Annotated in this window: 117 protein-coding genes (2 of these 117 only partly in view); 71 read left to right on the top strand and 46 right to left on the bottom strand. The window is 57.1% G+C overall.

All coding sequences use genetic code 11. The features are described from left to right. Positions 1-939, top strand: partial view of an L-piperidine-6-carboxylate dehydrogenase gene (amaB, locus tag AC2FLJ_RS11780; RefSeq protein WP_496705932.1) — the 3' portion only. Its footprint begins 558 nt before the window's first position; the window shows 939 of its 1,497 coding nt (coding positions 559-1,497); its start codon lies off the left edge, out of view; its stop codon occupies positions 937-939. 45 nt (positions 940-984) lie between these two features. Here amaB and AC2FLJ_RS11775 read toward each other — a convergent pair whose 3' ends face one another. Then, positions 985-2,562, bottom strand: coding sequence for a DUF5928 domain-containing protein (locus AC2FLJ_RS11775; RefSeq protein ID WP_058276565.1), 1,578 nt, complete (start codon positions 2,560-2,562; stop codon positions 985-987). Between the two features lie 144 nt (positions 2,563-2,706). Here AC2FLJ_RS11775 and AC2FLJ_RS11770 point away from each other — a divergent pair, with 144 nt between their 5' ends. Then, a complete protein-coding gene (locus tag AC2FLJ_RS11770) occupies positions 2,707-3,525 on the top strand; it encodes a sulfotransferase family protein (protein WP_496705930.1) in 819 nt (272 codons plus the stop codon). 9 nt (positions 3,526-3,534) lie between these two features. Here AC2FLJ_RS11770 and AC2FLJ_RS11765 read toward each other — a convergent pair whose 3' ends face one another. Both AC2FLJ_RS11765 and ilvD read right to left on the bottom strand, forming a co-directional pair. Further along, positions 3,535-3,984 (bottom strand): NUDIX hydrolase, encoded by a 450-nt coding sequence (locus AC2FLJ_RS11765; RefSeq protein WP_496705928.1) that lies wholly within the window; start codon positions 3,982-3,984, stop codon positions 3,535-3,537. A gap of 114 nt (positions 3,985-4,098) precedes the next feature. Continuing rightward, entirely contained in the window at positions 4,099-5,931 is a 1,833-nt protein-coding gene (gene ilvD, locus AC2FLJ_RS11760; RefSeq protein WP_108861683.1) for a dihydroxy-acid dehydratase, read from the bottom strand. 104 nt (positions 5,932-6,035) lie between these two features. Here ilvD and AC2FLJ_RS11755 point away from each other — a divergent pair, with 104 nt between their 5' ends. The 4 genes from AC2FLJ_RS11755 to AC2FLJ_RS11740 all read left to right on the top strand — a co-directional run bounded on the left by AC2FLJ_RS11755 (position 6,036) and on the right by AC2FLJ_RS11740 (position 9,009). Next, positions 6,036-6,611, top strand: a complete 576-nt coding sequence (locus AC2FLJ_RS11755) for a helix-turn-helix domain-containing protein (RefSeq protein ID WP_472722419.1) — start codon at positions 6,036-6,038, stop codon at positions 6,609-6,611. Further along, a complete protein-coding gene (locus AC2FLJ_RS11750; protein ID WP_282120956.1) occupies positions 6,608-6,877 on the top strand; it encodes a CBU_0592 family membrane protein in 270 nt (89 codons plus the stop codon). The genes AC2FLJ_RS11755 and AC2FLJ_RS11750 overlap by 4 nt, the downstream gene beginning before the upstream one ends. A gap of 93 nt (positions 6,878-6,970) precedes the next feature. Continuing rightward, positions 6,971-7,825 carry a 3-mercaptopyruvate sulfurtransferase gene (gene sseA / locus AC2FLJ_RS11745; protein WP_496699657.1) on the top strand — a complete coding sequence of 285 codons (855 nt, stop codon included), beginning with the start codon at positions 6,971-6,973 and terminating at the stop codon, positions 7,823-7,825. After that, the gene (locus AC2FLJ_RS11740; protein ID WP_496705925.1) at positions 7,825-9,009 is read left to right on the top strand and encodes an amino acid aminotransferase; all 1,185 of its coding nucleotides are present in this window, start codon (positions 7,825-7,827) and stop codon (positions 9,007-9,009) included. The genes sseA and AC2FLJ_RS11740 overlap by 1 nt, the downstream gene beginning before the upstream one ends. Positions 9,010-9,077: 68 nt before the next feature. Here AC2FLJ_RS11740 and AC2FLJ_RS11735 read toward each other — a convergent pair whose 3' ends face one another. Both AC2FLJ_RS11735 and AC2FLJ_RS11730 read right to left on the bottom strand, forming a co-directional pair. Then, positions 9,078-10,388 (bottom strand): ammonium transporter, encoded by a 1,311-nt coding sequence (locus AC2FLJ_RS11735; RefSeq protein WP_058276558.1) that lies wholly within the window; start codon positions 10,386-10,388, stop codon positions 9,078-9,080. A gap of 33 nt (positions 10,389-10,421) precedes the next feature. Beyond that, entirely contained in the window at positions 10,422-10,760 is a 339-nt protein-coding gene (locus tag AC2FLJ_RS11730) for a P-II family nitrogen regulator (protein WP_058273036.1), read from the bottom strand. A gap of 258 nt (positions 10,761-11,018) precedes the next feature. Between AC2FLJ_RS11730 and AC2FLJ_RS11725 the strand changes: the two genes are divergently transcribed. Then, entirely contained in the window at positions 11,019-13,205 is a 2,187-nt protein-coding gene (locus AC2FLJ_RS11725) for a transglycosylase domain-containing protein (RefSeq protein ID WP_496699656.1), read from the top strand. A gap of 48 nt (positions 13,206-13,253) precedes the next feature. Here the strand turns inward: AC2FLJ_RS11725 and leuB are convergent, their stop codons facing one another. From leuB to AC2FLJ_RS11690, 7 genes are all read right to left on the bottom strand, one after another. Beyond that, on the bottom strand, positions 13,254-14,357 hold the full coding sequence (leuB, locus tag AC2FLJ_RS11720) for a 3-isopropylmalate dehydrogenase (RefSeq protein WP_108861675.1): 1,104 nt from the start codon (positions 14,355-14,357) through the stop codon (positions 13,254-13,256). 166 nt (positions 14,358-14,523) lie between these two features. Beyond that, the gene (locus tag AC2FLJ_RS11715; protein ID WP_496705922.1) at positions 14,524-15,555 is read right to left on the bottom strand and encodes an endonuclease/exonuclease/phosphatase family protein; all 1,032 of its coding nucleotides are present in this window, start codon (positions 15,553-15,555) and stop codon (positions 14,524-14,526) included. Then, positions 15,552-16,382 carry a hypothetical protein gene (locus AC2FLJ_RS11710; protein WP_282170875.1) on the bottom strand — a complete coding sequence of 277 codons (831 nt, stop codon included), beginning with the start codon at positions 16,380-16,382 and terminating at the stop codon, positions 15,552-15,554. The genes AC2FLJ_RS11715 and AC2FLJ_RS11710 overlap by 4 nt, the downstream gene beginning before the upstream one ends. 329 nt (positions 16,383-16,711) lie before the next feature. Next, the gene (leuD, locus tag AC2FLJ_RS11705) at positions 16,712-17,317 is read right to left on the bottom strand and encodes a 3-isopropylmalate dehydratase small subunit (protein WP_496705920.1); all 606 of its coding nucleotides are present in this window, start codon (positions 17,315-17,317) and stop codon (positions 16,712-16,714) included. Between the two features lie 42 nt (positions 17,318-17,359). Beyond that, the gene (locus AC2FLJ_RS11700; protein ID WP_109311305.1) at positions 17,360-17,914 is read right to left on the bottom strand and encodes an HdeD family acid-resistance protein; all 555 of its coding nucleotides are present in this window, start codon (positions 17,912-17,914) and stop codon (positions 17,360-17,362) included. A 37-nt stretch (positions 17,915-17,951) separates the two neighbouring features. Further along, positions 17,952-19,355, bottom strand: coding sequence for a 3-isopropylmalate dehydratase large subunit (gene leuC / locus AC2FLJ_RS11695; protein ID WP_496705918.1), 1,404 nt, complete (start codon positions 19,353-19,355; stop codon positions 17,952-17,954). A 52-nt stretch (positions 19,356-19,407) separates the two neighbouring features. Continuing rightward, the gene (locus AC2FLJ_RS11690; protein ID WP_108861670.1) at positions 19,408-19,506 is read right to left on the bottom strand and encodes an isopropylmalate isomerase; all 99 of its coding nucleotides are present in this window, start codon (positions 19,504-19,506) and stop codon (positions 19,408-19,410) included. 102 nt (positions 19,507-19,608) lie between these two features. On the opposite strand from AC2FLJ_RS11690, the gene AC2FLJ_RS11685 reads away from it, so the two are divergent. The 4 genes from AC2FLJ_RS11685 (at position 19,609) to AC2FLJ_RS11670 (ending at position 22,487) form a co-directional block, all read left to right on the top strand. Further along, a complete protein-coding gene (locus AC2FLJ_RS11685) occupies positions 19,609-20,961 on the top strand; it encodes a mechanosensitive ion channel family protein (RefSeq protein WP_496705915.1) in 1,353 nt (450 codons plus the stop codon). Positions 20,962-21,125: 164 nt separating this feature from the next. Beyond that, positions 21,126-21,485: a ribosome silencing factor gene (rsfS, locus tag AC2FLJ_RS11680; RefSeq protein WP_058276550.1), complete on the top strand. Its 360-nt coding sequence runs from the start codon at positions 21,126-21,128 to the stop codon at positions 21,483-21,485. A gap of 44 nt (positions 21,486-21,529) precedes the next feature. Then, the gene (gene rlmH, locus AC2FLJ_RS11675) at positions 21,530-22,000 is read left to right on the top strand and encodes a 23S rRNA (pseudouridine(1915)-N(3))-methyltransferase RlmH (RefSeq protein ID WP_058273025.1); all 471 of its coding nucleotides are present in this window, start codon (positions 21,530-21,532) and stop codon (positions 21,998-22,000) included. Position 22,001: 1 nt separating this feature from the next. Further along, positions 22,002-22,487 carry a flavodoxin family protein gene (locus tag AC2FLJ_RS11670; RefSeq protein ID WP_496705913.1) on the top strand — a complete coding sequence of 162 codons (486 nt, stop codon included), beginning with the start codon at positions 22,002-22,004 and terminating at the stop codon, positions 22,485-22,487. A 3-nt stretch (positions 22,488-22,490) separates the two neighbouring features. Here the strand turns inward: AC2FLJ_RS11670 and AC2FLJ_RS11665 are convergent, their stop codons facing one another. Next, positions 22,491-22,838 carry a hypothetical protein gene (locus tag AC2FLJ_RS11665; protein WP_496705911.1) on the bottom strand — a complete coding sequence of 116 codons (348 nt, stop codon included), beginning with the start codon at positions 22,836-22,838 and terminating at the stop codon, positions 22,491-22,493. A gap of 35 nt (positions 22,839-22,873) precedes the next feature. Further along, positions 22,874-23,584 (bottom strand): DUF599 domain-containing protein, encoded by a 711-nt coding sequence (locus AC2FLJ_RS11660; RefSeq protein WP_058276546.1) that lies wholly within the window; start codon positions 23,582-23,584, stop codon positions 22,874-22,876. Positions 23,585-23,664: 80 nt separating this feature from the next. Here AC2FLJ_RS11660 and AC2FLJ_RS11655 point away from each other — a divergent pair, with 80 nt between their 5' ends. From AC2FLJ_RS11655 to AC2FLJ_RS11630, 6 genes are all read left to right on the top strand, one after another. Then, positions 23,665-25,113, top strand: coding sequence for an FAD-linked oxidase C-terminal domain-containing protein (locus AC2FLJ_RS11655; protein WP_496705909.1), 1,449 nt, complete (start codon positions 23,665-23,667; stop codon positions 25,111-25,113). 25 nt (positions 25,114-25,138) lie between these two features. Continuing rightward, positions 25,139-26,239 (top strand): FAD-binding protein, encoded by a 1,101-nt coding sequence (locus tag AC2FLJ_RS11650; protein ID WP_496705907.1) that lies wholly within the window; start codon positions 25,139-25,141, stop codon positions 26,237-26,239. A gap of 4 nt (positions 26,240-26,243) precedes the next feature. Then, complete coding sequence (glcF, locus tag AC2FLJ_RS11645) at positions 26,244-27,560, top strand: glycolate oxidase subunit GlcF (protein WP_496705905.1); 1,317 nt, start codon at positions 26,244-26,246, stop codon at positions 27,558-27,560. 118 nt (positions 27,561-27,678) lie between these two features. Continuing rightward, positions 27,679-28,473 carry a trypsin-like serine peptidase gene (locus AC2FLJ_RS11640; RefSeq protein WP_496705904.1) on the top strand — a complete coding sequence of 265 codons (795 nt, stop codon included), beginning with the start codon at positions 27,679-27,681 and terminating at the stop codon, positions 28,471-28,473. After that, positions 28,470-29,285: a trypsin-like serine peptidase gene (locus AC2FLJ_RS11635; protein ID WP_496705902.1), complete on the top strand. Its 816-nt coding sequence runs from the start codon at positions 28,470-28,472 to the stop codon at positions 29,283-29,285. Before AC2FLJ_RS11640 ends, AC2FLJ_RS11635 begins: the two co-directional genes overlap by 4 nt. Positions 29,286-29,407: 122 nt before the next feature. Further along, positions 29,408-29,875, top strand: coding sequence for an Hsp20 family protein (locus AC2FLJ_RS11630; protein ID WP_058276541.1), 468 nt, complete (start codon positions 29,408-29,410; stop codon positions 29,873-29,875). A gap of 254 nt (positions 29,876-30,129) precedes the next feature. Here the strand turns inward: AC2FLJ_RS11630 and AC2FLJ_RS11625 are convergent, their stop codons facing one another. The 3 genes from AC2FLJ_RS11625 to AC2FLJ_RS11615 all read right to left on the bottom strand — a co-directional run bounded on the left by AC2FLJ_RS11625 (position 30,130) and on the right by AC2FLJ_RS11615 (position 34,907). Next, positions 30,130-30,819 carry a hypothetical protein gene (locus AC2FLJ_RS11625; RefSeq protein WP_496705900.1) on the bottom strand — a complete coding sequence of 230 codons (690 nt, stop codon included), beginning with the start codon at positions 30,817-30,819 and terminating at the stop codon, positions 30,130-30,132. 300 nt (positions 30,820-31,119) lie between these two features. Then, positions 31,120-33,303, bottom strand: a complete 2,184-nt coding sequence (locus AC2FLJ_RS11620; protein ID WP_496705898.1) for an esterase-like activity of phytase family protein — start codon at positions 33,301-33,303, stop codon at positions 31,120-31,122. Between the two features lie 128 nt (positions 33,304-33,431). Further along, positions 33,432-34,907 carry an NAD-dependent succinate-semialdehyde dehydrogenase gene (locus AC2FLJ_RS11615; protein WP_058276539.1) on the bottom strand — a complete coding sequence of 492 codons (1,476 nt, stop codon included), beginning with the start codon at positions 34,905-34,907 and terminating at the stop codon, positions 33,432-33,434. 283 nt (positions 34,908-35,190) lie between these two features. Here AC2FLJ_RS11615 and AC2FLJ_RS11610 point away from each other — a divergent pair, with 283 nt between their 5' ends. The 10 genes from AC2FLJ_RS11610 to AC2FLJ_RS11565 are packed head-to-tail and all read left to right on the top strand — an operon-like array spanning position 35,191 to position 42,903. After that, entirely contained in the window at positions 35,191-36,270 is a 1,080-nt protein-coding gene (locus AC2FLJ_RS11610; protein WP_496705896.1) for a hypothetical protein, read from the top strand. After that, complete coding sequence (locus AC2FLJ_RS11605) at positions 36,260-36,577, top strand: hypothetical protein (protein ID WP_145974870.1); 318 nt, start codon at positions 36,260-36,262, stop codon at positions 36,575-36,577. Before AC2FLJ_RS11610 ends, AC2FLJ_RS11605 begins: the two co-directional genes overlap by 11 nt. Then, the gene (locus AC2FLJ_RS11600; RefSeq protein WP_496699645.1) at positions 36,574-37,692 is read left to right on the top strand and encodes a hypothetical protein; all 1,119 of its coding nucleotides are present in this window, start codon (positions 36,574-36,576) and stop codon (positions 37,690-37,692) included. Before AC2FLJ_RS11605 ends, AC2FLJ_RS11600 begins: the two co-directional genes overlap by 4 nt. 22 nt (positions 37,693-37,714) lie before the next feature. Next, positions 37,715-39,646 (top strand): AAA family ATPase, encoded by a 1,932-nt coding sequence (locus AC2FLJ_RS11595; protein ID WP_496705894.1) that lies wholly within the window; start codon positions 37,715-37,717, stop codon positions 39,644-39,646. Beyond that, positions 39,643-39,978 (top strand): hypothetical protein, encoded by a 336-nt coding sequence (locus AC2FLJ_RS11590; protein WP_109311289.1) that lies wholly within the window; start codon positions 39,643-39,645, stop codon positions 39,976-39,978. The genes AC2FLJ_RS11595 and AC2FLJ_RS11590 overlap by 4 nt, the downstream gene beginning before the upstream one ends. Beyond that, positions 39,975-40,271 carry a hypothetical protein gene (locus tag AC2FLJ_RS11585; protein WP_496705892.1) on the top strand — a complete coding sequence of 99 codons (297 nt, stop codon included), beginning with the start codon at positions 39,975-39,977 and terminating at the stop codon, positions 40,269-40,271. The genes AC2FLJ_RS11590 and AC2FLJ_RS11585 overlap by 4 nt, the downstream gene beginning before the upstream one ends. A 39-nt stretch (positions 40,272-40,310) precedes the next feature. Next, on the top strand, positions 40,311-40,646 hold the full coding sequence (locus tag AC2FLJ_RS11580; RefSeq protein WP_496699642.1) for a hypothetical protein: 336 nt from the start codon (positions 40,311-40,313) through the stop codon (positions 40,644-40,646). Continuing rightward, positions 40,643-41,980 (top strand): DUF6638 family protein, encoded by a 1,338-nt coding sequence (locus AC2FLJ_RS11575; RefSeq protein WP_496699641.1) that lies wholly within the window; start codon positions 40,643-40,645, stop codon positions 41,978-41,980. The genes AC2FLJ_RS11580 and AC2FLJ_RS11575 overlap by 4 nt, the downstream gene beginning before the upstream one ends. Next, complete coding sequence (locus tag AC2FLJ_RS11570; RefSeq protein ID WP_109311285.1) at positions 41,981-42,247, top strand: hypothetical protein; 267 nt, start codon at positions 41,981-41,983, stop codon at positions 42,245-42,247. Positions 42,248-42,258: 11 nt separating this feature from the next. Beyond that, positions 42,259-42,903, top strand: a complete 645-nt coding sequence (locus AC2FLJ_RS11565) for a DUF1523 family protein (protein ID WP_496699640.1) — start codon at positions 42,259-42,261, stop codon at positions 42,901-42,903. 62 nt (positions 42,904-42,965) lie between these two features. Here AC2FLJ_RS11565 and AC2FLJ_RS11560 read toward each other — a convergent pair whose 3' ends face one another. The 6 genes from AC2FLJ_RS11560 to AC2FLJ_RS11535 form a co-directional block, all read right to left on the bottom strand. Beyond that, positions 42,966-44,060, bottom strand: coding sequence for a flagellar basal body P-ring protein FlgI (locus AC2FLJ_RS11560; RefSeq protein WP_496699639.1), 1,095 nt, complete (start codon positions 44,058-44,060; stop codon positions 42,966-42,968). After that, a complete protein-coding gene (locus AC2FLJ_RS11555) occupies positions 44,057-45,064 on the bottom strand; it encodes a flagellin (protein ID WP_282120927.1) in 1,008 nt (335 codons plus the stop codon). Before AC2FLJ_RS11555 ends, AC2FLJ_RS11560 begins: the two co-directional genes overlap by 4 nt. Before the next feature lie 2 nt (positions 45,065-45,066). Continuing rightward, positions 45,067-46,518 carry a flagellar hook-associated protein FlgK gene (gene flgK, locus AC2FLJ_RS11550; protein ID WP_496705889.1) on the bottom strand — a complete coding sequence of 484 codons (1,452 nt, stop codon included), beginning with the start codon at positions 46,516-46,518 and terminating at the stop codon, positions 45,067-45,069. Positions 46,519-46,552: 34 nt separating this feature from the next. Continuing rightward, the gene (locus AC2FLJ_RS11545) at positions 46,553-47,848 is read right to left on the bottom strand and encodes a flagellar hook protein FlgE (protein WP_282120925.1); all 1,296 of its coding nucleotides are present in this window, start codon (positions 47,846-47,848) and stop codon (positions 46,553-46,555) included. Between the two features lie 99 nt (positions 47,849-47,947). Beyond that, a complete protein-coding gene (locus AC2FLJ_RS11540) occupies positions 47,948-48,784 on the bottom strand; it encodes a flagellar motor protein MotB (protein ID WP_496699637.1) in 837 nt (278 codons plus the stop codon). 87 nt (positions 48,785-48,871) lie between these two features. Beyond that, positions 48,872-50,206: a FliI/YscN family ATPase gene (locus AC2FLJ_RS11535; RefSeq protein ID WP_496699636.1), complete on the bottom strand. Its 1,335-nt coding sequence runs from the start codon at positions 50,204-50,206 to the stop codon at positions 48,872-48,874. A gap of 86 nt (positions 50,207-50,292) precedes the next feature. Between AC2FLJ_RS11535 and AC2FLJ_RS11530 the strand changes: the two genes are divergently transcribed. From AC2FLJ_RS11530 to AC2FLJ_RS11490, 9 genes are read left to right on the top strand one after another with little or no spacing between them, the layout of a single operon-like run. Further along, positions 50,293-50,679, top strand: coding sequence for a FlgB family protein (locus AC2FLJ_RS11530; RefSeq protein WP_496699635.1), 387 nt, complete (start codon positions 50,293-50,295; stop codon positions 50,677-50,679). A 12-nt stretch (positions 50,680-50,691) separates the two neighbouring features. Further along, a complete protein-coding gene (gene flgC / locus AC2FLJ_RS11525) occupies positions 50,692-51,078 on the top strand; it encodes a flagellar basal body rod protein FlgC (RefSeq protein ID WP_282120921.1) in 387 nt (128 codons plus the stop codon). Between the two features lie 11 nt (positions 51,079-51,089). Then, complete coding sequence (gene fliE, locus AC2FLJ_RS11520) at positions 51,090-51,380, top strand: flagellar hook-basal body complex protein FliE (protein ID WP_496705886.1); 291 nt, start codon at positions 51,090-51,092, stop codon at positions 51,378-51,380. Positions 51,381-51,384: 4 nt separating this feature from the next. Then, positions 51,385-51,657: a flagellar biosynthetic protein FliQ gene (locus AC2FLJ_RS11515; RefSeq protein WP_282170851.1), complete on the top strand. Its 273-nt coding sequence runs from the start codon at positions 51,385-51,387 to the stop codon at positions 51,655-51,657. Next, entirely contained in the window at positions 51,657-52,367 is a 711-nt protein-coding gene (locus AC2FLJ_RS11510) for a flagellar hook-basal body complex protein (RefSeq protein WP_496705884.1), read from the top strand. The genes AC2FLJ_RS11515 and AC2FLJ_RS11510 overlap by 1 nt, the downstream gene beginning before the upstream one ends. Before the next feature lie 21 nt (positions 52,368-52,388). Continuing rightward, positions 52,389-53,174, top strand: coding sequence for a flagellar basal-body rod protein FlgG (gene flgG, locus AC2FLJ_RS11505; RefSeq protein WP_496705882.1), 786 nt, complete (start codon positions 52,389-52,391; stop codon positions 53,172-53,174). Beyond that, positions 53,174-53,590: a flagellar basal body P-ring formation chaperone FlgA gene (gene flgA, locus AC2FLJ_RS11500; protein ID WP_496705880.1), complete on the top strand. Its 417-nt coding sequence runs from the start codon at positions 53,174-53,176 to the stop codon at positions 53,588-53,590. The genes flgG and flgA overlap by 1 nt, the downstream gene beginning before the upstream one ends. Next, entirely contained in the window at positions 53,590-54,321 is a 732-nt protein-coding gene (flgH, locus tag AC2FLJ_RS11495; RefSeq protein ID WP_496705878.1) for a flagellar basal body L-ring protein FlgH, read from the top strand. The genes flgA and flgH overlap by 1 nt, the downstream gene beginning before the upstream one ends. Before the next feature lie 12 nt (positions 54,322-54,333). Further along, positions 54,334-54,861, top strand: a complete 528-nt coding sequence (locus AC2FLJ_RS11490; protein ID WP_496699632.1) for a flagellar basal body-associated protein FliL — start codon at positions 54,334-54,336, stop codon at positions 54,859-54,861. A 37-nt stretch (positions 54,862-54,898) separates the two neighbouring features. On the opposite strand, the gene AC2FLJ_RS11485 is transcribed toward AC2FLJ_RS11490, so the two are convergent. The 8 genes from AC2FLJ_RS11485 to AC2FLJ_RS11450 form a co-directional block, all read right to left on the bottom strand. Continuing rightward, the gene (locus AC2FLJ_RS11485) at positions 54,899-55,243 is read right to left on the bottom strand and encodes a hypothetical protein (protein ID WP_282152839.1); all 345 of its coding nucleotides are present in this window, start codon (positions 55,241-55,243) and stop codon (positions 54,899-54,901) included. Next, entirely contained in the window at positions 55,243-56,328 is a 1,086-nt protein-coding gene (gene flhB / locus AC2FLJ_RS11480; RefSeq protein ID WP_282152838.1) for a flagellar type III secretion system protein FlhB, read from the bottom strand. The genes AC2FLJ_RS11485 and flhB overlap by 1 nt, the downstream gene beginning before the upstream one ends. Continuing rightward, positions 56,325-57,098, bottom strand: a complete 774-nt coding sequence (locus tag AC2FLJ_RS11475) for a flagellar biosynthetic protein FliR (RefSeq protein WP_496699631.1) — start codon at positions 57,096-57,098, stop codon at positions 56,325-56,327. Before AC2FLJ_RS11475 ends, flhB begins: the two co-directional genes overlap by 4 nt. Then, positions 57,095-59,182, bottom strand: coding sequence for a flagellar biosynthesis protein FlhA (gene flhA / locus AC2FLJ_RS11470; RefSeq protein ID WP_496705876.1), 2,088 nt, complete (start codon positions 59,180-59,182; stop codon positions 57,095-57,097). The genes AC2FLJ_RS11475 and flhA overlap by 4 nt, the downstream gene beginning before the upstream one ends. 9 nt (positions 59,183-59,191) lie before the next feature. Further along, entirely contained in the window at positions 59,192-59,881 is a 690-nt protein-coding gene (locus AC2FLJ_RS11465) for a lytic transglycosylase domain-containing protein (protein WP_432653536.1), read from the bottom strand. A gap of 73 nt (positions 59,882-59,954) precedes the next feature. Beyond that, a complete protein-coding gene (locus AC2FLJ_RS11460; RefSeq protein ID WP_058273002.1) occupies positions 59,955-60,383 on the bottom strand; it encodes an Lrp/AsnC family transcriptional regulator in 429 nt (142 codons plus the stop codon). 34 nt (positions 60,384-60,417) lie between these two features. Next, positions 60,418-61,650, bottom strand: a complete 1,233-nt coding sequence (locus AC2FLJ_RS11455; protein WP_496705873.1) for an MFS transporter — start codon at positions 61,648-61,650, stop codon at positions 60,418-60,420. A 3-nt stretch (positions 61,651-61,653) separates the two neighbouring features. After that, positions 61,654-61,917 (bottom strand): metal-sensing transcriptional repressor, encoded by a 264-nt coding sequence (locus tag AC2FLJ_RS11450; protein ID WP_496705871.1) that lies wholly within the window; start codon positions 61,915-61,917, stop codon positions 61,654-61,656. Between the two features lie 135 nt (positions 61,918-62,052). Between AC2FLJ_RS11450 and AC2FLJ_RS11445 the strand changes: the two genes are divergently transcribed. The 7 genes from AC2FLJ_RS11445 (at position 62,053) to AC2FLJ_RS11415 (ending at position 66,836) form a co-directional block, all read left to right on the top strand. Beyond that, positions 62,053-62,667 (top strand): ribonuclease D, encoded by a 615-nt coding sequence (locus AC2FLJ_RS11445; protein ID WP_496699626.1) that lies wholly within the window; start codon positions 62,053-62,055, stop codon positions 62,665-62,667. Next, a complete protein-coding gene (locus AC2FLJ_RS11440) occupies positions 62,664-63,626 on the top strand; it encodes a KpsF/GutQ family sugar-phosphate isomerase (protein WP_496699625.1) in 963 nt (320 codons plus the stop codon). The genes AC2FLJ_RS11445 and AC2FLJ_RS11440 overlap by 4 nt, the downstream gene beginning before the upstream one ends. A 15-nt stretch (positions 63,627-63,641) precedes the next feature. Next, the gene (lptC, locus tag AC2FLJ_RS11435) at positions 63,642-64,241 is read left to right on the top strand and encodes an LPS export ABC transporter periplasmic protein LptC (RefSeq protein ID WP_496705868.1); all 600 of its coding nucleotides are present in this window, start codon (positions 63,642-63,644) and stop codon (positions 64,239-64,241) included. A gap of 3 nt (positions 64,242-64,244) precedes the next feature. Next, entirely contained in the window at positions 64,245-64,736 is a 492-nt protein-coding gene (locus tag AC2FLJ_RS11430; protein WP_058272997.1) for an LptA/OstA family protein, read from the top strand. Further along, positions 64,736-65,494, top strand: a complete 759-nt coding sequence (gene lptB / locus AC2FLJ_RS11425) for an LPS export ABC transporter ATP-binding protein (RefSeq protein ID WP_058276524.1) — start codon at positions 64,736-64,738, stop codon at positions 65,492-65,494. The genes AC2FLJ_RS11430 and lptB overlap by 1 nt, the downstream gene beginning before the upstream one ends. A gap of 253 nt (positions 65,495-65,747) precedes the next feature. Next, positions 65,748-66,311 (top strand): ribosome hibernation-promoting factor, HPF/YfiA family, encoded by a 564-nt coding sequence (gene hpf, locus AC2FLJ_RS11420; protein WP_058273067.1) that lies wholly within the window; start codon positions 65,748-65,750, stop codon positions 66,309-66,311. Between the two features lie 60 nt (positions 66,312-66,371). Then, positions 66,372-66,836, top strand: coding sequence for a PTS sugar transporter subunit IIA (locus AC2FLJ_RS11415; protein WP_058273066.1), 465 nt, complete (start codon positions 66,372-66,374; stop codon positions 66,834-66,836). A gap of 62 nt (positions 66,837-66,898) precedes the next feature. Here AC2FLJ_RS11415 and dalA read toward each other — a convergent pair whose 3' ends face one another. Then, the gene (gene dalA / locus AC2FLJ_RS11410; protein ID WP_282120905.1) at positions 66,899-67,414 is read right to left on the bottom strand and encodes a divisome-associated lipoprotein DalA; all 516 of its coding nucleotides are present in this window, start codon (positions 67,412-67,414) and stop codon (positions 66,899-66,901) included. A gap of 169 nt (positions 67,415-67,583) precedes the next feature. On the opposite strand from dalA, the gene AC2FLJ_RS11405 reads away from it, so the two are divergent. Then, the gene (locus AC2FLJ_RS11405; protein WP_109311276.1) at positions 67,584-68,183 is read left to right on the top strand and encodes a L,D-transpeptidase; all 600 of its coding nucleotides are present in this window, start codon (positions 67,584-67,586) and stop codon (positions 68,181-68,183) included. A 140-nt stretch (positions 68,184-68,323) separates the two neighbouring features. After that, positions 68,324-68,506, top strand: coding sequence for a hypothetical protein (locus AC2FLJ_RS11400; RefSeq protein WP_010442520.1), 183 nt, complete (start codon positions 68,324-68,326; stop codon positions 68,504-68,506). Between the two features lie 76 nt (positions 68,507-68,582). Here the strand turns inward: AC2FLJ_RS11400 and hemH are convergent, their stop codons facing one another. Further along, positions 68,583-69,632, bottom strand: a complete 1,050-nt coding sequence (hemH, locus tag AC2FLJ_RS11395; protein WP_496705865.1) for a ferrochelatase — start codon at positions 69,630-69,632, stop codon at positions 68,583-68,585. A gap of 57 nt (positions 69,633-69,689) precedes the next feature. Continuing rightward, entirely contained in the window at positions 69,690-70,520 is an 831-nt protein-coding gene (locus AC2FLJ_RS11390) for a methyltransferase domain-containing protein (protein WP_282170835.1), read from the bottom strand. 16 nt (positions 70,521-70,536) lie between these two features. Here AC2FLJ_RS11390 and AC2FLJ_RS11385 point away from each other — a divergent pair, with 16 nt between their 5' ends. The 4 genes from AC2FLJ_RS11385 to AC2FLJ_RS11370 are packed head-to-tail and all read left to right on the top strand — an operon-like array spanning position 70,537 to position 72,845. Continuing rightward, positions 70,537-71,265 carry a double zinc ribbon domain-containing protein gene (locus AC2FLJ_RS11385; RefSeq protein ID WP_496699619.1) on the top strand — a complete coding sequence of 243 codons (729 nt, stop codon included), beginning with the start codon at positions 70,537-70,539 and terminating at the stop codon, positions 71,263-71,265. Between the two features lie 37 nt (positions 71,266-71,302). Then, positions 71,303-71,560 (top strand): glutaredoxin 3, encoded by a 258-nt coding sequence (gene grxC, locus AC2FLJ_RS11380; RefSeq protein ID WP_108861637.1) that lies wholly within the window; start codon positions 71,303-71,305, stop codon positions 71,558-71,560. Further along, positions 71,560-72,390 (top strand): carbon-nitrogen hydrolase family protein, encoded by an 831-nt coding sequence (locus AC2FLJ_RS11375; protein WP_496699616.1) that lies wholly within the window; start codon positions 71,560-71,562, stop codon positions 72,388-72,390. Before grxC ends, AC2FLJ_RS11375 begins: the two co-directional genes overlap by 1 nt. A gap of 14 nt (positions 72,391-72,404) precedes the next feature. Next, the gene (locus tag AC2FLJ_RS11370; RefSeq protein ID WP_282120901.1) at positions 72,405-72,845 is read left to right on the top strand and encodes a MarR family winged helix-turn-helix transcriptional regulator; all 441 of its coding nucleotides are present in this window, start codon (positions 72,405-72,407) and stop codon (positions 72,843-72,845) included. 42 nt (positions 72,846-72,887) lie between these two features. Here the strand turns inward: AC2FLJ_RS11370 and AC2FLJ_RS11365 are convergent, their stop codons facing one another. Both AC2FLJ_RS11365 and ubiG read right to left on the bottom strand, forming a co-directional pair. Continuing rightward, positions 72,888-73,364 (bottom strand): hypothetical protein, encoded by a 477-nt coding sequence (locus tag AC2FLJ_RS11365; protein WP_496705862.1) that lies wholly within the window; start codon positions 73,362-73,364, stop codon positions 72,888-72,890. A 156-nt stretch (positions 73,365-73,520) separates the two neighbouring features. Beyond that, positions 73,521-74,267 carry a bifunctional 2-polyprenyl-6-hydroxyphenol methylase/3-demethylubiquinol 3-O-methyltransferase UbiG gene (ubiG, locus tag AC2FLJ_RS11360; RefSeq protein WP_496705860.1) on the bottom strand — a complete coding sequence of 249 codons (747 nt, stop codon included), beginning with the start codon at positions 74,265-74,267 and terminating at the stop codon, positions 73,521-73,523. A gap of 48 nt (positions 74,268-74,315) precedes the next feature. Between ubiG and pip the strand changes: the two genes are divergently transcribed. The 9 genes from pip to AC2FLJ_RS11315 all read left to right on the top strand — a co-directional run bounded on the left by pip (position 74,316) and on the right by AC2FLJ_RS11315 (position 84,410). Beyond that, positions 74,316-75,293, top strand: coding sequence for a prolyl aminopeptidase (gene pip / locus AC2FLJ_RS11355; RefSeq protein ID WP_496705859.1), 978 nt, complete (start codon positions 74,316-74,318; stop codon positions 75,291-75,293). Further along, positions 75,290-76,111 (top strand): ABC transporter substrate-binding protein, encoded by an 822-nt coding sequence (locus tag AC2FLJ_RS11350; RefSeq protein ID WP_472722370.1) that lies wholly within the window; start codon positions 75,290-75,292, stop codon positions 76,109-76,111. Before pip ends, AC2FLJ_RS11350 begins: the two co-directional genes overlap by 4 nt. A gap of 93 nt (positions 76,112-76,204) precedes the next feature. Continuing rightward, entirely contained in the window at positions 76,205-77,122 is a 918-nt protein-coding gene (locus AC2FLJ_RS11345) for a hypothetical protein (protein WP_472722369.1), read from the top strand. Positions 77,123-77,131: 9 nt separating this feature from the next. Next, entirely contained in the window at positions 77,132-77,302 is a 171-nt protein-coding gene (locus AC2FLJ_RS11340; protein WP_282120895.1) for a hypothetical protein, read from the top strand. Positions 77,303-77,466: 164 nt separating this feature from the next. After that, positions 77,467-78,057, top strand: a complete 591-nt coding sequence (gene rimP, locus AC2FLJ_RS11335) for a ribosome maturation factor RimP (RefSeq protein WP_058272983.1) — start codon at positions 77,467-77,469, stop codon at positions 78,055-78,057. Beyond that, positions 78,057-79,664, top strand: coding sequence for a transcription termination factor NusA (gene nusA / locus AC2FLJ_RS11330; protein WP_058272982.1), 1,608 nt, complete (start codon positions 78,057-78,059; stop codon positions 79,662-79,664). The genes rimP and nusA overlap by 1 nt, the downstream gene beginning before the upstream one ends. Before the next feature lie 22 nt (positions 79,665-79,686). Beyond that, entirely contained in the window at positions 79,687-80,310 is a 624-nt protein-coding gene (locus tag AC2FLJ_RS11325; RefSeq protein WP_058272981.1) for an RNA-binding protein, read from the top strand. Positions 80,311-80,318: 8 nt separating this feature from the next. Continuing rightward, positions 80,319-82,802, top strand: coding sequence for a translation initiation factor IF-2 (gene infB / locus AC2FLJ_RS11320; RefSeq protein ID WP_058272980.1), 2,484 nt, complete (start codon positions 80,319-80,321; stop codon positions 82,800-82,802). A 270-nt stretch (positions 82,803-83,072) separates the two neighbouring features. Further along, the gene (locus tag AC2FLJ_RS11315) at positions 83,073-84,410 is read left to right on the top strand and encodes a metal-dependent hydrolase family protein (protein ID WP_282120893.1); all 1,338 of its coding nucleotides are present in this window, start codon (positions 83,073-83,075) and stop codon (positions 84,408-84,410) included. A gap of 154 nt (positions 84,411-84,564) precedes the next feature. On the opposite strand, the gene AC2FLJ_RS11310 is transcribed toward AC2FLJ_RS11315, so the two are convergent. The 5 genes from AC2FLJ_RS11310 to AC2FLJ_RS11290 form a co-directional block, all read right to left on the bottom strand. Further along, positions 84,565-85,392, bottom strand: coding sequence for an alpha/beta hydrolase (locus AC2FLJ_RS11310; protein WP_282120892.1), 828 nt, complete (start codon positions 85,390-85,392; stop codon positions 84,565-84,567). 3 nt (positions 85,393-85,395) lie between these two features. Then, complete coding sequence (locus AC2FLJ_RS11305) at positions 85,396-86,277, bottom strand: tryptophan 2,3-dioxygenase (RefSeq protein ID WP_282120891.1); 882 nt, start codon at positions 86,275-86,277, stop codon at positions 85,396-85,398. 63 nt (positions 86,278-86,340) lie between these two features. Further along, positions 86,341-87,369: an L-threonine 3-dehydrogenase gene (gene tdh, locus AC2FLJ_RS11300; protein WP_282170894.1), complete on the bottom strand. Its 1,029-nt coding sequence runs from the start codon at positions 87,367-87,369 to the stop codon at positions 86,341-86,343. Between the two features lie 14 nt (positions 87,370-87,383). Beyond that, on the bottom strand, positions 87,384-88,568 hold the full coding sequence (locus AC2FLJ_RS11295) for a glycine C-acetyltransferase (protein ID WP_496705854.1): 1,185 nt from the start codon (positions 88,566-88,568) through the stop codon (positions 87,384-87,386). A 110-nt stretch (positions 88,569-88,678) separates the two neighbouring features. Continuing rightward, positions 88,679-89,242 (bottom strand): helix-turn-helix domain-containing protein, encoded by a 564-nt coding sequence (locus AC2FLJ_RS11290; protein WP_496699600.1) that lies wholly within the window; start codon positions 89,240-89,242, stop codon positions 88,679-88,681. Between the two features lie 118 nt (positions 89,243-89,360). Between AC2FLJ_RS11290 and AC2FLJ_RS11285 the strand changes: the two genes are divergently transcribed. After that, on the top strand, positions 89,361-90,536 hold the full coding sequence (locus AC2FLJ_RS11285; protein ID WP_496705852.1) for an acetyl-CoA C-acyltransferase family protein: 1,176 nt from the start codon (positions 89,361-89,363) through the stop codon (positions 90,534-90,536). Positions 90,537-90,637: 101 nt separating this feature from the next. On the opposite strand, the gene ubiB is transcribed toward AC2FLJ_RS11285, so the two are convergent. Both ubiB and ubiE read right to left on the bottom strand, forming a co-directional pair. Further along, a complete protein-coding gene (gene ubiB, locus AC2FLJ_RS11280) occupies positions 90,638-92,167 on the bottom strand; it encodes a 2-polyprenylphenol 6-hydroxylase (RefSeq protein WP_496705850.1) in 1,530 nt (509 codons plus the stop codon). Next, positions 92,167-92,919, bottom strand: a complete 753-nt coding sequence (gene ubiE / locus AC2FLJ_RS11275; RefSeq protein ID WP_496705848.1) for a bifunctional demethylmenaquinone methyltransferase/2-methoxy-6-polyprenyl-1,4-benzoquinol methylase UbiE — start codon at positions 92,917-92,919, stop codon at positions 92,167-92,169. The genes ubiB and ubiE overlap by 1 nt, the downstream gene beginning before the upstream one ends. A gap of 86 nt (positions 92,920-93,005) precedes the next feature. On the opposite strand from ubiE, the gene mutM reads away from it, so the two are divergent. From mutM to recF, 6 genes are all read left to right on the top strand, one after another. Further along, on the top strand, positions 93,006-93,857 hold the full coding sequence (gene mutM, locus AC2FLJ_RS11270; RefSeq protein WP_109311257.1) for a bifunctional DNA-formamidopyrimidine glycosylase/DNA-(apurinic or apyrimidinic site) lyase: 852 nt from the start codon (positions 93,006-93,008) through the stop codon (positions 93,855-93,857). A 66-nt stretch (positions 93,858-93,923) separates the two neighbouring features. Next, positions 93,924-94,700, top strand: a complete 777-nt coding sequence (gene acuK / locus AC2FLJ_RS11265; protein ID WP_496705845.1) for an acryloyl-CoA hydratase — start codon at positions 93,924-93,926, stop codon at positions 94,698-94,700. Positions 94,701-94,932: 232 nt separating this feature from the next. Beyond that, positions 94,933-95,196 carry a 30S ribosomal protein S20 gene (gene rpsT / locus AC2FLJ_RS11260; RefSeq protein WP_058272970.1) on the top strand — a complete coding sequence of 88 codons (264 nt, stop codon included), beginning with the start codon at positions 94,933-94,935 and terminating at the stop codon, positions 95,194-95,196. A gap of 540 nt (positions 95,197-95,736) precedes the next feature. After that, positions 95,737-97,122: a chromosomal replication initiator protein DnaA gene (gene dnaA, locus AC2FLJ_RS11255; protein ID WP_058276502.1), complete on the top strand. Its 1,386-nt coding sequence runs from the start codon at positions 95,737-95,739 to the stop codon at positions 97,120-97,122. 228 nt (positions 97,123-97,350) lie between these two features. Next, positions 97,351-98,472, top strand: coding sequence for a DNA polymerase III subunit beta (gene dnaN / locus AC2FLJ_RS11250; RefSeq protein WP_496699591.1), 1,122 nt, complete (start codon positions 97,351-97,353; stop codon positions 98,470-98,472). 59 nt (positions 98,473-98,531) lie between these two features. Then, positions 98,532-99,629, top strand: coding sequence for a DNA replication/repair protein RecF (recF, locus tag AC2FLJ_RS11245; protein ID WP_282170893.1), 1,098 nt, complete (start codon positions 98,532-98,534; stop codon positions 99,627-99,629). Here the strand turns inward: recF and AC2FLJ_RS11240 are convergent. Beyond that, positions 99,626-100,192, bottom strand: coding sequence for a carboxymuconolactone decarboxylase family protein (locus AC2FLJ_RS11240; protein ID WP_496705842.1), 567 nt, complete (start codon positions 100,190-100,192; stop codon positions 99,626-99,628). The genes recF and AC2FLJ_RS11240 overlap by 4 nt on opposite strands. Before the next feature lie 99 nt (positions 100,193-100,291). Between AC2FLJ_RS11240 and AC2FLJ_RS11235 the strand changes: the two genes are divergently transcribed. Both AC2FLJ_RS11235 and gyrB read left to right on the top strand, forming a co-directional pair. Next, positions 100,292-100,864: a TetR/AcrR family transcriptional regulator gene (locus AC2FLJ_RS11235; protein WP_496699587.1), complete on the top strand. Its 573-nt coding sequence runs from the start codon at positions 100,292-100,294 to the stop codon at positions 100,862-100,864. A 125-nt stretch (positions 100,865-100,989) separates the two neighbouring features. Further along, positions 100,990-103,407, top strand: a complete 2,418-nt coding sequence (gene gyrB, locus AC2FLJ_RS11230) for a DNA topoisomerase (ATP-hydrolyzing) subunit B (RefSeq protein ID WP_058272964.1) — start codon at positions 100,990-100,992, stop codon at positions 103,405-103,407. A gap of 506 nt (positions 103,408-103,913) precedes the next feature. Here the strand turns inward: gyrB and AC2FLJ_RS11225 are convergent. After that, positions 103,914-105,596 carry a sulfatase-like hydrolase/transferase gene (locus tag AC2FLJ_RS11225; protein WP_496705840.1) on the bottom strand — a complete coding sequence of 561 codons (1,683 nt, stop codon included), beginning with the start codon at positions 105,594-105,596 and terminating at the stop codon, positions 103,914-103,916. A 203-nt stretch (positions 105,597-105,799) separates the two neighbouring features. Continuing rightward, a complete protein-coding gene (locus tag AC2FLJ_RS11220) occupies positions 105,800-106,624 on the bottom strand; it encodes a hypothetical protein (RefSeq protein ID WP_170408651.1) in 825 nt (274 codons plus the stop codon). Between the two features lie 121 nt (positions 106,625-106,745). Here AC2FLJ_RS11220 and AC2FLJ_RS11215 point away from each other — a divergent pair, with 121 nt between their 5' ends. The 4 genes in view from AC2FLJ_RS11215 to AC2FLJ_RS11200 are tightly spaced (each overlapping or abutting the next) and all read left to right on the top strand, a layout consistent with a single transcriptional unit that may run on beyond the window. After that, positions 106,746-107,399, top strand: a complete 654-nt coding sequence (locus tag AC2FLJ_RS11215) for a hypothetical protein (RefSeq protein ID WP_496705838.1) — start codon at positions 106,746-106,748, stop codon at positions 107,397-107,399. Beyond that, positions 107,396-109,348, top strand: coding sequence for a transposase family protein (locus AC2FLJ_RS11210; RefSeq protein WP_496705836.1), 1,953 nt, complete (start codon positions 107,396-107,398; stop codon positions 109,346-109,348). Before AC2FLJ_RS11215 ends, AC2FLJ_RS11210 begins: the two co-directional genes overlap by 4 nt. Further along, on the top strand, positions 109,329-110,309 hold the full coding sequence (locus AC2FLJ_RS11205) for a TniB family NTP-binding protein (protein WP_170790470.1): 981 nt from the start codon (positions 109,329-109,331) through the stop codon (positions 110,307-110,309). Before AC2FLJ_RS11210 ends, AC2FLJ_RS11205 begins: the two co-directional genes overlap by 20 nt. Further along, positions 110,281-111,993 carry the 5' portion of a TniQ family protein gene (locus AC2FLJ_RS11200; protein ID WP_496705834.1) on the top strand. 117 nt of this gene lie beyond the right edge of the window, so 1,713 of the gene's 1,830 nt are visible here — the first part of the coding sequence; it begins with the start codon at positions 110,281-110,283; the stop codon falls past the right edge of the window. Before AC2FLJ_RS11205 ends, AC2FLJ_RS11200 begins: the two co-directional genes overlap by 29 nt.

Raw genomic sequence — 111,993 nt, 5'->3', positions numbered from 1 at the left:
CAGAAAATCTTTGAACGCGCGCTGGCCCGGTTTGGCGATGCGCCGGACAACCTGCTGCAAACCCTGATCGGTGGTGCGGCGCTGGGCGAGGCCTTGGTCGCAAGCGAAGACGTTCCGGTTATTTCGGCCACCGGGTCCACCCGTATGGGGCGCGCCGTGGCACCTATCGTAGCACAGCGTTTTGGCAAGTGCATTCTGGAGCTGGGCGGCAACAATGCAATGATCGTTGGTCCTTCGGCCGATCTGGAAATGGCTGTCCGTGCGGTTGTGTTCTCGGCCGTAGGTACGGCCGGTCAGCGCTGTACCACACTGCGCCGCCTGATCGTACATAACTCGATCCGCGAAGAACTGGTGGGCCGTCTGAAAAAAGCCTATGCGGGATTGCCCATCGGCAACCCACTGGTCGAAGGCACGTTGATTGGCCCGTTGGTAGACGAAGCCTCGGGCGCGGCCATGACCGCAGCGCTTGAGGCTGCCAAGGCCGAAGGTGGAACCGTGCACGGTGGTCGTCGCGTGACCGAGGGTGTGCCTGCGGGTGTCTATATGGAACCGGCCATTGTCGAAATGCCAGGCCAGACGGCGGTTGTGAAAACCGAAACCTTTGCGCCGATCCTGTACGTCATGGGCTATGACGGTTTTGATGACGCGATTGAGCTGCAGAATGACGTCCCGCAAGGCCTGTCCTCTTGCGTGTTCACCCTGAATATGCGCGAGGCCGAGCAGTTCCTGACAGCAGCCGGGTCGGATTGCGGTATCGCCAACATCAATATCGGCCCGTCGGGTGCCGAGATCGGTGGAGCCTTCGGTGGTGAGAAGGAAACTGGCGGCGGGCGCGAAAGCGGCTCGGACGCGTGGAAAGCCTACATGCGTCGTCAGACGAATACGGTGAACTACTCGGCTGAGCTGCCTTTGGCGCAGGGCGTCAAATTCGATATCTGAACCAATTATCCAGCGGCGCTTCGGCGCGCCGCTGGACGATCCGCGTTAATCCGCAAAAAGATAGTCAAGGCTCATGATGGCTTGCGCCTTGTCCAGCGACACGCCCAGAAACTCGGCAATCGCGGTCTCATTCTCAATATTTGAGTTGGTCTCGCGGATACGCAGGTATCCGTCGAACTCTGCCTCGCGGATCAATTCGGATTCGTGCACCAGTGAACTGCGCAGTGCTGGGATTAGACGGGCCACGGATTCCCGAGGACTGCTTTCTCCGGCCAACCCCACGCGGCGGGCGTGGCCGATCAGATAATCGTCGGAGTACTCGCACTCGATTTCCAGAACATGGCTGCGGGCCTGAACCGAGCAGAAATCCTGAATGATATCCAGATCTGCGGGATCCACGCACAAGACCAGCTTGTTGGAATCAAAGCTTTCAAACAGCATGCGCGCCACCGCGCGCCGGTGCCGCGTGCGCTTGGCCAGAGACGATTCAATGCCGCCCAGATCAGGCAAAGAAGTGTCTTCTTCGTTGAACAGGTATTCCACGCAGGGAATGTCGGTTTCCGAGACGATCTGATCCACCAACCTCTTGGCAACATGCCATTTCTTACTCACGATCAGAAACACTTCGCGCTCGGGGCCCAGTGAATTGCCCGCCTCCCAGAACCGTAGCGCATAGCGCCGCCCCACCCGGCCACGCCCGGTCAGAAAGCTGTACAGGTTGCGGCCTTCGTCCGAGATGTGAAAGGTCATCCCTTCGGTTGCGTACATCTGTCCCAGCCTGTCCTTCAGCTCATGGGCTTCGGGGCTGATCTTGCGGGCGAACAGGTAATCTTGCGATAGAAGCAAGTCATAGTGATCGTTGTAGAACGTCACCGGCATGCCATAATCCGAGAACATCAGAAATGTGGGCGTGCGGTTGTCGATCTCAGTCTTGGGGATCAGATGGCGCACCAACGTCTGAAAAAAGGTCTCGTCCGGAATCCAGGTGGTCGAGAAAAACCGTTTCACATCCGGGCGCTTTTGCAGAAAATCCAGGATCATTTCGATGGTCCTGCGGCGCAGGCACCACCATTGGCTGCCGATCATTATCTGAACATCTGACGGAATCTCGCGCGTCAAACCAAACCGTTTTTGCAGATTGTACGACCCGTAAAACAGCTTGGCCTGTGTGCGTTCGTTGAAATAGTGCCGATAGATCAGCCGGTCCTCGACCATGCCGGTCTTGATCCAGTTGCTTTCCAGGAAATCATGGCTTTCGACGAAATCAACGTCGTGCTGGTTCAGAAAGTCGTGGATGTATTCAGCCGATTTGATCGGCATGCAGTCACCTGACACCATATAGAAATGAGTGGCGCGGGGAAACGCATCCACAGCGGCCTGCAGGGCGTTCAGCGTGGCCTGAACCAGTGACCAAGCCCCCCAGCCGCATTTGATGCGCTTGCTGGCAAACGTGACATTGGGGTTGTCTTTCAAAGCCTCGCGAATGCGTTCGAAAGCGGCGGCACTGGCCCGCGCGTCAAAGTGGATCGCCATGCAATCCCCGGCTGCGGTCAGTTGCTCGGCCTGCGCGATGATTGCGTCAGGGTCTTTGTGACAAAGCAATATGTAGGCAATTCTTGCCATATTGGCCTATTGTTTTCCGTTTCTGCCCGTTTCCAACCGTGATACTGAGGATGAGCGATTGAATAAATAGAATATTTTTGGTTTTTTGGTTTCAAATGCTGGCGCGTCAATTTTGAGACCAGATCAGCAAAGGAGGCACAGCAGATGGGTTTTCCCGGTACATGGATGACCGAAAGCGAAAGCATGGTTTACCGTGTGGTGCCGAAATGCGCCTGTTCGACCATTGGTCAGATCATGTTTTATTCGGATCACGGGCAGTTTTTTGACGGTGATATCCATGACGCGAAGGACGGAATGCACAAATGGGCCTTCGGTCCAAGTCAGGATCAGATCTCGGGAAATGTCCGCAATCACAAGTCCTTGGCCTTTACTTGCGTACGCAATCCCTACACCCGAATTCTAAGCTCGTTCTTCGACAAGATCTGCGGCATTCAGCGCAACGGCAAGCGGTATCGGGGCAATCTGGTGCCCACGCTTATCTATAACTACGGGATCGAAGTTGGCGGAGACGATGGCAAGGGTGAGTTCGATCAGATCGCCAGCTTCCGCCGGTTCCTGCTGTTTGCACGTGATACGATCCGCTGGCGGCGGCCGATGGACCCTGACATTCACTGGTCGGCCATGTCCGGCCATGTCTCGACCTTCATCGTGAATGGTGGGCAGTACGATCAGATTTTCTGGACTGAGCAGTTCAATGAAGGAATGCAAAGTGTCCTTGATCGGTTAGAGACACCGCACGCTGTGAATTTGTCCGAAATCCCGCGATTTAATGAATCCGAAGGCCACGGGCCGAAACGTGCGCATCCGGTCGAGGATTATTTCGACGATCTGTCGATGCATCTGGTCTACGAAATCTACAAACACGATTTCGATTTGTTCAAATACGATTTTGAAAACCCGGGCAACAAGATGCCAATCGGTGAGATTGATCTGGACGAAGTTCACGCCAAACTGGGCGACTAGGCGAACGAGTCAGCGATTGATCAGGCACTCTTTCAGGCCAGACGGGAACAGCTCTGGGCCGCCGGTATCCAGAGCATCCAGACTGAACCATCCTGCTGTCCAGCTCAGGCCATTGTCTTCGGTGAATGAAATCGGCGCGTCAGGCCAGTTCAAAAGCTCGGGGCACTGAATCTCGGCCACAAAGATGATCTCATGCCCCTGATGCCCTTCATGCTGGTACAGGTTCTCGATCACCAGCGGTTGCCCTCTGACTTCAACCGTCACATCGAGTTCTTCCCGGAACTCACGTTTCAGCGCGTCATGCCATGTTTCGCCGAATTCGACCGATCCGCCCAACGGGCGAACACCCTTGATGTGGCCGTCGTCATTTGGGACTTCAGCAGCAAGAAGGCGGTCCCCCCGCCAATGCAAGCCGATGGCTTTGACACGGATACCGTTATGCGGGCGCCAGAATGTCATGTTTCTCACCGATTGTGCTATGGATGTCGTTGAATACAAAGGAAAAAAGTCTCGCCAACGAACTAGCGAGACCTTTGAAGTTATTGCAGTTTGGGTGGTTTGGAAACCGCTTCGTCAGACTTGGCGCACGGCACCTTTCGCGGCACTTGTCGCCAGCTTGGCATAGGCCTTGAGCGCGGTGGATACCTTGCGCTTGCGCGGTGCGGCGGGCACCCATCCCTTTTCGTCCTGCTCTTCACGGCGGGCAGCCAGTTCTTCGTCGGACACGGCCAGATGAATGGTCCGGTTGGGGATGTCGATCTCGATCTTGTCGCCTTGCTTGACCAGCCCGATTTCGCCACCCTCGGCGGCCTCAGGTGAAACGTGGCCAATCGACAGGCCCGAGGTGCCACCCGAGAAACGCCCATCGGTCAGCAGGGCGCAGGCTTTGCCCAGACCTTTGGATTTCAAGTAAGACGTCGGATAGAGCATTTCCTGCATCCCCGGGCCGCCGCGCGGGCCTTCGTAGCGGATCACCACCACGTCGCCCTCTTTGACCTTGCCGGTAAGGATGTCGTTCACGGCCTGATCCTGGCTTTCGCAGACATAGGCAGAGCCGGTGAACGTCAGGCTGTTGGGATCAACGCCTGCCGTTTTCACGATACAGCCTTCGCGCGCGATGTTGCCGAACAGGACCGCCAGACCGCCATCCTGACTGAACGCGTGTTCCTTGGATCGGATTACACCGCCTTCGCGGTCGGTATCCAGTTCCTTGTACCGGTTCGACTGGCTGAATGCCTGCGTCGTGCGCACACCGCCGGGCGCGGCCTTGAACAGGTCCTGCGCTGCGGGGTTGTTGGCGACCTTGATGTCCCAATTGGCAATCGCTTCGCCCATGGTCGCCGAATGCACGGTGCTGCAATCTTCGTGCAGCAGTCCCGCGCGGCTGAGTTCACCGAGGATCGAGAAGATGCCACCGGCGCGGTGCACGTCCTCCATATGAACATTCTCAGTATTGGGCGCGACCTTGCACAGACACGGCACCTGACGGCTCAGGCGGTCCATATCGGTCATGGTGAAATGCACTTCACCCTCATGTGCGATGGCCAGCAGGTGCAACACCGTGTTGGTCGAACCGCCCATGGCGATATCCAGGCTCATCGCGTTTTCAAAGGCGTCGAACGTGGCGATTTCGCGCGGAAGGAAGCCTTTTTCGTCCAGATCGTAGTGGCGTTTGGTGATTTCCACGATCCGGCGACCTGCCTCAAGGAACAGCTCTTTGCGGTCCGCATGGGTGGCCAGGGTCGAGCCATTGCCCGGCAGCGCCAGCCCCAGAGCCTCGGCCAGACAGTTCATCGAGTTTGCGGTGAACATACCGGAACATGAGCCACAGGTTGGGCAGGCGTTCTCTTCGATGTGCTGGACCTGTTCGTCGGTGAACCTGTCGTCTGCGGCGGCGACCATTGCATCCACAAGGTCGATCTTTTTGGCGTCCAGATCGGCGATGTCGATCTTGCCGGCCTCCATCGGCCCGCCCGAGACAAAGATCGCCGGGATGTTCAGGCGCATCGCGGCCATCAGCATGCCGGGGGTGATCTTGTCGCAGTTCGAAATGCAGACCATCGCATCAGCACAGTGGGCGTTGACCATGTATTCGACCGAATCCGCGATCACTTCGCGCGAGGGCAGAGAATACAGCATTCCGTCGTGGCCCATGGCGATACCATCATCGACCGCGATGGTGTTGAACTCTTTCGCAACGCCGCCAGCGGCCTCAACCTCGCGCGCGACCATCTGGCCCAGATCTTTCAGGTGTACGTGGCCCGGCACGAACTGGGTAAACGAATTAACGATAGCGATGATAGGTTTGCCGAAATCGTCGTCACCCATTCCGGTGGCGCGCCACAGGCCGCGGGCACCGGCCATATTGCGGCCATGGGTAGAGGTTCTGGATCGGTACATTGGCATGATGCTGTTTCCCTATTACCCAAGCTGCGATATTGGGTGTGTACGTTATAGCGCACGTATCATATGTACGTTATAACGCACAAGACAAATCGCAAGGCCTGGGTATGGAATCGGACGAACTAACACTCAAACTCAGGGATGTTCGCGCAGCGTCAGGGCTGAGCCTGTCCAAAGTGGCCGAACTTACCGGGGTTAGCAAAGCCATGCTGGGTCAGATTGAACGCGGCGAATCAAGCCCGACGATCGCGACCTTGTGGAAGATCGCAAAAGGTTTCCAACTTCCGTTAAGTGCTTTGATCGGCACCGCTGCGATGCGCGACACAAAGGATACCGGCGTATTTAGCACAGTAACTTTCCCGGGCAGCATCGAGGTAAAGATTGTCTTCCCCTTTGATCCCGCGTTGGGCGCCGAAACATTTCACGTAGATCTGTCGCCGAATCAAAGTCATGAATCACCCGCCCATGCAGCCGGCGTGACCGAAGAGGTTTTTGTACTGAACGGAACACTGGACGTCCTGCGCAATGGAAACTGGGTTCCACTACAAGCCGGTCAGGGGTTGCGGTTCGCAGCTGACGTGCCGCACGGGTACCGCGCCGGTGATCGTGGGGCGGCATTCCTCAACATGCATCACTATTCGCAACCAATTGAGTTTCCAGAGCAGGACCGAACACTTCAATGACCGCATTTTTTGACAGCCTGACCTTCGTGGATGCCATCGGTTCATTCGGGGCATTGATTGTAGTTGCGGCTTATTTTGCCACCCAGATGCGAATGATGAACTCGGATGACCTTGCTTTTCCGATGGTGAACTTGATCGGCTCGATTCTGATCGTGTTTTCGTTGATGCAGAACTTCAATCTGGCGTCGATGCTGATCGAAGGGTTCTGGATTATAATCAGCGTCATCGGGATTATTCAGTATTTTCGCCTGCGTCGGGTGCGGTAAATCCAGAACGACTTGGGCGCTAGCGTTATCCAGCCTTGAACCAGCATCCCACCAAGTATAGGGAAAAACCAAACGCGTTTAGGGGAGGCTTTTATGCAGGACGATCCGAAAACCCTCGTTTCTACCGAATGGCTTGCCGCCCATCTCAAGGACCCGGATCTGCGGGTGCTGGACGGGTCGTGGTATCTGCCTCAGCAAGGGCGGGACGCAAAGGCCGAATATGACGCGGCCCACATCCCCGGTGCGAGGTTCTTTGATATTGATGATATCTCGGACCACCGCTCGGACTTGCCGCATATGGCGCCCCCGGTCGAAAAGTTCATGTCCCGCCTGAGGGCGATGGGCGTGGGCGACGGCCACCAGGTTGTTGTCTATGATGGGGCCGGTTTGATGTCTGCCGCCCGTGTATGGTGGTTGTTCCGGTTGATGGGGCAGGAAAACATCGCCGTTCTGGATGGTGGTCTGCCGAAATGGCAGGCCGAGAGACATGGGATCGAAGATCTGCCGCCGGTGATCCGCGACCGCCACATGACCGTCCGGGTCCAGAACCATCTGGTCCGTGACGTCACGCAGGTATCTGCCGCCGCCAAGCTGGGAGATCATGAGATCATCGACGCGCGCTCTGCGGACCGCTTTGCCGGAACCGGGACAGAACCGCGCGAAGGTCTGCGCCCAGGCCGTATTCCAGGGTCGCGCAATGTGCCCTTCGGCACGTTGCTGAACAAGAACGGCACGATGAAATCACCCGAGGAATGCCGCGCCATCTTCGAGTCCGCAGGTGTGGATCTGTCGAAACCAGCCATCACATCCTGCGGGTCGGGTGTGACCGCCGCAATCCTCAGCCTTGCGCTTGAGCGCATGGGCAAGAAAGACCACTCGCTTTATGACGGCTCCTGGGCCGAATGGGGTGCCTTCCCGACCCTGCCCGTCGCAACCGGAGAGAACTGATGTTCGAAAACCTCAAACCGCAGCCTGCCGACAAGATTCTGGCGCTGATGCAGGCGTATCGCGAAGATCCGCGCGATCAGAAGATCGACCTGGGAGTTGGTGTTTACAAAAATGCCGAGGGCGTGACCCCGGTGATGCGTGCGGTGAAAGCGGCCGAAAAGCGCATCCTGGAAGAGCAAGAGAGCAAGGCCTACACCGGATTGGCGGGCGACCCGGCTTATGCCGATGCGATGATTGGCCTGATCCTGGGCACCTCGGTTCCACGCGGCAACATCGCTGCCGTGGCGACGCCTGGCGGAACCGGTGCCTGCCGTCAGGCATTTGAGATGATCCGCATGGCCAACCCCTCGGCCCGCGTGTTCGTGTCGAACCCGACATGGCCCAACCACCTGTCGATCCTGAACTATCTGGGGATGGAGACGGTCCAATACCGGTATTTCGACGGTGAAACGCGTGGCGTCGATTTCGACGGCATGATAGAGGACCTGAAAACCGCGAATGCGGGCGACGTGGTCCTGCTGCACGGCTGCTGCCACAACCCGACCGGCGCCAACCTGAACATGGTGCAGTGGCAGGAAGTTGTGAACCTGATCAACGAGCGCGGCCTCGTGGCGATGATCGATATTGCCTATCAGGGCTTTGGTGACGGTCTTGAGGAAGACGCGCAGGCAACCCGACTGGTGGCCTCTTCGGTCAAACGCTGTCTGATTGCAGCGTCCTGCTCGAAGAATTTCGGCGTGTACCGTGAGCGTACTGGCCTGTTGATGGCCATCAGTGATGACCCGGCGCAGACAGCCCTTAACCAGTCCACGCTGGCCTTCCTGAACCGTCAGAACTACTCGTTCCCGCCAGATCACGGTGCGCGCGTGGTGACGACGATCCTGAACGACGAAGCCCTGCGCGCTGACTGGGCGGCTGAGCTGGAAGAGGTGCGCCTGTCCATGCTGGGCTTGCGCCAACAACTGGCAGACGAGCTGCAGGCCCAAAGTGGGTCCGATCGCTTTGGGTTTGTCGCCCAGCACCGCGGCATGTTCTCGCGTCTGGGGGCGGCACCGGAACTGGTCGAAAAGCTGCGCGCGGATCACGGCATCTACATGGTTGGTGACAGCCGGTTGAACATTGCTGGCTTGAACGCGACGACGGTTCCGATTCTGGCCAAGGCGATCGTTGACGTCGGTGTCTGATTCAATCCAATAAATCAGAAAACCCGGGCGCGAACGTCCGGGTTTTTTTGTTTTCCGGTGGCTGGCTCTTAGCCTTTCGAAAACTCTGGATAAGCTTCCATACCCAGTTCTGCCATGTCGAGGCCGTTGATCTCGTCTTCTTCGCTGACGCGGATGCCGACCGTCGCCTTCAGAATTGTCCACAGGATCAACGCGCCAACAAATGTGAACACACCATAAGCTACGATACCGGTCAGCTGTGTGATCAGGTTTGCTTCGCCGTAGAAGATCACGGCGATGGTGCCCCAGATGCCTGCGAACAGGTGAACCGGGATGGCACCGACAACGTCGTCGATCTTGAACTTGTCCAGCATCGGAACCGCGAAGACCACGATGATGCCACCAACTGCGCCGATCCACAGCGCTCCGAACAGGGTCGGGGCAAGCGGTTCTGCAGTGATCGAGACCAGACCGGCCAGCGCGCCGTTCAGCACCATGGTCAGGTCAGGTTTCTTGTACAGCACCTGCGTCATGATCAGGGCTGCGATAGCACCAGATGCGGCGGCCATGTTGGTGTTGGCGAAGATGCGCGACACGTCGGATACGTCACCTACGGTGCCCATCGCCAGTTGCGATCCGCCGTTGAAACCGAACCAGCCCAGCCACAGGATGAACGTTCCCAGAGTTGCCAGCGCAAGATTGGAACCGGGCATAGGGTGGACTTTGCCGTCCTTATACTTGCCAATACGCGGGCCAAGGATCAGGCAGCCCGCCAGAGCGGCCCAGCCGCCGACCGAATGCACAACTGTCGAACCGGCGAAGTCGGAAAAGCCCATGGCATCCAGCCAGCCGCCGCCCCATTTCCACGACCCCGAGATCGGGTAGAGGATACCAGTCAGCACGATGACGAAGACCAGGAAGGGCCACAGCTTTATGCGCTCGGCCACGGCACCGGACACGATGGACGCGGTTGCCGCCACAAAGACCAGCTGGAAGAAGAAGTCCGAACCGATAGACGCGTAATCTAACGCCGCGTCTGCGGGCGCAACACCCACGGCATCAAGTACGGTCGGACCGCCAAGGGCAAAGAAACCATTAAAGTCGCCCGGATACATCGTGTTGAAGCCGACCAGCCAGTACATGATCGCGGCAATCGAAAACAGCGCGATGTTCTTGATCATCTGCATGGCGACGTTCTTGGAACGCACCAGACCGCCCTCGAGCATGGCAAATCCTGCAGCCATGAAGAAGACAAGGAAGCCTGCCATAAGAAACAGCAGGGTCGTAAAAATATACTGGGTGTGCAGCGCAGCTTCGCCCTCGGCGGCCTCTTGCGCCAGACCCATCTGCGGCAGCACGACAAGCGCGGCGGCTGGGATGAGAGATTTCATCAGGTTCATTGTCAGTCCTCGAATGCTTTGGAGTGGCGGCGCTTACAGCGCCTCTTCGTTCGTTTCCCCGGTCCGCACGCGCAGCGCCTGCTCGACATCAAGGACGAAAATCTTGCCGTCACCGATCTTGCCGGTCTTGGCGGTTTTGGTGATGGTCTCGACGATTTGGTCGGCCATCGTGGCGGGCACCACGATTTCAAGCTTGATCTTGGGCACGAAATTCACCGCGTATTCGGCCCCACGATAGATTTCGGTGTGGCCCGATTGCGAGCCGAAGCCCTTGATCTCGGTCACCATCATGCCGCGCACGCCGGCTTCGGTCAGTGCCTCGCGCACCTCCTCCAGCTTGAACGGCTTGATTGTCGCAATGATCAGTTTCACGTCTGTCCCCTCTTCCTGTCCGGCGGAACCGGTTTGTTTGCACCTGCAGAAAGAGAGCGTGACTGACCGCTGTTAGAAACGGTCAGGGCGGGTGAACGCAGGGGAAAAGGGGGTGAGGTGCACAATTTTTGCACAAAAAAACGTTTCTGCCCAAAAATCGGGCGAACTATAGAGGCCGGTTAGCGGAATTTCATACCTCTACTTCGCGCCAGTGGCAGGGTATGGTGCCTCAAAATGATAACCGGGCAGAGTTTGAGCATGACTGAGTCCAGGCGTCGCAAGACATCGCTTGTTGCGGACAAAAGATACCCTTCAAAGGGGCGTAAACCCGCTGCAACAAAGCGGACGACAAAGCCCGCCGGCAAGAAGGCGACGGCGCGCAAGACGTCGACTCGCAAAACCGCCCGGAAGAAAACCCGCAAGACGTCCGGTGGCGGCGGCGGCTTCTTTCGCCGCATGTTCCGTTGGATTTGGCGGTTGATCTGGGGTGTGACCTGGCGTGTGGGCGCGGTGGCTGCCATGCTCTTGGCTTTGGCGGTTGGGGTTGTCTACTCCTCTCTGCCTGACGTCGATGCTTTGCTAGACGGTCGGGCGCGCGGGTCGGTGACCCTGTTGGATCGGGACGGCAAGGTCTTTGCCTGGCGTGGGGACCAATTTGGTGGGGTGATCACGGCCGATACCGTCTCGCCGCATCTGAAGAACGCGGTCGTCGCGACCGAGGACAAGCGGTTCTATCGCCATTTCGGCGTCAGCCCGCGCGGTGTCGCAAGCGCTGTGCGCATCAACCTGAGCGAAGGGCGCGGACCGCTGTCGGGGCATGGTGGGTCGACCGTCACGCAGCAGACGGCCAAGCTGTTGTGTCTGGGTGTGCCTTATGAGCCCAGTGAATGGGAATCCGAAGCTGCCTATGAGTCCGATTGCCGTCAAGGCTCGCTTTGGCGCAAGGCCAAAGAGGCGGTCTATGCGATGGCGATGGAGGTCAAGTATTCCAAGGACGAGATCCTGACCATCTATCTGAACCGGGCCTTCCTGGGCGCGGGTGCGCGCGGGTTCGAGGCGGCAAGCCAACGCTATTTCGGGATTTCGGCGGCTGAGGTCAGCCCGTCGCAGGCTGCTATGCTGGCTGGTCTGCTGGTGGCACCGACGCGCTATGCACCGACGAACAACCTTCAACGTTCGCAGGATCGAGCGCGGCTGGTGGTTGGCCTGATGGAGGCACAGGGGTATCTGACCTCGGCACAAGCAAGCAGTGCGCGCAGCAATCCCGCGCAACTGTCCGAAGCTGCTGCTGCGCGGGCCGGCGGTTACTTCGCCGATTGGGTGATGGCCAGCGGGCCCGAGTTCTTCACACGCAACACGACCGAAGATGTGGTGATCCGCACCACACTGGATCAACGTATCCAGAAATCGGCCGAAGAGGCGCTGCAGTTCATCTTTCAGGAGAAGGTCCGCGAAGGATCAAAGGCGCAGGCCGCGATCGTGGTGATGTCGGCGGACGGGGCTGTGCGCGGCATGGTTGGCGGGCGCAAGACCCGCGTGTCCGGCGCATTCAACCGAGCCACGCAGGCGCTGCGGCAAACGGGGTCTTCCTTCAAACCCTTCGTTTATGCCACTGCGCTGGAACTGGGGTATTCACCGCTGGATACGGTGGTGGACGAACCCTACTGCGTGAATATTCCGGGGTCTGGCCAATGGTGTCCCAAGAACTACACCAACAAGTTCTATGGTCGCGTTACACTGGCAGATGCATTGAAAAACTCGCTAAACATCCCGGCGGTGAAAGTGGCTGAGATCGCAGGGCTGGACAATGTCCGCACGGTGGCCAGCGAATTCGGTATCGATAGTGATCTGGCGCAAGGCCCCGCTCTGGCGCTGGGCGCGTCGGAAAGCACGCTGATTGAGATGACGGGGGCTTACGCCGGCATCCTGAACGGTGGCTCGGCGGTGGAACCCTATGGGCTGACCGAATTGAAGCTGTTGGGCGATCAAACCCCGGTCATGGTGACGACAACCGGCATTGGTGAGCGGGTCATCAACGACAAAGCCGCCAAACAACTGACGTGGATGATGGAGCGTGTCGTGTCCGAAGGCACCGGTGCGCGCGCTCAGTTGCCCGGTTGGCAGGTCGCGGGTAAAACCGGCACGACGCAGGCTGCGCGGGACGCGTGGTTCATCGGGTTCACGGCCGATTACGTAACGGGCATCTGGATGGGCTATGACGACAACACCCCATTATCCGGTGTGACCGGAGGCGGGTTGCCGGCTGAAATCTGGAAAGAAACCATGCTGCGCGTGACCGAAGGCATGACACCGACGCCGTTGCCGATGCTGGCCCCGGACCCACCGGTCAGAACAGCGCAACCGCAGCAACAGCGCCGTAAGAACCAAACCGGGTTGGATCGGGCTATCAACAATCTGCTGAACAACATTTTCGGTGGAAATTGAAAAAGGCGGTGCGCTGGGCACCGCCTTTTGAATTGAATGTGGGTCCGATCAGAGGCTGTCGTCGAGCGCGCCCAAAATGGCGTCGCCCATTTCCGTGGTCGAAACCGGCGTGACGCCTTCATCTGCCAGCAGGTCGCCTGTGCGGACACCGTCGGCCAGTACCTTCTCGATTGCGGCTTCCAGACGGTCCGCTTCTTCAAGCTGATCAAAGCTGTAGCGCAGGGCCATGGCGAAGCTGAGGATACAGGCGATCGGGTTGGCTTTGCCCTGACCGGTGATATCCGGGGCCGAACCATGGACCGGTTCGTACATCGCCTTGGGGCGGCCATTCGCCATAGGAGCACCCAACGAGGCCGACGGTAGCATTCCCAACGAGCCGGTTAGCATCGCCGCGCAATCCGACAGGATGTCGCCGAACAGGTTGTCTGTCAGGATGACGTCGAACTGTTTGGGCGCACGCACCAACTGCATCGCGCCATTGTCGGCATACATATGGCTCAGTTCGACCTCGGGGTAATCCTTGGCCACACGGTTCACAACTTCGCGCCACAGGATGCCCGATTCCATGACGTTGGCCTTCTCCATCGAGCAGACCTTTTTGTTCCGGCGCATTGCCAGCTCAAATGCCGAGCGCGCGGCGCGTTCGATCTCAGATTCGGTGTAGCGCTGGGTGTTGATGCCAACACGTTCATTGCCTTCCTCGAAGATGCCGCGCGGCTCGCCGAAATAGACGCCCGAGGTCAGCTCGCGCACGATCATGATATCGAGGCCGGCAACGATGTCTTTCTTCAGCGACGAGAAATCGGCCAACGCGTCAAAGCACTGTGCCGGGCGCAGGTTGGAATACAGGTCCATCTCTTTGCGCAGGCGCAGCAAGCCGCGCTCGGGCTTGAGGCTGAAATCCAGATCGTCGTATTTCGGGCCGCCCACAGCACCCAGCAGAACCGCGTCAACCTCTTGCGCTTTGGCCATCGTCTCGTCCGACAGGGGCTTGCCATGCGCATCATACGCGGCACCACCGACCAGATCCTCGCTCACGTCGAATTCCAGGCCGCGTTTCGCACCGAACCAGTCGATGACTCTGCGCACTTCGGCCATGACTTCGGGGCCAATTCCGTCTCCGGGCAGGATGAGGAGCGAGGGGTTGGACATGAAGGATCTCCTTGCGTTTTACAGCACAGGCCCTAGCGCCTGTGCGGCATCGGGTCAATGAGACGATCCCGCCTGACGGCAAGGAAAATACAGGTTTGTTTCCGTTAGCGTCTGAAAATTGCGTCAGGTCTGCTTTGCAGGCCAGATCATGGCGCAAAGTGCCGTATCAGCGAGGCAGTGTCAGGTCGACCCAGATCAGCCGATGACGGCTGGCGCTTTCGGCGGTTTTGCGTTCTTCAGAGCCCGCGACGGGCCAGTGCACCCCGGAATCCACCACCTGCCATTGGGCCGATGGCAGGACGTAATCGACCCGCATTGGACCAACCAATTTCCAGACCACCGTTGTCAAATCGCCTGAGGGGTCTGCGGGTGAAGGGTCCTGAAGGCGGGGGTCGTTCAAAAACTCTCGGATCGCCTCCTTGCGTCCATCACCTCGCACTGGGTCCAGATTGGCGTCACCCGCGATGACAAACAGACGATCGGGTTTGCGCCCGACTGCCCCATCCATCACTGCGGACCAAAGGCGGATCTCGTCCTTGTTCCTCAGTCCATTGCGATCCTCTGGCCCGTCAAACACGGGGGGTGAGGCATGAAAAGTCATCAAATCCAGCTGCCCTACCGAAGTTTCGATGGGCACAATCCAATGCGCCACGGATGAGAGCCGCTGAACGTTCTGCGCCGGTTCTGATGGGTAGGGGCCTGCGTCATGTTGAGGCAGTTCAGCGCCGGGCAGTTCCAGCCATAGCAGGTCGGACAGGTCCTGAATCTGATCCGAAGCGATGGGATAGCGGGACATCACGGCCAGCCCGCCCTGACCGGTGAACCGACCCCAGCCTTGCGCGTCGCCGGGGCCGTTGGTGCGACCATCTCCGTCCAGATCAAGATCCGTTTCCAGGCCGGAATTTGGTTGGGCTGCGAAAGTGTAGGGGTAATCCAATCCGGCCTCGCGCAACCGATTTGCCAGCGCCGCCAGCGCCAGCCCCTCGAAATCCCAGTCGATCCCCTGCAACGCAATGATATCGGGGCGGGTGTCCGCCAAAACGGCAACAACCGCCATCACCTGATCATCACCGCGGTGAATATCCCGCAACAGCAATCCCGGACCATCGCGGCTGAGTTCTGTGTTGTAGGTGGCAATACGGATCGTCTCTGCCTGTGCCACAACGGGCAACAGCAGCAGGATCAGAATGCGGATCATGCGGTCTGGGTAGACTCGGCTGTGGAATAGGCGCGCCGTTTTTCGACGATCAGATTGGCAATGCGCAGGGTCGCCATGCCACGCATGATCATGCTGGCCGGTAGGAAGGCCCAGGCGCTGAGCGTCCAGATCAGGGTCTGAGGATTGCTCAGTGAGATCGGATCGGCATAGTCAGTCAGCAGTTTGATCAGCGCCGGGATCAGGAACGGCAGCAGTATACCGATGCAAATGTTCAGCCGACCGTCGCGCTGCAGGCGCGTAACTACGTCACCGCCTTTGGTGGGGTCGAACAAGGGAAGATTGGTCCAGACATTGAAGGCGCCATTTCCGGTCGGCCAGCCGCGCACTTTCACCGCATAGGCAAAGCTGGCGATCGTCACCAAAGCAGCAACATACGCGACGCTGGCAGAAATACGGACAAGTTCGATCAGGGGGGCGCTTGCGTCAGTCGGCAGCATCAGGATGATCAGCCGTACTGGCGAATAGGGAAAGTCGACCACATTCGCGACGCCCACGCCGAAGGAATAGAAAACTGTCGTCAGGCCGGTCGGCGTATATGCGTTTTTGCAGATCAACGTCAGGAACGTGACCATCGACATCAGGCCGACAAAGCGCAAACGGTTCACAGGTGGCGCATCGCGGAATTCGATAAAGCTGGGAAAGGAGGAGTTGTATTCAGCGAATGTCAGGAAAAACGCGAGAATGGCGAGAAAGACGACAATCTCGGTCCCATTCGTTGACGTTACAGGCAGGTACAACGCGGGCGTCAGCACCAAAAGTGCGACCAATAATCCCCGAATCGCCGCCCCTGTTGTGCGCGCAATCACTATCCAAACCCTTTCAAACCGGATTGACCGCTTCTTTGACGGTTTCGTCCCAACTTGTGCCCGATAATTATTATTCGACGGGTGCCTCTATTATCGCCAACACTGACGATAAGCGGCAATCCGCTCAAGCCAAGCTGCAGAAAACACGGAATTTCAGGCAAAAAGATGGCGAAACTGGTGCGCCTTTGCATCATTTCCGTCGCAAATTCGGCGTGTATCAGAGGGGGAACACCACATGTTGTGGTTGCCGGATCAACAACCCCAAGAACGCGAAAGGGGTCGCCCAGGCGACCCCGATAGGTTGAGTATCCACAGATTCGTTCTTGGAATCACACCCAGGGGCGGGCCTGGCTTGCGTGATCCTCGAATTTGTCGATGTGGTGATCTTTTTCCATCGTCAGGCCGATATCGTCCAAACCATTCAGCAGGCAATGCTTGCGATGTGGGTCGACACTGAATTCGATCACAACGCCATCCGAGGTGGTGATCTGCTGATCCTCCAGATGCACGGTCATGCGGGCGTTTTCGCCTTTATGCGCGTCTTCCAACAGGATCGCGTGGTGTTCTTCTTCGACCACGATGGGCAGGATGCCGTTCTTGAAGCAGTTGTTAAAGAAGATGTCGGCAAAGCTGGTCGAGATCACAACCTTGATGCCGAAGTCCTTGATCGCCCAGGGCGCGTGTTCGCGCGACGAACCGCAGCCGAAATTGTCACCGGCAACCAGAATCTCTGTCTGACGATAGGCGGGTTTGTTCAGCACGAAGTCTTCGTTTTCGCCACCATGTTGATGGTAGCGCATCTCATCAAACAGCACGACACCAAGGCCGGACCGTTTGATGGTTTTCAGATGCACTTTCGGAATGATCATATCGGTGTCGATATTGATCAGCGGCATTGGGGCGGCCACCCCGTGGACTTTGTCAAACTTTTCCATGTCTACACTCCTGCGAGAGAGGGCCGCGCCCGTATCCCGCGTTTAAGCTTGTTTCGCTTCTGTTGTTGCGTCGTTGGGTGCGTTCCGGATAAAGAACGCCATAAAGACCAGGCCGAACCCGTTGAACAGCATCTCAATGCCCAGGAAGATGCCCAAAATGCTCAGCAGCACCTGAGGATCGCTTCCCACATATGTCCAGATGATGCCCGCGAGGACGATCGACAAGATGCCCGAGATCATCGTGGGCCAGAAAAACTGTGTTCCTTTCATCTGGAACGACAGAATGACCCGCGCGATGCCGCCTGCCATGAACAGGATCAGCATCACGGTTGCCAGTGTCAGGGTTCCCTGCAGCGGGTGATCCAGAAAGGACCAGCCCAGAAACAGCATCACCGCACCCATGATGAGTGACAGAATTTTGTTGCCGGTACCTTCAACCGTAAAGCCGCCAACAACTTGCAGCGCGCCCGAGATCAGCAGCAACACACCGGTTACCACCGTCACGGCGACAGACGCCACAACTGGCGCGCCCAGTACAAAGATACCGAACGCTATGGACAGAAGCCCCAGCAGGAGCCATTTGACCCAGTCACTCATGTTTTCAATCCCTCAAATATCTAGATGTGATGGGACCTTACATCAATTCACGTACGTCTGTCAGCCGTCCTGTGATTGCCGCTGCGGCAGCCATTGCAGGGCTCAGCAAATGGGTGCGTCCGCCCCGGCCCTGACGGCCTTCGAAGTTGCGGTTTGAGGTCGCTGCACAGCGTTCGCCCGGCTGCAGTTGGTCAGGGTTCATCGCCAGACACATCGAACATCCGGCCAGACGCCATTCGAAACCGGCATCCTTGAAAATCTCGGCCAGACCTTCTTCTTCGGCCTGCGCCCGAACCAGACCCGAACCTGGCACGACCATGGCACGCATGCCGTCCTTGACCTTTTTGCCCTTCAGGATCTCGGCCGCGGCGCGCAGGTCTTCGATGCGGCCATTGGTGCAGGATCCGATGAAAACGGTGTCGATCTCGACATCGCTCAGCTTTTGACCAGCTTCCAGACCCATGTACTCGATCGAGCGGCGGGCTGCGTCAACCTTGCCACCTTCAAAATCTTCGGGGTTCGGTACAGTTGCGGTGATCGGCAGTACGTCCTCGGGGCTGGTGCCCCAGGTCACGACAGGCGCGATGTCTTCGCCGCGCAGGGTGATGACCTTGTCGAAATGCGCGTCATCGTCGGTAAACAGCGTTTTCCACCATGTCAGTGCTGCTTCCCACTGGGCACCTTTGGGCGCGTGGGGACGGCCTTTGACATATTCATAAGTGGTCTCGTCTGGCGCGATCAGGCCGGCGCGGGCGCCGCCTTCGATCGCCATGTTGCAGACGGTCATGCGGCCTTCCATCGACAGATCGCGGATCACTTCGCCGCAATATTCGATAACATAGCCGGTCCCGCCGGCAGTGCCAGTCTCACCGATCACAGCCAGAGTGATGTCCTTGGCGGTCACACCGGGCTGCAATTTGCCGGTGATTTCCACCTTCATGTTCTTGGACTTCTTCTGGATCAGGGTTTGCGTGGCCAGAACATGTTCAACCTCGGACGTGCCAATGCCGTGGGCCAAAGCACCAAACGCGCCGTGGGTGGCGGTGTGGCTGTCGCCACAAACAACGGTCATGCCAGGCAGCGTCCAGCCTTGTTCGGGGCCGACGATGTGAACGATGCCCTGACGAACGTCATTCACCGGGTAATAGTGAATGCCGAAATCTTTTGCGTTCTTGTCCAGTGCTTCGACCTGAATGCGCGATTCGGGATTTTCGATCCCGTTTACGCGATCCGCAGTGGTCGGAACGTTGTGATCCGGCACAGCGATGGTCTTTTCCGGTGCGCGCACCGGACGGCCCGCCATGCGCAGGCCTTCGAAAGCCTGTGGGCTGGTGACTTCGTGCACCAGATGGCGGTCGATATAAAGCAGGCAGGTTCCATCATCGGCTTCATGCGCGACATGGGCATCCCAGATCTTGTCATAGAGTGTTTTGGGGGACATCGGTCCTCTCCCGTATGTAATGAGAAATAGCTGGCGAGTGGCTGGGCGCCGCTTATAGGCGGGCCAGAACCGTGCGGGCGGCCCCAAAGAACCGTTCACGCAGGCGCGTGCGGTCTTGCAGTGTCGGAGCAGGGGCCAAATAGACTCTCATGCGCCTCAGATATATCGCGTGTGCCCGTCAATCAAGGTTCAATCCGGCCTCGGGCTTGCATCACCCCGAGTTGCTGTCCAAGCTGCGGGTCAGGAGACCTGTATGAACCAAGACCTGATCCCCAGCTCGCTGTCGGAACTCTATGAAAACATGGTCGCGGGGTTTTCCGTGCAGTTCGGCAAACTTGTTGATCTGATCGTCACGCCGGGTTGGCGGCGGCACCAGTTGATCATCATTCTCGCTCTGTGGGCTTTGGCATATGTGCTCAAGCTGGTCACGCAAAACCGGTGGGAAACCTGGGCGCGTGCCCGCACCGGCTGGCCCAAATGGCGGCTGCGCACTCTGGTTCAGCTGATGCAGCGCCTAACACTGGTCTATTTCGTTTTGTTGTCCTGGACGCTGTACCTGTTCATGCAGAATGTGACCTGGCCGTCGCACAGTTACATTATCGGCGTGATCGCGACATTGGCCGCCGCTTGGCTGGCGATCGCGCTGGTGGCGCGACTTGTCCGCAACCGTACGCTGCGGCGGATCTTTAAATGGGCGATGTGGGTCTATGCAACGCTGGTTGCGCTGAATTTGACCGATGACGTAGCCGAGTTTCTGGACGGCGTAGCGATCTCCATCGGTGATTTGCACATCTCGGCACTGGGAATTCTCAAGGCCGCATTGCTGATCGGCGTGCTGCTGACGTTGGCCCGCATCGGAACCCGCACGGCCGAGCGGGGATTGCAGAGGAACGACGACATCACGCCTTCGATGCAGGTTCTGTTGGCCAAAGGCATTCAAGTTCTGCTGTACGGAGCTGTCTTTATGGTGGCCATCCGCACGCTTGGGTTTGATCTGACTGGCATCGCGCTGTTGTCAGGCGCGATCGGCGTGGGCATCGGTTTTGGTCTTCAAAAGGTTGTGTCGAACCTGATTTCCGGGATCATCATCCTGATGGACCGCTCGATCAAACCGGGCGACGTGATCTCGTTGGGTGACACATTCGGATGGATCAACGCGCTGGGCGCGCGGTATGTATCGGTGGTCACGCGGGATGGGCGTGAATACCTGATCCCGAACGAAGACTTGATCACCAATCAGGTGGTGAACTGGTCGCATTCGGACCGTTATGTGCGTCTGGATCTGGATTTCGGCACCAGCTACGACGACGACCCGCATCAGGTGCGCGCAACCGCGATCCGGGCAGTTAAATCGGTGAAACGTGTTCTCAGCGGCGGTTCACATGAGCCGGTCTGCCATATAACCGGGTTCGGCGACAGCAGCGTGGACTATGTGCTGCGGTTCTGGATCAGCGATCCGACCAAGGGGCTTACCAATATCAGGGGCAATGTTTACCTCGCCCTTTGGGATGCTTTCAAGGCCGAGGGGATATCGATTCCTTTCCCCCAGCGCGAGGTTCGGCTGCTGCCCGACGGCGCAGACTCGCAACAGATCGCCAAAGAGTGAGCACCCGTGCGGCCGCAAAAGCGCCCGTTCATTGAAATGTTGCATTCCCCTTGTTACCTTATTAGTACCCCTGCGCCGGGGTTTGGCGGCGCGCAACAAAGGAGGACTATGTCCTGTCTCTACATACACAGGCGGGTTTGCCCGCCGATGATGGGGCCAATGTAATGGCCCACTCTCAGTCAATCAGCGACAAGCTGCTTGAACGTATCCTTTCCTCACTTTCCGATGACAAGGCCGAAGACGTCGTGCAGATCAACCTGCAAGGTAAGTCTTCTGTTGCGGATCACATGGTGATTGCCTCGGGTCGGTCGACCCGTCAGGTCTCGGCCATGGCGGAAAAGCTGACGGATCGCATCAAGCAGGAATTCGGTTTCACCTCGAAGGTCGAAGGCAAGGATGCCGGCGACTGGGTGCTGATCGATACGGGCGATGTTATTGTCCATATCTTCCGCCCCGAAGTGCGTGAATTCTATCAGCTGGAAAAGATGTGGCTGCCTCAGGGCGGCAGCGCCTCGGCCAACTGAGGCGCCATCCCGGCCTGCATTAACAGGCCGGAGGCGAGAGAAATATGCGTATAAGCATTTATGCGGTCGGGCGATTGCGTGCCGGACCGGAGAAGTCCCTGCTTGACGATTACCTGACCAGATTTGACCGGACCGGCCGCGCGCTGGGCCTTGGTCCTGCGCGCGTGATCGAGGTCGAAGACAAGAAAAACGCAGGCATGGGGGCTGAGGCCGCGTTGCTGCGCAAGGCCCTGCCCAAAGGTGCGGTGATCTGCACACTGGATGAACGTGGGCGGGTGATGTCCTCGCCTGATTTTGCAAAAAAACTGGGTGGCTGGCGCGATGCCGGGCGGCAGGATCTGGCATTGATCATTGGCGGTGCGGACGGAATAGACCCTGATCTGCGGGCCGAGGCTGATTTTTCCATCTCATTCGGGTCGATGGTCTGGCCGCATATGCTGGTCCGTGTGATGCTGGCCGAGCAACTTTACCGGGCCGCGACCATCCTGTCGGGCGGTCCCTATCACCGGGTCTGACATGGCGCAGCTTTTGATCGTCTACCATTCGCGCACCGGCGGCGCCCGTCAAATGGCCCAATCCGCTGCGGCAGGAGCGCGGGACGAAGCGGAAACGATTCTGAAGACTGCAGATCAGGCGACCCCTGAGGATTTGCTGGCCGCGGATGGGTATATTTTCTGCGCGCCCGAGAACCTGGCGGCGATTTCCGGTCTGATGAAAGAGTTCTTTGATCGCTGTTACTACCCTGTTCTGGGCAAGATCGAAGGACGGCCCTATGCCCAGATGATCTGTGCCGGGTCTGATGGCGAGAATGCGGCCCGCCAAACCGCGCGGATTGCCACTGGTTGGCGCTTGAAAGAGGTTCAGTCGCCGCTGATCATCTGTACACATGCGCAAACGCCCGAGGCTATTCTGGCCGAAAAGACCATCCCGCAAAACCAACTGGATGAGTGCCGTGATATTGGGGCTGCGTTGGGTGCGGGTCTGGCGCTGGGTGTGTTCTGAAGATCAGTTCAGCGGGACCAGCGTGGTCTCATCACCCCAGCCATCGACACTGCACCGCGCCTGAATCTGAACCTGAGACACGCCATCTGGAATCGCCACCCCGGACAGGGAGCGTGTAAAGGGCTGCTCATTCTCATGTGGATGATGCAATACGCGCATGCCCAGTTCATTGCCGTCCATGTCCAGAACGCGCCAGCCATCAGCATAGTGATCCCACCCGGTATCGGGATGGCGGATCGTCACATCGAATCGCCACGTGTCACCGCTTTGGCTGACCGCCACTTTTTCAATCAAAGAAGCGTCGGCAAGCGCCGGGCTGGCGAGAAGAAGGCTGAGAATCATATACCGCATGTGGCGATCCTAGGCTGTGTCCGTCGGCTTCGCGATCACGAATCCGTGTCGCCCGGTTGGGACAGCAGGACCAGCCGGGAATGCGACGCAAACTCGCGCCGGTATAGAACGCCAAACGTGATCGCCGTGCCCAGCAACAGCGCCACAGGCCCAAGTATCCAGGCAACGGATGCCAGGGCAAAATAAGTCACGCGCAAACCGCGGTTAAAGCTGCGCGCCGCGGTGACGCAGATCTCGGCCGCTTGTGCTGCGCGCGGATAGGCTTGTGGGTCCGACGGTTCATTGGGCACCGAGGCCATCAGAACCGCGCAATAGCCAAACAACCGATGTGCCCAGACGTATTTCAGGAATGCATTGGCCAGAAAAAGGATGATGATCAGAATCTTTATCTCCCACACCATGGCCGGTGCGCTGCCGATGGCCAGGTCATTGGCGACACCGGCAAGGCGTTCGGTATTGCCCAGCAAAGCCAACCCGCCCCCGACAGCGATCATCGTAGTCGAGGCGAAGAACGTGCTGCCCTGCCGCATCGCCGCGACCACCTGCGCATCGAACATTCGGGGCTGCCGAGTGACCATTTCCCGCATCCACTCTCGACGATAGTCATCCATCATCATCGTGACAGAACTCTTGGTAGGGGAGGGATTTTCGATCCGCCACCCGATCCAGAGCCAAGCAACCAGCAGCACGGCAATTGCCGCATAGTCCAGCGGTGAAAAAAGTTGTGCCCGATCAATCCACGTCATGCGGCGACCTTAGGGCCAGACATGAGAACTTGCCAGATGGAGAAATTGGTAATATTATTTTACCAAATGGAGGATCAGCCATGGAAATGCCAACGCCAAATCCTGACGTTCTGCGCCGCAAGGCCGTGGTTCTTCAACGTTTTTTGCAGGTCTTGCCCGAAGAGGCGGTTATTCATGAACCGTCCGAGACACGCGCTTATGAATGCGACGCATTGACGGCGTATAGGTGCCCTCCGATGCTGGCAGTGCTGCCGTCGACCACGCAAGAGGTCTCGGACGTTCTACGCATCTGCAACGAGGAAGGCGTTCCAGTGGTTCCGCGCGGGTCGGGTACTTCCTTGGCAGGCGGCGCGTTGCCAACAGCGGATTGCGTCATCCTTGGAGTCGCCCGGATGAACGAGGTGCTGGAGGTCGACTATGACAACCGCTTCATTCGCGTTCAATCAGGCCGCACGAACCTGAGCGTGACCGGTGCGGTCGAGGAAGACGACTTCTTCTATGCGCCAGATCCGTCCTCACAGCTTGCCTGTGCCATTGCTGGGAACGTCGCCATGAACTCAGGCGGGGCGCATTGTCTAAAATACGGTGTGACCACCAACAACCTGTTGGGCGTAAAGATGGTGCTGATGGATGGCAGCGTGGTCGAGATTGGCGGCGCGCATCTGGACTCTGGCGGCTTGGACCTGCTGGGTGTCATCTGCGGGTCTGAAGGGCAGTTGGGCGTGGTGACTGAAGCCACGCTGCGCATTCTGCGCAAACCTGAAGGTGCCCGGCCTGTATTAATGGGTTTTGATGATAACGAAGTTGCCGGGCAATGCGTCTCGGACATTATCAAGTCCGGCATTTTGCCGGTTGCGATCGAATTCATGGACACGCTGTGCATCCAGGCCTGTGAAAATTTCGCCCATGCCGGTTACCCCAACTGCACCGCTTTGCTGATTGTCGAGGTCGAAGGGTCCGAGGCCGAGATGGACTATCAGTTGTCAAAGATCATCGAAATCGCCAAGCGCCACAATCCGGTCGAACTGCGCGAAAGCCAGTCGGCCGAAGAAAGCGCGAAAATCTGGCTGGGGCGCAAGTCGGCCTTTGGTGCGATGGGGCAGTTGAACGACTACATGTGTCTCGACGGGACGATCCCGGTTTCTTCCCTACCGGAAGTGTTGCGTCGGATTGGTGAAATGAGCGAAGAATACGGCTTGCCGGTCGGCAACGTGTTTCATGCGGGCGATGGCAACATGCACCCATTGATCCTGTTCGATGCCAACAAACCCGGTGATCTTGAGAAATGCGAGGCGTTCGGAGCTGATATCCTGAAGCTTTGCGTAGACGTGGGTGGCTGCCTGACAGGTGAGCACGGGGTTGGGATCGAAAAGCGCGATCTGATGTCCCACCAATACGCGCCTGCGGACCTTGAGGCTCAGATGGTCATCAAGGATGTGTTCGACCCGAATTGGCTGCTGAACCCGGCCAAAGTGTTCCCATTGCAGGCGTCGAAGTCCCGACGCAACGCGCGGATTGCCGCAGAATAATCGGCTCTAACAAAGAAGAATTGTCATGAAACCAAAGACAGAAGCCGAACTGGCCGAGATGGTGGCCGGGTTGAATGAACCGGTCCATATCAAGGGAGGCGGTACGCGCGGTATTGCGGGGCCAGACGCGGTGATCGACACCAGCGAGCTCAAGGGCGTCACACTTTATGAACCCGGCGCGCTGACTTTGGTGGCGAAGGCCGGAACACCCGTGGCAGAGATCGAGGCAGCGTTAGATGCAGAAGGTCAGCAATTAGCGTTCGAGCCTATGGATCACCGGGGATTGCTTGGAACCCGTGGAACACCGACCATAGGCGGCGTTGTTTCGGCCAACATATCAGGGCCCCGGCGGGTACAGGCAGGGGCATGCCGCGATTTTCTGTTGGGCGTGCGCTATGTCGATGGCATGGGGCAGGTCGTCAAGAATGGCGGCCGGGTCATGAAGAACGTCACCGGCTATGATCTGGTCAAACTGATGGCGGGATCCTGGGGCACTCTGGGTGTTTTGACCGAAGTGTCGTTGAAGGTACTGCCCAAGCCCGAAGTCGCCGCAACGCTGTCTGTTCAGGTATCTGGTGTGACCACCGCAGTTGCAGCGCTGTCCGCCGCATTGAAATCCCCTTTTGAAGTTAGCGGAGCAGCGTACGACCCGGATATGGGAAGCGCCTTACTGCGCCTCGAAGGATTTGCGAGTTCGGTGACATACCGGTCGGATCAACTGAAATCCCTACTGTCTGGTTTCGGCGAGGTTGCCGAACTTGAGCAGCCCGGAACATTGTGGGCCGACCTGCGTGACGCAGCCGGTTTCCACGAACAAAGCGGTGATGTCTGGCGCATTTCGGTCAAACCCTCGGATGCGCCGGACATCGTTGCACGCATCCCGGCAGATCGGACGTTGTTTGATTGGGGTGGCGGGTTGATCTGGGCCTTGGTGCCGGTTGGTACTGATCTGCGGGCGCAATTGGGCGCGTTTGACGGTCACGCAAACATCGTGCGAGCAGGGTTCGAAACACTGGCCGAACTGGGACGTTTTCAACCGGAGGCGTCCGGGATTAAGGCTCTAACCAAAGGAATTCGTCAAAGATTCGACCCCCGTGGTTTGTTTAATCCGGGGTTGATGGGGTAAGCCGATGCAGACGACGTTCACCGAAGAGCAGTTGCAAGATCCCGCGATCCAAAGATCAAATGAAATCCTGCGAAACTGCGTCCATTGTGGGTTTTGTACAGCCACATGCCCGACCTATCAGGTGCTGGGGGACGAGTTGGATAGTCCACGGGGGCGCATTTACCTGATCAAGGACATGCTGGAAAACGAGCGTGTGCCGGATGAGAAAACGGTCAAGCATATCGACCGCTGCCTGTCATGCCTGGCCTGTATGACCACGTGTCCATCGGGTGTGCACTACATGCATCTGGTCGATCACGCGCGCGAATACATCGAAGAGAACTATAAACGCCCCTTCTCGGATCGTGCGTTGCGTTGGGTACTGGCACAGATCCTGCCTTATCCGATGCGGTTCCGCTGGGCTTTGATCGGGGCGAAGCTGGGGCGGCCATTCCGCTTTCTGATGCCCGACGCCCGGTTGCGTGCCATGCTGGATATGGCGCCCAAACATATCCCGCCCGTCAGTCGCAATGACGACCCGCAGAGATTTCCGGCCAAAGGACCGCAGCGCAAGCGCGTTGCGCTGATGACGGGTTGTGCGCAAAAAGCTTTGAATACTGACATTAACGACGCAACTATTCGACTTTTCACTAGGATGGGATGCGAGGTCGTCGTGGCTGAAGGGGCAGGGTGCTGCGGCGCGCTGACCCATCACATGGGCAAGACCCGTGAAAGCCATGAGGCCGCAAAGGCCAATATCAGGGCCTGGACCACAGAAATGCACGGCGACGGGCTGGACGCCATTGTCATCAACACCTCGGGCTGCGGCACGACGGTCAAGGATTATGGCCATATGTTTCGCAACGATCCCATAATCGAAGACGCGGCGCGGGTGTCATCGATTGCAATGGATATCAGCGAACTGCTGATCCAGCTGGAACTGCCCGAAGGTGAAGAAAGGGGCCTGACCGTTGCATATCATGCAGCTTGTTCTTTGCAGCACGGTCAAAAGATCAAAGCTCATCCCAAAACTCTGCTGAAACAGGCCGGTTTTGCTGTGTTAGAGCCTATAGACAGTCATCTGTGCTGCGGCAGCGCGGGAACTTACAACCTGATGCAGCCCGATATTTCGGGCAAGCTGAAGGACCGCAAGGTCAAAACGCTGGAAGCCAAAAAGCCGGACGTGATCGCGGCGGGCAATATCGGATGCATGATGCAGATCGGCTCTGGCACGGACATTCCCGTGCTGCACACGGTCGAGCTTTTGGATTGGGCAACGGGTGGGCCTGTGCCGCGTGCATTGCGTGAACCAGCCAAACCTAAGGTTCCGGTCCTTAGATAGGCCATGCTGATGCAACTGCGCACCACTCGCCCCGTTAAACAGACGCGGGCGTCATCGCCCTATTTTTGCCGCACCGGAGACGTAGGAAAATACGTCAACAGCAAAGCCGGAGTGCCGTTTGCGAAACTGGATCACAGCATTGGCGCTGGCTTTGACGCCGTTGTCCGCCGCAGCCCAGGATACCGGGTTGAAAAGCCTGGACACCACCGATGCGGGGCGCGCGTGGATGGCGGTCGGGCGCCTGGATATCAAGGACGGCGCCGGGTTTTGCACCGGGACACTGATTTCTCCGACCCAGGTTTTGACGGCTGCCCATTGTCTGTTCGACAAGGTAACTGGTCAACGGATTGACCTGGCAGAGGTCGAGTTTCTGGCCGCCTGGCGTCTTGGGCGTGCATCGGCCTATCGGGCCGCACGTCGCGCTGTTGTTCACCCAGACTACGAATACAGCACCGAGGCAACGGCCTCGCGGCTGTACAATGACATCGCGCTGATCGAGCTGTGGCAACCGATCCGCAATACGAGCGTAATTCCGTTCGAGACCGGAAACCGTCCGGCCCGAGGTGCCGAAGTGGGGGTCGTGTCCTACGCGCAGGATCGGGCCGAGGCTCCCTCGTTGCAAGAAGTGTGCTCGGTCATGACGCGCACATCCAACGTTTTGGTGTTGTCCTGTGACGTCGAGTTCGGGTCGTCGGGCGCACCGGTCTTTTCCTTTGAAGGGGACCGGCCGCGCATCGTTTCGGTCGTCGCAGCCAAGGCCGAATTCAACGGGCAGCGCGTGGCCGTCGGCACCGCGGTCGAAGATTCATTGGAACTGCTGCAGGCAGAATTGTCGGCTGGCCGCGGATTTGGCGTATCTTCCTCCCAAGGAGGGGCACGCCGCAATATTGGAGCAAGGTTCATAAAACCATGAGTCGCTTTTTTCTGAATTTTCTTTTGTTTCTTTCAATTTCCGCCTCTGCAACTTACGCCCAGACCGCCAAGCGCAAACTGACGGACCGCGATGACCTTTACGGGTGGGAGGCGGTCGGACGTCTGGATATCGGCGATGACGGGTTTTGCACAGGCACCCTGATTGCGCAGGATCTGGTTTTGACCGCTGCGCACTGTGCGTTGGACAAGGCCACCGGCGAACCGTACCCGCCGGGAATGGTGACTTTTCGGGCGGGGTTAAGCGGCGAGGACGCATTAGCCGACCGCAAGGTAATTCAAATCGCGGCGCACCCGGATTTCGTGGCAAACGGCCCGGTGTCGGCACCGCGGGTGAAGGTTGATGTGGCTCTGATGCGTCTGGACGAGCCAATCCCATATTCCATCGCCGATCCTTTTGCCCTGCATCAGGGTAGGGTCTCGGGAAATGAGGTCAGCCTGGCCTCATACGGGCGCGGTCGGTCCGAGGCGATTACACGTGAAAGGTCCTGTCGGATATTAGATCGAAACCAGGGATTGATAACTTTCAACTGCGATATCACCTTTGGGTCCTCAGGTTCTGCCTTACTTGCCAAAAACGGCCCGCGTTGGCAGATTCTGTCCGTGGTTTCCGCAGTCGCGTCCAACGGGTATCAGAAAGTAGGATTTGGCATGGAACTATCTGGAATCGTTGCCGAACTAAAGGCGGACCTGCGACGCGATGCGCCGCGTCCACAGGCAACGATCCGCCGGTTGCAGGTCGGGTCCGGCAAGTCGAATTCCGGCGCGAAATTCATCAGCTCGGGCGGGGGTTGAACTCGATCAAATTGCTACCCATGTGAACTGTATCGGGTCGCCACGAACGGGGCCCGTATCAACCAGATGCCCGTCCGAACGGAGGGCAGAACACAGATCGCTCTGATATGAGGATATGACACATGCGTAGTTTTGATTTTGCACCCCTGCACCGTGCCACCGTTGGTTTTGACCAGATCGCCGACATGATGGATCGCGTGCTGACCAATGATGTGGCTCAGCCGAGCTACCCGCCTTACAACATCGAAAAGACCGATGCCGACACTTATCGCATCTCGGTTGCAGTCGCCGGTTTTTCGGAGAATGACCTTTCGGTCGAAATGAAAGAAAACGCCCTTATCGTTGCTGGCAAAAAAGCCGCCGAGGATAAAGAGCGCAGCTACCTGCACCGTGGCATCGCCACCCGCGCGTTCGAACGCCGCTTTGCTCTGGCTGATCACGTACGGGTCATCGGCGCGAGCCATGAAAACGGCATGCTGAACATCGACCTGAAGCGCGAAGTGCCCGAGGCATTGAAACCGCGCCGGATCGAGATTTCTTCGGCCAATGCCATTGAAAAGGACGTGGTCGACGCCAAAGCCGTGAACTAAGGCGACCGCTATACGCCGCGATAATCGTTCCTCTCTGGATTATCGCACCACACGCCCCGCGTTCCTCCAGGCGCGGGGCGAAGTGTTATAGCGAGGCTCTCAAATAGAGCCACTAGGGTATTGAGGTATCGTCGCGCTTGGCAAAAATAATCCACGCTTCAGGTGTTTGCCGTTCGTTGGGGGGTCGAAGATTTCAACGGATTGCGATAGAGGACGCTCTGGTTTTACCCCCAACGAAGATGCGGGCTAGTTCTTCATTTTTTGTGCACGACCAGAACTTGGTCTCTGCGGTGTTTCTGATACCGTGCAGGTTCAATAATGCAGGCCGAAATCTGAGGAATTAGTGCGTTAAATTCTTCGGCTATGGATGGGTCTGAATGTGTAAATTCTCGGTCATTCTGAAAGCTACGAAAAAGTGCGGCAGTCTTTGTTATGCCGGCTAATTCATAGGTTTTTGGCTGCCACCTCAAATCTTCGATAATATAGAGCCCTCCTGAAGCGAGCTTCGGAAAAACCTCTAAAAAAGCACTCTGTTGATGATGACTTGCATGACTTGCATCATCGATCACGATATCTGGCGCTGGGTCAATCTTGCCTGCTGTATTCGCAATTTCCTCTCGGTTATTCATGTCACACCGGTGAAATGTGAAGTGTTCGTGTTCAAACCACGAGAAATCGGAGACATCCAAGCCATGAATTTGTGCCTTCGAAAAGTACTCAAGCCACATTCGAATCGAGGGGCAATCTTTGGTAGCTCGATCTTTGTCGACCCCGTGCTCAGGTCCACCGATCAGAAGGCCCATCTCTAGAAAAACAATTTCGCTATGACGGTAAGGGTGAAACAGCAAATGGTAGAGTTCGGTGTATCGATGTTTTGATGAACCTTTGTCTGATCCATAGCGATCTGCCAATTCGGTCAGATTCTCAGCCTCACTTATGCTCATTCGGCTTACCCTTGGCTTTGCGGTCTATTCGCTTTGATTAAACTCAACACTGCGTTGGTGTAAACTCCCGGAAATCCGGACAAGCCATTTGCTACCAAGCTCCTGGTATTGCCGGCGCCCAAAATGTCACGAATTTCTTGATGGGTCTGCGAGAAGAACGGGGCAGTGTCATTTTCGATACGCGCGATAAAATCACTGATAAAAACCAATTCCTAACTGAGGTATCGCCTTGGTTTCTAGAGCATTGACCACCAAGCCCCGCGCGCAATACGCGGGGCTCAACATAATTCGAGATAGCGCTCAGTTCGCGGCTGTCACCAAACCAATCGACCAGAACATCGTCTCGCCCGAAGCATCGTCGACGCCGTCATTGTCGGTCATCACAAACGCTTCGCCCGAGGGCAGGATGGCCAGACCTTCGATCTTGTCCAGAACGTAACCACCGGTCGAGGTCAGATCAGGCAGCAGGTCGCGGACCTCTTGCTTGTTGACCACGGGCAGGGGACCGCCTAACGGGGCCGGGGTCATCTCTAACAGCGGGATACGGTAGACCTTTTTGGTCACGGCGCGGTGGTCATGCTGATTGTCGCGCTCGATGACATAGACGTGGTCGCCAAAGGCCACGATTTCCGACAGGCCAACCCAGCCCTCTTCCGGGTCCGCTTTGGGATAGTGCACCGCGCCCCATTCTTTGGTCTCAAGGTTGTAGGCCACCAGTTTCACGTGGTTTTCAGGGTCGTCCTTCCATTCGCGCTGAACCGCCATCCACAGGGTGTTGCCAACGCGGGTGATGCCCTCAAAACCAAAACGCTTTTCGACGGCCATAAGCTCAGGTGGCAGGCCGATCTCGCCTTTGCGATCCTTGATCAGGCCATCAGCGGAAACGTGGTAAATCGCATGCGGGATAACACGGTCGGTACGCCCTTCTGAGGCGACGTAGAACCCGCCTTTATCGTCCAGCGTGATGCCCTCCAGATCCAGCTTCTGTGCCGGGTTGCCGTCCTGACGGTGGATGCGGATCACATCCACAATGCGGGCCGGTTTATGGCTGGGGTCGATCTTGAAAATCGAAGGCTGGAAGCCATAAAAGCTGTCGTTGACCGCGTAGATCATGCCGTCCTCATCAGACACCAGACCGGACAGCGCGCCCCAGCCGATCAGCTCATCCGTGTCTGCGGACGTCAGATGCGGATAGGTGGCCGGGGCGTCCTGATATTCGTAGATCATCACGTGTGCACGCGGGCCACCGTCTTCGATCAGGTCCTTTTCATTAGCCGAGATCAGCAGGTTACGTTTCGGGATCGCAACATAACCTTCGGGACCAACGCCTGAAGGCAGCAGCTGTTTCAGAACCGGGTTGGCCGGATCGGTGGCGTCATAGACACCCACAACCGAGGCGCGCTCGGCTCCTACAAAGATCATTGGTGTGTCACCGAAGGTCGCTGCGGTCACACTTTCAGGCTCAACACCTTTGGCGTCCGAGCGTTTGTCGGGATAGTGACCGATCTGGATGATGGCTTTCTCGAAATCGGTGCCGTTCTCGTAAACAACCGCGCCGTCCTTGTGGAAGATCGTCCAGCCGCGCGAGCCGCCCTTATAATCGCCCTCGTTGGCGGTGGCGAAGTGGTTGTCGTCGATCCATTTCACCGCATCAGGCTCACGTAGGCGGCCCTTTTGGCTTTCAGTGAAGATCAGCGCGCCGCGTTCGTCGGTGGCATCGATGCCTTCCAGATCAACCGCGCCGGCCGAGAAATGGCTGACCACGTTGCCGTCCTTGTCGACGACGGCGATGTGGTTGTTCTCCTGCAGGGTTACCACTGTTTCACCCAGATCATTGATGTCCACGAATTCCGGTTCTGGGTCAGTAGGCGCAACCTCCGACAGCCCGGTCAGCGAGGCCATCTTCATGCCCGCGCAATCCAGAGCACCTTCAATCAACGGCACCAGCACCAACGAACCAGCTGGCAGCTGCGGGATGACGCCATCGTTGAGGTCTTCGTCGCGCTCGTTCTCGATCGCCACGGCGACAAAGCTGCCATCGGGAGCAATGGCGACGCTGTCGGGCTGACCGCCCAGGTCACAGGCACCGGTTTCGGCTTTGCCCGCAATGTCGACCGAGACCAGCTTGCCCGATGGGGCGGTATAGCTTTCCGAAGTGTTCACGCCCACAAAAGCCGTCGTGCCAACAATCCCAACCGACGTCGGCTCGCCGCCTACATCCATTGCACCCAGAGGGGCCGGGTTCGCAGGGTCGGTGATGTCGACCATGCCAACTACACCCAACGGGCTGTCGGTATAGACCAGCGTCATACCGTCCGCGGTAGCCGCGATGATCTCGGGCGAGGTTTCGCGGGTGGTATCCGTCCCCTCGGCCATGTTATTGACGACGGGGAAAGACGCAATTCGGTTGAAATTCATTTCTGCCACAGCCTGACCGGCGGTCAGGGCAAGGGCAGATGTCAGGCAGACATAGCGCAATGACATCGGGTGGTATCCTCTCTCACTTGGATGAGAGGGGGATGAACGCGGGTCATTGCAGGGATGTGACGGTTTGTTTGCAGTTTTGTGACAAACCGAATGGCCCCGGCGCTGTGCTCCGGGGTCTTTTCAGATCAGACCGACAGGCAGACGTACTTCATTTCAAGATAATCTTCCATGCCGTGATGGCTGCCTTCGCGGCCCAAGCCGGATTGTTTGACACCGCCAAACGGGCCAAGCTCGGTCGAGATGATGCCGGTGTTCACACCAACGATGCCGTATTCCAGCGCCTCGGCCACTTTGTAGACGCGGCTGAGGTCCTTGGCGTAAAAGTACGAAGCCAGACCAAAGATCGTGTCGTTGGCCATTGCGATCACGTCATCCTCGTCTTCGAACTTGAACAGGGGCGCCAGCGGGCCAAAGGTCTCGTCCTGCGCCACCATCATGTCCTGCGTCACGCCGGTCACGATGGTGGGCTGGAAGAAGGTGCCGCCCAGATCATGCGGCAGACCTCCGGTCAGAACCGCGCCGCCCTTGTCGGTAACGTCTTTGATGTGTTCCTCGACCTTGGCGACCGCTTCTTCGTTGATCAGCGGACCGGTGGTGGTGCCATCGGCCAGACCGTCACCGATTTTCAGTGCTTCGACGGCGGCTTTCAGTTTGGCCGCGAATTCATCGTACACGCCCGCCTGCACATAGATGCGGTTGGCGCAGACGCAGGTTTGGCCGTTGTTGCGGAACTTGCACATCATCGCGCCTTCGACAGCCGCATCCAGATCAGCGTCGTCAAACACGATGAACGGAGCGTTGCCGCCCAGCTCCATCGAGCATTTCATGACCTGATCGGCCGCCTGTTTCAGCAAGATGCGACCTACTTCGGTCGAGCCGGTGAAGGTCAGTTTGCGCACGCCGGGGTTTTCGCAGAATTCCTTCCCAATCTCGCTGGCGCTGGAGGACGGCAATACGTTGAACACACCAGCCGGAATGCCAGCCTGTTCGGCCAGAACGCCCATGACCAATGCGGACAGCGGTGTTTCCTTGGCCGGGCGCGCAACAAAGGCGCAGCCAGCCGCCAGCGCTGGAGCTGCCTTGCGGGTGATCATCGCATTGGGGAAGTTCCACGGCGTGATCGAGGCCGCAACACCGATCGGCTGTTTCAGCACCATGATCCGCTTGTCGCGCTGGTGACCGGGGATCGTCTCGCCATAAACGCGCTTGGCCTCTTCGCCGAAGAACTCGATGAACGACGCGCCATAGCCGATCTCGCCAACGGCCTCGGCCAGCGGTTTGCCTTGCTCGGCGGTCAGGATCTTGCCCAGATCTTCGGCGTTTTCCATCATCAGGTCGTACCAGCGACGCAGAATCACGGCGCGTTCCTTGCCGGTCAGCTTGGCCCATTCCTTTTGCGCGGCCTCAGCTTGTGCGATCGCGCCGGCGACCTGCGCGCGGCTCAGGTCTGCGACTTCGGCTACAACGTCGCCGCGCGCCGGGTTGGTCACTGCAAAGGTGCCATTATCCCCGTCGACCCACTGACCGCCGATATAGGCTTTGGTTACAAGCAGATCGGGGTTTTTCAGGATTGATTTCAGGTCGGTTGTCGCGTCCAGCATGGGTCAGCCTCCGGCAATAAAAATTTGTTAGCACTCAAACATGTGCCTCCCGGATTGTCTATGGCCACCCGTGGGGTCAGATCAATCCAGTTTTCGTATGGTAAACGTGACGTTTTTTGCCTACCGGGGCGCATTCATGCGATCTGAGGCCAAAGTGTCAACCCGCCTATCTTTTTTTGGCGGAGTTTGCCAAAGTTCCACAGGATTGGTTGCCCAAGGGGATGTAAATGATCGTAACATCTCCTATCTTGTTGGGTGCATAATTAAAAAAGGAATAGGACAGATGTCGAACCAGCAGTTTGATGCGTTGATTGAGGAAACGCAGCAAAAAGTGCGCGAAAGCCAGTCTCAGATCGAAGGGCTGACATCCCGGATTGAAGCCGCGCGTTCTAAGATCGGCTCTGCCGAGGCCGACATCGACATCGAAAACGCCACACTTGAGGATGTGCACGCCCATACCGAGGTGATGAACGCCAATATCGCTGAGTTGATCATGGGTCTGGACGACGTCACCAGCGCCTTTTCCAAGGATTTCGATGAGATGCGCTCGAAGTCCAGGTGGGAGACGTTTGTCGGCATCTTCTCGAAAGGAAAATCCGAGTCGATGCGGCAGGAACGCATGCGCACCGCCAATATCGACGACAAGCTGCAGGACCTGATCGCCAAATCCGACGTAATCGTTAAATTGCTGCAAGGGCAGCTATCCGTGTTGGAAGAACAGCGGGTGAAGGTCGAGGAAAACCTGACTGGTACGCTGGATGACCGCGAGGCCACTGTTGCTGAACTAGAGGCGCTGCGGGCCGAGATTCAGGATATGGATCCGACGATTATCACTCTGGAAAACAAGATCAGTGTCGAACAGGACGCCGCCGCGCGGACCCAATTGGAAACCGAACTGGCCGAGCTGAACAAGCAATACAATGCCAAGGTTCAGGAAGAGCAGGTCAAGCTGGCCAAGTCACAAACGCTCGAACGCTACATCGAAAAGGGCAAGACCTGGGTCGACTCCCTACAGAACCAGGCGGCGACGCAGATGGTGCTGATCAACAAGCTGCAGACAGACACGCAACAGCGTGTGGTGCTGTATGACGCCCTGACCAAATCGCTGAAAACCGCGCAGCAGCAGGACGTGGCCCACCGCATCAACGAGATCGGCGTACAGACGGATCAAGAGGCGCAAACCGCCATGGCCGCCATCGGCACTGCGACCAACCAGAAGATGGCCGACATGCTTGAGGCGCATGAGGACCACATGGTCTTTGCCCGTGATGTGCTGGAGAAAAAGGCCAAGGCAGACGAACGCTTTGCCCGCCGGTTCGCCTCGATTGTCGAGAAGCATGATAAGAATTTGTATGGTGGGTAAAAAAGAGTGGTTGCGACGAATGCCATTTTTCTTAGAGCAAGACAAAGACAAGACTTGGGTAGAACGGAACGGTGAGCTTGTTTGGGGTGCAATTGGCCTCGTTTTCCTCATCTGTTTTCTGACGATGATGGCGAATGGGTTTTACCTTTTGAGTGGCGTTGGTGTTCTCGGTGCTTTGTGGTCGGGCTATCGACTGGAAATGTTTCGCAGATCGCAAGGAATTAACAGTGTGCCAACTAATGTCCAAAGCGACGGCAGTCAGTCACCTGGCCCGGACCTAGGTGGTTTTGGTGGCGGTGATGCATGACTGACCCCACTAAAGACCATGTGGGACTAACCGACACCTTCTCCTCGCGCCGCTATTTTCGAAAATTCGAGGTGATCACCGTTCACTTGTTGCGCGTGGCCGCGACGATGGAGGCTGAGGGCGCGATCTCGAAACAAGAGGTGCGGATCGTGTCGCGTTACCTTTCGGGGCTGCTCTACACCTTCCGGGCGCTCTCCATGAAATACCTGCTGGTCGGGCGCGATACGGGCCGGTTCTTTGGCAGCCTCGCCATGGACAAGCGTGACAGCGGATTTCCGGTGGCGGCCGAGCTGCTGACCATGGCCAATGACGCGCAACAGGCGCAGGTGCATCTGGCGAATATGCCGTCTGAAGATGATCTGAAAACAGACATGGTGCGGACGATCATTGGCGATCAGGAAATCCCCACCAAGCTGCAATTCGCCCTGTCTCAAAGGCTCTATTACGAGGAATTGCTAAAGGGTCAGCTGTTCTGGGCCCGCAATGATTCCGAATGCCACTGGATCGGAAATGAGGGCGAGCGGCGCAAGTTCATGATCCACTGGGCGGTTTATGACAGCCAGATCAACCTGCCGGTCATCTACCTGATGCAGTTGGAGGACAGCGGCAAAACCGCCCTGCCTAAAGACCAGCGCCGCTGGCCCGAAGTGCAGGCGCATCTGATGGCGCAAAGCTTAGGCGGTCTGAAACTGGTGACCATTGCCAAAGGCTTCGATCAGGATTTCGACGACCTGCACCCCAAACATCTGCGCCGCATCCACGTGGGACCGATGTATTCCTCGGCCTATACCGAGCAAACCGGCCCGTTGCGGCAGGTACTTGAGGATGCACAGGCACCGCAAGGTCAGGACTGGGCACTGGCCTGGACCACCGAAGAGCTGGAAAGCGAAGAGGTGATCGAAGAGCGCGCCGGATGGTTTTCCACAGTCGAGCGCGAAGTCTTCGCGCTGGACCCATTCGGCGGGCAAGGGGCCGAAACCGGGGCCACGCGCACCCAACGGTCGATCATCTTGCCCCAACGCCCGTTTCAGGTGCTGGCCGAGCGCAATCCGCCGGGATTTGGTGATGTGCGCAAATTCGTGGTCAGCAAGAGCGGGCAGGTGCTGAGATATTGAAGACAACAAAGGCTATTTTTAAATGAGTTTGACGTCAGATCAAATGGAATTACGCGAAGATGACATTCGCAAACACTATCCAGCGGCGACCGCCTTGCTGAACGGTTTTGAACACGCGCCGCGGATAGCCAAAGCGGTTGAGGTGGCGACCGAACGGTCTCCGGGCGTTTCAACTGGACGGCGGTTTCGGTCGACGACGCCAGGGCTGGTGACACGCCGAACCGTGCGCGCAGCCGGAGTGCATCTGGTCGAACGGATCGAGGCCTCAGATGATGGCGATACGCTGGTATCACCGCCTCAGGCGACCACGCAGCAGGCCATCCGCCGCGCCATTGCCATCGCTCTGGCTGTGGGTGAGGCCTATGCGGAACAGACCTCGCTGGCTGATCTGAAACGCGCGAATCTTGCTGGAGACTTGCCCGCCGCGCGCAAGACCGAATTCTCGGAACTGCTGACGGCGGAGGCTCTGATCACGTCCCACACCTTCGGCAATGCGCTGGCCTATCTGATGTCCTCGCATCTGGGCGAGACCACCGTTGATATTGGCGAGATCGAAGAGGTCCTGACCGACAACGGCCAGCTCGCCCTGCACGGCGCGCTGTGGGAACTGGACCAGACCCTCGCCAAACATGCCCCCGACGATGCCCATCTGATTGCCGCCACCAGCGCCTATGCCGAGCAACTGATGGAAAAGGCCGCGCTGCGCGCGCAGTCAGCAGGCCATCTGGCCCCGTTCCAGAATGCCGCATGGCATATAGAGGCTGATGATCTGACGATCCGGGGGTTCGAACCGGCCTCCAAGGCCAAATCCACCACCCTCACCATGACGTTCAAGAAACCGAACGAGGTGGTCGGCAACCATATCGCTAAATATCAGGCGATGAAGCTGGCCAAGATGGTGATGGCCTATGACTTCGACCGCCGCCTGAACCCGTTTGCGGAACTCGGCGGGTTCATCTTCACCTTCATGGGCGACGGCAAACCGGGCACTGGCAAGACCACCCTGATCCAGATGATGGCCGGGCTGATCAACGATTATTGCCAGAACGCGGGTTATCCGTTCCGCTATCAGAACCTGAGTACCGATAATATCGACAGCTATCAGGGCAAATCCGGTCAAAACGCCAAGGCCTTTATCAACACGATCATCGACCCCTCGGTCATCGGCTTCGGCACCATCGACGATATCGACCAATTGGCGGGCAAGCGTGGCGACCGGCAGTCGTCAGCCGGGCAACTGGAAATCACCGCCGTGCTGATGGAGAGCTTTGCGGGCGCCAACACCGTCGTGCGCGGCAACTGCACCTTTGGCATGTTCTCGAACTACCCCGAGAATGTGGACGACGCCTTGCGCCAACGGGCGGGCGCGCGATTCCTGGTGGATGGGCCGCAGACGCGCGAGGATTACATCGATATCCTGCACCTGCTGATGGGCCGCAATCACGACATCCCGCTGGGCGAACACGAGGCCTATGCCGCGCAGGAAATCAAAAAGGCTGTCGCTGCCAGTTTCGAAAGTCATTCCCGCCCGCACGAAGAGGCTCTGCTGCAGGTCTATGACCGGGTCTCCGGCGATATCGGCCAGATGGATACGATTGCCAAGATGGGCACCTATCTCAAGGCAATCCAGCAGGCGGATGAGCGCTTTACCGGCCGCGCGATCAAGAACATTACCGACGCCGTCAAGGTCCGCGCGATGGATTTCGAATTGCCCGACGAATGGATGGAAAACCCCGACCTGTTCCTGTTCCGCGACTACGACACCAAGAAGGCGATGATCGAGGACCTGCGCCAGCCGATCACGGTTGAAATGGTGATCCAGGAAATCAACCGCTACGCCGACAGCGAGTTCCGCTATGCCGACAAGAGCGACGAGGTCGCCATTGAGAACGCGGTGCGTGAGATGGGCCGGATGGAAGAGGCCAAGCGGCGGTATCTGGAGGACAAAATATGACCGGCAGCCTGATCCTGATCTTCGGGTCGATGATCGGTTCGTGCCTGTTTTTCGGCATTTCGGTCGCGCGCCGTCGACCGCCCTCCCTGCGCGCTTTTGGCATGCTGGTGCTGATCGTCTTTGCAGTCGCCTATATCTGGAGTGCCTTGTTCGAAATCTGGATGAACGGCGCGTCTGTCTTACACCCGACCTCATTGCTCCACACCTTTGGTCCCGGTGAAATGCCATCACATTTCCTTGGGATGGCATTTTTCTGGTTCGTGCCCGCATTGATCTTGGCCGGAGGCGCGTATGCGTATACGCGCCGTCGGTCAAAGGAGGCACAGACGTGACATTGACACTCGCAATCACCGGTTTTGCCCTTGTTTTGGGTCTGATCCAGCCCCTGCGCTGGGGTTTGCTCGGCTTTCTGGGCGCGGTGGTGGTTCTGTTCCTGACCCAGTTCGGTGTGAACGCCGGCAGCGGGTTCGAGGGCACCACATGGGAAGAATCACTGATCCTATTTGAGGGCAGCTTGGTGTCTTACATAGGTTTCAACCTGCAGATCACGGCACGAGCGTTTGCATTGCCTTTGTTCGCGTTGGCCGCAGTATTTGTAGGTAGGCTCAGCCGGAGAGTAAACTGAGTGCAACACATGCTCGATCCGTTTGTAAGGAGTGCCTGAGTGCTTGATGTCGTCTTTCTGATAACATGTGCTCTTCTAGCCTATGCTGGAATCAAGTTCGTCCGCTGGGCTTTTCGTTTTAGCTTGCCAGTTCCTTTGGGTAGATTCATGTGGCTGCGATTTTTCTTCTGGTGGACGCTCACTCTTTTTATGGCAGTGGCCGCGTATATCGGTGTGATCGGCTCAGTGGCTTATTACCTTTTCGAGATCTTGAATTTGGACGAAAGGTTGGAGTCATCAGTACTGTTGCTAGGAGGGTTGGTTTTGACTGCGCCTTATTGGGCAGGTTTGATAAATGGCATCAATTTGCAGGCATCGCATAGGTGGGCCGAATGATCCGCCTCATCAAAAAAGGCCTGATGTTCGGCAATCTCGTCCACATCTCCAGCCCGGCTCTGGTTGAGCGCTATAACCGTGCGCTGCAGCATTTGGCGGGCAAGACCACGGCGCTCACGGATTTCCACATCGATATCTCGGGCTATTCACCCGAGGTGGGGATTGAGCTGGAGGATGAGCTCTACCTCAACCCCAACGGGGTCAACCGGCAGTTCATTCTTTTGACGACCGAGCAGAAACGCGCGCCTCTGCTGAACGTCAAATTCTCGACCTCGCGCGAAATCCTGCGCGAGTTCATCGAGATGAACGAGGCGCAGCTGTTTGCCCTGACCGCCACCGATGCGGTGGCCGGAGAGCTGGTGAACTCGGTCATAAAACTCACCACGCCGCGCGATCTGCTGAACCTGCGCAAAATCGAGATTGAGGCCGACACCGCAGGCGGCACCCTGCGCAAGGCACAGCAACTGGCGGGCATGGTCGAACGGTTCAAAACCGAAGAGGATGCCTGGTTCGACGATGTGCTGATCGCCAAGATGATCGAAACGGCCAAGGAAACCGGCGACGTCACCCGCAACCCCGTCCGCCTGCGCCATACCGCCTTTGAACAGCGCAATTTCTGGACGGCGCACTTCGGTGGGCTCTACCTGTTCCCCGATCTGGATCATCCGGCGGTGATCTGTATGGGCGACAGACCCGACGATATGCCGATCAAATACGTTTTTGACCCATCTCAGCGGAACCAGATTGCCAAGTTCCTCGGGCTAAACGGCTTGGTCGAAACGATCATTGAGGCGCGCGGCGTGAATTCCGCCGCAATCCTGCAGCAGAAAATGGACTTCCTGACCGTGGATGCCGCAGCCGATGCAGGCGTTGACCTGACAGGGTTGGACCGTGGCGATATGCGACGGCTGGCGCGAAACCATTCGGATCGTCTGCCCGACGCCTATCACGGTTTGGCGCAGCTGTTGCGCTGGGCAAAGGATGGCGGGCCGTGGCCGCGTATCACCTCGGATCACCCGGCCTATTTCTATACGCTGCGGGCGACCAACACACCGAACCGCGATCTGGTGAACATGCTGCTGGCGGAACTGGCCCCGTTGGACCCGCGTCAGGTGTTCATTTGCCATAAGGAACTGTTCTACCGCACCTATGCGACTTGGCCCGAGGCCAAAAAAGCCTATGTTGCCGACTTCCTTGCGCGCGAGTATCAGGTGGATAAGGCTGGCGCTCGGGCCGCACTATTCGGCCACGAACCGGATATGAGCGGTAATGACCGGATCAGCGAAGACATCATCGCACGCGTCGGCCCCTGGGGCGCAGTAGGGAGAAGTTAAATGTTCGTCGCACTGCGTTTCTTGATCCCGTTGCTGGTCGTTCTGACGGTCATTTATGTGGGCGTATCAATCTATTCCCGCTGGATACGGCGCAATAAGTTGATCGCCCATTGGGAGAAAAAGGGTCTGACCGGCGACCGCGATGCATTTGTCCAGCGAGGGCTAAAAAAGTACGACGGATCGTTTCGACGCAAACTGATCCTTGGGATTTACGTGGTGCCGCTGGGCCTGATCGCAATCCTGATTTATGTTACGAATTTCATGTGAGGGTTTCGCTGATGCGTTACATCAAATGGGCTATCATCATCCTGTTCTGGGGCACAATTGCCGCGGTGTTGAATTACACCCTTCCGCAGCACGATGTGGTTCGGATTTCGGATACCTATGAGAAACGGATCGACCCCGGTGAGAACAGCATCTTCTGGTCGGTTCATGACGTCGGCAGTGATGCGACAACGCCAAACCGCGATGTGTTTTTCATTCAGACCCGCAAGACCAACGGCAAGGTCATGGTGTATCGGAACGAAGACACGGGCTGGGGCTGGCCACCTTATTTTAAACTAAACTCGTCGAACCTGCAGGCCGAAGCCGCAGACTTGAAATCAACAAACGAAGCGCCTCGCTGGGTGGTTGTTCGCCACTACGGTTGGCGAAGTGAGTTCCTGTCGATTTTCCCGAATGCAGTGAAGATTTGGTCAGTAGACAGCCAAGACGTTCGGATTATTCCCTGGTTCAATATCATTTTCCTGACCTTATTCTTCGCGATAGTTTGGGCCCTTTGGGTCCGCTGGCGCCGGTTTCGCGAGGCGCGGGTTGATCCCGTGATCGAGAATATGGAAGATGGCCTTTATGCCGCTGGCGACGCCATAGAAGAGCAGGGCAGCAGGTTCCGAAAGTGGCTGAACAGTTGGAAATCCAAATAGTTTTTGGTGGGGCCGTTTGGCACCTCCCTCAGCCTTGGCGGTGACCTGTTGGCCTGAGTTCCTCAGCGTACGATAAATTCGGCGTGCAGCGCTCCGGCGGCTTTGATCGTCTTCAAAATGTCGATCATGTCGCGGGGCGACACCCCAAGCGCATTCAGACCTGCCACAACTTCGGACAAGGTTGCTGCTTCGGGTATTTCAGCCAGTCCGGTGCCTTCCTCTTCTTCTATTCCCGCGATTGTTCTGGGCACCACAACGGTTTCGCCGCGCGCGAAGGGGTTGGGTTGAACCGCAATCGGCGCCTCTTCGACTGTTAGCGTAAGGTTGCCCTGCGAGACCGCCACGCGGGATATCCGCACTTCCTGCCCCATCACAATCGTGCCCGAACGCTGATCGACCACGACGCGGGCCTTGGTTTCGGGTTCGACCAGAATGTTCTCGATCCGCCCAAGCGCGTGGGCGGTCGAAATTGCCTGCGTTGCCGCGATGTTCAGCTCAACCGTCCCGGAATCGCGCATGATGGCCACCGCGCGGTTGAACTCGGTATTGATGGCAAGCTCGATCCTGCCTGCCGTAGTAAAATCCGGCTCTCGCAAAGCAAGGCGCATCTGGGTAAGAGCCGAAAGTTCGAAATCGATTTCACGTTCTACCCTTGCTCCGGAGGGGATCACACCGGAAGTAGGAACGCCCTGCACAACCGAGGCGGCCTCTCCCTCAGCCGACACGCCGCCTGCCAAAACGGTGCCTTGCGCAACAGCGTAAATCTGCCCGTCAGCAGCGTTCAATGGCGTCATGATCAGCGTACCGCCCAGTAGACTTTTGGAATCTCCGATGGCAGAGACCGTCACGTCGATCTGCCCCCCAACGCGCGAAAAAGGCGGCAGGCTTGCAGTCACTAGAACAGCGGCCACGTTTTTGGGGCGGAAGTCCTCGCCGTTGACGTTGACGCCCAACCTTTCGAGAATGTTGGACATGATCTCTTCGGTAAAGGGCGAATTCCTGAGCCCGTCACCGGTTCCATTCAGCCCCACAACCAGACCGTAACCGACCAGATCGTTTCCGCGGACTCCGTCGAAGTCCACCAGATCTTTCAGTCGGATCGCGCCGGCGGAGGCCAGGCCAGGAAGCAACATCAGAAGAAAAACAAGAACTCTCATCTCAGGAAATTCACCAGCGACAGGTTCGCGTTGCGAACGGTGACCGAATACAGGCTTTCCAGTTGGAACTGCACGGTTTGCAACTGAGTGGCGGTTTCATAGGGATCCGCCGCGATCAATTTGCTTCGGCTGCTTTGCAGGCTGGTCCGCGCCGCATTATTTCGCGTTTGCGCCTGTTCGATTCGAGCCTCGGTCGCGCCGACATCGGCGCGCAGCCCCACCAACTGATCCTTGGCGTTGACCAGATCGACGCCCAATTGTTTGAACAGGGCCGTTCTTTGTTGCGTCGGGACATTCAGACCGCTGTCCGCGACCACGGCTGCGACTGCAATGTCGCGAATTGCGGCTTTGATGGCTGGGTCGGTCGCTGTCACAGGAATTGAAACGCTTTCATTCTCGGATATCTGCATGGGGGCCAGTTTTGTGCCGGATCCCTGATAAATTACCGCATCGAAACCGGTAGGATCGTTGAACCAATCCTCTGCCCTCTGCCGGATGTCCGCGACAGTAGCTGCGCCCGTCAACTCGGCCTCTAGCGCGGTGATCAGCGTGTCAGCGGACGGAAGCGGAGAGACATCCGTTGCGGTGCCCGAGTAAAGGCTGCGCCCTCCGGCGCGGGTGTTCAACGCAGATACGATCGCGTCCAGTTCGTTTCTGGCCTGAGCCGATGCGTTTTCGTGGGTCACCGCCTGATTTGAGGTGCCAAAGGACAGAAGTGAGGCGGTAATCCCCTCAACAGCGCCGGCAACTGTGTTCAGGCTCAGCTGCATCGCATCCGTGAACAACCCGGCTTCGGCGGTCGATACTTTGAACGCATCCAGTCTGGACAGGCTGCGATCCAGATCCAGCAGATGAGAGTAATCACCGTCCAAATGGCCAGACAAGTCCTGAACCCGTCCGGATGACAATTCGTAGGACAGTGTTTCGATCTGATTTTTGATCTCGGTCGACCGGGTTCTCAGCGTCAATCCGCGCGCCAGATCACCTATGGATGTCAAATTCATCGTCATAACCTCAGCAGAGTGTCCATCATCTCATCCACGGTCGAGATGAGCCGCGCATTCGCGGCATATGCCTTTTCGATCTGCATCAGATTTTGCAGTTCGGTGTCAGTATCCACGCCGCGTTCGGCTTCGATCTTGGCCATTTCTAGTTGTGATTGCTTGGCGAATGTCATGCGCCCCTCGGCGGCATGGGCGTTTGCCCCGGCCTTAGACAGCAGTGCCTCGGCAATTTCCGCAGCTCGCATGTTGCCGGTGCCAAATACCGCCCCGGCAACGGGACGGGCATCGTTCAGGACCGCGCTAAAGGCCCTCAGCTGCGCTGCATCGCCCGGATCCCCTGGAGTGGCGGCGCCGAGGCCCGTCCGCAATTTCCAGCTGTCACCACCAGCATCGGGGTCCACCGTCACGTTCAAGCGTATGCGCGAAGCCAATCCGATTGCCGCAGTTGCGTCGTAGCGATTGCCATCATCGGTGAACACGCCGGGATCAGTTGCCGCGACGGTCGGATCAAGACCGGCGGTCTCGAACCGTTCGATCAGGTCTTGGGCGGCGGTGTCCAAGTGTACTTGAGCCTCAACCGCCAGTTCATCGCGAATCTCGAACTGAGCCGCCAGCGCGCCGCCCCTAAGCTGCGCACTATTGCCGCCGGTGCGCACAGGCTGCCCGTTCACTTCAAGACCGGACAAAAGGCTGTTGGCAATTGTCATGTGCGGCTTGGTTTCGCCGGTAGTCGTAAAACTGAATTCTGCTGCCTGCCCCTCTAAAAGGATCAGGCCGCCGTCTGAATATAGCGACACACGGTCGTTATCCCGCGCTACGACATTAACCGGCATCAGTTCGTTCACTTGATCAATCAATACCTGGCGCTGATCCAGCAAGGCATTGATATCGCCTCCAGAATTCTTGATGCTGGGGATCTTGTTGTTCAGGTTTTCGATGTCCTGCAAGGACTGGCTCAGGCGGTTGACCTGCTTGCCGATGGTCCTGTCTGCGTCCGAACGCGCCTGACGCAAACCTTCGGATGCCGCGTTAAGGCTGTCCGCCAAATTCCGGGCAGCGCGGGCCGCCTGATCCAGCCGCACTTTGGAATCGGGCAAGCTGGCGGCCGTTGTCATGTCGTTCTCAAATTCGGTCAACCGAGAGGCAATGGAATTGGGGTCATCAACCGAACCCACGGCCTTTTCAAAACGGGTGTAGAACTCTGAGATTGCGCTTGTACCAGCAAGATTTGTGTCGGAATCGCGCCGGTTGGCGATCAGGGCCGGGTCCTGATGGCGCGTCACGCCGACGGTGCGCACGCCGTTGCCCGAGATCGGACTTGTCGCCAATTCCAGCGAGCGACGCGCATAGCCCGGTGTCAGGGCGTTGGCGATATTACCCGAGACAACTGCGACCCCGCGGCTTGCGGCGGTCAGACCGCCCAACGCGTTGTTCAATGCTGTCGTCATGTTCATCGGACAGGTCCTTTCCCTAGCTCAAAGCCCCGGATCAACGTTTGATGTTTGTGGTTTCCTGCAGCATCTCGTCGACTGTCTGGATCACTTTGGCGCTGGAGGAAAACGCCCGTTGCGTCTGGATCATCGAGGTCAGTTCAGTTGCGACATCGGTCGTGGATTCCTCGCGTGCAAAGGATACCAGATCGCCGGTCGGCCCATCGCCCGCGTTCCAAAGGAAGAACGTTCCGCTGTCGCGGGATGGGGCATAGGTCTGATTGTCCAGCGCCGTTAGCCCATTCGGGTTGGGAACATCGACAAGCGGAATCTGGTACACGCGCCGGCTGACACCGCTGTCGTATTGCGCGTAGACATATCCGTTTTCATCCACCTTTACGCCGGTCATCGTCGCAACCGGGGCACCGTCGCGCGTGATTGATACTGGGGCAAATGTATCCGACAGCTGGGTAATCCCATCTTTGTCGCCAATCTGACCGATATTAATCTCCATCGGCCCACCATCTACGTTTACCACAAAACTGCCATTTGCCGGATCGTAAGCACCACCTGAAATGGTAGTCACGCTGGCCAGCGTGCCGCCTGCGGTTCGGCTGTCGGTGAAGGTCAGGCGGTACTCTCCGATCACCGCACCGCCAGATGCGGTATCGCGCAGCGTCATGGTCCATTCATTGCTGGATCCTGTTCCGGGCACAGTCGGGACCAGTTCAATGTTTACGGATTCTGATTTTCCGAGGTTGTCAAAATATTCAACCGACAAAGGCTGTGCGTCACCCGGTGCGCCGGCATCCGTCGCCGTGGCCGGAAGGTTCATGCGCAGGTTCATGCTTGTGGTCGGCGAGCCGGTCAATTGATTGACGCTGAGTTTGACGGGTTCCAGCGCAGCTGGTGTATCCCTTGGCACATTAGGGATCGATCCGTCCGGGCCAGCGGGCCAACCCAACAAAACAAGCCCCGATTGCGTTACCAGATGACCCTGCTCATTGGTGCGAAACGAGCCGGTTGTGGTCAGAAGCATTTCATTCGAGTTTGACGCCACCTGAGAGCTGGGCCGCACGGGTAGCAGGCCACGGCCGCGCACTGCCAGGTCGGTTGAATTGTTCGTTGTGACCAGCGATCCGCGCTGGTCGATCATGCGTTGACTTGTGGTTCTGACACCACCTGCCGAATAGCTTCCGCCCTGACCGGAGGTGACCATCGAGTGAAAGTCGGTCTCGACTCGTTTGTAGCCAAAGGTGGACGAGTTGGCGATATTGTCAGAGATGGTCGCCAGCCGGTTCGCGTTGGCCTTCAAAGCGGCCACACCGGCATTCAGCGAAGAGGAAATTGTCATTGGCACGCCCTTCTGTTGCGTCAAAACGTGATGCAACAGCTAACGTACTGGCCCTTAACAGCACGCTAACAGGTAAAATGCGTTCTATCCTTTTGAATTCTACGGCGTGCGCAGAAAAATGATCTCGATCCTGTTGTTGCGAACCGCCATCGGGTTTTTGGCCGTCAACTCGCGGTCTGCGTGCCCCGTGACCCGATCCAGCCTTTCGGCAGCCAGACCCTTACCTTGCAACATCTGGCGCACGGCCTGAGCGCGGGTCGTCGACAAATCCCAGGCCGGGTTTTGCGCCAGAACGACCGGCGAGGCACGCACATGTCCCTCGACAGCAATGGAGTTCTGCACCAGGTCCGAAGATCGCGCCACCAGCAAGGCGAGCGCGCGCATCATGGCGGTGGGCTTGTCGGTTCCCGATTCGAACAGCGGTTGATCCTCGGTATCGAACAGCTCGACAACCAAGCCTTCGTCAGTGACGCGTGTGACGATATGTTTCCGGACCTTGTCCGAAACCAGACTTTCGCCCGTGCGCCCCAGAAGCTCGGCTTCGAGTGTCGAAAAATCCTCGACGGTCTCTTTACCACCTTCCGCGTTCACGCCGACCGAACCGCGCGCCTGCCGGGCAACCGTCGGGCTTTTCTGGCTGGCGCCCGAACCATCCATCACCATGGTCTTTTCAGAGAACATATTGTTGCCGCCAAAGGCGCCGTCACCGCCGCCTGACACCGGATTCACCGGGATTGTAGGCGAAAAGTAATCCGCCAGTCCTTTGCGTTGTTTTTCCGTCGTTGCATTCAGCAGCCACATCAACATGAAGAACGCCATCATGGCCGTGACAAAGTCGGCATATGCGACTTTCCACGCGCCACCGTGGTGACCTTCGCCACCGGACACACGTTTCTTCTTGATGATGATTGGCGCCGCATTGGATTGCGCACCCATCTCCACCACCTTTTTATCACCCGCTACCGGGGTAGCAGTGCAGGTCTTAAGGCGGGCTTAACGTTTTAAACTGTTGCGATATCGCTGCTACACCAAGGCGGCTCCGGCGCGGCGCAGGATCAGTTGCAGGCGATCAAAGCTGTTTTTGATTCCATCTGTTTCGGGCTTGGCGAAAAAGGCGTCCAGCTCATCATGCACGCGCACGGCCTGATCCAACAGCGGATCGGCGCCCTCAGAATAGAGCCCGGCTTTGATCATCACCTCAGACTGTTCATAGCTGCCAACCAGTCGGCGGGCTTGCGAGATCAACTGGTTTTCTTCCTCGGTGGCCGCATCGGGCAGGCTGCGCGAGACAGAGCGGCCGAGGTCGATCGCCGGAAACCGGCCCCGCTCGGCAATCTCGCGGCTCAGGACGATATGGCCGTCGAGAACACCGCGCAGGATATCGGCTATGGGTTCATCCATGTCCGATCCTGCGACCAAAACACTGAACACGGCCGTGATGTCGCCCTGTTCGCCGGTGCCCGGACCTGCGCGTTCGCAAAGGCTCGCAATCAATGGGGTCACCGACGGTGGAAACCCGCGCAGCGACGGTTGTTCGCCTGTCGTAACGGCAATCTCGCGATGCGCTTCGGCAAAACGGGTGACGGAATCGACCAGAAACAGGACATTCAACCCCTGATCGCGCAGGTATTCCGCCACCGACATCGCGGACCAGGCACAACGGCGGCGCGCAAGGGCGGATTGATCAGACGTAGCGGCCACCACTATCGACCGCTTCATCCCCTCAGCACCCAACGCGTGTTCGACAAATTCGTTCACTTCGCGCCCACGCTCACCGACCAGCGCAACGACAACCACATCCGCATGCATCGACCGCGCCAGCGTCGCAAGCAGCGTGGACTTTCCCACGCCAGAGCCGGCGAACAGTCCTACGCGCTGACCCTGAACGATGGGCAGCATAGTGTTCAGCATGGCAAGACCAGTCTCCATTTGTTGGCCCAAAGGTTTGCGATCGACCGCAGGTGGAGGGGTTTGCATTATGTCCTGCTCCTGAACTCCTGACAGCAGCGGTTTTCCGTCCAATGGATTGCCAAACGGGTCGACCACCCGTCCCAACCAGTGCATTCCCGGCGCAAAGGCTGGTGTTTGGTTCAGAATCACTCTGTCACCAAGGCAGACCCCGTCCGGTGCCGTGGCGGGCAGCATGTGAATCAGATCCGATTCGACATGCAATATCTCGCCTGCCAGATCCGGCCCAGTGCGTCGGCGTAAGGTCACATGATCCCCGATCCGCGCATGCGCTGCGAGGCCATCAACCTCTATAACCCCGCGCGCGACGCTGGCCACATGCCCCATATGGCGTGTAGCAGTCAGGCGGTCGATTTCACATTTCAATAGCATCGGGTCGAGATCGGACATCGTGGGTTCTCCAACGGTTTCTGAAAACGGTTTTTAAAGGAATCGGGGTTAAGCCTTGATTGAAATTGATCGAGGGAGAAGCCCCGATGTTCTATGACCTGAACGTCTTTAAGACCGCGTACGCAATGGCAACCCATGCCGGGCAACGGCAATCCGTCATTGCACGAAACATGGCCAACGCGGATACGCCAGGCTACCAGCCCCGCGATATCGAGGCCTTTCAAAGAGTATTCGAAAGCTCGGGTCGTGAGGTCGCCATGACTGCCACGCGGGCGGGACATTTGAATGGTGTTGGTGGCCCAATGCCCTGGGCTGAGATTGAAGCCACTCCTTCGGGTGACCCAAATGGCAATGGCGTTTCCGTCGAGGAAGAGATGCTAAAGGGCGTTGAGGTCAAGCGTCAGCATGATCGCGCCCTGGCGATCTACAAATCTTCAATGAACATTCTGCGCAGCAGCGTCGGCCGGGCATAAGGGGGCCATAGGATGAGTGACTTTTCTCATTCCCTGACCGCCTCGGCCAGCGCTCTGCGCGCTCAGGCCGCACGTTTGCGCCATGTGTCCGAAAACATCTCGAACGCGGATACACCGGGTTATCGCCGCAAGACGGTACCGTTTGAAGCCGTGAACAAAGACGGCAAAGAAATGGTGCAGGCAGGGCGGGTCAAGCTGGACCGCCGCGCTTTGTCGCGCGTCTATGACCCAAGCCATCCGATGGCCGATGACACAGGCCATTTTCGCGGCTCGAACGTCGATCTGATGATCGAGATCGCCGACGCCCGCGAGGCGCAGCGCAGTTACGAAGCCAACCTTAAGATGTTCGATCAGACACGTCAGATGTCGTCGAGCCTGATGGACCTTCTCAGAAAATAAAGGACACCAGAATGGATATCCGAGCAATCAATGCGGCTCAGAGTTATGCGGGCGCGCGCCCGGCGACGCAAGCTGATCCAGACCATGCCGGAATGGCGCAGGGGCTGCGGTCAGGGTTTCAGGACTTTGCCGCGACGCTGAAACAGTCCGAGCAGATGTCGCAAGCTGCGATGACCGGGCAGGCGGATCCGCATGCTTTGGTTCAAGCGCTGGCGCAGACAGAACTGGCCGTGGAAACGGCTGTGATCGTGCGCAACAAGGTGGTCGAGGCCTATCAGGAAATCCTGCGGATGCCGGTCTGACGCAATGCTCAGCGAAGGTCTGTTCTATGACATCGTACGTCAGGCGCTTTGGGTCGCAGTCATCACTTCGGTTCCGATCCTGGCGGTGGCGCTGGTTTCGGGCCTGATCGTTGGTCTGTTCCAGGCGCTGACCTCGGTGCAGGAGATGACGCTGACCTTTGTGCCCAAACTGATCGCCATAGTCATCGTGTTCTGGATTTCCATGGGATTCATGACCCAGACGCTGGTCACCTTTTTTTCAGGAACACTCATCCCTTTAATCGCAGGAGGTCGCTGATGGATACCGCCTATGTCACCCTGTCCCGGCAATCGGGTCTGATAAACGAAATGCGGCTGGTCGCGAACAACATCGCCAACGCCAATACCACGGGCTACCGCGCGCAAGGTTTGGTGTTCTCGGAATTCGTGCGCGATATGCCCGGAAATCCATCCCTGTCCATGAGCCGTGCCGAAGTGCGCAATACTTCGCTGCAGCAAGGCGTGCTGACCGAAACCGGAGGGCAGTTCGACTTTGCCATCGAAGGGGATGGGTTCTTTATGGTCGAAACCCCGGCGGGCAATCGGCTGACCCGGGCTGGTGCTTTCTCGTCCAGTGCGGACGGGGATCTGGTGACCATGGATCGGCACCGCGTTCTGGACAGCAATGGCGCGCCCGTTTTTATCCCGCCTGATGCGTCATCCATTGATGTCGGCAGCGACGGCACGCTGAGTGTCGACGGGCAATTTCTGGGCCAGATCGGGGTTTACGGCGTTGCCGATCCTAAAACGCTGATGCGTGAAGGCAGCACGCAGTTCCGAGCCGAGGGTGACATTGAACCAGTCGAAGAGCCGGTGGTCGTTCACCGTTTTCTCGAAGGATCGAATGTGAATGCCATCGCGCAGGTCTCGCGCATGGTCGAAATCCAGCGCGCCTATGAATTGGGTCAGAGCTTTCTGGAAGCCGAAGACGAACGGGTGCGCGGTGCGCTCAAGGCGCTGATGCGATGATTTGAACAAGGAGAATTTGACATGCGAGCTTTGAAAATTGCGGCAACGGGAATGACGGCGCAGCAAATGCGGGTCGAGACGATCTCGAACAACCTCGCGAACATGAACACTACGGGCTACAACGCGCGGCGGGCCGAGTTTGCCGATCTGCACTATCAGCAGATGGCGCGGCCGGGTGCGGTCAATGCCAATGACGGCACGGTTCTGCCAACGGGTATCCAATTGGGCCTTGGGGTGCGCCCGGCTGCCGTGACCACGCAGCTGTCGCAGGGCGCCCTGTCAGCCACCGGAAGCGATTTGGATGTTGCAATCGAAGGGCGCGGTTATCTGGAGGTGACGCTGCCCAACGGACAGTCCGGCTATACCCGCGATGGCAGCCTGAAACGATCCGCCGAGGGGTTGATCGTAACCTCGGACGGGTTTGCCGTAGCACCCGAAATTACCATTCCTGACGATGCGCGGTCGATCTCGATCAACCCAGCGGGCGAGGTTTATGCCTATTTCGACGACGCGCCAGAAGGGCAACTGCTGGGAGAGTTCACCCTGGCCAGTTTTTCCAACGCCAAGGGGCTCGAGGCGATTGGCAGCAACCTGTTCAAGGAAACCGAAGCTTCGGGCGCGCCTGTGGTTGGCGCACCTGGAGAGGATGGGGTGGGCACGCTGCGGCAGGGCTATCTTGAGGACAGTTCGGTCGATGCGGTGCGCGAGGTCACCGAACTGATCGAGGCACAAAGAGGATATGAAATGAATGCCAAGGTCATATCCGCTGTCGATCAGATGATGAGCGCAACTACGCAGGTGCGGTGATGCGGGTTCTGAGTTTTGTTCTGGCCTTGGCGGCTCCGATCCCGGCAATGGCTGAAATTGTGGTGTCGAAACGCACCATCCGGGCCAAGGAAATCATTTCAGCCACTGACCTGGAAACCAAGGATCAGATGGTTCCAAACGCGGTGAGCAATGCGGACTTTCTGATCGGACAAGAGGCGCGCGTCGCCCTCTACCCCGGGCGTCCTATTCGTGAGGGCGATTTCGGTCCGCCGGCAATTGTGGATCGAAACGATCTTGTCGTTCTTGTTTTTGACCGCCGCCCCCTGTCCATCACCGCCGAGGGTCGCGCATTGGGCCGCGGCGCGGTCGGGGATCGTATCCGGGTCATGAACCTGTCGTCACGCACAACCGTCACCGGACGTATCCGTTCGAACGGCCAGATTGAGGTAAAATGATGTCTGCACTTTCTAAAACTCTGTTGGTTGCCGTTCTCATCGTGTCGGCCTGTGGCCGCGTGGATCACCTTGGCAAACCGCCAAGCTTTACGCCCAATGATGAATCACCGGAACATGTGGCGATGCTTTGGCCCGGCTTGCCCTTGCATACGCAGCCAGCGCGCAACGTTGACAAATCCTCGCTTTGGAGCGGTGGCCAGCAATCCCTGCTGGGAGATCAGCGCGCGATCAAGAAAGGGGACATCATGACGGTCGTGATCGAGTTGGACGAAAAGGCCGAGATATCGAATGACACCAACCGATCCCGTAGCGGCTCGGAAAGTCTTGAGGTGCCGGGGCTGTTTGGATTACCGCAACGCGCGGCCGAGCACCTGCCAAACGGCGCATCCCTGGACGAAGCTGTTTCGATCGATTCCTCGTCGACCAGCAAAGGCAAAGGATCAGTAAAGCGAAAGGAAAAGCTGACCCTGCGGGTGGCCGCAACCGTGATTGATGTTTTACCAAACGGGGTGCTTTCGATCTCGGGGTCGCAGGAATTGCGCGTCAACTTTGAGCTGCGTGAACTTTTGGTCGCGGGCTACGTGCGCCCTCAGGATATCTCGCGCCAGAATGAGATTACCTACGACAAGATCGCGTCGGCGCGTGTGTCATACGGTGGTCGCGGTCAGATCTCTGACGTTCAGCAGCCCCGTTACGGGCAGCAAATCCTGGATTCAATTTTGCCATTCTGAGGGGAGAGAGTGATGAAAAAACTGATCCCGGTCGTCCTTCTTTTCGCGGGCTTGGGTGGCGGCATCGCGGCAGGCGTGTTTCTGGCCCCTTCGGACAAAAAGGCAGACGTTGCCAAAGATATGAACGTCGAGTCAAAACAAGACAAGACTAGGAAGAAAGATCCGAATACCACGACAAATAAGTCCGGCAAAGCGGACAAAAAGGAAGGTTCGGGTTCTTATGAGTATCTGAAGCTGACCAAGCAATTCGTGGTTCCGATCGTGGAATCTGATCGGATTGCAGCACTTGTCACCATGTCGCTAAGCCTTGAGGTCACACCTGGAATGGCCGAGCCGTTCTATGCCTCGGAACCCAAACTTCGTGACCGCTTTTTACAGGTGCTGTTCGACCACGCCAATACCGGTGGTTTTGACGGGAATTTCACCCGCTCGGATAACCTGGGGGTCTTACGCGAGGCACTGCTGGATGAGGCGCGCAAGGATTTGGGGAACGATGTCTCAAAGGTTCTGATCATGAGTGTGAACCGTCAGGATACGTGACGGGTCGGCGGGCCTTGGTTGGATCACGGGCAGGTCCTTACTGGGGTTTTTTGCATAAATTTGAAACCGCCTGCTTGCGCCCGAATGCGACGCGCAGATTCGCAAGGGCCGTCAGCTTTTGTGCTCGTAACCGCGCAAGTTGCATGTTGAGCTGCCTGCGTGTCGCCGATTCCCACCCGTTCCAGAGAACATCCGTTCCGGTAACACGGTAGCCTTCTGCAGACGCTGTCTCTTGCCGGGTTTGTTGGACTTGGGCGTCAAGTCGGGCCAATTGCTGTTGTACCCGTGCCTCGGCCTCCAGCAGCGGGCGCAGGGATTGGTATTCTCGCTGAAACGAGGCTTCGGTCACTTTGGCCAGATCCTGCAGCTGTGTGCGTTGCATCAGATTTGCCCCTTCACCCGTTTGCGCATCGCCTCAGCAAACCGGATCGCAGCGGCGACGGGGCGGTAATGTTCTTCCGAGATCTGCTGCCCGATCTCGACCGTGGCATGCAGAGCACGCGCCGTTGGCGGATCCGGGTGGATTGGGACGCCGGCATGCCCGGCGGCCTCGCGAATGGCGGCTGCGACGGAATCCACGCCCTTTGCCACGCAGACCGGTGCCGATCCGGCGGTCCGGGACCATTTCAGCGCGACGGCAAAATGGGTTGGGTTGACGATTACAACATCGGCTTTTGGTACCTCGGCCATCATCTGATTGGTTGCGATGTCCTGGGCGCGCTGGCGGCGCTGCTGTTTTACATGCGGGTCGCCTTCGGCATCTTTGGTCTCATCCTGGATTTCCTTGCGCGACATCCGGTTCTTGCGCATGTGTTCGGCGTATTGCCAGACATAATCGATCACCCCGATGGTCAGAGCCACCGCAATGACGATGAACATGAACCGAATTAGCAGATTCATCATAAACATCACTGAAGACTGGGCTTGCGTCGCGCTTGCAGACAGAATCTCGCTGAGGTTGGCGCGCAGAAAAAGCGCCAGGCATGTGCAATAGATCACCAGTTTTGCAAAGCTCTTGGCAAATTCGAACAAGCCGCTGCGTCCAAATTTGTTCTTCGCATTGGACGGTATCGAAATGCGCGACAGCTTGGGTTTCAGTTTGGTGGGCGCAAAAACAAGCGCACGTTGCGAAATCAGGCTGAGCAGGACGGCGGCAGCAGGCAGGCCAAATAGGACCGGAACAGACCAAGCAGCCGCCTGAAGCATCCCCCCCACGGGGCTGGAAGCCGAACCTGTTGTCAGCAGTTGGCCAAAATCATCAGCCTGATCAATCAACACGACGAACAATGTGCCCATACGGTCCACAGCGAATTGCCCCGCAGCAAATATGGCAATCAGCAAACCGACATAGGCCGCTACGACGTTCAGATCGTTGGACTTGGCGATTTCCCCTTTTTCGCGCGCCTTCTGCAGCTTTTGCGGTGTCGCCTCAAAGGACTTGTCACTGTCGTCGTCCTGACCGCTCATCTTGCAACCTCAAGTGGGTTCACAATGAAGGCGAACAGGGCATCGGACCACACCGACAAGATCAAAGGGGTGCCCGCAAACAGCAGAAACAAACCCGCGAAGGTGATCGCGGGGGCGCCGACAAAGGCCACCATCAACTGCGGCATCGCCCGGTTTATGACCCCAAGCGCAAGGTTATAGATCAGCGACGCGATGACAAAGGGCATTGCCAGGCTGAACGCCAGACCAAAACTGCGCGCGATTTGTTGCACGCCCCACTGCGACAGGTCCGGTGCCAGTGGAACAACGCCCATTGGAAACAGCGTGTAACTGTGGATCAAGAACTGCGCAACGCGGATGTGCAGGCCCAGCAGAACCGCCAATGTCAGACCTGCGAGTGTCAACAGATATCCCATTGCAGGAACAGGATCGACAGCGGCCCCGCCCAGAATCTGTGACAGCGATGTCGATTGCGCCGCGATGGACCCCGCAGTTTGCAAGGCCAGCACGAACAAACGCAAACCAATGCCCATTGCCAATCCGACAAGTGTTTCGGTGCCAATCATCCGCACCAAAGGCAACACACCTTGCCCGTGGTCGGGCGCAGGAACAGCGGGCGTAACGATCAGTGTAAATGCCGCGGCGATCCCCAGCTTGAGGCGGGTTGGAATGCTGCGTTCCCCGAAGGCGGGTAATAGCGATACCAGCGCCGACACGCGCAGGAAGACAGCAAAGAGGTGCCACAGGCCATCTGCCAGTTCCGGTAGCAATGCGGGCGGCACGGCGATCATGCGGGTATCGTTCCGACCAAAGCGGGTCTGGCCTCGAGCCCGATTTCCTCAAAGGACAGGACCGGATTCGACACCCCCCGCGCCTGCATGATCGTGCGCAGCAGTCGACGCCGGCGGGTCGAGGTCACGACGGCCGGGAACACCCCGTGATCAGCGGATTGCGAGACGGTTTCGACGACACCATCTGCCAGTTTGTTGAACAGGTTCGGCGGCAGGGCGACATCCAATCCGGCGTTGGGCGCGTCGATCTGGTACGAGGCAAACGTGTCTTCCCATTCAGGCGCAAGCTGGATCAGCGGAATGGAGCCGTCTCCCCGCTTCATGTCGGCAACCAACTGGAAACCCAATCTCTGCCGGACCAGTTCGCAAATCCCTTCGGGTTGGGTCGTCGTCAGGCGCGCCTCAGCCACAGTTTCAAGGATCAGGGCCATGTTACGGATCGAGACTTTTTCCTCCAGCAGCAGTCGTAATACAGAATGTAACGTGTCGATCGGCACCTTGTCCGGGATCAGCTCGTCCAGCAGCTTGCGGTTCGCTTCAGCCCGAACCGGATCGCTAAGCCGTGTCATCTCGGACAGCAGGCGGCGCAGGGATTTCAAAGTCAGCAGCCGCGCGAAGTTCTGTTTGATGATCTCAAGCAGATGAGTCGCCAAAATCTCGGGGGGAGAAACGATGGTCGCGCCGCTCAGCGCCGCGGCTTCCTGATCCTTTGGTAGAATCCAGCGCGCCGGGGCGCCATAAACAGGTTCGGTCACATCATTGCCTTCGGGCAGCATGTCATGGCCGTCCTGCACCAGCGCCAATACCAGATCTGGGTTGAGAACACCGCGCGCCTGCTCGACCCCCTGTACCTTGATCACATAGGTTCCCAGTGGAAGTTCTGCCCGGTCGGTCAGGCGGATGTCAGGCAGGATCAGTCCAAAGCCCGAGGCGACATATGTGCGCATATTGGCAATTCGTGCGTCCAACCCGGTGCCGGGGTTGAGAACCATGCTGACAAGATCAGGGGCGAATTCCAGATGAACATCATCCAGATCCAGAATGTCCCCGATGGCTTGGGAAACCGGGGTTTCATCCTCTGATGAAGGTGCCTGTTCCGCGTCTGTTTCGGCCTTTTGTTTGCGGTGAACCGAGTATGCCGCATACCCCAGAACGCCCGCGCCGAGGATGAAGGGCAGAAAGGGCAGGCCGGGCACCAGCGCAAACAAGACCATCAGCATGGCCACTGTGCCCAAAGCGGCCGGATGCCGACCCAATTGCGAAAAAATCGCGCCGTCGGTTGCACCCTGAGTACCACCCCGCGCCAGCAATAGCGCCGAGGCGATCGAGATGATCACAGCGGGAATTTGCGAAACCAGCCCGTCGCCGACAGTTAGAATGGCATAGGTCTCAAACGCGGCAGAGATGGGCATTCCCTGCACAATCACGCCCATAATCAGGCCCATCACAAGGTTCAGAAGCGTGATCAACAGCCCCGCAACCGCATCCCCCTTGACGAATTTCGAGGCCCCGTCGAGCGAGCCGAAGAACGTGGTTTCCTGTTGTTCACGTTCGCGGCGCTCTTTCGCTTGCTGATGATCAATGGCCCCGGCGGACATGTCGCTGTCGATGGCCAGCTGTTTGCCAGGCATTCCGTCCAGAGCAAACCGCGCGCCGACCTCGGCCATGCGGGCCGCGCCCTTGGTGATGACCATAAAGTTCACGATCAGCAGCACACCAAAAACGACGAGGCCCAGAAAGATGCTGCCGCCCATAACAAAATTCGCAAACCCCTCGATCACGTCTCCGGCAGCACTGGGGCCGGTATGGCCCTGACCGATGATCAGCTTGGTCGAGGACACGTTCAGCGACAGCCGCAGCATCAGCGAGGCAAGCAGGATGGTTGGGAAGGACGAAAAATCCAGCGGGCGTTCGATGAACAACGTCAGAGTGAAGATCAGAATCGCCAATGCAAATGAAGCGGACAAGCCAACATCCAGTACCCATGAGGGCATCGGCAGGATCATCATCACGATGACAGTCATCAACGCCAGCGCCAGCAGCACGGTCGGAGAGAAAAGCGAACGGGCGTCGATCTCGGGCACACAGAGCTCCTAGTTGAACTGGATAAAGGCCGTCGCGGCACCAGCCACCGGCACCAGCGATCCCATCGCGCCAGTGTTGGCAGGCTCTGCCCGAGGTGGAATTAATGGATCGGCAGCCCCGGTAAACGGATCGCGCGTCGCAAATGCGTTTGGAGTTTGCTGATCCAACTGAGCCAGAACGGTTTGAAAACGCGTCACGTAGGTGTTTGCCAAAACGGGTGTGCGCGAGTGATAGGCCCCGGCGGCAGCGTTCCACGAGCCCAGCTCGGTATACAGCTCTTTCAGAAACCGCGCGGCATATGTGGCGTTTTCATCGGGATCGAACATGGCGTCGATCGAGCGGAACGCCTTGCCGTGCCAGCGGTAGTTGATCTGGAAACACCCGATATCAAAGCTGCGTTTGCCTGCTTTGAAGATTTCGAACACATATGATTTTGCCTCGAACTCTGAGGTGAACCAAATGCCCTTTCCTTCAACATTGATCGTCCAGGGCCAGGGTTGCAGTACCCCGTCAACCGTGCGGCCTGTTTCAACCCGGGCAATGGCGCGCATGACATCCAGCGGCACGTCTTCGGACCGGGCGGCGCGCTGGGCGGCTTGGTCGCAGGTGCGGGCCGTTTGGGTGTTGGGCATGGCAAAACCCTGCGGCGCAGCCAACAGCGTCACCAGGGTCAGTCCTAAGATCGTTCGATATGGCATTCTGCCGGTCCGGGATTCTGATCAGTCCGGGCCAAGCTAGCTGTGTCAGGGTTTACAGAGGGTTATCGACTACTCAGTTTCGGTCGATCCGGCGGCCGAACACGACACTGGTGTTGGTTCGCAAAACCCCGGGGATCTTTGCCAATTCGTCGACCAGTATGTCCAGATCCTCGATTCTGGGGGCTTCGGCGGACAGCAGCAGGTCGAATTCCCCATTGATCGACAGGCAAAGTTTGACCTCGGGATAAGTTTCCAGCCGCTTGATAATACGTTTGGTCTCTTTTTGCTGAACCTCAAGCAAGACAACGACCTGAACGCGCGGGGCGTCTTCAGGGGCGCTCAGAACCACCGAATACCCGGCAATCACGCCGCGTTCTTCCATCCGTTGGATGCGTTCGTGCACGGTGGTCCGGGCCACACCCAGTTTCGCCGCGATCTTGGTCGTAGATTCGCGGGCGTTGTGCTGCAGGGCTGTGATGATGCGGCGGTCAAGCTGATCCATAGGGCCAAGGTGTAGTGCAAATACCTTGGGATGCTCAAGGTTTGTCAGCGTGTTCGTCCGACGTGACTTTCTGCCTGGAACGCGGCCAGATCAGAAGCGCAACACCAAGCCCCAAAAGGGCCGCCATAGTCATCCAGATCAATGTCTGTTCGGTCCCTTTGGTGGTCATCAGCCACCCGGCCAACGGGTACAGCACCAGCCAGCAGGCATGGGACAGGGTGAACTGCGCGGCGAAAACTGCTGGTCGGTCTTCCGGGCAGGCCGTGCGTGTCAGCAGGCGGCCGGACGGTGTCAAAGTGGCTGAATAGCCAAAGCCAGCACCCGCCCATAACACCGCGAGCCCCCACAAAGTCATCTGGGTCGAGGCGAACAACCCCGCTGCAACGGCCATCGTAAGTGTCCCGAATGCTGCACCAGCCAGCATAACGCTGCGATCCTCGTAGTTGTTCAGAAGAGACGGCAGGATGAAGGCCGCCACCATCGAGCCGCCGCCATACCCGGCCAATGCAACGGCCACAGCACTTTCCGACAGTCCAAGATCGGCGCGCACGATGACGACAGTGTTGACGATGACCATCGCGCTGAGTGACGCGGCCGTCCACGTCAGCGCCAGCAAACCGCGCAACCGTGTCGTACCAAGGTATAGGCGAATGCCCCGGGTTGTCCGGTCGTAAACCCCCCTGCGTTTCGTCGGTTTGGGCGAAGGCAGGGCGACCGACACGACAAGGATTGTCGAGGCAATGAACCCAAAGCTTGTGCCCCAGAACAAGCTGTCAAAGCTCATGATCAACAACAGCGCCGCAGCCAGAGCGGGACTGAGCAGGCTTTCGAAGTCATAGGCCAGCCGGGACAGCGACAGGGCTTTGGTATAGTCTTGCTCATCTGTCAGAACATCCGGGATCGTTGCCTGAAAGGCAGGAGTGAAACCGGCAGATGCCGATTGCAGCAAGAAGATCAACATATAGATTTGCCATATCTCGGTTACGAACGGCAGGCAAAGCGCAACGGCGGCACGCACAAGATCTAGCACCACCAACATTTTGCGTCGGTCCAGCCGTTCTGCAAACGCAGCGGCAAGCGGGGCGACAACCACGTAGGCCACCATCTTGATGGTCAGGGCGGTTCCCAGAACCATACCCGCCGCGTCACCGGCCAGATCAAAGGCGAGCAACCCCAAGGCAACCGTCGCCAGCCCGGTTCCCATCAACGCAACCACCTGAGCCGCCAGTAAATGCCGATAGACGCGGTTCTTCAGGACGCTCAGCATCGGTCAGAGGTACTTTGTGATGGTTTTGAAATCTTCCACGTCCGGGTTTTTGGTTGCGGTCGTTGGTGACAGGCAGTGATCAATATGATCGTGGATCAAGGCCCGTTTGGCGTTGGTAATCGCCTTTTCAACCGCAAAAAGTTGCTGTGCGATGTTGGTGCAGGGCTCTTGATCTTCGAGCATGGATATTACCCGGGCCAGATGCCCGTGTGCCCGTTTCAGACGCGCGTGGATCTGCTGGTGCGATTCGTGTTTGTGCTGTGTCATGCAATAACCCTATCCCCCCCCATAGGGATATGGTCAACGTAACCTGCGGGTCCCTGCCGCACTGTCATGGATAGCGTTGAGTTTAGAGACCAAACCTCCTATCTCGGGGGCGATACCGGACAAAGGACAAGCCCCGTGGCAAACCATCTTTACAAAAACGACCTGCCGGACGGGTTGGATATGGGCCCTGTTGTGGCCATTGACTGCGAGACTATGGGGCTAAACCCGCATCGGGACCGGCTGTGCGTGATCCAGATGTCGGGCGGCGACGGAGACAGCCATATTGTTCAGGTCGAAATAGGCCAGACCGAGGCCCCGAACCTGTGTGCGATGCTGGAAAACACTGACGTGCTAAAGCTTTTCCACTTTGGCCGTTTCGACATTGCTGCGATGTACCACGCATTTGGCGCATTGGCCGCTCCGGTTTATTGCACCAAGATCGCCAGCCGGTTGGTGCGCACCTATACGGATCGCCACGGGCTGAAGAACCTGTGTCAGGAGTTGATCGGTGTCGATATCTCAAAACAGCAGCAGATGAGCGACTGGGGGGCCGAGACCCTGACAAATGCGCAGCTGGATTATGCGGCTTCGGACGTACTGTACCTGCATCAACTGCGCGAGGCGTTGGACGGGCGCTTGGCCCGCGAAGGCCGCAGCGAAATGGCGCAGGCCTGTTTTGACTTCCTGCCGATGCGTGCGAAACTGGACCTCGCCGGTTGGCCCGAAACGGATATTTTTGCGCACTCATGACCGATAACGAAGCATTCCTGAGAACCGCACGTCAGGTCATCACCGACGAGGCCCGCGCGCTGGACGTGCTTGCCGAAAGCCTGAATGAAGATTTTGCCGAAGCCGTGCAGATGATCCTACAGGCTCCGGGCCGCATCATCATCAGCGGTATCGGCAAATCTGGTCATATTGGCCACAAGATTGCCGCCACGCTGGCCAGCACCGGCACGCCCGCCTATTTCGTGCACCCGGCCGAGGCCAGCCATGGCGATCTGGGCATGGTGTCAAAAGGCGATGTGGTTCTGGCGATTTCCAATTCGGGCGAAGCGCCGGAGCTGGTCAATCTGCTGGCCTTTACCCGCCGCTTTGGCATTCCCTTGATTGGTTTGTCCAGCAAACCGGAAAGCACGCTGATGAAGCAGGCGGATGTGCATCTGTTGATCCCGTCGCTGGGCGAAGCTTGCGGTTTTGGCATGGTGCCCTCGATTTCAACCACTTTGACGTTGGCGATGGGCGACGCCTTGGCCATTGCGTTGATGAAGTACCGTGATTTCAAGCCCGAGGACTTCCGCGCCTTCCACCCTGGCGGCAAGCTGGGGGCGCAGCTTTCAACCGTGCGGGATTTGATGCACGCTGATCTGCCAGTTGTGTCTGAGGGCACCCCCATGAGCGAGGCACTGCTGGTCATGAGCCAGAAAAGCTTTGGCGTTGTCGGCGTGACGGATGAGACGGGCCGCCTGATTGGCATCGTGACTGACGGCGACTTGCGTCGGAACATGGACGGCCTTCTGGACAAGACCACAAAAGAGGTCATGACCACCAATCCGCTGACCATTTCCCCGAACGCAATGGCGGAAGAGGCGGTGGCGATCATGAACGACCGCAAGATCACTTCGCTGTTCGTGGTCGACCCCGAGACACAAGGCCCAGCCGAGGGGCTGCTGCATATCCACGACTGCCTGCGCGTCGGATTGGGCTAAGCGGAGGGTAGTGCGGTGGACGGACACTCACGCAGGGTACAGTTCTTCAAGGTGGTGCTGCCGTTGGTGGCTATCGCTATGCTGTCGACTGTGTTCCTGCTGTCGCGCAGCATTGAAACCAATGTGTCCGTGCCCTTCAACCAGCAGGATATCGATGAACGTTTGGCGGATCAGGTGGTGACGCAGCCCAACTACCAAGGAACAACCCGCAAAGGCGAAGACGTTCAGATCGAGGCAAGCCGGGCAACGCAGGGTACTGAGGGCGAAGCGCCAACAGCGGCCGAATTTCGGGGCCGCTTTGGCCTGCTGAATGGCGGCGTAATCACTTTGGATTCCAACTCTGGCATGATCCGTCCGGACAAGAATACGGCTACCTTTGTCGGGGATGTGGTTATAACAACAACGGACGGCATCGTCGTCACAACGGATCTATTGAACACCGCGCTGGACGAAATTCAGGGCGACACGCCCGGTCAGGTCGACGGAACCGGTATTATTGGTGATTTTACTGCGGGCAGAATGACATTTGGGACTGAAAAAAAAGATGGACCGGTCCATATTGTTTTTACAGATGGCGTGAAGTTGGTGTATGAGCCTCAAAAAGCAGAAAGATAACCTGTGTTCTATTTTCGATTAGCCCTTGTAAGCGCTGCTCTGGTAACTGGTGCGATCTCTGCGACAGCGCAGGAAACTCAGGTTGCTTTCGGTTCGGCCAATGCCGACCCAAGCCTGCCGGTCGAGGTGACCTCGGAAAAGCTGAACGTAAATCAGGAAGACGGCTCGGCCGAGTTTCTGGGCAACGTGATCGTCATTCAGGGCGAAATGCGGCTGACGGCGGAACGCGTGCTTGTCATTTACAACGAAGACCGTTCAGGCATCGAACGGATGGAAGCGACCGAGGATGTGATTCTGGTCAGCCCTCCGGATGCGGCCGAAGGCGACTGGGCGGAATACACCATCGATTCAGGTGAGATCGTCATGAAGGGCAACGTTCTGCTGTTGCAGGGGCCAAGCACGATCAGCGGCGACCAGATGAACGCCAACCTGACCACTGGCAAAGCGACGATGACCGGCAACGTGAAGACCATCCTGCAGCAGGGGGCCAACTGATGGCTCAGCCAAACCTGACGGTAGCCGAAGGCACCTCTGGCCTGAAAATCGAAAAGCTTCGCAAGTCTTACCGAAAAAAGACAGTGATCCGCGACGTTTCCATGACCTTGGGCCGATCCGAGGTGGTTGCGCTTTTGGGCCCGAACGGGTCAGGCAAGACCACCACATTCTATTCGGTCGCGGGCCTTGTGTTTCCTGAGGCTGGCACTGTTACGATTGACGGTCAGGTTGTCACAACGCTGCCTATGTATCGCCGCGCGCGTCTTGGGATCGGATATCTGCCGCAAGAGATGTCGATTTTCCGTGGCATGAGTGTCGAGGACAACATCGCCGCCGTTCTGGATATCACCGTCAACCACGCCCACCGCCGAAAAGAGCGGCTGGAAGAGCTGTTGTCCGACTTCTCGATCGAACACCTGCGCCGCGCACCCGCGCTGGCCCTGTCGGGCGGTGAACGCCGCCGGGTCGAGATCGCGCGTTGTTTGGCAGCAGATCCGAAATATCTGTTGTTGGATGAACCCTTTGCGGGGGTCGACCCGATCAGCGTCGGGGATATCCGCCACCTGGTTGCGGACCTGAAAAAGCGTGGAATCGGCGTGTTGATCACCGATCACAACGTGCGCGAAACTCTAGAGATCGTGGATCGTGCCTACATCCTGCATGACGGTCAGGTCCTGATGTCCGGCACACCCGATGAAGTGGTCGAAAATGAAAACGTGCGCCGGGTTTACCTGGGCGAAAACTTCCGTATTTCATGAGCTTGCGCAGATTTTCGCCGGGCGCATAGCGGAAATCACGTATATACACGCCTGTTTTGATTGACTCTCCCGCCGTCTCTTGCCTCAATTGGACTATGGCATTTCTTCGGTTCCCGACTGGATCACGACGCCCCTTCCTTGAAGGGGGGCCGGTGCGGTTACCGCAGGATTTGCCGATGTCCCCCACCCGATAAAAACAAGCGCGTCGCATTACGTGACGTCAGAAATGGGTGTGAATAGTGAAGGAGATCACATGCGTTACCAAATCAGCGGAAAACAGATCGACATCGGTGCGGCCCTGCAGACTCATGTGCAGACCGAACTGGGCGAGGTCGTGGGCAAATATGCCCAACGTCCGACAGATGCCAACGTCGTCTTTTCCCGTTCAGCGCATGAATATGTATGCGAAACCACAGTGCATCTTTCCACAGGTCTGACCGCTCAGGCCAAGGCACACGCAACCGAGATTTACGCGGCGTTTGAGGGATGCTGCGACAAGATGGAAACGCAACTGCGCCGTTATAAGCGCCGACTGAAAGACCACCACAAAGATCGGTCCGAGCCTGTTGAACTCTTCGGAGCGTCGTCTTATATCCTCGCCTCTGACGAATCGGAGACGGCTGACGAGCCCGATACTCTGCAGCCCATGATCGTGGCTGAGATGGAAACCAAGATCCCATCGCTGAGTGTTGGAGAGGCGGTCATGCAGATGGAACTTGCCGGTGCGCCGGTGCTTGTGTTCCGAAACGAAAACAAGGACGGATTGAATGTCGTGTACCGTCGCGAGGACGGTAACATCGGCTGGATTGATCCGTAACAGGCAAGACTAGCAAGGCACGCCCCTGCAATTGCAGGGGCCCCGCCGTGGAGCGTGATGATGGAGCTTTCGAGCATATTAAAGCCCGAAGCAGTACGTGTGTTGTCCGCCGCTTCTAGTAAGAAGCGGTTGTTTCAGGAAATTGGTGATGTTGCCGCCGGGACTTTGCACCTGGATGCGCAGACTGTCGTCGATTGCCTGCTGGAGCGCGAAAGTCTGGGGCCGACCGGGGTTGGGCACGGTGTCGCCTTGCCGCACGCTCGGCTGACAGATCTGGACTCTGTCTCGGGTGTGTTTGTAATGCTCGAAAAACCGATTGATTTTGGATCGGTCGACCGGCAGCCGGTGGACATCGCATTTGCACTGTTTGCGCCGGAAGAGGCGGGTGTCGATCACCTTAAGGCGCTTGCGCTGGTGTCCCGTACTCTGCGCGACACGTCAGTTTGTACAAAGCTGCGGGCCAACCCTGATCCGGTCAAGCTTTACGCGATTCTGACCGAAGCGCAGTCCATGCAGGCCGCCTGACCTTGCAGAAATAAAAAAAGCCCCCGAAAGCTGGGGGCTTTTTTCTTCGAGGCGGCTTTTGCTTACCCGCCTGCTCCCATTTCCAGTGTCCACCAGATTTTCCCGCCACCTTCCTGATGCCAGGAAAAGCCCATTTGTGATGCTTTGGGGTCCATGATCACGGCTCGGGGGCCAGGTTCCTGCATCCAGGCGGCCAAGGTTTCGGTTTCGGTCTCATAGGTTTCCGAGATCGCCTCACCCAGGAAAGTCCCGTAATAACCAACGCGTTGCGCGCGATCTATGGGCGACGAGCCGTCCGAACCGAAGTGCCATGGGCGGTTCTGGCGCGCCATGTCCTTAGAGTGGGTCGCGGCCGCAGCATTCAGCTGCGAGTTCAGCTGCACCGCCTGCAAACCCTGAGCCTGGCGCAAGGCATTTACCGAATCCAGCATACGGAACTGGAGCTTTTCGGGGTTGCCGCGAATCTTGTAGACCGATGGCAGTGGACGGCCATCTGATCCGTAAGTTGGGGTGCTGCTTGGGGTACATGCAGCCAGCGCAACAAAGCAAAGAAACAGTAATGTGATAATACGCGTCATGATCGACCTGATTATTGTGTCGATATACGGCATAGCGCGCCATGCAGCCTTGGGCAAACCTGCAATGGCTGATTCTTGCATGTTTCTGCCGGTTTGATTTGCGATTGACGCATTCTGGCAATAAAATACGTAAAAATTTCAGGACATCTTTCGCAAAGGACCGGTCACTATGGTCAAGAAACCCATTCACTCATCTAGCCGCCGAGGATTTCTGGCCGGTGCTTCGGCCCTGCTGGCATCGCCGGCGATTGCCCAGTACATTCCAGGTGACCCACTGCGCCCAGCACCCGAGGCCGAGCCAGACGTGCGTCGCAATGTCTCGGGGTTCCGCGCCCTGGATTGGCAGCCTTATTTCTCGAATACGAGAAATGGGGCCATTCTGGTCGATACGGTGTCCCGAGCGCTGCATTATTGGTCAGATGATCAATCTGTTTACAAACTCTACCCCTCATCCGTTCCGCTGACCGAAGAATTGACCCGCCGGGGCCGCACCAGCGTCATCCGCAAAGTTGAGGGTCCCAGTTGGTCACCGACACCTTCTATGAAGAAACGAAATCCCGAATGGCCAGATCATATTCCGCCGGGCCCTGATAACCCATTGGGAACACATGCTTTATACCTGAGTTGGAAATACTACCGGATTCACGGAACGCATGACACGCGCAAAATTGGTCGCCGGTCGTCGAACGGATGCATCGGCCTGTTCAACGAAGATATCGCTGAGCTGTTCTCGATGGCGAAGGTCGGCACGCAAGTGTTGCTTATTTGACGACATTTTCGCGCACGAACCCGCTTGTGGCTCAAGTTGCAATTGCATTCCAGTCATATAGCTGATTAGAAAAAAACCACGAGGTAAGTCTTAGGTGTGCGGATCCGATTGATGGAGCCGTGCAAACTCTGGAGGTTAATATGAAAAAACTCGTTCTCGCCGCTGCATTGACTGCTGCTGCTTCGACCGCTTATGCCGGTAACCTGGAAGAGCCGGTTGTTGAAGCACCGGTTGTTGTAGAGGAAACTCAGGGTTCGTCGCAGGGTATCATCCTGCCGCTGATCCTGCTGGTCGTAGTTGCCGCAGCTGTTGCAGCAAGCTAATTTGACGAGCTAAATCTAGAGAAAAGGCGGTGGAGCGATCCACCGCCTTTTTTCATTTCTTGATGATGGGAAACGGTCAGTCGAGCCAGCCCTTCAGATTGTCTTCGATTACCTTGCCCAGTGCGCCAATGTGCGAATCATCGTCATTGAGGCAGGGGATATAGGTAAAGGTCTGACCGCCGGCCTCTTCAAAGCTTTCCTTGATCTCTTCGTTGATCTCTTCCAGCGTCTCGATGCAATCGGCGGAAAACGCGGGCGCTATAACGGCGATGTTCTTCTTTCCCTGCCGCGCCAAATCAGCCACGTGATCCACGGTATAGGGTTTCAGCCATTCTTCGGGACCGAATCGCGATTGGAAGGTTGAGACCAGCTGATCGTCCGACCAGCCCAGCCGTTCCTTCAGCAATCGGCTCGTTTTCGCGCATTGGCAATGATACGGGTCGCCCTGCTGCAAATAGCGCTCTGGCATGCCGTGATAGGAACAGACCAGGACATCCGGTTTGGTCTCCAGCGCCGCATAGGCTTTTTCCACTGACCCGGCCAAAGCGTCGATATAGACAGGCTCGTCGAAATAGGCTGGAACGGTGCGAGACGCAGGTTGCCAGGCTTCGTCCATAAGCGCGCGGAAAAACTGATCATTGGCTGTTGCCGTGGTCGCGCCCGCATATTGCGGGTAGAGCGGGAAGAACAGAATTCGATCACAGCCCGCGGCCACCATTTCACGTACTTTGGATTTGGTTGAGGGATTGCCGTAGCGCATGCAGAAATCGACCATCACCTGATCGCCGTACCGTTCTTGCATCGCATCGCGCAACTTGGCTGTCTGGTCCTTGGTGATCGTCATCAGCGGGCTTTCGCCCTTGTCATGGTTCCAGATCGACTTGTAGGCCTCACCCGAGCTGAACGGGCGCTTGGACAGGATGATGCCTTGCAGAATCGGCTGCCACTTCCACTTGGGATAGTCGATCACGCGTTGGTCCGACAAAAACTCGTTCAGATACCGGCGCATCGGCCAATAGCTGTAGTCATCCGGTGTACCGAGATTGGCCAGCAGAATGCCGACGCGGCCCATTTTGACCTTTGGGTGGTCTGCGGCGGCATGATCGGGGCGAGTGGCGTCAAACATCTGATGCTTCCTGAGATTTCTCTGTACTGGCCTGAGATAACCGGAAAAGCCCGGTCGTCAATTGGACAGTTTACCTTCTTTTGTGCCCAGCGCATCCGCAAGCCGCGCTTTGGCCGATCCGGGGCGCAATGGTTTCTGTTGGCTGTCATCCGGAGACCAGCCGGTCAAGCAGATCAATTCATAGGTGGCGGCCAACCGCCCCGCGGGTGTTGAGAAGTTGTCGGCATAGACCTGCTGCGCGCGCGTAAAAACCTGTCGCTTGGTGGGTTGTTTCATGCGCCCGGACAGGCTGTTGGTCTCACCCATGGCGCGTAGGTCATGCATCAGGTGCTGCATGTCGCGGTATTCCGCCGTCAGGCGCGCGGTGTCGGCGACCGGCAGCGCAAACCCCGCCCGTTGCAGCAACCCGCCAAGTTCGCGCAGCTCGGCCATCGGGACGATGCGCGGACTGAGGCCTCCGGTCACTTCGATTTCGGCCTGTCCCAATGCGGCGCGCAGCTCGTGCAGGGTTTCTCCGCCCAGACACACAACCAACAGCAACCCGTCGGGGCGCAGAGCACGGCGACATTGGATCAGTTGCCCAACAGGATCATTGGCCCAATGCAGCGCCATGGCGTGGATGACCAAATCATGCGCACCGGGGGTCAGATCCAGAACCTCATCATCCGCAACGATCCGCGTCCCGGGCAGCACGTCCTGCCAGATATGCGCAAATGGCGTCACGATCGCCGGGGCCGTAAAGGTTTTGTTAACCATGGAGAGCCGATCCTGCACTTCGTCCACAGCGGCACGATGCAGGAACAGGGCCTCATCCTTCGCGCGGGCGCGGTGCCGGGTAAGGACCTGGCGATCAAACAAAGAGGGTGTATTGGACACAGGCAGTTTCATAGGGCGCAATTATCGCATGTGGCACCAGATTCAAACCGCTGTCGCGCTGATCTATCCGCCGCGCTGTCTGGGCTGCGGGGACCTGACCGAATCGGATTTCGGGCTGTGTGGGCCCTGCTGGCGCGAGACGTCCTTTATCGGAGGAGTTGTTTGCGAAAGCTGCGGGGTGCCGTTACCGGGGGTTTCAGACGGTCACCGGATTGAGTGCGACGATTGCTTGGCTGCGCCGCGCCCCTGGCAAGATGGGCGTTCGGCCCTTTTGTACGATGGCAAAGCGCGGTCGCTGGTGCTGGCCTTGAAACATGGTGACAGGCCCGAACTGGCGCGCCCTGCCGCACGCTGGCTGGCGCGGGCCGGGCAAGAGATATTCCGCGAGGGGATGCTGCTTGCGCCGGTGCCTTTACACTGGTCCCGGTTGTTGAAACGCCGGTACAACCAGTCCGCCCTACTGGCGCAGCACCTTGGGAAAGAGGAAGGGCTTGAGGTGTGCCCGGACCTTTTGCTTCGCCACCGAAAGACGCCTGTTCTGGATGGCAAAACAGCGGCAGAGCGGGCTGAAGTCCTTAAAAGCGCGATCATCGCCCATCCAAAGCGGCAAGACCGCTTGCGGGGCCGCGATATCCTGCTGGTGGATGATGTGATGACGTCCGGCGCAACACTGGCGGCTTGCGCGCGTGTCTGCCTTGCATCCGGAGCAAATCATATTTCCGTGTTGACCCTAGCGCGCGTTGCCAAGGATGCCTAATTCGCCCAAGATTATGCGAAACGCGAAGGTACGGAATATGAAACCGGTAGAAATCTACACCTCGCCGCTCTGCGGCTTTTGTCACGCGGCCAAACGCTTGCTGAAACAGAAAGGCGTCGAATTCAAGGAAGTCGACGTGCTTATGCACCCCAAGCGCAAGCCCGAGATGATCCAGCGCGCCGGTGGCAAACGAACCGTGCCACAGATCTTTATCGGTGCGCAGCACGTGGGCGGCTGTGACGAACTGTATGAGCTGGAGCGTCAGGGCAAGCTGGATCGCCTGCTCGCAGCCTGATGAAGACCGCGCTGCTGCAAATCACCTCGTCGGATGATCCGGCCGAAAATCTGGACAGGGTGCGCGCCATGATGGCCGAGGCTGCGGAACAAGGCGCGCGGTTCATCCTGACGCCCGAGGTGACGAATTGCGTGTCCACCAGCACCACGCGGCAGCGCGAAGTCCTGCAGCACGAAGAAGATGACCAATCGCTGGCCGGCCTGCAGGATCAGGCCGCCGCGCTGGGTGTCTGGCTGCTGATCGGGTCTTTGGCGATCAAGACCCATGATGCAGACGGTCGGTTCGCCAACCGGTCCTTCATGATCGACCCGCAGGGGCAGGTCGTGGCGCGGTATGACAAGATACACATGTTCGACGTGCAGGTCACCGAAACCGAGACCTTCCGCGAATCAAAAAATTACCGCCCCGGCGACAAGGCGGTGATTGCCGACACTGATTTTGGCAAGCTTGGCATGACCGTTTGCTATGACGTCCGGTTTCCGGCGCTCTATGCGGCGTTGGCGCAGGCAGGGGCGCGAATCCTGACGGTTCCGGCCGCGTTTTCGCCGGTCACGGGTGCGGCCCATTGGGAATCGTTGCTGCGCGCCCGGGCGATTGAGACCGGCTGTTGGGTTCTGGCCCCCGCACAAACTGGCGAACACCCTAAGGCCCGCGGCAAGACGCGCTATACTTATGGCCACAGCATGGTAATTGCCCCTTGGGGAGAGGTTGTCATCGACGCAGGGACCGATCCGGGCATTCACATTTTCGATTTGCGTGATAGTTCTGTGTCTGAGGCGCGCCGTCGGGTGCCCTCGTTGACTCACGTCCGTCGCTTTGACGGACCCTGATCCAGAACCGGACCATGACTGACGAACACAATGCCCTTGCGGTCACGCTGTTCAGCGAAATCCTGACCGCCGACCAGCTGTTGCGTAATCGGCTTAGCCGGGTGCTGCCCAAGGGTATGGAGATTTCGCATTTCTCGGTGCTCAACCATCTGGTCTTTGTCGGGAACGAGCGTAGCCCGGCGCAATTGGCTGATACGTTCCACGTCACCCGTGGCGCGATGACCAACACCTTGGCCAAGCTGGAATGGGCCGGATACATCCACATCCGCCCCGACTGGGATGATGCCCGCCGCAAGATGGTGGCGATCAGCCCTGCCGGTCGCAGGGCGCGGGACCAAGCGATTACGTCAATCGCTCCGCTGATCAACCGCGTGGTCGGAGAACTGGGGCTGGAGCGCGTCCGCAGCACGCTGCCCGTGTTGCGGGATTTGAGGTTGCAGTTGGAGGGGGAATAGGGGTCGGTGCTTAACGACGTCCCTATTAACCTTCGCCGTTCATCACTTTAAACAAGTATTCGGTTTGCCCTTGGCGACAACTTCGGCCCAATTGGTGCCTAAAGTGGTTCTTGCATCAATTGCGTTTGCAGCTTCTAGATCGTTTTTCTTGAACATAACGGCAACAACGGCTGCATCTTGCGTACCGCCGATGATTGGTGTCGCAGTAGTGTGCCCGGAATAGGTGCCGGTGTTTCCAAACGTGTTTAGAGTTCCGGTCGTGTTGTAGTTGGCCCCGACAATGCGAACATTATTCTCAGAATCCATCGCTGCGATAAGATACTTGTCGTAACCCAAGCGAATGGTTTCGACCGCAGCCATTCTTGAAACCAGTTTTCTTGCGCCAGTCGAGCCGCAGGCTGGAGCGGCGCTAACATCAATTCGTACGATGTTTTGAGCGAGTCGAGTTGTCGTTGAAGAAGCGCATGCGCCTACAATGGTCACCACTGACAACGTGGCGAGTAGGTGGAGAAAGTTCATTGGTTGCCCTACTAAGAATCATCGCGAAATATCAACACGATGCAAAGCGTAGAAATTGATGTTTGTCAATTTTGATTGCTTTTGAGTCGAAAAGGCAATTCTTGTGAGCTTTGGTTAGGATGGGTTAAATCTCCACCCTAAGCCCAGATTATGTGCTCACCCCGGTTTCACACTCGCCGTCACATAGTTCACGCTCAAGTCCCGGTCCGAGATCGACCAGCTCCACAGAATCGGGTTGAACACAAAACCCTTCCGGTCCACCGGTTCCAGTCCAGCCTGACGCAGCAGGTCGAACAACTCATCCGGGGTGATGAACTTATTCCACTCATGGGTGCCGCGCGGCAGCCAGCGCATGACGACCTCGGCCCCGAAAATGGCCATGGCATAGGATTTCGGATTTCGGTTGATGGTCGAACAGATCAGCAAGCCGCCCGGTTTCAGCAAGTGCTGCGAGGCTGTCAGAAAACCCAACGGGTCGGCCACATGCTCGACCACTTCCATGTTCAGCACCACGTCGAACTGTTCGCCTGCAGCGGCCATGTCCTCGGCAGTGGTGTGGCGGTAGTCGATCTCCAGCCCGGATTGTTCCGCATGGATGCGCGCGACGGGCAGGTTACCTTCGGCGGCATCCGCTCCGACCACTTCGGCCCCAAGGCGGGCCATCGGTTCGCTCAGCAACCCGCCGCCGCAGCCGATATCCAGCAAACGCAGGCCCTCGAACGGCTTTGGCGACTTCAAATCGCGATCGAATTCGCCCGCGATCTGCTGTGTGATATAATCCAGCCGACAGGGGTTGAGCATGTGCAGTGGTTTGAATTTTCCATGCGGATCCCACCATTCTGCGGCCATCGCTTCGAATTTTGCGATCTCGGAAGGGTCAACCGTGTTCGGATGCGCTTGCATTCCTGTCTCCGTATGCTCTTTTACGCTTAAGGACTATATAGGGCCATAATGGACAAGTACCCGGACCAAAAGCGCGCAGTTCAATATCTGTACCCGCCGATCGATCCTTTCGATCAGCGTATGGTCGATGTGGGCGATGGACACCGTATCTATATGGAACAATGCGGCAATCCCAACGGCATTCCGGTTGTGATTCTTCACGGAGGCCCGGGCGGTGGCTGCAGCCCCGCGATGCGGCGCTATTTTGATCCGAACGTCTATCGGGTGATTCTCTTTGATCAGCGTGGATGTGGTCGTTCGCGGCCTCATGCTTCGGTCACGGATAACACCACATGGCATCTGGTGGACGATATCGAACGTCTGAGAACCCTGCTGGATATCGACGACTGGATTGTCTTTGGCGGCAGCTGGGGGGCAACGCTTGCGCTGGTCTATGCGCAGTCCCACCCGGATCGGGTCAATCGCCTGGTGCTGCGCGGTGTGTTCCTAGCGACGCAGGCCGAGTTGGATTGGTTTTATGGTGGTGGCGCGGGCAAGTTTTGGCCCGAGCAATGGGCGAAGTTCACTGCTCTGCTGTCGGAAAGTGAACTAAGCGACACGATCGGCGCATATAACAAACGCCTGTTCTCGGGTGATCGCGCGACCGAGATTCTGTATGCGCGCGCCTGGTCCAGTTGGGAAAACGCGCTGGCTTCGATCCATTCGCATGGCGCAACTGGGGAAAGCCCGGGGGAATACGCGCGCGCCTTTGCGCGGCTTGAGAATCACTATTTCATCAATCGCGCGTTCCTTGAACGCGACGGGCAGATTCTGGACCAGATGGACAGAATCGCACATATCCCCGGCCATATCGTGCAGGGTCGGTATGACATGATCTGTCCGCCTCAGGCCGCGTGGAACCTTGCCCAGCTGTGGCCCAATGCCGAGCTGAAGATGGTGCGTCAGGCCGGGCATGCGCTGTCCGAACCCGGAATTAGCGCGGAATTGGTTCGCATCATGGACCGAGTGGCGGAGGGCGCATTATGACCCGCATCGACCGTCGTGCTTTGTTTGCTTCCGGTGCTGCTGCCGCTCTGCTTGCGGCGACCGGTGCGTCTTTAGCCGATACGCCCAAAGTGGGTGGTACGCTGCGCCTTGCCGTGCCCCGCGATGACAGTTTGGAGCAGGTTGCCCGTGGGGCCGTGTTCGACACCCTGACCGAGATTGCACCCGACGGCACCCTGCGCGGAGAGCTTGCGACCGGTTGGCAAACTGATTCCCAAGCCCGCATCTGGAGCTTTGATCTGCGCGAGAACGCTCGTTTTCACGATGGCGCGGTCCTTGATGTAAGGGATGTGATGGCGGTTCTGGGCGATGTCGGGCAGGTCGACGCCTTGTCAGATAATCGCGTGCGTCTGGAGTTGGCTCAGGCCAACCCGGGTCTACCCTTCCTTTTGGCCGACAGCAGGTTCGTTATTACGCGCAACGGGCAAGGTGTCACGCCCTTGCAGGCGGCGAACGGCACCGGATGCTACCGAGTTGAACGGGCGGAGGATGATCGTCATTTCCTTGGGCGCCGTGTGGCGGGCCACTACAAGGATGGATTGGCTGGCTGGGCCGAAACCCTGGAAGTTATCGTGATTCCCGACGCTCGCGTGCGTACCGAGGCGCTGCGAGACGGCTTTGTCGATATCGCGGCACTGCCGCAGGGCGAAGGGTTCAGCCCGCACCGCGGATTGCGCTTTTTTCCAAGCGAATCCGATATGGCGCTGGCTGTAGCAGGGCATGTCGGCATGCCCCGTCAGATCGGAACGGATCGCCCCCTGGATGATGGCCGCGTTGCCGAGCGTTGGTGGTTGATTTAAACGCCGAAAATTCGCCTGACTTCTACTTTGTGCAAAATTTTGCTATTGTACGCGCTGTATTAGCTTAATTGTTTCGAAAATGGGAGAATTCCCATGAGGGTTGAAAGTTTAAAGAATATATCAATTTCCATTTTGTCCGTAGCATTGGCGGTTGTTGCGGTGTTTGCCCTGAAATCAGGTAAAGACGTTACCGTAAAAGTCAGCAAAAACGGGACGATAGAGCTGGATGCTCGCGAAGGACAGTCGCTGACCCAGTTGCTGGACAAGGGTTTTGAGGCCGTAGAGGCGAACCCGGAAGATAGTGCAGAGACGACAGCGCGGAAACTGTCCGATATGCGGGCTCTGACCCGCACGCTGAAGTCGCATGGTTACTATGCGTTGAACGATTCGGATCTAGTTCACGAGATTAGAGGGCTGGAAAAGGAGGATCCCCTGTCGGCCGGCCTACGCGACGTTCTGTATGATCTGGAAGGTCCGTTTTCGCTGCCCGGAACACTGCGTGGGGCGGATTCACGGATGTGGCAGGCCATCGCTGATCTGTACGAGGGCATAAAGTCCGAACCGCATGATGACAGTCAGCTATTTGCCACGCTTTACACGAACTTCATTCAGCAAGAGACCGTGTTCAGCCCCTTCAAGCACGAGGTAACGGCCGAGGGCGTGTTGTTGCATGACGCAAATGGGAACGAAAAACCGATGGTGTACACCTGCCCCGACAGTTTTTTGAAACCTGGGATTACCGTCCTGATCAAACCGACCGGCGGGTCATCCAATATCATGCGTCAGTTCACGGTGCGGCAAGATCCTGTTTTTCATGCCTGCGCCGCGCGGACACCGTTCGAGTTTTTGTCGGGTTCGGAAATGAAGCTGGGGCTGAACCGGGTGGCTTTTGATCAACTCTTCCCACCGCGGACGGCGAATGCCGAGCAGTTTCAGGGCAGGGGCACTCTTTCGGTGATTATCTACCCGCGCAACACGCAGCCTGCGCTTTTTGCATCTTCGGCGGAATAGGAGTATTCAATGAAAAAATTTGCTGTTCTGGCTGCCATTATTGCACTTGTGACCGTCGCCCTGTCAGGCGTGGCACGTGCCCAGGGACGTCAATGCCTGTTTGACGGCGAGGTCTACGAAGACGGGGACCGCGTTGGTCCTTACCTATGTGAAAATGGCGAGTGGATTTTGTCAGACTGATATTGTGATTGCCCATCCTGGCGCTTGGGCTTGCAATCTTGCAGTCGCTTGGCTATATGGCCGTTAACAGCGGCGTGTCGGGCTTCGGTCCGGGGCTCCACCGGAAAAGATCGACGGGCCGCGCGCCCGTTTTTTTGTGCCCGACTGACAGGGTAGAGTACCAGATGACAAATGACCTGATAGCCAAAGCAGCCATCGACCGGCGACTGGCCGAGATCATCACTCCCGTGATCGAGGATCTGGGGTATGAACTTGTGCGTATTCGCCTGATGAGCGGCAAACAAACCACGCTGCAGATCATGGCTGACAAGCCTGATGGCGGTATCGAAGTGGATGATTGCGCCGAGATCTCGAACGCGGTCAGCGCCACGTTGGATGTTGAGGATCCGATCCTTGACGCCTATGCGCTGGAAGTGTCCAGCCCCGGCATCGACCGCCCCCTGACCCGTCTCAAGGACTTTGAGGCGTTCGAAGGATATGAGGCCAAGATCGAAACCGCCGAACTGATCGACGGACGCCGCCGTTTTAAAGGTGAGCTGGCCGGGATCGAGGGAGATGAGGTCCTGATCAATCTCACCGAGGGGGACGAGACGATCACCATCGGACTGCAATTCGACTGGCTGAGCGACGCCAAGCTGGTCCTGACTGACGACCTGATCAAGGAAATGCTGCGCCAGCGCAAAGACGCCGGTGCCCTGAACGAAAACGCTTTCGACGAGATTGAGACCGAAGGGTCCGAAGAGGAGACGAACTGATGGCAATCACCTCAGCCAACCAGCTGGAGCTGCTGCAGACCGCCGAGGCCGTGGCCCGCGAAAAGATGATCGACCCCAGTCTGGTTGTCGAAGCGATGGAGGAATCGCTCGCCCGTGCCGCCAAGAGCCGTTACGGCGCTGAAATGGACATCCGCGTCAGCATCGATCGCAAGACTGGCAAAGCAACATTCACCCGCGTTCGCACCGTGGTCGAAGATGAAGAGCTGGAAAACTACCAGGCCGAGATGACTGTCGAGCAGGCCAAGCAGTATATGGAAACGCCTTCAGTTGGTGACGTCTTCGTTGAAGAAGTGCCGCCAGTTGAAATGGGCCGTATCGCGGCACAATCCGCAAAGCAGGTGATCCTGCAGAAGGTTCGCGAAGCCGAGCGCGACCGTCAGTACGAAGATTTCAAGGATCGTGCAGGCACCATCATCAACGGTGCGGTCAAGCGCGAAGAGTTTGGCAATGTCATCGTCGATCTGGGTGGTGCTGAGGCCGTTCTACGCCGCAATGACAAGATAGGTCGCGAAAGCTATCGTCCGAATGACCGTGTGCGTGCCTATATCAAGGAAGTGCGTCGCGAAGTTCGTGGCCACCAGATCTTCCTGTCGCGCACCGCGCCGGAATTCATGGCCGAGCTGTTCAAGATGGAAGTGCCGGAAATCTATGACGGCATCATCGAGGTCAAGGCCGTGGCCCGTGACCCCGGTTCGCGCGCCAAGATCGCCGTGATTTCCTATGACGGTTCGATTGATCCCGTTGGTGCTTGCGTTGGTATGCGCGGAAGCCGCGTGCAGGCCGTTGTGAACGAGCTGCAGGGCGAAAAAATCGACATCATTCCGTGGAACGAAGATCAACCGACCTTCCTGGTGAATGCGCTGCAGCCTGCTGAGGTTTCCAAGGTGGTTCTGGACGAAGAAGCCGGCAAAATCGAGGTTGTGGTTCCCGAGGAACAGCTTTCGCTGGCCATCGGTCGCCGCGGTCAGAACGTGCGTCTGGCCAGCCAGCTTACCAATCTGGATATCGACATCATGACCGAGGCCGAAGAATCGGCGCGTCGTCAGAAAGAATTCGAAGCCCGCACCCAGCTGTTCATGGACAGCCTGGATCTGGATGAATTCTTTGCTCAGTTGCTGGTGTCCGAAGGCTTCACCAACCTCGAAGAGGTAGCCTATGTGGAAATCGAAGAACTGCTGGTGATCGACGGCGTTGACGAGGGCACCGCGCAAGAGCTGCAAACACGGGCGCGCGAATATCTGGAAGCAAAGGCCAAGGCAGCTTTGGAAAGCGCCCGCGCGTTGGGTGCCGAAGACAGTCTTATTGAATTCGAAGGCCTGACACCCCAGATGGTTGAAGCGCTGGCCAAGGACGATGTGAAGAACCTGGAAGACTTCGCCACCTGCGCTGACTGGGAACTGGCCGGTGGTTGGACCACGGTCGACGGCCAGCGAATCAAAGATGACGGTGTTCTGGAACCTTTCGGTGTAACGCTGGAAGAGGCGCAGGATCTGGTCATGACAGCTCGGATCATGCTGGGCTGGGTCGATCCTGCTGAGTTGGAGCAGGCCGAAGAAGAAGTTACCGAAGAGGAGGCCGAGGCCTGATCTCAGGCTTCGGGTGGCGCAAATGGGTCGCGGTGGCGTCCATAAGGATCGGTCCGAAGGACCTGAACGCAAGTGCATCGCCACGGGCGAGGTTCAACCTAAATATGGGTTGATCCGCTTTGTGACGGGGCCGGATGGTCAGGTCTTTCCGGATGTCGCGGCAAAACTGCCGGGACGTGGCGTCTATGTCGCGGCGGATCGCAGCGCGCTGGACAAGGCCGTGGGCAAAAAGCTGTTTGCACGTGGTTTCAAGGCGCAAGTCAGTGTGCCTAACGATCTCGCGGATGAAGTTGAGCGTCAGATTGCGCGCCGTGTGATCGAGTTGGTGAGCCTTGCGCGCAAATCTGGTGATGCGATCGCCGGTTACGAAAAGGTCAAGACGTGGCTGGACCGGGAAGAGGCCCAGGTACTGATACAAGCCTCTGATGGATCAGGGCGCGGCAAGTCGAAATTGAGCACGCCGCACTTCGGAACATACATCGGCTGGCTGACGGCGGACGAGCTGGGACAGGCATTTGGGCGCCAAACCGTGATTCATGCGGCGCTCGCCTCTGGCGGACTCGCCAAACGTGTTGTAGAGGAAGCGCAGCGCCTGCGTGGCTTGCGTGAAACGGATGACGGCGGCAGGGGCCGCGCGGAAGGGTAAGAAGCTTTATGAGCGATAATGACGGCAAAAAGACATTGGGTCTTCGTGGCGGGGCACGCCCCGGAAATGTGAAACAAAGTTTCAGCCACGGACGTACCAAGAATGTCGTGGTGGAGACCAAACGCAAGCGCGTGGTGGTTCCCAAGCCGGGTGCCGGCAAGCCAGGTGGCGGAGCAACGCCCTCGGGTGATCCGTCGCGCCGCCCTGCCGGGATTTCCGATGCGGAGATGGCCCGCCGGATGAAGGCGCTGCAGGCCGCGAAGGCCCGCGAGGTCGAAGAAGCCGCCGCCCGCGAGGCAGCTGAAAAAGCGCGTGAAGAAGAACGCGCCCGTCGTCGTGCGGAGCAAGAGGCTAAGGAACGCGAACAGCGTGAGGCCGAAGAACGTGCACGTGCCAAGGCCGAAGAAGAAGATCGCAAGCGCAAAGAGGCTGAAATAGCGGCCCAACGCGCAGCTGCTCCGGCTGCACCGGCAGAGCCCAAGGCGGCTGCTCCGCGCAGCCCGGCCAACAAGCCTGCACCGGCTGCAACGCCGCGGAAAAACGATCGCGAGCGTGAACAGCGCGGAAATCGTGGCAAAGGCCGTGATGACAACCGCCGGTCCGGCAAGCTGACACTGGGTCAGGCAACGGGCGGGGAAGGTAATCGTCACCGCTCTATGGCGGCGATGAAACGCAAGCAGGAGCGGGCGCGTCAGAAAGCCATGGGTGGTACGGTCGAGCGCGAAAAGGTAATCCGCGACGTACAGCTGCCCGAGGCGATCACGGTGTCAGAGCTGGCCAACCGTATGGCCGAGCGTGTGGCAGACGTTGTCAAATCGCTGATGAACATGGGCATGATGGTCACGCAGAACCAGACCATTGATGCCGATACCGCCGAGCTGATCATCGAAGAATTCGGTCACAAAGTGACCCGTGTCTCTGATTCGGATGTCGAGGACGTCATCAAAGAGGTCGAAGACGACGACAAAGATCTGAAATCGCGTCCGCCGGTCATCACCATCATGGGTCACGTTGACCACGGCAAAACCTCGCTGCTGGATGCGATCCGCGATGCGCGGGTTGTGGCAGGCGAAGCGGGTGGCATCACCCAGCACATCGGTGCTTATCAGGTGACAACCGATAGCGGCACCACACTGTCTTTCCTGGATACGCCGGGTCACGCGGCCTTTACCTCGATGCGCTCGCGCGGTGCTCAGGTCACGGATATCGTGGTTCTGGTTGTTGCCGCCGATGACGCGGTGATGCCGCAGACGGTCGAAGCGATCAACCACGCGAAAGCGGCCGGAGTGCCGATGATCGTGGCGATCAACAAGGTCGACAAGCCAGGCGCGAACCCGGACAAGGTGCGCACCGACCTGCTGCAGCACGAAGTCATCGTCGAGAAAATGTCGGGTGAGGTTCAGGACGTCGAAGTCTCTGCCATCACCGGTCAGGGCTTGGACGAGTTGCTGGAAGCCATCGCGTTGCAATCCGAGATTCTGGAGCTGAAAGCCAACCCGAATCGCGCCGCCCAGGGTGCCGTGATCGAGGCGCAGCTGGACGTGGGTCGCGGCCCGGTCGCGACTGTTCTGGTTCAGAACGGTACGCTACGTCAGGGCGATATCTTCGTCGTGGGTGAGCAATACGGTAAAGTCCGTGCGCTGATCAACGACAAGGGTGAACGCGTCAAGGAAGCTGGCCCCTCGGTTCCTGTCGAGGTTCTGGGTCTGAACGGCACGCCCGAAGCTGGCGACGTTCTGAACGTGACCGAGACCGAAGCGCAGGCCCGCGAGATCGCGGAATATCGCGAACAGGCCGCCAAGGACAAACGTGCCGCCGCTGGCGCCGCAACGACCCTTGAGCAGCTGATGCAGAAGGCCAAGGAAGACGAGAACGTCAACGAACTGCCAATTCTGATGAAAGCAGACGTTCAGGGCTCGGCTGAGGCCATCGTTCAGGCGATGGAGAAGATCGGCAACGACGAGGTACGCGTGCGCGTGCTGCACTCGGGCGTAGGTGCGATTACCGAAACCGATGTCGGCCTTGCCGAAGCATCCGGTGCGCCGATCCTGGGCTTCAACGTGCGTGCCAATGCGTCGGCACGGAATACCGCGAACCAGAAGGGTGTGGAAATCCGCTACTACTCGGTGATCTACGATCTGGTCGATGACGTGAAAGCCGCCGCATCCGGCCTGCTGAGCGCCGAGATCCGCGAAAAGTTCATCGGTTACGCCGAGATCCGCGAAGTCTTCAAGGTTACAGGCGTCGGCAAAGTTGCTGGCTGTCTGGTCACCGAAGGCGTGGCGCGTCGTTCCGCAGGTGTCCGCCTGCTGCGCGACAACGTGGTGATCCACGAAGGCACGCTGAAGACGCTGAAACGCTTCAAGGACGAAGTGGCCGAGGTTCAGTCAGGTCAGGAATGCGGGATGGCGTTCGAGAACTACGACGATATCCGTGCAGGCGACGTGATCGAAATCTTCGAACGCGAAGAGGTCACCCGGACGCTGGATTGATCCGGTAGTACAGTAAAACAGAAAACAGCGGCTCACTCGGGCCGCTGTTTTATTTTTGTGAATGATTGCAAGCCTTTGATTGTGCGTATGAGATTCTCTGAATCCAGTCAGTACGGTGCGTTTTACAATCCTGCCCTAATTATGAGATGAGTCTGACTTCAAGGTCGGCTATGCGGACAAAGCCGACCTTGCAGAAAAGTGAGGGAATCCTTGAAAAAGCTTGCTTCCGCTGGGATGGTTTCTCCGACAGAATTTTCTGAGGAATTTAGAATGCATTTTCCCAAACTTGCGGCGGTTTCGTCGATTTTTCTCACTATAGCCAGTTCGCAAGCGCTCTCCCAGGATGGGGGGCCGATACTGTTCACAAACGTCAACGTGTTTGATGGTGTGAATGAGGAAATGATTACAAATGCCTATGTTGTTGTAACCGACAATCTGATCACAGATGTGTCCTCAGAACCCCTCGCCGTCGCCAATGGTATCGTCATCGATGGCGGCGGGCGAACGTTGATGCCGGGCCTGATCGACGTACACTGGCACACGCTTTACTGTTGCAATCCGCAGAGTGTGGTTGTGACCGGCGATATTCTTGAGGTCGCGGTGCGGGGTGCCATCGGGTCCGAAGGCACGTTAATGCGCGGCTTTACAACGGTGCGCGACGTTGGCGGCAATTCATTTGCCATAAAACGGATGATTGACGCAGGCGAGATCGAAGGCCCCCGTATCCTGCCGTCCGGCCCACCCGTGACACAAACCGGCGGCCACTTTGACTATCGCCCCTACCAAGCGGTTCCGACGAACGGCGCGGATTCGCAATGGTACTGGTACAGCGTTGGTTTGATGGCGCAAGCTGATGGTGTTCCGGAAGTGGTCAAACGCGCGCGTGAGATCATGCGCATGGGTGCAACCCAACTTAAGATTTCCACCGGTGGCGGGGTGTCATCCACCTATGATCCTCTGGATGTACGCCAATACACCAAGGCCGAAATCGAGGCTTTTGTAGAGGTGGCCGACACCTACAACACTTATGTTGCATCTCATGTCTTCACGGACGAGGCTGTGGAAATTGCCGTTGCCGCTGGCGTTAAGTCCATCGAGCATGGTTTTTTGATGAGCCGCGAAACGATGGAACTTATGCGCGACAACGACGTGTGGTTGTCTGTGCAGCCTCTTCTGGATGACGAGGATGGCTTTTCTTTCGACGACCCTGTCAGCCAGCAGAAATGGATCGACGTCACCAACGGCACAGATTTCACCTATAAAACTGCGAAAGATGTTGGTGTGAAAGTCGCCTTTGGCACCGATATCCTGTTCGATCCCAAACTGGCCGAACGTCAGGGTGCGTTCCTTGCCAAATTGCAGCGCTGGTACACGCCATTCGAGGTGCTGAAAATGGCGACTTCAACCAATGCTGAACTGCTCAAACTCTCAGGCCCGCGCCACCCTTATCAACAAGGTGACCTGGGTGTGATCGCAAAGGGCGCTTATGCCGACTTAATCCTGGTGGACGGCAATCCGCTGCAAGATATCGACCTGATCGCAGACCCGCATGAGAATTTCGATCTGATCATGAAAGACGGCAAAGTCTACAAGAACACGCTGGAATGAGTTCCAGATGAAGTCCTTTGCTCAAAGCCAATTTTGTAACGACTGCGTTGGGCTCGAACCGGGCGTTCGAAGCTTGGCTACAAAGATAAGGTTTGTAATGGTTGTGTTAATTTCCCGGGAAAATATCAAATCAGTTGATTTTCGATGCCTTTGACTACCGATTTGCCGGCAAAAACGTCCCTCGATGCATGATGATATCGAAGTGCTGCATGCCCTTTTGCAAATCGAAACTGACCGAATGCCCGCCTTTGCGCAGAGCTTCCGCATAATCACGACTTTGGCGGATGAATTCCGGCGTGTCCCGTTCCGCCACTGTCACGTGATAGCGTGGGCCGGGGGGTGGCAGGTGCAGGATCGGGGACAGATCGTGCACCTCGACCGGGGTCAACTGCAGCGGGTCGTTCACCGAGGTCAGGCTGATCGGTTCCAGATCATAGACGCCGCTGATCAGAATAACATCGCGCACGCGCAATCCTGCGCGGGCCAACGCATCCGCCGAGGTCGCCATGACCATGGCCACCAGATGCGCGCCAGCACTGTGTCCCGATAGGGTGATCCGCGACGGATCAAAGCCCAGATTGAACGCGTTCTCTGCCAGCCAAAGCAGGGCATCGCGGCATTCGTTGACCATCTGATCCAGCCGCGCATCCGGGGCCAACGTGTAATTCAACGTGGCAAAGGATTGCTCGGCCTCAATCAGCGCAGGAGCCATCATCGCCGATTCGCGTTGGCTGAGCGCTTGCCAATATCCGCCGTGAACAAAGACGTGCAGAGGCGCACCTGCTCCTTTCGCGGGAAAGAAATCCAGCACTTGCGCCGGCGAATCGCCATAGGCGACGTTTTCCTTCACGTCCATCCTCGCCCGGTGCTGCGCGCTGAGTGCGGTATAGCTGTCTAGATAGGGTGTCAGATCGCCACCGATCATCGAACTAGGGGCGTATTCACGCTCCAGCTCATCCTGAGAGAACCCTCGATACAGCATCGCCTACTCCTGCCCCGCATACATCAATTCGGTGCGCACATCGTAGAGGTCGTGGAAGAAGCGTAAATCCAGGGCCTTGCGCAGAAAGGACACGCCGCTGGATCCACCCGTGCCGGGTTGGTTGCCGATGACACGTTCCACAGCCGTGACATGGTCAAAACGCCAGCGTTGGAACAGGGATTCGACGTCCATCAGCTTTTCGGCTAGCGCATAAAGATCCCAATAACGGTCCGTGTTGCGGAACACCTGCCCCCATATCTTCACCACGCGGTTGTCGCCGGAATAAGGCTGCGCATAGTCCCGGTTCAGTAAATCATCGGGCACATCGAAACCTTGACGGGACAACATATGCAGCACCTCGTCATACAAGGACGGTTTTGTCAGCGCGGCATTCAGTAAGCTCATGACCTCGGCGTCATGTTCGTGCACTTTCAGGGTCGAGGCATCTTTGTTGCCCAGAATAAATTCGATCTGACGATAGCCGTAGCTTTGGAAGCCCGACGAACTGCCCAATGCCTCGCGGAAGGTCATGTAGTCGGCCGGCGTCATGGTCAACAACGTCTCCCAAGCCGAGATCAGCTGGCGCTGAATCGCCTTGACCCGGTCGAGGTTCTTCATCGCGGGGCCGAATTCATCCTGTTGCAGGAACCGGCGCACCTCGACCAGTTGGTGATGCATCAGTTTCAGCCACAGCTCGCTGACCTGATGGATGACGATGAACAGCATTTCATCCGGCTGCGCAGGGTCCTGAAAGGTCTTTTGCAAGTTCAGCAGGGTTTTGAGCTGCAGAAAATCGCCATAGCTCTTGCGATGGGTTTCCGCGAAATCGGTGACCAGAGTGTCCTCGATTCCACGCTCAAGATACCGATGATCCTTATCGCCCATTTGCTCCTCCAAACGCATGAGTTCGCCCCTGTTTAGGGTCTAAATCAGCGCACTTCCAGAGCGTTAAGTCCAGTCCAGAACCACTTTGCCGGATTGGCCGGATTTCATCGCGGCAAAGCCTTCGGCGAAATCGTCGACTTTCATGTGGTGCGTGATGACCCGGCTGACATCCAGACCGTTCTGCAGCATCGCAATCATTTTGTACCAGGTCTCGAACATTTCGCGCCCATAAACGCCTTTGATGGTAATCGCTTTGAACACGATGCGGGACCAGTCCACCGGAGACTTTCCGGGCGGAATACCCAGCAAAGCGATCTTGCCGCCCATCACCAGAGCCTCGACCATCTGGTCCAGCGCAGCTTGTGAGCCGGACATTTCCAAGCCCACATCGAACCCCTGCTGCATGCCGAGTTCGGCAATGACGTCCTGCAGGTCTTCCTTGCTGACATCCACCGTCCGCAGGGTCGGCACGACATGTTCGGCCAGTCTCAGACGATCCGGGTTGATATCTGTGATCACCACATGCCGCGCCCCGGCATGGCGCGCGACTGCGGCAGCCATAATGCCGATGGGGCCCGCGCCGGTGATCAGAACATCCTCACCCAGCAGATCAAAGCTGAGCGCGGTGTGCACTGCGTTGCCGAGGGGGTCGAGGATGGCTCCGATCTCGTCTGGCACGTCCTCGGGCAAGGGTACCACATTAAAAGCGGGTAGTTTCAGGTATTGGGCAAAGGCACCTTGTTCGTTGACCCCGATCCCACGGGTGCCCGGATCCAGATGAAACTTCCCGGCTCGGCTTTGGCGGCTGTCGTTGGTGATCAGGTGGCCCTCGCCAGAACAACGCTGGCCGATCTCCAGACCGGACACATTGCGGCCGATCTCGACGATCTCACCCGCAAACTCGTGGCCGGTAATCATCGGAATTGGCACTGTGGCCGCGGCCCAGTCATCCCAATTCCAGATGTGGATATCTGTCCCGCAGATGCCGGTTTTGTTGATGCGGATCAGAACCTCGTCCGCATTAATTTCAGGCACAGGGGCCTGCACCATCCAAAGACCTTCTTCAGGTTTGGACTTTTCCAGAGCTTTCATTGTGTTGGGTCGCATCAGATCACTCCCAATTCCTTGCCGACCTTACCAAAGGCTACCAGTGCACGGTCCAATTCATTCTTTGTTAGAGCCGCATTCATTTGGGTTCTGATCCTTGCTTGCCCACGCGGGACGACGGGAAAAAAGAAGCCCGAGACATAGACGCCTTCGTCAAACAGTCGCGACGCCATCTCTTGCGCCAGCGTTGCTTCTCCCAGCATGACAGGGATGATCGGATGCTCACCGGGCAGCAGATCGAAGCCCAGCTTCTCAAGCCCCGCGCGCCAGTATTTGGCATTGCCGACCAGTTGGGCACGCAGCATGTCGCCCTCTTCAACCAGACGGATTGCCTCAATTCCTGCGGCGACGATGGAAGGTGGCAGCGAATTCGAGAACAGATAGGGCCGCGCCCGCTGCCGTAGCAGATCAATCACTGGCTGCGGCCCGGCGATATAGCCGCCGATTGCTCCCCCAAGTGCCTTGCCCAAGGTTCCCGTCAGAATATCGACGTCGACATCGAAATGATCCGGTGTTCCTGCACCCCTCGGTCCCATGAAGCCGGTGGCGTGACAGTCATCGACCATGACAATGGCGTCATATATATCGGCCAATTCGCGAATTTTCGGCAGGTTGGCCAGATAGCCATCCATCGAGAACACGCCATCCGTCGCGATCATGATATGCCGCGCCCCATCCTCACGCGCCTGCTTTAGCCAGGCCTCCAAATCGTTCATGTCATTGTTCAGGTAGCGGTAGCGCTTGGCTTTACACAGCCGCACACCGTCGATGATCGAGGCGTGATTCAGGCTGTCCGAGATAATGGCGTCTTCAGACCCTAACAAGGGCTCGAACAGCCCGCCATTGGCGTCAAAGCACGCTGCAAACAGGATCGAATCATCCTTGTTCAGAAACTTTGCCAGCTTCTGCTCCAACTCTCGGTGAATGTCCTGCGTGCCGCAGATGAACCGGACCGAGGCCATGCCGAACCCCTTGGGTTCCATCGCACCCTTGGCGGCCTCGATCAACGCGGGGTGATCAGCCAGACCCAGATAGTTGTTGGCGCACAAGTTGATCACCTGCTTACCGCCCACCGTAATCTCACCTCCCTGAGGCGAGGTGATCATTCGTTCGCGTTTGTACAGACCCTCAGATTCGATCTGCGCGAGGGTGTCCGTTATGTGGGACAGGAATGCATCAGCCATGGCGGTCTCCGTTTGTCTGAGTCGCATATCTAACATAGCGGATATAATTCCCAAATAGGGGAATTACAATATACGGGAAAAAAATCCGTGAATGCGGATTTTCGCCGATATCAGGCGTTTTTAACGATCAGGAAGACCCGCGCAGGCCCGTTGGCAACGATCGAATGCGCGACATCCGCTGCATAGCGTGCGGTGTCACCGTGTTGCAGATCACTGAAAGCCGTACCGGAAGTCACACGCACGGCGCCTTCAAGCACAGTCAACTGTTCTCTGGCTCCACGGGCGTGGGGCTGGCTGTTTAGAGCGCCGTCTTTGTCGAACTCAATATCGTAGACCTCGTGACCACCTGCTTCCTCGGGCGGTGAAAGAATGCGAATCCGGCAGTTTTGGCCCATGTTGTCGATGCTGGGCACCTCGGATTTCCTAAGGACTTCGATCTGGTTCGCGCTGTTCGCTTCCTCCAGAAGACCCGCGAAATCCACCTGTAGCGCACGGGTCAGGTTCCACAGGGTCGAGATCGTCGGGCTGCTTTCGCCGCGCTCGATCTGGCTGACCATGGATCGGGAGACGCCGCTGAGGTTTGCCACGGCTTCAAGCGACAAGCCCTTGGCACGGCGGGCCTCTTTCAGGCGTGCGGGCAGGCGTGTCAGGATATCATCTGGGTTTTCCGTCATGACGGAATCTCATGCGCGTTTGTCCGTCATATGTCAATTCTGCTTGTGACGGTACGTTCCATAGGACAGCCTGATGCCGCAGATGCATAATTCCGTCAAAGTCCGGAGGAGTAGAGACATGAAAGACATCGTGATTCTTGATGGTGCCCGCACGGCGATCGGCACCTTTGGCGGGGCATTGGCCTCAACCGCGCCGATTGATCTTGCGACCGTGGTGACGGAAGCGGCAATGGAACGTTCAGGGGTCGAGCCGACCCAGATCGGCAGCGTTGTTTTTGGTCATGTTATCAACACCGAGCCACGCGACTTGTACCTGTCGCGCGCCGCTGCAAAACAAGCGGGCATTCCGAACGAAACACCTGCGATGAATGTGAACCGCCTGTGCGGGTCGGGAGCGCAGGCGATTGTGTCCGCTGTACAGTCTCTGATGTTGGGTGATGCAGAATTTGCCGTGGCCGGAGGTGCCGAAAGCATGTCGCGCAGCCCCTACATCGTTCCTCAGGCGCGCTGGGGTGCGAAGATGGGGGATGTTAAATCGCTCGATATGATGCTGGGTGCCCTGAATTGTCCCTTTGGCACCGGTCATATGGGTGTGACAGCCGAGAACGTGGCGGATGAACATCAGATCACGCGTGAGCAAATGGACGAATTTGCCCTTGCCAGCCAGGCGCGGGCTGCTGCTGCGATTGGGGCTGGCTATTTTGAAAGCCAGATCGCGCCGGTGCAGGTCAAAGTCAAACGTGACATGGTCGACTTCACGGTTGACGAACACCCCAAGCAGACCTCGGCCGAAGCGCTGGCAGGACTGCGTCCGGCGTTCAAGAAGGACGGCCGGGTTACGGCTGGGAACGCGTCCGGCATCAATGACGGTGCCGCCGCGATGGTTCTGGCTACGGCAGAGGCTGCTGAGAAAGCAGGTCTGAAACCCAAGGCGCGCATTCTGGGATATGGCCACGCCGGTGTTCGCCCCGAGGTCATGGGGATCGGACCGGTTCCGGCCGTGCAGAACCTGTTGGCGCGAACGGGCATGTCGATCGAGGATTTTGACGTGATCGAAAGCAACGAAGCCTTCGCGTCGCAAGCCTTGGCCGTAAACAAAGAACTGGGGCTGGATGCCGCCAAGGTGAATCCAAACGGGGGGGCAATTGCTTTGGGGCACCCGGTGGGCGCTACAGGCGCGATCATCACCCTTAAGGCGTTGTATGAACTGGAACGCATCGGCGGATCCAAGGGCCTGGTCACCATGTGCATTGGTGGCGGACAGGGCATCGCCATTGCCTTCGAGCGGATCTGATCCGGATCGGGCAGAGGGGGGCTGTCTCCCCCCACCATCGCGCCCTTCGGCGCGACCCCCCCCGAGGATATTTTTAGCCAGATGAAGCTGGCGGATTGGCCTTACGTAAAGGCCGTTAGGATCAGGACAATTGCGGCGCCCGCAGCGGCGCCGATGGTTGCTGGAAGAATGGCCGTCGATAGGCCTTTGTTCTGAGTGTCGTCCTTTTGCGTCTGCGCGATCAGCGCATTTTCCACCAAAGCGGGCAGGCGCGGGCCGAAGCGGGCCAGCACCATGGCAGTTTTGCCAAAATCCCGTAGTGCTGCGCGGGGACCGATGGATTGCTTGATGTAATCTTCGACAACCGGACGGGCGACTTCCCAGATGTTGATGCGCGAGTCCAGCGACCGCGCCACACCTTCGACGACCACCATTGTCCGTTGCAGCAGGATCAGTTCCGTGCGGGTTTCCATGCCGAACCGTTCTGTCACCTCGAACAGGTAATTCAGTAGGCGCCCCATCGAAATATGAGTGGCATCCATGCCAAAGATAGGCTCTCCGACCGCACGCAGGGCGCGGGCAAACTCATCGACGTCCCTGTCGGCAGGAACATAGCCAGCTTCGAAATGCACTTCGGCCACGCGTTTGTAGTCGCGGCGAATAAAGCCAAAGAGGATCTCGGCATAAACCCGGCGGGTATATTCGTCGATATGACCCATGATGCCATAGTCGTAGGCAATGATGTCCCCATTGGCCGCGACCTTCAGGTTGCCTTGATGCATGTCAGCGTGGAAAAAACCGTCACGCAGCGCGTGCAGCAGGAACAGGCGCAGCACGCGTTCCGCCAGATCGCCACGGTCGTGCCCGGCGGCGTCCAGCGCGGCATTTTCGCCCAGTGGAACTCCGTCGGCCCAGCTGAGCGTCATCACGCGGCGGGCTGACAGGGACCAGACGACAGGGGGCAGCCAGAAACCTGCGTCGTTCTTGGTGTTGGCCGCATATTCCGACGCGGCAGCGCTTTCCAGCCGCAGGTCGAGCTCACCGCGTACGACGCCGTCGAAATGTTCGATCACCTCCATCGGGCGCAGGCGGCGCGCACCGGGGGCGAATAGCTGCACGATGCGTGCGGCGAAATAAAATGCGTCTACATCCTTGCGGAAGGCGCGTTCAATGTTTGGGCGCAGAACTTTGACCGCTACGTCTTCGCCGGTGCTGACCAGCTTGGCCTTGTGGACCTGAGCAATGGATGCAGCAGCGATGGGTTCGCTGAATTCGCTGAAGATTTCAGAAACTGGCTGACCCAGTTCTTTTTCCACTTCGGCCATAGCTTCGGAGCGGGAAAACGGGGGAAGCTTGTCCTGCAGCACGCGCAATTGTTCGGCCAACTCATCCCCGACCACATCGGGGCGGGTCGACAGTACCTGACCAAACTTGATGTATGCCGGTCCAAGCGCCGTCAGCGCCCTTGTGGCGGGGGGCATGTCAGGATCGCCTTTGTAACCCAGCCATTGGAACGGTTTTCCCAAAGCATGCGCCAGAAACCGCAGTGCGCGCGGAGCCTCGAACGCGTCCAGCACAACGTTCATGGCGCCTGTGCGCTCAAGAGTGGCGCCTGTGCGGATCAGGCGAATGATGTTGTGTGGTCCCCGCATCAGATTTTCCAGCCGGAATGCAGCGCGGCGATGCCCATACTCAGGTTGCGGTACTTGGCATTTTCAAATCCGGCCGCGCGGATCATGCCCAGAAACGTTTCCTGATCCGGGAAATTGCGGATCGATTCGACCAAGTATTGATAGCTGTCGTAGTCATTGGCGATGAGTTTCCCCATGCGGGGGATGACGTTAAAGCTGTAGAGGTCATAGAGCTTTTGCAGCCCGTCATTGGGCAACTGGCTGAATTCCAGCACCATCAGGCGGCCACCGGGTTTCAACACACGGAATGCTTCGTTAAGGGCCTCCTGCGGGCGGGTCACGTTCCGGATGCCAAACGAGATGGTGTAGACGTCGAATGTGTTGTCGTCGAAGGGCAGAGCCATCGCGTCGCCGACCACCCAGTTCAGGCTGTCGGCCATCTGGTCGGCCTCGGCGCGCTGTCGGCCTTCGACCAGCATCGGTTCGGTTAGGTCCAGCACGGTAGCATGGCCATAGCCGGCGCGTTTCAAAAAGCGGAACGAGATATCTCCGGTGCCACCTGCGACATCCAGCAGGCGCTGGCCTGGGCGCGGCGCAAGCCAGTCCATCATCGCGTCTTTCCAGACCCGGTGAATGCCCATCGACATGACATCGTTCATCACGTCATATTTCGAGGCGACCGAGTTAAACACGCCCTGTACACGCCCGGCCTTTTCAGCCTCACGTACGGTTTCGAACCCAAAATGAGTGGTCTTGTCGCTGTTGTCGGACATTAGCCTTGCCGTTTTTCGAATTTCGCCTCTGTTATAGGGCTCTGGAACCGGGGCACAATGCGGCCCTTTGGAATAGGAGCCGTGTAATGCCGGAATTGCCCGAGGTCGAGACAGTAAGACGCGGCCTGAGCCCAGCGATGGAAGGCGTGGTGATCGACCGGGCAGATGTGAATCGCCCCGATCTGCGCTGGCCTTTCCCTGAACGGATGGCCGAGCGGTTGACCGGGCAGACGGTTCAAAAATTGCGTCGTCGGTCAAAATACATTCTTGCCGATCTCAGCAGTGGTGAAACCTTGTTGATCCATTTGGGCATGTCAGGCCGGATGACCGTATCCGGCGATCCGCTTGGGCAATTCGTGCATGAACATCCGATAACCCAAAAACATGACCATGTGGTCTTTCACATGGCGAATGGCGCACGTGTCACGTTCAACGATCCGCGCCGGTTTGGTGCGATGGACCTATTGCAGACAGCAACTGCGGACGATCACAAGCTGCTGTCTGTCCTCGGGCCTGAACCTTTGGGTAATGATTTTCACGAACAACATCTGATCGATGCGTTTCGGGGAAAGAACACTCCGATCAAATCGGCGCTGCTGGATCAGGGAATCGTTGCCGGCCTGGGCAATATCTACGTGTGCGAGGCGCTATTTCGAGCCGGAGTGTCGCCACGTCGCAAAGCCGGCCAAATTTCTGCGACCCGAGTCGCAGCACTTGTTCCGATCATCAGGAAGGTATTGCAGGACGCCATCGAAGCAGGTGGATCTTCCCTACGCGATTTCCGCCAAGCCGATGGAGAACTTGGATATTTTCAGCACAGCTTTGACGTCTATGGCCGTGAGGGAGAACCCTGCAGGACTGACGGTTGTGGGGCTCCAATCAAAAGAATCACCCAGTCCGGTCGCTCATCCTTCTACTGTGCGCAATGCCAAAGATAGCTTGATCCAGCGAATGCGCGTGGTAAGGAATCGTACCTGAACGGAACAACCGGAAGCTCTCACCTCATGGCTTTTGAGACGATCATCGTCGAAATCGAAGACCACGTCGCCCTTATCAAGCTCGACAGGCCCGATGCGCTGAACGCGCTGAACTCACAACTGGCGCAGGAATTGTGCTCGGCATTGGAAGATGCGGATAGCAACGACAAAGTGCGCTGCATCGTCATCACCGGGTCGGACAAGGCGTTCGCTGCGGGCGCGGACATCAAGGAAATGTCCGAGATGAGCTTTGTGGATGTCTATAGCTCGAACTTGTTTGGTTCGTTGAATGACCGCGTGTGCGCGATCCGCAAGCCGATCATTGCAGCCGTCGCGGGCTATGCGTTGGGCGGCGGGTGCGAACTTGCGATGTTGTGCGATTTCATCATCGCAGCGGACACTGCCAAATTTGGCCAACCTGAGATCAATCTTGGCGTCATTGCCGGGCTTGGGGGCAGCCAGCGCCTGACGCGGTTTGTCGGCAAGTCCAAATCCATGGACATGAACCTGACCGGCCGTTTCATGGATGCAGAAGAAGCTGAACGCGCTGGTCTTGTCAGCCGCGTTGTTCCCGCCAAGAAGCTGATGGATGAGGCGATGGGCGCAGCCCAGAAGATTGCCGAAAAATCGCAGCTGACCGCTATGGCGGCCAAGGAATCGGTGAATCGCAGCTATGAGCTGCCGCTGAGCGAAGGCATGCTGTTTGAACGCCGCGTGTTCCATTCGATGTTCGCGACCGAAGATCAGAAAGAAGGCATGGCCGCGTTCCTGGAAAAACGCGCCGCGCAATTCCGCGACAAGTAAGCGGTGCCCTGATCAAATCGAAACCGGCGGGCCTTTGCCCGCCTTTTTCATACCAGCTATGCGCATCAAAAGAATCGCCTTGGCAAACCCGGCCAACTTGGGTAGTAACCGCCACCATACATGCGCGTGCGGCCCGCTTGGCCCGACTCACACTCGTGATTTCTGATCTGGTGCGGATTTTCCGTGGCGCGCAACCCTAGACAACGTACCGAACCAAAGGTCAGAGACACACATGGCTAATTCGCCCCAAGCAAAAAAACGCGCTCGTCAGAACGAGAGCCGTTTCGCAATCAACAAAGCACGTCGTTCGCGCATCCGTACCTACCTGCGTAAGGTAGAAGAAGCGATCGCATCCGGCGACAAGGACGCTGCAACCGCAGCACTGCGCGCAGCTCAGCCTGAACTGATGCGCGGCGTCACAAAAGGCGTTTTCCACAAGAACACAGCGTCGCGTAAAATGTCGCGCCTGTCGGCTCGTGTAAAAGCGCTGGGCTAAGGCCCGGGTTGACCTTGGGTCAACCAAGCAAGGTGAAATGATAGAAAATGCGCCGCGCCCAGCGGCGCTTTTTTTTTGCTGTTGCCGGAAAGCCGCGCCTTCACAAAACCGAGAGATTCTTTCGGCGAAAGATACGAGTCAATATCAGAGTTTCGTTGCCGGATGCCTTGGCCTCTTGCTACCACTGTTACAGCGATTCACTCGCTTGGGGGGACAGGCTGTTCCAACGACTAAACTGACGGGCATCAGGACGGTCAGGAACGAATGTTGGCAACTGGTTTGCTAATCTGCTGCGGTCCTTGGGTCACCAGGGAACCAAGCCCTGTCGAATTTGAGATTGCGTTGCGCAACCCTGTTTTCAGGGCGTTCCGGGTATGGAGCGCCGGCAAGTAGGGATGTGCGGACTTTCTAAAACACACCCGCCAAACTTCTGCGGTTTGGCGTCGTGTATCCCTTTGCGTGTGAAAGCATAATCCGGGCAACCGGAAAATAGCAATAAGGCCGACAGGCCAATAAAGAATGGGATGCGTGAGGCGCTTAATGACACAAGAGAAATGGGGACTACTACGTAACAAGTTGCTCAAGGCTATCGGAAAAAACAACTACACGACCTGGATTGAACCTCTTGAATTCCAAGAGTTGCAGGACGGCGTAGCGGTGTTTTCCGTGCCGACTAATTTCATGGGCAACTATGTCAGTCAGAACTTTGCGGATCTCATACTGTATGAGATGAACACCGCAGGGGAAACGGTTCAACGACTGGCCTTTCGCGTCGCTGCTAACTCACCGGCGCGCCCTAAAGTAGACACCGAATCCGAGCCGACTGTTGTGCGGGATGCACCTGTTGCGCCGCAGATGGAAGCCGCGAATGGCGCGTTTGAATCCTTGCAGGCCGCGCCATTGGATTCCCGCTTTACCTTCGACAGTTTTGTTGTTGGTAAACCCAACGAATTGGCCCATGCCGCGGCGCGCCGTGTGTCTGAAGGTGGTCCTGTGACCTTCAACCCGCTGGTTCTTTACGGTGGCGTTGGTCTGGGTAAGACGCACCTGATGCATGCCATCGCATGGGAGCTGAAAACAAAACACCCCGAGTTGAACGTGCTATATTTGTCGGCGGAACAGTTCATGTACCGTTTCGTGCAGGCCCTTCGCGAGCGCCGGATGATGGACTTCAAACATTTGTTCCGGTCGGTTGACGTGTTGATGGTGGACGATGTGCAGTTCATCGCGGGCAAAGATTCGACGCAGGAAGAGTTCTTCCACACATTCAATGCACTGGTGGACCAGAACAAGCAGATCATCATCTCGGCCGACCGCGCCCCGGGTGAGATCAAGGACCTAGAGGATCGGGTGAAATCGCGTCTGCAATGTGGTCTGGTGGTCGATTTGCACCCAACCGACTATGAACTGCGCCTGGGCATCCTGCAAAACAAGGTGCAGCAGTACAGCAGCACATATCCCGACCTGACAATTGCCGATGGTGTCCTGGAATTCCTGGCGCACCGGATCTCGACCAATGTTCGCGTGCTGGAAGGTGCTCTGACCCGTCTGTTCGCTTTTGCCTCGTTGGTGGGGCGCGAGATCGACATGGAGCTGACGCAGGACTGTCTGGCCGATGTGCTGCGCGCATCCGAGCGCAAGATCACTGTCGAAGAGATTCAGCGCAAGGTTTCGGACTATTACAACATCCGCCTGTCCGACATCATTGGACCTAAACGCCTGCGGTCTTATGCCCGCCCGCGTCAGGTTGCGATGTATCTGTGCAAGCGACTAACCAGCCGGTCCCTGCCGGAAATTGGGCGCCGGTTCGGAGGACGTGACCACACGACTGTCATGCACGGCGTAAAACGCATCGAAGAGCTGAAAACCACGGACGGCCAGATTGCCGAAGATGTGGAAATGCTGCGGCGCGCGCTGGAAGCCTGAGCTCCTACTCATATCACTTGAGAAACGCCCCGGACCCTCACGCCCGGGGCGTTTTCTTGTGCGCTATTTTCCACGGTTGGAAATGAACTGTGCTTGCAGGGCCACGCGGCCCTTGACGCTTTGGGCAATCCGACCGAGAAATCCATAAAAAATCCTTGTGCCTCAGGGCGGAACCGCTAACGTGCCAGTCCCGCCCATTTCGGCACGCAAGTCAGAGGAATTAAGGGTATGAAGATCAGCATCGAACGCGGCACCCTTCTCAAGGCCGTTTCCCAGGCCCAATCTGTTGTCGAACGTCGCAACACCATTCCCATACTTGCCAACGTTTTGATCGAAGCCGATGGCGATCAGGCCATGTTCCGGGCGACCGACTTGGATATCGAAGTTGTCGACAAAGCGCCCGCACAGGTCGAAAAGGCCGGGGCCACAACGGTGGCCGCAACGACGTTGCATGAGATCGTGCGCAAACTGCCCGATGGAGCGTTGGTGACACTGACCGCCGACAGCGCCGCAGGGCGTCTGACGGTTGAAGCAGGCCGGTCGAATTTCTCATTGGCGACGCTGCCAAAGGAAGACTTCCCTGTGATGGCGTCTTCGGAATACCAATCGAACTTTACCGCCTCGGCAGCCTTGCTGCGCCGGTTGTTCGATAAGTCGAAATTCGCCATCTCGACCGAAGAGACCCGGTACTATCTGAACGGCGTCTATATGCATGTGGCCGACGGGTCCGAAGGCGGCAAGGTGCTGCGCTGTGTGGCCACCGATGGCCACCGCCTGGCACGCATCGACGCGGATCTGCCGGATGGCGCTGCAGACATGCCCGGCGTGATCGTACCGCGCAAAACCGTAGGCGAACTGCGCAAGCTGCTGGACGACGATGAGATGGATATCGCAGTGTCGGTCAGTGAAACGAAAGTGCGCTTTGCAACCCCGGACATCACGCTGACCTCAAAAGTGATCGACGGGACCTTCCCGGATTACACACGTGTGATTCCTCAGGGCAATACGCGCCAGCTGGAAGTCGATGCGGCCGAATTCGCAAAGGCGGTAGATCGGGTTGCAACAGTGTCCTCTGAGCGGTCTCGAGCGGTAAAGCTGCAGCTGGATACAGATAAACTGGTGCTTTCCGTCAACGCCCCGGATAGCGGCGCGGCCGAGGAAGAACTGGCCGTGGCCTATGGCGACGAGCGGCTGGAGATCGGATTCAACGCCAAGTACCTGCTGGAAATCGCCTCTCAGGTGGATCGTGAGAACGCTGTGTTCCTGTTCAATTCAGCGGCTGATCCGACCCTGATGCGCGAAGGCAATGATCTGAGCGCGGTATACGTCGTCATGCCGATGCGCGTCTGATCGCACGGACGTGCGATGCCTCCGGCAGGAGTATTTTTGAAAAGATGAAGGGAGGGGTCATGGGTTTGGCCCTGACCGAGCTTACCGTCTCGCATTTTCGGTCCCACAAGCTGGCGCGACTGTCTTTGGATGGTCGGCCTGTTGCGATTCACGGGCCGAACGGGGCGGGCAAGACCAACATCCTGGAAGCGGTGTCCCTGTTTTCTCCCGGTCGCGGAATGCGGCGGGCCAGCGCGGCCGAGATGACCCGACGCCCCGAGGCGCTAGGTTGGAAACTGTCCGGGGTGCTGCAGGCGCAGGGGCGACAATACGAGATAGAAACCTGGTCCGAGGGCGGTGTCGCGCGGCAGATTCGCATTGATGGCAAGGCGTCCAGCCAGATTGATCTGGGCAAGCTGGCGCGAATTGTCTGGTTGATCCCGTCGATGGACCGGATTTGGATCGAGGGGGCCGAAGGGCGCCGGCGTTTTCTGGACCGGATCGCGCTGAGTTTCGATCCGGCCCATGCTGAAGCATCTTTGACCTATGAAAAATCCATGCGCGAACGGAACCGTCTGCTGAAAGAGCAGGTACGCGATGCGCATTGGTATGCAGCACTTGAAGCGCAGATGGCGGAGACGGGGTATCGTATTCACGCGGCGCGGCTTTCGGCGCTGGATCATCTGCGCGCGGCGCAGGATCAGGCGGAAACTGCGTTTCCATCTGCGGAATTGGAGCTGGTACAGACCGAAGGTGCGATGCCGGAAACAGAAGCGGATCTGCGCGAAGCACTAAGTGAAAGCCGGTTCCGGGATTTGGCGGCTGGGCGTACGCTGGTGGGGCCGCATCGGTCGGACGTGTACGGGGTGTTCGCTGCCAAGGGCGTTCCGGCCAAGGATTGTTCGACCGGTGAGCAGAAGGCTTTGTTGGTCTCATTGATCCTGTCGAACGCACGAGCCTTGGCGAGTATGATCGGCGCGCCCCCGATCGTGTTGTTGGACGAGGTGGCGGCGCATCTGGACGCGGATCGGCGCGCGGCGCTGTATGATGAGATTTCTGCGCTGGGTGCTCAGGCCTGGATGACGGGCACCGGGCCTGAGCTGTTTGCGGAACTGGGCGACCGGGCCCAATCCTTGATCGTGAGTGATGGCTCGGAGGGCTCGGTCGTGTCCGCTTAGGCCGGCTCGCCGACCTTTCGTTCCCACAGGAAGCCGCGCATGACTTCGTCGACCGGGGTTTTTGCCATGTGGTTCACGTAGTTCGACATGGTTTTTTGCGCGAGGCCCAGCACCACATCCAACACAGCGCGGTGCGAGTAGCCCGCATTAAAGAATGCCTGCAGCTGTGCTTCGGTCGGGTTGCCGCGGGTTTCCATCATTTGCAGGGTGAAGGTGCGCAGTGCTTCAAGCTTGGCCGAAGGTAGCGGGGTTTCATTGCGCAGGGCTTCGGTGATTTCGTCCGAAACCTTCATCATCTTGGCGATGCCGGTATGAGCGGGCACGCAATAGTGGCATTCGTTTTCCACATTGATGGTCTGCCAGACGACGGTTTTCTCATCATTGTCGAAATCGGTCTGCATGAACAGGCCATGCAGCACCTGATAGCCTTCCAGATGCTGGGGGCTTTCGGCCATGACCTTGTGCAGGCCGGGCAGGCGGCCAAAAGCGGCTTGCGATTTTTCCAGTAGCGGTTTGGACCCTTCGGGGGCGGATTCGAGATCATGTGACGGGAAATTGGCCATGTTGGAACTCCTTTTCTGGTGGGGTAAGGCAGAAATAGTCTTTCTTGAGTGATCACTCAAGTATATATTTGAGCAACCGTTCAAGAATTGGTGAAGGTTATGCCACGCAAACCCGAATATGACCGAGATGACCTGATTGCCCGGGCCAGGGATATCTTCTGGCGTCAGGGTTGGGCTGGCACATCCCTGAAAGACCTTGAGCGCGAGTTGAAGTTGAAACCCGGCAGTTTCTATGCGGCATTTGGGTCCAAGGATGCGCTTTACGGGCTGGCGTTGGACCGCTACGCGCAAGAGGGTGTCGCGCGGCTGAGGGCATTGGCTGACCGGGTAGGTCCGCTCGGGGCTTTAAAGGCGCAGCCGCGTTTGGTTATTGAGGCAAGCGGAGCGCCCGCGAAGGCTTGTATGTTGGCCAAGACCTACGCTGAATTGCAGGCCAAGGATCACGAGCTCGCTGGTCGGGCGGGTGTTCTCATGTCCGAGATGAAGGCCTGCTTTGCAGAGCTGTTCCGTCAGGCGCAAGAGGCCGGTGATATTGCCCCAAGCCACGATCCGAACCGGCTGGCGACGCGTTATCAATCCGACCTTTTGGGGCTGCGGTTGTCGGCCGAGCGCAGTGATGTCGACGCCCATGAAATCGCAGCGGATATAGCGGCCGATATCGACCGTTTATAGGGATTCGGCAGTCAGCTGCCGAAAGAAACTAAATCACGCAAGACCGACACAAAATGTTGGGGTAGCGCGTGACAATCCCCCCCAGAAAACGTATAAGTTACCAAAATAATATAGGTACTGACGGCATGTCCGAAGACGCACAGGCACCCCAGGAATACGGTGCAGATTCCATTAAAGTTCTCAAAGGGTTAGAGGCAGTTCGAAAGCGCCCTGGTATGTATATCGGGGATACGGACGATGGCTCGGGTCTGCACCATATGGTGTATGAGGTCGTTGACAATGGGATTGACGAAGCGCTGGCCGGTCACGCGGACCATGTAACCGTCAAAATCCACGCGGATTCCAGCGTTTCTGTCAGCGACAATGGCCGCGGAATTCCCGTCGATATTCACCCCGAAGAAGGTGTGTCCGCAGCAGAAGTGATCATGACCCAGCTGCATGCTGGCGGCAAGTTCGACAGCAATTCCTACAAGGTGTCCGGCGGTCTGCACGGCGTGGGCGTTTCGGTGGTGAATGCACTGTCCAATTGGCTGGAATTGCGTGTCTGGCGCAACGGTAAGGAACACGTTGCACGGTTCGAAGGTGGTGAGACGGTCGAGCATCTGAAAGTTGTCGCTGAATGCGGTGACCGGACCGGAACCGAGGTGCGGTTTCTGGCGTCGTTGGATACGTTCTCAAACCTGGAATATTCATTCGAGACGCTGGAAAAGCGTCTGCGCGAACTGGCCTTCCTGAACTCGGGCGTGCGGATCATTCTGATTGATGAACGCCCGGCAGAGCGGTTGGAGACCGAGCTGTTTTACGAAGGCGGCGTCAAGGAATTCGTCAAATACCTGGACCGCTCCAAAACGTCCGCGATGCCCGAACCGATCTATATCAAGGGTGAGCGCGACGATATCGGTGTCGAAATCGCCATGTGGTGGAATGACAGCTATCACGAGACAGTCCTGCCCTTCACCAACAACATCCCACAGCGCGATGGTGGAACCCATATTGCCGGTTTCCGCGGTGCGTTGACCCGGACGATCAACAATTACGCCCAGACCAGCGGGATCGCAAAAAAGGAAAAGGTCAGCTTTACCGGCGACGATGCGCGCGAGGGTCTGACCTGTGTGCTGTCGGTCAAAGTCCCAGACCCTAAATTCTCGTCCCAGACCAAGGACAAGCTGGTGTCATCCGAGGTACGCCCTGCAGTCGAAGGTCTGATGAACGAAAAGCTGGCTGAATGGTTCGAAGAAAATCCGAACGTGGCCAAGATTATCGTTGGCAAAATTATCGAGGCTGCTCTGGCCCGTGAAGCCGCTCGCAAGGCGCGCGAGCTGACCCGCCGCAAAACGGCGATGGATGTGAATTTTCTGGCTGGCAAGCTCAAGGATTGTTCGGAAAAGGACCCGACCAAAACCGAAGTCTTCCTGGTTGAGGGTGATTCCGCGGGTGGATCAGCGCAAACGGGCCGCGATCGGCAAACTCAGGCAATTTTGCCTCTCAAGGGTAAAATCCTGAACGTTGAACGTGCACGGTTTGACCGGATGTTGTCATCTCAGGAAATCGGCAACCTCGTCATGGCGCTGGGCACTGGGATCGGGCGAGACGAGTTCAATATCGAAAAACTGCGCTATCATAAAATCGTCATCATGACCGATGCGGACGTCGACGGTGCGCATATCCGAACATTACTGTTGACGTTTTTCTACCGGCAAATGCCTGAGCTGATTGAGGGCGGTTATCTCTACATCGCCCAACCGCCGCTTTACAAAGTGGCGCGCGGAAAATCCGAAGTGTACCTGAAGGATCAGGCGGCGATGGATGAATACCTGGTCAACCAAGGTGTCGAAGGGGCCGTGCTGAAGCTCGGTTCTGGCGAAGAGATCCTGGGTCAGGATCTGACGCGCATTGTAGACGAAGCGCGTCAGTTGAAGCGCGTCTTGGACGCCTTCCCAACCCATTATCCACGCCACATCCTGGAACAGGCCGCCGTTGCAGGTGCCTTTGTGCCGGGCGCGGTTGATGCGGATTTGCAAGGCGTTGCAGACAAAGTCGCCGCGCGTCTCGACCTCATCGCGCTGGAATACGAACGCGGTTGGCAGGGCCGGATCACACAGGATCACGGAATTCGTCTTGCCCGTATTTTGCGCGGCGTGGAAGAGGTGCGTACCTTGGACGGTCCGATGCTGCGCTCGGGCGAGGCGCGCAAGACCGGCAGCTTTACCCAAAGCCTGCAAGAGATCTACAACACCCCGGCAACGCTGGTCCGTCGCGACCGGTCGCAGGCAATTCACGGCCCGCTGGATCTGTTGCGCGCCATTCTGGAAGAAGGTGAAAAGGGCCTGTCGCTGCAGCGCTACAAAGGTCTGGGTGAGATGAACCCGGATCAGCTCTGGGAAACGACGCTGGACCCGGACGCACGTACGCTTTTGCAGGTGCGGGTGGACGACATGGTCGAAGCGGATGATCTGTTCACCAAGCTGATGGGAGACGTAGTGGAACCACGCCGCGAGTTTATCCAACAAAATGCTCTGAGCGTGGAGAACCTGGATTTCTAGGATTTTTGTAGGTGCGCCCATAGCTTTGCATTTCGCCCAAAGATTTGCATTTTTGGCCCAAAACTCTGGGCGTATTAACATTCAACTTTCTTAGTTCGAGGTTCCATATCTTCGGGTCTCATTCTTTGCTTGTTTAGCGCCATCGACGTATTGCCGGGGAAGGTTTTCGGATAGCCGCTTCCAGCCCAATGCGGACTTGGTCGATCCGCAAGCAGGGAGGCGAGCAGGCATAGGCACTGGCAACTACCTTGGTCTGATTTACAGGAATTTTTTCAGCAACCGGTACATGAAGGTCGAGTTGTTCTACTTGTTATTTTCGGAACAAAAAGCATGCGGTGACATCCTGGCCCAAGCAGCACAGTTTAGGTAAAATTGGGATCCCAACCATCCACAACCTGTAGTGCTGCTCAAGAAGAAAAGGTGAAAACCCACTCTTAAGGGTGAACACCAATCAGAGAGGCCGCTTCAGGAACTACACTAACCTAGTCCGTGAAGCGGCGTTTTGGTTATTGCCAGCTTGCAAAAGTCTTGCGGGCCAGTTCGCTTTCTGGTCGCAGATTTTCAATGCCTCCATAGGGTTCATCAGTCCCAATCTCGCGATGTGGGTATTTTGCAATCATTTTTTGATGCCGTTTGGCCATATCCTGGAAGGACGCTCCGGACCAAAGCGATTGGCCGATGTCAGAATACATCTCGCGCGGATCGCGAAGGATGTTAAACACCGGCGCAGCGGCCCCTGGGACACCAGGTGCAGGCATGTGCATCTTGAATTCCTGTTTCACAATCGAACGCAAAACCGGTCCTTCGTAGATATAGACATAATCTCTCCGCGAATTACCATCCCCCTCAAGAAACAATGCTGTCTGGTCCACGCCGTCGATGATCCGGTCACGCGGGATGAATTCAGTTCCGCCAGCGATACGGGCGAAGGTTGTGAATAGATCGGAAACGTGAACGATGTCCCCTGCGTACTTGCCTCCTTCGATTGCAGCTGGCCAGCGTACGAAAGCATCAACACGTACCCCTCCTTCGAGGTGTTCCGCTTTGCCGCCCCGGTAAATCAATTCGATCATGCCTGAAGTGGGCGAATACTGCTTAAAGATGCCGTTGTCCGCCATAATCACAACAAGCGTGTTATCCGCAATTCCAAGTTCATCAACTTTGGCCATCAAATCACCGATCCAATCGTCAAGTTGCTCCATTTTATCAGCCATAAAGCCACCGTTCCGGGACCGCTGCTGTTCGCCGTAAGTGAAATTGATTGGGTAAAGCGGCCAGTATTGGAGAAAGAATGGATCATCTTCTCCCGCCAAACGGTCAAGTTGCTCCAAGACCTGAGCCTGATAGGTCTCGTTCATGCGTTCATAGTGCGCCTGTGTCCATTCCTCGCCAGCTTCTATGCCTACCTCCCGTGCGGTCTCTCCGGCCCTGGCTTCGAGGCCAGTTACAAGACCATAAGGTTTGAACCGTTCATCCATTCCATATTTCCCGGATTGAGTGGATGGATGCCAGCCATTGAGGTTACCTGCATTCGCAGCCTCTGGTGTCATCAGGCTCAGTTGCACTTGCTGATGGACTGGAAAATACGCGACATCAAACCCCTGGTTATGAGCGAATGACTCCTCAATATCGCCCTGGTGCCATTTCCCAACATGTGCTGTGTTATAGCCGGATTGATTGAGTATTTCGGCGATGGTAACTTCGTTCTTGGACAACCCTTCACCAACAAGAGCAACTTTCACTTCCTTGACACCCGCGCGAATTGGGTGCCCTCCGGTCAGGAATGCAGTGCGGGTAGGTGTGCAGGAAGGCTCAGTATACATCCGCATCAAAGAAAGGCCTTCTGCGGCGAAATCGTTGATGTTTGGTGTGTCAAATCCGGTGACAAAGTTCATCGCAGGATTGCCCATGAGGCCAAAACTCACGTCATCGATGAGAACGTAGAGAATATTAGGGGGCTTACCATCGTTTCTTTCTCGAACTTCCGCCAGTTTCTTATCGATCTCAATGTCTTGGGCATCCCATTGCTCGCCGTACTGAGCGCGAAGAAAATTGAATTCTCCGTCATGGACGATGGGAGTTTCCTGGGCCGCAACTGATGTGGCAGCAACAATGGACGCAAATAAGGCGGTTCGAAAAATCAAGTTAGAGCTTCCTTTATTGTGTTGGCGGGAAACAATGAGTTTCAATCAAAGTTGGCCGCGTTTTGGGCCTTCTCGAAAACCAGTCAATACCAGAGGGTCACGCTACGGTCTACTTGCGCCATGTTATCGCCATTTGCTGTGCCGCCTACCAAGGTGAGCTAACGGCCGATTATCATATTTTGCAAAGTCCGTTTCCTGCGCATTGCAGACCTTCGCGCACGGCATAACACCCAACATTAGAGAGTGCATCATCCCAGAACTTTTAGATCTTTTGGTGCGAGCCGACTTTTCTCCGGCAATGTCCCAAATTTAATTCCTTCGATTTCGAGTTTGTCTCGTATCGCTACAAGTTCACCCAGTTTGTACTCAGATTGCTCAGGAACAACGTATAGTACTTGAGGAACCTTTCTCAAAAGAAGTGCTGCTCTTGCCAGTTGGTCAATCAAGTAGCCAGGATCAATTCTATTCCTCGGGCCTTTGATCTCAATCGCCGCAAAAGGCTCCGAGCCTTTGTATACGATTAAGTCTGTGGCAAGAGGCTCGAACGTTCTGCCTTCTCGAACAGTCAAATTTTCCACATTGAAGATGTCACTAGTGTTCTGTTTGAAAAGCATTTTTGCGTTTACTTCGAAGTCTCGGGCTCTTCGCTGGCCGCCAAAACCACCTCTAGCAATCACGACCGCAGGCTTCTCCGCCAATCGAACTTCATCAAGAATAGACTTAGTTTCCGCCTGAGATAACTCCCCTGAAAGAACGGCATCAGCTATCTCTTTGGATTTCCTAGGGTCATACCGATCTATCCTTGAAAGCAAAATAACTTGCATCATGGCCAGCCAGTCGGGCTTTGATTCAAAAAGATCGGGTCGGTTCTGTTCTAACCATTTCGCCGCGGACATCGGATTGCGAAGGCTTGCAGGCTTTGTGCCTCTAATAGCGGCAACGCTTTGGAGTGCATCGTCCGGAAACGCGTACCCGCAGGCTTGGCTGTCTTGGACAACGCGATTCAGCCACGCTCCGAGGGCAATCCAGTTTTCAGTTTTGGCCAAATCTTGAAATTCGTCTTCAGTCATCATCGGTCGCAATCATTTTATTCGCATCGAGCCCATTGCCAATGCGAATGGATGCATGTATAGAGCCCGTATGAGGATAGATCGACACGCACCCCCGACGGCCCGACGCGTTCACAAGCGCGGAATGAAAAAACGCGCTGGCAAAATGTCTGGCGTCAAGTTCCCAGGCGTCATTCAGCTCGAAAGCCAAATGGAAGCAGCACTGGTTCGTTGCATGCAGGTCGACCCTCGTGTGGTCTCGCTTAAGCCACAGCCTTGCACAATCGACATGGGAACCGGAAGAGCATTTGCAAACAAAGAAGCGGCGCTAGAGGCTTATGAAGGGCGTCGGTACAGGCCTAAGCTTTATACACCAGACCTAGAAGTCACACTTGTCGACGGCCGTTTGTTCTACTTGGACGCCAAGCACAGCGCTCACATAGATAAGAAACCTGAGTACCTGGACTATCCTTCACTTCTTGCCGAAGTCGGAATCTCGCTTGTCATTGTAACTGAGTCCTTATTGCAGGGGCCGATTGATCGAAATGCTTGGCTGCTATTGCAAGGACAAGCCGAAGAGACCGCCCCTAAACTTGCAAGCAAAATAGCGTGTCTCAAACAGCAACGTGTGACGTTCAAAGAACTAAGAGAGAACATTGGCATCCCCCAAGCGAAGATTCTTCGCCTTATTCTTGATTGCTATCTGGTGTTCGATTTTTCATGTGAAGCTCTTGGGCCATCCACGAACCTGAATACTGCGAACCGCGACCGAAGACATCTGGAGGTAATCGAATTTTGAAGCAGATTGTCAAAAGGCGGCACCAGAGAACCATCAAATATAGGGGAGAAACCTATGCTGTCGATGGAGCGATAGCTGGGCGGGATGCATATCAGATATCGAACTCCCAAGTTGATCCTTTTGAGATATCTGGACAAGAATATCGAGACCATGTGCACGATGGGCTAGTGAAGGAAGAAGGCTTCGACAAACGTCCTCGTAATGTAACCGCTAAAGATGCACGTGAAGCTCAGCTCAGACTACGCATTGTGGAAAATGCACTAAAGCTTGGGGAGGAAGGCGTTCATTGGGCAAAACGCATACCGATACTTCAACGCGAGTTCGCCGAAGAACCCACCTGCAAAATCAAGGGTAACCGTTTTCCGAGGCAATCGACTGTTCAGAATTGGGTCAAATTGTATCGGCGCGGCGGGCCGGAAGCGCTTTTGCCCAAGCACAGCAATTCAGGAAATCGTATGCCAAGGTTTGACAGCGTTTTCCACGAGATAGTGCTCGATCTATTGGAAATGCAATATACGTCGTCGGACAGACAAAATCTAACAAGTCTGTCTAGCGACGCTTATAATCAATACCAGTTGGTTTGCCATGAGAATGGCATAAAACCTGGGTGCTGCGGACGCAAGGCAGTCGAAGCGATTGTGCACACAATCCCTCATTTTGACGTTCTAAAGTGGCAACTGGGCAGTAACGAGGCGCGCCAACACATGCGAATTGCCCAAAAATACTATGATATAACAGCACCTTACGATCAAATAGAATTGGACTGCACAAAAGCTGACATAATGCTGGTTGATGATAGCGGGGAGGTAATAGGTCGGCCGTGGATTTGTGCAGCGATTGACTGTGCTACTAGTTGGATTGTCGCATTTCAGGTCTTCCTACCAGATCCATCATCAGAACATGTGGCCAAAGCTCTAAAGGAGATGATTAGCTACCCAGAGGAAGACTTTTTCGAACAGCACGAAATTGTAAACAGGAAAAAAATCGCCGCACTGCCGAAAGTGGTTGTAATGGATCAGGGTTCAGAGAACGTGGGCGAACCCATCGATGCTTTTATCGAAGTTGCTGGTGTCCATGGCCATTGGGCGCAACCTCGAAAACCCCAGGAAAAGCCGTTTATCGAAAACTTGTTCGGGGCAGTTCGAAGCAAAGTCAGCCAGCTTCCGGGTGCGACTAAGTCAAAGGCATATCCCGACCGGGATCGAACCAAAAAAGCAATGGATGAAGCCCGTCTGACGCTAAGAGTGTTCAATTCAATAATGCAACGCTGGCGCTACGACGAATATGGAAGAACTCCGAGGAGAAAAGTCCAAGACATCTTTAAACGGGGTGAAACACCTAGCGCCGCTTGGGACAGATTGGCAGATGAACACATAGTGCCAGAACCCCCGTCTTTGGACGAGCATCACGCAGCGCTGATGATCCAATCCGAATCTCGAACTCTGTGGCACTACGGTATCGAATTCGAGAGTATGCAATACAACTCTGAAGACTTGGCAAGGCTGTACCGACGACTAGGCCCGCGCCAGCGAGTTGAAATACGCTATGCTCCACTTGATGCTAGGGAAATTTTGGTCGTGGATCCGCATACAGGCGAGTTGGTGCGCGCGTCCAACAAAGCAAAAGACTTGGCAGCACTTTCTTATCGTGAGCTAAGAGAATGCCGGTCACCCAAGGCGAAACACAACGGACCAATCAAAACGGCTTTGGAGATCCACAAAGATATCCAAGCGCGCAGGACGTATAAGCAGGGCAAAAAAACTAAACTGCAAAGGAACCGCTCTGCGGAAATCGACAAGTTGCGGGCCGCTGATATGCAGAACAGAAGTTTGAAAGAACCACAACTAATTGACCAAATACGGTCAGAGGTTGGTCACAACAAGCTCGCAGTTACGAGATCAAAGAACTTGCCAAGGGTCGAAAGAAAAGATGCTGGACCAAACAACTAGTAGAGCTCTGCAAGGTGCATTCATCCGACATAGCCGCCACGAATGGGCTGTCTCGGAGATAAAACGTCTTTTGAATATTGCAGCAACCGAGGGTGGACGGATCATACCAATCTTGGGGCCGACGAGATGTGGAAAGACAGAACTGACAAAGGACTTGAAGGCACAAGTTGAAAATGACCGCCACGGCCCAAGTGCTATTCTGGTATCTTCAGATGTCATTCTGGGCCGACTTGCGCCACGGCCTTCCGAGCGGGATTATTACGGTTCCTGCTTGCGAAGCATGGGCTTTGACTTCGTAGAACGAGAGCGACCTGCCCAAATTCGAGAACGTCTCTTTCGGCTCGTAGCTGAGCACGGCATTCAAACAATCATTATCGACGAAGTGAACCATTGCGCCGAAACTCTGACTAGGCACTCGCGTCGACAAGCCGCTGATCACTTCAAGACTATTGTTGATGAAACCTCAGTCACTCTGATTTTAGCTGGGTTGCCAATGTTCGAAGCGGTTATGGACAGCAACGAGCAGTTTGCGGGACGCTGTTTGAACACCATTCGAATGAACCCCTATTGGTGGAGCGTTGAGGCTGATCGTATCGCGTTCTGCGATGCAATCTTTGCTGCCTTCTATTGTCTTGAGGAGTCCGGCATCCTTTTGGAGTTTGACCAAGACGATATGGTACGGCGATTGTACGGTGTTTCCGGCGGACGTGTGCCAGTGGCGTTGGAAGTGCTGCGCGCGCCCCTGGCATTGGGTGCCCAAAATTCACAATACAGCACCAAAACGATTGCCAGGGCAGCGACGGATTCAGGCCTGGAGCGAGATCCGTATCAGTCGTTTTTTCAAGAAGAACCACCATCGGATACTGAGCTGATCAGGTCATACATCAGAGTCATGGCAGATGCTGGTCTCGAAGTAGAGCCTATGACGTCGCATGAGCTTGCGATTATGCGAGGTGTATGAGGTGCCGGGTTTGTTTGCAGTACCACCATTGAAAGGCGAGAGCCTTATCGGATACTTGCGTCGTCTAGCCCATGTAAATGGATACAGAGATGTCTCTGAATTTTTGACACGGTTCCGGCGGAAGTATGGGCGAATTCTAGTCGAGAACATCGAGCACTTTGAGCAAGAGATGGGCTTAGAGAAAGGTTTGTTGGTTACTATCTCCCCTTCTGCCAAACCTGAGTCACCCAGCTTAAACTGGCGTTTCGAGCGGCATCATAGCGATCCGATTTGCCCTTCATGTCTTGCCGATGGCTTACCCTTTCAACAAACTTGGCGTCATTACTTGGTGACAGCCTGTCACCATCACAAAACGCGTCTTCAAGATGTTTGCCCTGTCTGCAAAACCACATTGCGTCCGACGTCCGGCGGCTTTGATAAATGCAGATGTGGCTTTAGCTACTCCAATTTCCCACGGGTGGCAGCAAAGGACCACGAAGTGATCATCTCCGCCTTGATTGCGGGAGATTCAACGGTTGGCAAGCGGTTTCTTGACCTTGCAGGAGGGCGTCAGGTCCCAAAAGACATTGGCGCTTTTATTAATTTCCTAGCGAGTGGTTTCGCTCAGAACCGCACGGGCAAGTCTGGGAAAACACAAACACCCAAAAGCGTTGCAGATTCGTTGGAACTGATTGAGCCGTTGGCAACTGTATTTGACCATTGGCCAAATGGGTTCGAAGAACACGTTCGAGGGTTGATACTGGCAGGAAATTCAGAATCCAACTCTGTGCCGTCCATGCTCGGAAGCTGGTATCAAAGACTTATGAAGTTCGAAGATGATGCGTACCAGCCTTTCAGAGATGCAGTGTCGCGTGCTGCTTCAACCGAGTTCAAGGGAACCTACCTGGGAAAGCTAACGCCGTTGCAAGCTCGGGAATGGGTCTCGGCTAAACAAGCGGCCAAGGAACTGGGAATTTCTGCACAGCGCTTGGTGGCTGAGGTTCAGTCAGGTCAAATTGCCGGAAAGCAAGCCCGTAGCGGGTATGGGCACCGGCATACGATGATTCCACGCTTCGAAATTTCGAACATCTATCTGGATAGGAAGCGGTACTGGGATGGGTTGCAGGCCAGAGACTACCTTGGTGTTACAAGAAAGCAATTTGATCTGCTTCGCGCGTCAGAATTGATCCACGAGGTTGCTGCTGAATACCGTCCTCCACTTGTTGATGGCTGCATTGACGGTGAAAGCCTAAAAGAGCTCACAACAAACATTCGAAACTGCACTAAAGTTCAAGCGGGAGAAACTATTCCGTTCAATCAGCTCAACCTGAGGCGCACAACTGATCGAGCTGCTTTGATGCATGTTCTTCAGAAAATCTCCACAGGCGTTATCAAACCTGTTGTTGCGGAAGAAAACATGCGACTTGGTGAGTTTCATTTTTCAGTTTCCGACATCGACCGCGAACTTGGGACGCAGCGGTTGTCAAAAGACTGGACCGCAAATGATGTCGCAAAGTTGACGGGTTGGAAGGCTCAGGCGGTGACACATTGGTGCAAGCTGGGCCTGCTCGGATCACGCAAAGTTCCGCATGGCCCAAGCGAGTCTTTCTTGGTCAGACCGCAGCAGCTTGCGATCTTTCAAAGCGAGTACTTGCCGGTAGGTACACTGGCTAGGTCAAGAGGAACTACGTCCCGAAAACTCCTG

Source organism: Ruegeria sp. CDSA034, assembly GCF_059612275.1.
The sequence above is the reverse complement of the archived record's forward strand: the minus strand, read 5'-3'. Positions and strand labels throughout refer to the sequence as shown.

Coding starts and splice junctions, on each gene's coding strand:
- flgA (WP_496705880.1), top strand. CDS start 53,174: ATGCGGGTTCTGAGTTTTGTTCTGGCCTTGGCGGCTCCGATCCCGGCA.
- AC2FLJ_RS11315 (WP_282120893.1), top strand. CDS start 83,073: ATGCATTTTCCCAAACTTGCGGCGGTTTCGTCGATTTTTCTCACTATA.
- AC2FLJ_RS11460 (WP_058273002.1), bottom strand. CDS start 60,383: ATGGATCAGCTTGACCGCCGCATCATCACAGCCCTGCAGCACAACGCC.
- AC2FLJ_RS11660 (WP_058276546.1), bottom strand. CDS start 23,584: ATGACGTGGATTGATCGGGCACAACTTTTTTCACCGCTGGACTATGCG.
- sseA (WP_496699657.1), top strand. CDS start 6,971: ATGCAGGACGATCCGAAAACCCTCGTTTCTACCGAATGGCTTGCCGCC.
- flgG (WP_496705882.1), top strand. CDS start 52,389: ATGCGAGCTTTGAAAATTGCGGCAACGGGAATGACGGCGCAGCAAATG.
- AC2FLJ_RS11570 (WP_109311285.1), top strand. CDS start 41,981: ATGTTCGTCGCACTGCGTTTCTTGATCCCGTTGCTGGTCGTTCTGACG.
- AC2FLJ_RS11365 (WP_496705862.1), bottom strand. CDS start 73,364: ATGAACTTTCTCCACCTACTCGCCACGTTGTCAGTGGTGACCATTGTA.
- AC2FLJ_RS11405 (WP_109311276.1), top strand. CDS start 67,584: ATGGTCAAGAAACCCATTCACTCATCTAGCCGCCGAGGATTTCTGGCC.
- AC2FLJ_RS11670 (WP_496705913.1), top strand. CDS start 22,002: ATGGCGCAGCTTTTGATCGTCTACCATTCGCGCACCGGCGGCGCCCGT.
- AC2FLJ_RS11375 (WP_496699616.1), top strand. CDS start 71,560: ATGAAGACCGCGCTGCTGCAAATCACCTCGTCGGATGATCCGGCCGAA.
- AC2FLJ_RS11325 (WP_058272981.1), top strand. CDS start 79,687: ATGGGTCGCGGTGGCGTCCATAAGGATCGGTCCGAAGGACCTGAACGC.
- AC2FLJ_RS11290 (WP_496699600.1), bottom strand. CDS start 89,242: ATGACGGAAAACCCAGATGATATCCTGACACGCCTGCCCGCACGCCTG.
- AC2FLJ_RS11565 (WP_496699640.1), top strand. CDS start 42,259: ATGCGTTACATCAAATGGGCTATCATCATCCTGTTCTGGGGCACAATT.
- flgK (WP_496705889.1), bottom strand. CDS start 46,518: ATGAACATGACGACAGCATTGAACAACGCGTTGGGCGGTCTGACCGCC.
- AC2FLJ_RS11635 (WP_496705902.1), top strand. CDS start 28,470: ATGAGTCGCTTTTTTCTGAATTTTCTTTTGTTTCTTTCAATTTCCGCC.
- mutM (WP_109311257.1), top strand. CDS start 93,006: ATGCCGGAATTGCCCGAGGTCGAGACAGTAAGACGCGGCCTGAGCCCA.
- AC2FLJ_RS11530 (WP_496699635.1), top strand. CDS start 50,293: ATGTTCTATGACCTGAACGTCTTTAAGACCGCGTACGCAATGGCAACC.
- rpsT (WP_058272970.1), top strand. CDS start 94,933: ATGGCTAATTCGCCCCAAGCAAAAAAACGCGCTCGTCAGAACGAGAGC.
- glcF (WP_496705905.1), top strand. CDS start 26,244: ATGCAGACGACGTTCACCGAAGAGCAGTTGCAAGATCCCGCGATCCAA.
- dalA (WP_282120905.1), bottom strand. CDS start 67,414: ATGACGCGTATTATCACATTACTGTTTCTTTGCTTTGTTGCGCTGGCT.
- flhB (WP_282152838.1), bottom strand. CDS start 56,328: ATGAGCGGTCAGGACGACGACAGTGACAAGTCCTTTGAGGCGACACCG.
- AC2FLJ_RS11220 (WP_170408651.1), bottom strand. CDS start 106,624: ATGATGACTGAAGACGAATTTCAAGATTTGGCCAAAACTGAAAACTGG.
- AC2FLJ_RS11285 (WP_496705852.1), top strand. CDS start 89,361: ATGAAAGACATCGTGATTCTTGATGGTGCCCGCACGGCGATCGGCACC.
- AC2FLJ_RS11685 (WP_496705915.1), top strand. CDS start 19,609: ATGAACCAAGACCTGATCCCCAGCTCGCTGTCGGAACTCTATGAAAAC.
- tdh (WP_282170894.1), bottom strand. CDS start 87,369: ATGAAAGCTCTGGAAAAGTCCAAACCTGAAGAAGGTCTTTGGATGGTG.
- AC2FLJ_RS11400 (WP_010442520.1), top strand. CDS start 68,324: ATGAAAAAACTCGTTCTCGCCGCTGCATTGACTGCTGCTGCTTCGACC.
- AC2FLJ_RS11620 (WP_496705898.1), bottom strand. CDS start 33,303: ATGTCATTGCGCTATGTCTGCCTGACATCTGCCCTTGCCCTGACCGCC.
- AC2FLJ_RS11390 (WP_282170835.1), bottom strand. CDS start 70,520: ATGAAACTGCCTGTGTCCAATACACCCTCTTTGTTTGATCGCCAGGTC.
- fliE (WP_496705886.1), top strand. CDS start 51,090: ATGGATATCCGAGCAATCAATGCGGCTCAGAGTTATGCGGGCGCGCGC.
- AC2FLJ_RS11415 (WP_058273066.1), top strand. CDS start 66,372: ATGGAGCTTTCGAGCATATTAAAGCCCGAAGCAGTACGTGTGTTGTCC.
- AC2FLJ_RS11700 (WP_109311305.1), bottom strand. CDS start 17,914: ATGAGTGACTGGGTCAAATGGCTCCTGCTGGGGCTTCTGTCCATAGCG.
- AC2FLJ_RS11770 (WP_496705930.1), top strand. CDS start 2,707: ATGGGTTTTCCCGGTACATGGATGACCGAAAGCGAAAGCATGGTTTAC.
- AC2FLJ_RS11600 (WP_496699645.1), top strand. CDS start 36,574: ATGACTGACCCCACTAAAGACCATGTGGGACTAACCGACACCTTCTCC.
- AC2FLJ_RS11540 (WP_496699637.1), bottom strand. CDS start 48,784: ATGGGTGCGCAATCCAATGCGGCGCCAATCATCATCAAGAAGAAACGT.
- acuK (WP_496705845.1), top strand. CDS start 93,924: ATGGCTTTTGAGACGATCATCGTCGAAATCGAAGACCACGTCGCCCTT.
- leuD (WP_496705920.1), bottom strand. CDS start 17,317: ATGGAAAAGTTTGACAAAGTCCACGGGGTGGCCGCCCCAATGCCGCTG.
- AC2FLJ_RS11715 (WP_496705922.1), bottom strand. CDS start 15,555: ATGATCCGCATTCTGATCCTGCTGCTGTTGCCCGTTGTGGCACAGGCA.
- AC2FLJ_RS11615 (WP_058276539.1), bottom strand. CDS start 34,907: ATGCTGGACGCGACAACCGACCTGAAATCAATCCTGAAAAACCCCGAT.
- AC2FLJ_RS11545 (WP_282120925.1), bottom strand. CDS start 47,848: ATGACAATTTCCTCTTCGCTGAATGCCGGTGTGGCCGCTTTGAAGGCC.
- pip (WP_496705859.1), top strand. CDS start 74,316: ATGGACAAGTACCCGGACCAAAAGCGCGCAGTTCAATATCTGTACCCG.
- hpf (WP_058273067.1), top strand. CDS start 65,748: ATGCGTTACCAAATCAGCGGAAAACAGATCGACATCGGTGCGGCCCTG.
- AC2FLJ_RS11690 (WP_108861670.1), bottom strand. CDS start 19,506: ATGAGAGTCTATTTGGCCCCTGCTCCGACACTGCAAGACCGCACGCGC.
- AC2FLJ_RS11655 (WP_496705909.1), top strand. CDS start 23,665: ATGGAAATGCCAACGCCAAATCCTGACGTTCTGCGCCGCAAGGCCGTG.
- AC2FLJ_RS11345 (WP_472722369.1), top strand. CDS start 76,205: ATGAGGGTTGAAAGTTTAAAGAATATATCAATTTCCATTTTGTCCGTA.
- leuB (WP_108861675.1), bottom strand. CDS start 14,357: ATGTCCAACCCCTCGCTCCTCATCCTGCCCGGAGACGGAATTGGCCCC.
- AC2FLJ_RS11665 (WP_496705911.1), bottom strand. CDS start 22,838: ATGCGGTATATGATTCTCAGCCTTCTTCTCGCCAGCCCGGCGCTTGCC.
- lptB (WP_058276524.1), top strand. CDS start 64,736: ATGGCTCAGCCAAACCTGACGGTAGCCGAAGGCACCTCTGGCCTGAAA.
- AC2FLJ_RS11535 (WP_496699636.1), bottom strand. CDS start 50,206: ATGTCCGATCTCGACCCGATGCTATTGAAATGTGAAATCGACCGCCTG.
- AC2FLJ_RS11560 (WP_496699639.1), bottom strand. CDS start 44,060: ATGAGAGTTCTTGTTTTTCTTCTGATGTTGCTTCCTGGCCTGGCCTCC.
- AC2FLJ_RS11205 (WP_170790470.1), top strand. CDS start 109,329: ATGCTGGACCAAACAACTAGTAGAGCTCTGCAAGGTGCATTCATCCGA.
- rimP (WP_058272983.1), top strand. CDS start 77,467: ATGACAAATGACCTGATAGCCAAAGCAGCCATCGACCGGCGACTGGCC.
- grxC (WP_108861637.1), top strand. CDS start 71,303: ATGAAACCGGTAGAAATCTACACCTCGCCGCTCTGCGGCTTTTGTCAC.
- AC2FLJ_RS11610 (WP_496705896.1), top strand. CDS start 35,191: ATGTCGAACCAGCAGTTTGATGCGTTGATTGAGGAAACGCAGCAAAAA.
- AC2FLJ_RS11555 (WP_282120927.1), bottom strand. CDS start 45,064: ATGAATTTGACATCCATAGGTGATCTGGCGCGCGGATTGACGCTGAGA.
- ubiB (WP_496705850.1), bottom strand. CDS start 92,167: ATGCGGGGACCACACAACATCATTCGCCTGATCCGCACAGGCGCCACT.
- AC2FLJ_RS11215 (WP_496705838.1), top strand. CDS start 106,746: ATGAAAAAACGCGCTGGCAAAATGTCTGGCGTCAAGTTCCCAGGCGTC.
- flgC (WP_282120921.1), top strand. CDS start 50,692: ATGAGTGACTTTTCTCATTCCCTGACCGCCTCGGCCAGCGCTCTGCGC.
- AC2FLJ_RS11750 (WP_282120956.1), top strand. CDS start 6,608: ATGACCGCATTTTTTGACAGCCTGACCTTCGTGGATGCCATCGGTTCA.
- AC2FLJ_RS11310 (WP_282120892.1), bottom strand. CDS start 85,392: ATGCTGTATCGAGGGTTCTCTCAGGATGAGCTGGAGCGTGAATACGCC.
- AC2FLJ_RS11340 (WP_282120895.1), top strand. CDS start 77,132: ATGAAAAAATTTGCTGTTCTGGCTGCCATTATTGCACTTGTGACCGTC.
- AC2FLJ_RS11725 (WP_496699656.1), top strand. CDS start 11,019: ATGACTGAGTCCAGGCGTCGCAAGACATCGCTTGTTGCGGACAAAAGA.
- gyrB (WP_058272964.1), top strand. CDS start 100,990: ATGTCCGAAGACGCACAGGCACCCCAGGAATACGGTGCAGATTCCATT.
- AC2FLJ_RS11465 (WP_432653536.1), bottom strand. CDS start 59,881: ATGCCATATCGAACGATCTTAGGACTGACCCTGGTGACGCTGTTGGCT.
- AC2FLJ_RS11515 (WP_282170851.1), top strand. CDS start 51,385: ATGCTCAGCGAAGGTCTGTTCTATGACATCGTACGTCAGGCGCTTTGG.
- AC2FLJ_RS11630 (WP_058276541.1), top strand. CDS start 29,408: ATGCGTAGTTTTGATTTTGCACCCCTGCACCGTGCCACCGTTGGTTTT.
- recF (WP_282170893.1), top strand. CDS start 98,532: ATGGGTTTGGCCCTGACCGAGCTTACCGTCTCGCATTTTCGGTCCCAC.
- AC2FLJ_RS11595 (WP_496705894.1), top strand. CDS start 37,715: ATGAGTTTGACGTCAGATCAAATGGAATTACGCGAAGATGACATTCGC.
- AC2FLJ_RS11485 (WP_282152839.1), bottom strand. CDS start 55,243: ATGCAACGCACACAGCTGCAGGATCTGGCCAAAGTGACCGAAGCCTCG.
- AC2FLJ_RS11765 (WP_496705928.1), bottom strand. CDS start 3,984: ATGACATTCTGGCGCCCGCATAACGGTATCCGTGTCAAAGCCATCGGC.
- AC2FLJ_RS11755 (WP_472722419.1), top strand. CDS start 6,036: ATGGAATCGGACGAACTAACACTCAAACTCAGGGATGTTCGCGCAGCG.
- dnaA (WP_058276502.1), top strand. CDS start 95,737: ATGACACAAGAGAAATGGGGACTACTACGTAACAAGTTGCTCAAGGCT.
- AC2FLJ_RS11305 (WP_282120891.1), bottom strand. CDS start 86,277: ATGGGCGATAAGGATCATCGGTATCTTGAGCGTGGAATCGAGGACACT.
- AC2FLJ_RS11735 (WP_058276558.1), bottom strand. CDS start 10,388: ATGAACCTGATGAAATCTCTCATCCCAGCCGCCGCGCTTGTCGTGCTG.
- AC2FLJ_RS11475 (WP_496699631.1), bottom strand. CDS start 57,098: ATGATCGCCGTGCCGCCCGCATTGCTACCGGAACTGGCAGATGGCCTG.
- ilvD (WP_108861683.1), bottom strand. CDS start 5,931: ATGCCAATGTACCGATCCAGAACCTCTACCCATGGCCGCAATATGGCC.
- hemH (WP_496705865.1), bottom strand. CDS start 69,632: ATGTTTGACGCCACTCGCCCCGATCATGCCGCCGCAGACCACCCAAAG.
- rlmH (WP_058273025.1), top strand. CDS start 21,530: ATGCGTATAAGCATTTATGCGGTCGGGCGATTGCGTGCCGGACCGGAG.
- nusA (WP_058272982.1), top strand. CDS start 78,057: ATGGCAATCACCTCAGCCAACCAGCTGGAGCTGCTGCAGACCGCCGAG.
- AC2FLJ_RS11440 (WP_496699625.1), top strand. CDS start 62,664: ATGACCGATAACGAAGCATTCCTGAGAACCGCACGTCAGGTCATCACC.
- AC2FLJ_RS11370 (WP_282120901.1), top strand. CDS start 72,405: ATGACTGACGAACACAATGCCCTTGCGGTCACGCTGTTCAGCGAAATC.
- AC2FLJ_RS11590 (WP_109311289.1), top strand. CDS start 39,643: ATGACCGGCAGCCTGATCCTGATCTTCGGGTCGATGATCGGTTCGTGC.
- rsfS (WP_058276550.1), top strand. CDS start 21,126: ATGGCCCACTCTCAGTCAATCAGCGACAAGCTGCTTGAACGTATCCTT.
- ubiG (WP_496705860.1), bottom strand. CDS start 74,267: ATGCAAGCGCATCCGAACACGGTTGACCCTTCCGAGATCGCAAAATTC.
- AC2FLJ_RS11605 (WP_145974870.1), top strand. CDS start 36,260: ATGGTGGGTAAAAAAGAGTGGTTGCGACGAATGCCATTTTTCTTAGAG.
- ubiE (WP_496705848.1), bottom strand. CDS start 92,919: ATGTCCGACAACAGCGACAAGACCACTCATTTTGGGTTCGAAACCGTA.
- flgH (WP_496705878.1), top strand. CDS start 53,590: ATGTCTGCACTTTCTAAAACTCTGTTGGTTGCCGTTCTCATCGTGTCG.
- AC2FLJ_RS11450 (WP_496705871.1), bottom strand. CDS start 61,917: ATGACACAGCACAAACACGAATCGCACCAGCAGATCCACGCGCGTCTG.
- AC2FLJ_RS11510 (WP_496705884.1), top strand. CDS start 51,657: ATGGATACCGCCTATGTCACCCTGTCCCGGCAATCGGGTCTGATAAAC.
- AC2FLJ_RS11650 (WP_496705907.1), top strand. CDS start 25,139: ATGAAACCAAAGACAGAAGCCGAACTGGCCGAGATGGTGGCCGGGTTG.
- AC2FLJ_RS11625 (WP_496705900.1), bottom strand. CDS start 30,819: ATGAGCATAAGTGAGGCTGAGAATCTGACCGAATTGGCAGATCGCTAT.
- AC2FLJ_RS11295 (WP_496705854.1), bottom strand. CDS start 88,568: ATGGCTGATGCATTCCTGTCCCACATAACGGACACCCTCGCGCAGATC.
- dnaN (WP_496699591.1), top strand. CDS start 97,351: ATGAAGATCAGCATCGAACGCGGCACCCTTCTCAAGGCCGTTTCCCAG.
- leuC (WP_496705918.1), bottom strand. CDS start 19,355: ATGTCCCCCAAAACACTCTATGACAAGATCTGGGATGCCCATGTCGCG.
- AC2FLJ_RS11775 (WP_058276565.1), bottom strand. CDS start 2,562: ATGGCAAGAATTGCCTACATATTGCTTTGTCACAAAGACCCTGACGCA.
- AC2FLJ_RS11350 (WP_472722370.1), top strand. CDS start 75,290: ATGACCCGCATCGACCGTCGTGCTTTGTTTGCTTCCGGTGCTGCTGCC.
- AC2FLJ_RS11235 (WP_496699587.1), top strand. CDS start 100,292: ATGCCACGCAAACCCGAATATGACCGAGATGACCTGATTGCCCGGGCC.
- AC2FLJ_RS11490 (WP_496699632.1), top strand. CDS start 54,334: ATGAAAAAACTGATCCCGGTCGTCCTTCTTTTCGCGGGCTTGGGTGGC.
- AC2FLJ_RS11240 (WP_496705842.1), bottom strand. CDS start 100,192: ATGGCCAATTTCCCGTCACATGATCTCGAATCCGCCCCCGAAGGGTCC.
- AC2FLJ_RS11575 (WP_496699641.1), top strand. CDS start 40,643: ATGATCCGCCTCATCAAAAAAGGCCTGATGTTCGGCAATCTCGTCCAC.
- AC2FLJ_RS11455 (WP_496705873.1), bottom strand. CDS start 61,650: ATGCTGAGCGTCCTGAAGAACCGCGTCTATCGGCATTTACTGGCGGCT.
- infB (WP_058272980.1), top strand. CDS start 80,319: ATGAGCGATAATGACGGCAAAAAGACATTGGGTCTTCGTGGCGGGGCA.
- AC2FLJ_RS11740 (WP_496705925.1), top strand. CDS start 7,825: ATGTTCGAAAACCTCAAACCGCAGCCTGCCGACAAGATTCTGGCGCTG.
- AC2FLJ_RS11385 (WP_496699619.1), top strand. CDS start 70,537: ATGTGGCACCAGATTCAAACCGCTGTCGCGCTGATCTATCCGCCGCGC.